Annotated in this window: 109 protein-coding genes and 2 pseudogenes (2 of these 111 only partly in view); 47 read left to right on the forward strand and 64 right to left on the reverse strand. The window is 61.6% G+C overall.

Features of this window, described 5'->3' with window-relative positions:
* The 4 genes in view from GR198_RS23250 to GR198_RS23265 are tightly spaced (at most 55 nt apart) and all read left to right on the forward strand, a layout consistent with a single transcriptional unit that may run on beyond the window.
* Window positions 1-51, forward strand: the final stretch of a protein-coding gene (locus GR198_RS23250; RefSeq protein ID WP_164069638.1) for an ATP-binding cassette domain-containing protein. It extends 771 nt beyond the left edge of the window; 51 of the gene's 822 nt are visible here — the last part of the coding sequence; its start codon lies off the left edge, out of view; the stop codon is at window positions 49-51.
* A complete protein-coding gene (locus GR198_RS23255; protein ID WP_164069639.1) occupies window positions 48-1307 on the forward strand; it encodes a sugar ABC transporter permease in 1260 nt (419 codons plus the stop codon). The genes GR198_RS23250 and GR198_RS23255 overlap by 4 nt, the downstream gene beginning before the upstream one ends.
* Window positions 1308-1333: 26 nt before the next feature.
* Window positions 1334-2062: an SDR family oxidoreductase gene (locus GR198_RS23260; RefSeq protein WP_130725797.1), complete on the forward strand. Its 729-nt coding sequence runs from the start codon at window positions 1334-1336 to the stop codon at window positions 2060-2062.
* Window positions 2063-2117: 55 nt separating this feature from the next.
* Window positions 2118-2882 (forward strand): SDR family NAD(P)-dependent oxidoreductase, encoded by a 765-nt coding sequence (locus GR198_RS23265; protein WP_164069640.1) that lies wholly within the window; start codon window positions 2118-2120, stop codon window positions 2880-2882.
* Between the two features lie 142 nt (window positions 2883-3024).
* Here the strand turns inward: GR198_RS23265 and GR198_RS23270 are convergent, their stop codons facing one another.
* From GR198_RS23270 to rapA2, 6 genes are all read right to left on the reverse strand, one after another.
* On the reverse strand, window positions 3025-4047 hold the full coding sequence (locus tag GR198_RS23270) for a sensor histidine kinase (RefSeq protein WP_164069641.1): 1023 nt from the start codon (window positions 4045-4047) through the stop codon (window positions 3025-3027).
* Window positions 4047-4751 carry a response regulator gene (locus GR198_RS23275; RefSeq protein WP_164069642.1) on the reverse strand — a complete coding sequence of 235 codons (705 nt, stop codon included), beginning with the start codon at window positions 4749-4751 and terminating at the stop codon, window positions 4047-4049. Before GR198_RS23275 ends, GR198_RS23270 begins: the two co-directional genes overlap by 1 nt.
* Window positions 4752-4798: 47 nt before the next feature.
* The gene (locus GR198_RS23280; RefSeq protein ID WP_164069643.1) at window positions 4799-6289 is read right to left on the reverse strand and encodes a DUF4153 domain-containing protein; all 1491 of its coding nucleotides are present in this window, start codon (window positions 6287-6289) and stop codon (window positions 4799-4801) included.
* 303 nt (window positions 6290-6592) lie between these two features.
* Window positions 6593-7882, reverse strand: coding sequence for a helix-turn-helix transcriptional regulator (locus tag GR198_RS23285; RefSeq protein ID WP_164069644.1), 1290 nt, complete (start codon window positions 7880-7882; stop codon window positions 6593-6595).
* Between the two features lie 86 nt (window positions 7883-7968).
* Complete coding sequence (locus GR198_RS23290) at window positions 7969-8157, reverse strand: hypothetical protein (protein WP_029873530.1); 189 nt, start codon at window positions 8155-8157, stop codon at window positions 7969-7971.
* Window positions 8158-8349: 192 nt separating this feature from the next.
* Window positions 8350-9060 carry a calcium-binding lectin RapA2 gene (gene rapA2 / locus GR198_RS23295; RefSeq protein WP_029873531.1) on the reverse strand — a complete coding sequence of 237 codons (711 nt, stop codon included), beginning with the start codon at window positions 9058-9060 and terminating at the stop codon, window positions 8350-8352.
* Window positions 9061-9513: 453 nt separating this feature from the next.
* Between rapA2 and GR198_RS35510 the strand changes: the two genes are divergently transcribed.
* The 4 genes from GR198_RS35510 to GR198_RS23310 all read left to right on the forward strand — a co-directional run bounded on the left by GR198_RS35510 (window position 9514) and on the right by GR198_RS23310 (window position 10786).
* Window positions 9514-9666 carry a hypothetical protein gene (locus GR198_RS35510; protein WP_204337201.1) on the forward strand — a complete coding sequence of 51 codons (153 nt, stop codon included), beginning with the start codon at window positions 9514-9516 and terminating at the stop codon, window positions 9664-9666.
* Window positions 9667-9706: 40 nt separating this feature from the next.
* Complete coding sequence (gene rpsU, locus GR198_RS23300) at window positions 9707-9943, forward strand: 30S ribosomal protein S21 (RefSeq protein ID WP_025398240.1); 237 nt, start codon at window positions 9707-9709, stop codon at window positions 9941-9943.
* Window positions 9944-10005: 62 nt separating this feature from the next.
* A complete protein-coding gene (locus GR198_RS23305; protein WP_062940459.1) occupies window positions 10006-10200 on the forward strand; it encodes a hypothetical protein in 195 nt (64 codons plus the stop codon).
* A 106-nt stretch (window positions 10201-10306) separates the two neighbouring features.
* Complete coding sequence (locus GR198_RS23310) at window positions 10307-10786, forward strand: pyridoxamine 5'-phosphate oxidase family protein (RefSeq protein ID WP_017958269.1); 480 nt, start codon at window positions 10307-10309, stop codon at window positions 10784-10786.
* Window positions 10787-10905: 119 nt separating this feature from the next.
* Here GR198_RS23310 and GR198_RS23315 read toward each other — a convergent pair whose 3' ends face one another.
* Window positions 10906-11814, reverse strand: a complete 909-nt coding sequence (locus tag GR198_RS23315; RefSeq protein ID WP_164069645.1) for a LysR family transcriptional regulator — start codon at window positions 11812-11814, stop codon at window positions 10906-10908.
* A 107-nt stretch (window positions 11815-11921) separates the two neighbouring features.
* Between GR198_RS23315 and GR198_RS23320 the strand changes: the two genes are divergently transcribed.
* Window positions 11922-12797, forward strand: coding sequence for an aldo/keto reductase family oxidoreductase (locus tag GR198_RS23320; protein WP_164069646.1), 876 nt, complete (start codon window positions 11922-11924; stop codon window positions 12795-12797).
* 115 nt (window positions 12798-12912) lie between these two features.
* Here GR198_RS23320 and ppk2 read toward each other — a convergent pair whose 3' ends face one another.
* The 7 genes from ppk2 to GR198_RS23355 form a co-directional block, all read right to left on the reverse strand.
* Window positions 12913-13827: a polyphosphate kinase 2 gene (gene ppk2, locus GR198_RS23325; protein ID WP_164069647.1), complete on the reverse strand. Its 915-nt coding sequence runs from the start codon at window positions 13825-13827 to the stop codon at window positions 12913-12915.
* Window positions 13828-13973: 146 nt separating this feature from the next.
* Window positions 13974-15626 (reverse strand): GMC oxidoreductase, encoded by a 1653-nt coding sequence (locus tag GR198_RS23330; RefSeq protein WP_164069648.1) that lies wholly within the window; start codon window positions 15624-15626, stop codon window positions 13974-13976.
* 83 nt (window positions 15627-15709) lie between these two features.
* The gene (locus GR198_RS23335; protein ID WP_164069649.1) at window positions 15710-16792 is read right to left on the reverse strand and encodes an ABC transporter ATP-binding protein; all 1083 of its coding nucleotides are present in this window, start codon (window positions 16790-16792) and stop codon (window positions 15710-15712) included.
* Window positions 16793-16799: 7 nt separating this feature from the next.
* On the reverse strand, window positions 16800-17684 hold the full coding sequence (locus GR198_RS23340; protein WP_164053585.1) for a carbohydrate ABC transporter permease: 885 nt from the start codon (window positions 17682-17684) through the stop codon (window positions 16800-16802).
* Entirely contained in the window at window positions 17684-18571 is an 888-nt protein-coding gene (locus GR198_RS23345) for a carbohydrate ABC transporter permease (protein WP_164069650.1), read from the reverse strand. Before GR198_RS23345 ends, GR198_RS23340 begins: the two co-directional genes overlap by 1 nt.
* 102 nt (window positions 18572-18673) lie before the next feature.
* Window positions 18674-19906, reverse strand: a complete 1233-nt coding sequence (locus GR198_RS23350; RefSeq protein ID WP_164069651.1) for an ABC transporter substrate-binding protein — start codon at window positions 19904-19906, stop codon at window positions 18674-18676.
* Between the two features lie 60 nt (window positions 19907-19966).
* Window positions 19967-20920 (reverse strand): sugar phosphate isomerase/epimerase family protein, encoded by a 954-nt coding sequence (locus GR198_RS23355; RefSeq protein ID WP_164069652.1) that lies wholly within the window; start codon window positions 20918-20920, stop codon window positions 19967-19969.
* Between the two features lie 222 nt (window positions 20921-21142).
* Here GR198_RS23355 and GR198_RS23360 point away from each other — a divergent pair, with 222 nt between their 5' ends.
* From GR198_RS23360 to GR198_RS23395, 8 genes are all read left to right on the forward strand, one after another.
* Window positions 21143-22213: a LacI family DNA-binding transcriptional regulator gene (locus GR198_RS23360; protein ID WP_029873542.1), complete on the forward strand. Its 1071-nt coding sequence runs from the start codon at window positions 21143-21145 to the stop codon at window positions 22211-22213.
* A gap of 190 nt (window positions 22214-22403) precedes the next feature.
* Window positions 22404-22844 carry an acetyl-CoA carboxylase biotin carboxyl carrier protein gene (locus GR198_RS23365; protein WP_029873543.1) on the forward strand — a complete coding sequence of 147 codons (441 nt, stop codon included), beginning with the start codon at window positions 22404-22406 and terminating at the stop codon, window positions 22842-22844.
* Window positions 22844-24235 carry an acetyl-CoA carboxylase biotin carboxylase subunit gene (accC, locus tag GR198_RS23370; RefSeq protein WP_164069653.1) on the forward strand — a complete coding sequence of 464 codons (1392 nt, stop codon included), beginning with the start codon at window positions 22844-22846 and terminating at the stop codon, window positions 24233-24235. The genes GR198_RS23365 and accC overlap by 1 nt, the downstream gene beginning before the upstream one ends.
* Complete coding sequence (locus GR198_RS23375; RefSeq protein ID WP_029873545.1) at window positions 24232-24666, forward strand: acetyl-CoA carboxylase biotin carboxyl carrier protein; 435 nt, start codon at window positions 24232-24234, stop codon at window positions 24664-24666. The genes accC and GR198_RS23375 overlap by 4 nt, the downstream gene beginning before the upstream one ends.
* A complete protein-coding gene (gene pxpB / locus GR198_RS23380) occupies window positions 24663-25370 on the forward strand; it encodes a 5-oxoprolinase subunit PxpB (RefSeq protein WP_011654457.1) in 708 nt (235 codons plus the stop codon). The genes GR198_RS23375 and pxpB overlap by 4 nt, the downstream gene beginning before the upstream one ends.
* On the forward strand, window positions 25367-26362 hold the full coding sequence (locus tag GR198_RS23385; RefSeq protein WP_029873546.1) for a biotin-dependent carboxyltransferase family protein: 996 nt from the start codon (window positions 25367-25369) through the stop codon (window positions 26360-26362). The genes pxpB and GR198_RS23385 overlap by 4 nt, the downstream gene beginning before the upstream one ends.
* A gap of 52 nt (window positions 26363-26414) precedes the next feature.
* Window positions 26415-27182: a 5-oxoprolinase subunit PxpA gene (locus GR198_RS23390; RefSeq protein ID WP_164069654.1), complete on the forward strand. Its 768-nt coding sequence runs from the start codon at window positions 26415-26417 to the stop codon at window positions 27180-27182.
* A 59-nt stretch (window positions 27183-27241) separates the two neighbouring features.
* On the forward strand, window positions 27242-28444 hold the full coding sequence (locus tag GR198_RS23395; protein ID WP_029873548.1) for a pyridoxal phosphate-dependent aminotransferase: 1203 nt from the start codon (window positions 27242-27244) through the stop codon (window positions 28442-28444).
* 247 nt (window positions 28445-28691) lie between these two features.
* Here GR198_RS23395 and GR198_RS35945 read toward each other — a convergent pair.
* From GR198_RS35945 to GR198_RS36150, 8 genes and pseudogenes are all read right to left on the reverse strand, one after another.
* Window positions 28692-29027, reverse strand: a pseudogene (locus GR198_RS35945) (hypothetical protein); the annotation flags it as partial.
* A gap of 48 nt (window positions 29028-29075) precedes the next feature.
* Window positions 29076-29639, reverse strand: coding sequence for a hypothetical protein (locus tag GR198_RS23405; RefSeq protein WP_029873550.1), 564 nt, complete (start codon window positions 29637-29639; stop codon window positions 29076-29078).
* 42 nt (window positions 29640-29681) lie between these two features.
* Window positions 29682-30107, reverse strand: a complete 426-nt coding sequence (locus GR198_RS36275) for a GNAT family N-acetyltransferase (RefSeq protein ID WP_164069706.1) — start codon at window positions 30105-30107, stop codon at window positions 29682-29684.
* Window positions 30096-30931, reverse strand: a pseudogene (locus tag GR198_RS23415) (DUF5996 family protein); the annotation flags it as partial. The gene GR198_RS36275 and the pseudogene GR198_RS23415, both read right to left, overlap by 12 nt.
* Window positions 30932-31024: 93 nt before the next feature.
* Window positions 31025-31960, reverse strand: a complete 936-nt coding sequence (locus GR198_RS23420; RefSeq protein ID WP_029873551.1) for a pirin family protein — start codon at window positions 31958-31960, stop codon at window positions 31025-31027.
* A gap of 315 nt (window positions 31961-32275) precedes the next feature.
* The gene (locus tag GR198_RS23425; protein ID WP_245279674.1) at window positions 32276-32758 is read right to left on the reverse strand and encodes a hypothetical protein; all 483 of its coding nucleotides are present in this window, start codon (window positions 32756-32758) and stop codon (window positions 32276-32278) included.
* 34 nt (window positions 32759-32792) lie between these two features.
* Window positions 32793-33830 (reverse strand): LLM class flavin-dependent oxidoreductase, encoded by a 1038-nt coding sequence (locus GR198_RS23430; RefSeq protein WP_029873553.1) that lies wholly within the window; start codon window positions 33828-33830, stop codon window positions 32793-32795.
* Window positions 33831-33989: 159 nt separating this feature from the next.
* A complete protein-coding gene (locus GR198_RS36150) occupies window positions 33990-34112 on the reverse strand; it encodes a hypothetical protein (protein ID WP_280806373.1) in 123 nt (40 codons plus the stop codon).
* 130 nt (window positions 34113-34242) lie between these two features.
* On the opposite strand from GR198_RS36150, the gene GR198_RS23435 reads away from it, so the two are divergent.
* On the forward strand, window positions 34243-35127 hold the full coding sequence (locus GR198_RS23435; protein ID WP_029873554.1) for a LysR family transcriptional regulator: 885 nt from the start codon (window positions 34243-34245) through the stop codon (window positions 35125-35127).
* A gap of 175 nt (window positions 35128-35302) precedes the next feature.
* Here GR198_RS23435 and GR198_RS23440 read toward each other — a convergent pair whose 3' ends face one another.
* From GR198_RS23440 to nac, 3 genes are all read right to left on the reverse strand, one after another.
* Entirely contained in the window at window positions 35303-35965 is a 663-nt protein-coding gene (locus GR198_RS23440; protein WP_029873555.1) for a hydrolase, read from the reverse strand.
* 103 nt (window positions 35966-36068) lie between these two features.
* Window positions 36069-36329 carry an SDR family oxidoreductase gene (locus GR198_RS23445; RefSeq protein WP_080658224.1) on the reverse strand — a complete coding sequence of 87 codons (261 nt, stop codon included), beginning with the start codon at window positions 36327-36329 and terminating at the stop codon, window positions 36069-36071.
* On the reverse strand, window positions 36242-37147 hold the full coding sequence (nac, locus tag GR198_RS23450; RefSeq protein WP_029873556.1) for a nitrogen assimilation transcriptional regulator NAC: 906 nt from the start codon (window positions 37145-37147) through the stop codon (window positions 36242-36244). The genes GR198_RS23445 and nac overlap by 88 nt, the downstream gene beginning before the upstream one ends.
* Window positions 37148-37393: 246 nt before the next feature.
* On the opposite strand from nac, the gene GR198_RS23455 reads away from it, so the two are divergent.
* From GR198_RS23455 to GR198_RS23480, 6 genes are all read left to right on the forward strand, one after another.
* Window positions 37394-38173, forward strand: a complete 780-nt coding sequence (locus GR198_RS23455) for an SDR family oxidoreductase (RefSeq protein ID WP_029873557.1) — start codon at window positions 37394-37396, stop codon at window positions 38171-38173.
* Window positions 38170-38877: an amino acid ABC transporter permease gene (locus tag GR198_RS23460; RefSeq protein ID WP_003555457.1), complete on the forward strand. Its 708-nt coding sequence runs from the start codon at window positions 38170-38172 to the stop codon at window positions 38875-38877. The genes GR198_RS23455 and GR198_RS23460 overlap by 4 nt, the downstream gene beginning before the upstream one ends.
* Window positions 38874-39632 (forward strand): amino acid ABC transporter permease, encoded by a 759-nt coding sequence (locus tag GR198_RS23465; RefSeq protein WP_003538412.1) that lies wholly within the window; start codon window positions 38874-38876, stop codon window positions 39630-39632. The genes GR198_RS23460 and GR198_RS23465 overlap by 4 nt, the downstream gene beginning before the upstream one ends.
* The gene (locus tag GR198_RS23470; protein WP_027688639.1) at window positions 39629-40393 is read left to right on the forward strand and encodes an amino acid ABC transporter ATP-binding protein; all 765 of its coding nucleotides are present in this window, start codon (window positions 39629-39631) and stop codon (window positions 40391-40393) included. The genes GR198_RS23465 and GR198_RS23470 overlap by 4 nt, the downstream gene beginning before the upstream one ends.
* A gap of 31 nt (window positions 40394-40424) precedes the next feature.
* The gene (locus tag GR198_RS23475) at window positions 40425-41261 is read left to right on the forward strand and encodes an ABC transporter substrate-binding protein (RefSeq protein WP_011654449.1); all 837 of its coding nucleotides are present in this window, start codon (window positions 40425-40427) and stop codon (window positions 41259-41261) included.
* Between the two features lie 84 nt (window positions 41262-41345).
* The gene (locus GR198_RS23480; RefSeq protein ID WP_029873558.1) at window positions 41346-42020 is read left to right on the forward strand and encodes a 4-carboxy-4-hydroxy-2-oxoadipate aldolase/oxaloacetate decarboxylase; all 675 of its coding nucleotides are present in this window, start codon (window positions 41346-41348) and stop codon (window positions 42018-42020) included.
* 84 nt (window positions 42021-42104) lie between these two features.
* Here GR198_RS23480 and GR198_RS23485 read toward each other — a convergent pair whose 3' ends face one another.
* The gene (locus GR198_RS23485; protein ID WP_029873559.1) at window positions 42105-43139 is read right to left on the reverse strand and encodes a LacI family DNA-binding transcriptional regulator; all 1035 of its coding nucleotides are present in this window, start codon (window positions 43137-43139) and stop codon (window positions 42105-42107) included.
* 166 nt (window positions 43140-43305) lie between these two features.
* Between GR198_RS23485 and GR198_RS23490 the strand changes: the two genes are divergently transcribed.
* From GR198_RS23490 to GR198_RS23530, 9 genes are all read left to right on the forward strand, one after another.
* Window positions 43306-44280, forward strand: coding sequence for a substrate-binding domain-containing protein (locus tag GR198_RS23490; RefSeq protein ID WP_029873560.1), 975 nt, complete (start codon window positions 43306-43308; stop codon window positions 44278-44280).
* A 111-nt stretch (window positions 44281-44391) separates the two neighbouring features.
* A complete protein-coding gene (locus GR198_RS23495) occupies window positions 44392-45390 on the forward strand; it encodes an ABC transporter permease (RefSeq protein ID WP_029873561.1) in 999 nt (332 codons plus the stop codon).
* A 10-nt stretch (window positions 45391-45400) separates the two neighbouring features.
* Complete coding sequence (locus GR198_RS23500; protein WP_028755778.1) at window positions 45401-46213, forward strand: ATP-binding cassette domain-containing protein; 813 nt, start codon at window positions 45401-45403, stop codon at window positions 46211-46213.
* A gap of 92 nt (window positions 46214-46305) precedes the next feature.
* On the forward strand, window positions 46306-47211 hold the full coding sequence (locus GR198_RS23505; protein ID WP_029873562.1) for a sugar phosphate isomerase/epimerase family protein: 906 nt from the start codon (window positions 46306-46308) through the stop codon (window positions 47209-47211).
* A gap of 118 nt (window positions 47212-47329) precedes the next feature.
* Window positions 47330-48502, forward strand: a complete 1173-nt coding sequence (locus tag GR198_RS23510; RefSeq protein ID WP_029873563.1) for a Gfo/Idh/MocA family protein — start codon at window positions 47330-47332, stop codon at window positions 48500-48502.
* 79 nt (window positions 48503-48581) lie between these two features.
* Entirely contained in the window at window positions 48582-49523 is a 942-nt protein-coding gene (locus GR198_RS23515; RefSeq protein WP_029873564.1) for a sugar phosphate isomerase/epimerase family protein, read from the forward strand.
* Between the two features lie 121 nt (window positions 49524-49644).
* Window positions 49645-51558, forward strand: a complete 1914-nt coding sequence (locus GR198_RS23520; RefSeq protein WP_029873565.1) for a bifunctional 5-dehydro-2-deoxygluconokinase/5-dehydro-2-deoxyphosphogluconate aldolase — start codon at window positions 49645-49647, stop codon at window positions 51556-51558.
* Complete coding sequence (gene iolD / locus GR198_RS23525) at window positions 51555-53390, forward strand: 3D-(3,5/4)-trihydroxycyclohexane-1,2-dione acylhydrolase (decyclizing) (RefSeq protein WP_029873566.1); 1836 nt, start codon at window positions 51555-51557, stop codon at window positions 53388-53390. The genes GR198_RS23520 and iolD overlap by 4 nt, the downstream gene beginning before the upstream one ends.
* A gap of 119 nt (window positions 53391-53509) precedes the next feature.
* Window positions 53510-54694: a hypothetical protein gene (locus tag GR198_RS23530; RefSeq protein ID WP_029873567.1), complete on the forward strand. Its 1185-nt coding sequence runs from the start codon at window positions 53510-53512 to the stop codon at window positions 54692-54694.
* Between the two features lie 15 nt (window positions 54695-54709).
* Here the strand turns inward: GR198_RS23530 and GR198_RS23535 are convergent, their stop codons facing one another.
* The 8 genes from GR198_RS23535 to GR198_RS23570 are packed head-to-tail and all read right to left on the reverse strand — an operon-like array spanning window position 54710 to window position 62911.
* Complete coding sequence (locus GR198_RS23535; protein WP_029873568.1) at window positions 54710-55723, reverse strand: succinylglutamate desuccinylase/aspartoacylase family protein; 1014 nt, start codon at window positions 55721-55723, stop codon at window positions 54710-54712.
* Between the two features lie 31 nt (window positions 55724-55754).
* A complete protein-coding gene (locus tag GR198_RS23540) occupies window positions 55755-56099 on the reverse strand; it encodes a RidA family protein (protein ID WP_029873569.1) in 345 nt (114 codons plus the stop codon).
* 36 nt (window positions 56100-56135) lie between these two features.
* Window positions 56136-57446 (reverse strand): alanine racemase, encoded by a 1311-nt coding sequence (locus GR198_RS23545; protein WP_029873570.1) that lies wholly within the window; start codon window positions 57444-57446, stop codon window positions 56136-56138.
* Window positions 57439-58395, reverse strand: a complete 957-nt coding sequence (locus GR198_RS23550; RefSeq protein WP_029873571.1) for an amidohydrolase family protein — start codon at window positions 58393-58395, stop codon at window positions 57439-57441. The genes GR198_RS23545 and GR198_RS23550 overlap by 8 nt, the downstream gene beginning before the upstream one ends.
* The gene (locus tag GR198_RS23555) at window positions 58392-59333 is read right to left on the reverse strand and encodes an ABC transporter permease (protein ID WP_164049349.1); all 942 of its coding nucleotides are present in this window, start codon (window positions 59331-59333) and stop codon (window positions 58392-58394) included. Before GR198_RS23555 ends, GR198_RS23550 begins: the two co-directional genes overlap by 4 nt.
* On the reverse strand, window positions 59330-60292 hold the full coding sequence (locus GR198_RS23560) for an ABC transporter permease (protein ID WP_164069655.1): 963 nt from the start codon (window positions 60290-60292) through the stop codon (window positions 59330-59332). The genes GR198_RS23555 and GR198_RS23560 overlap by 4 nt, the downstream gene beginning before the upstream one ends.
* Window positions 60289-61803 (reverse strand): sugar ABC transporter ATP-binding protein, encoded by a 1515-nt coding sequence (locus GR198_RS23565; RefSeq protein ID WP_164069656.1) that lies wholly within the window; start codon window positions 61801-61803, stop codon window positions 60289-60291. The genes GR198_RS23560 and GR198_RS23565 overlap by 4 nt, the downstream gene beginning before the upstream one ends.
* Window positions 61804-61837: 34 nt before the next feature.
* Complete coding sequence (locus GR198_RS23570; protein ID WP_164069657.1) at window positions 61838-62911, reverse strand: ABC transporter substrate-binding protein; 1074 nt, start codon at window positions 62909-62911, stop codon at window positions 61838-61840.
* Between the two features lie 218 nt (window positions 62912-63129).
* Here GR198_RS23570 and GR198_RS23575 point away from each other — a divergent pair, with 218 nt between their 5' ends.
* The 5 genes from GR198_RS23575 to GR198_RS23595 all read left to right on the forward strand — a co-directional run bounded on the left by GR198_RS23575 (window position 63130) and on the right by GR198_RS23595 (window position 68341).
* The gene (locus GR198_RS23575) at window positions 63130-63915 is read left to right on the forward strand and encodes an IclR family transcriptional regulator (RefSeq protein WP_164069658.1); all 786 of its coding nucleotides are present in this window, start codon (window positions 63130-63132) and stop codon (window positions 63913-63915) included.
* Between the two features lie 406 nt (window positions 63916-64321).
* Complete coding sequence (locus GR198_RS23580; protein ID WP_128449412.1) at window positions 64322-65674, forward strand: LLM class flavin-dependent oxidoreductase; 1353 nt, start codon at window positions 64322-64324, stop codon at window positions 65672-65674.
* A 10-nt stretch (window positions 65675-65684) separates the two neighbouring features.
* Complete coding sequence (locus GR198_RS23585) at window positions 65685-66536, forward strand: ABC transporter permease (RefSeq protein ID WP_164069659.1); 852 nt, start codon at window positions 65685-65687, stop codon at window positions 66534-66536.
* A gap of 41 nt (window positions 66537-66577) precedes the next feature.
* Entirely contained in the window at window positions 66578-67561 is a 984-nt protein-coding gene (locus GR198_RS23590) for an ABC transporter substrate-binding protein (RefSeq protein ID WP_164069660.1), read from the forward strand.
* A gap of 9 nt (window positions 67562-67570) precedes the next feature.
* Complete coding sequence (locus GR198_RS23595) at window positions 67571-68341, forward strand: ABC transporter ATP-binding protein (protein WP_026238797.1); 771 nt, start codon at window positions 67571-67573, stop codon at window positions 68339-68341.
* A gap of 117 nt (window positions 68342-68458) precedes the next feature.
* On the opposite strand, the gene GR198_RS23600 is transcribed toward GR198_RS23595, so the two are convergent.
* From GR198_RS23600 to GR198_RS23620, 5 genes are all read right to left on the reverse strand, one after another.
* Window positions 68459-69367, reverse strand: coding sequence for a homocysteine S-methyltransferase family protein (locus GR198_RS23600; RefSeq protein WP_164069661.1), 909 nt, complete (start codon window positions 69365-69367; stop codon window positions 68459-68461).
* A 121-nt stretch (window positions 69368-69488) separates the two neighbouring features.
* The gene (locus GR198_RS23605) at window positions 69489-70178 is read right to left on the reverse strand and encodes an ABC transporter permease (protein WP_164027268.1); all 690 of its coding nucleotides are present in this window, start codon (window positions 70176-70178) and stop codon (window positions 69489-69491) included.
* Window positions 70179-70190: 12 nt separating this feature from the next.
* Complete coding sequence (locus GR198_RS23610; RefSeq protein WP_164069662.1) at window positions 70191-70916, reverse strand: ABC transporter permease; 726 nt, start codon at window positions 70914-70916, stop codon at window positions 70191-70193.
* Between the two features lie 12 nt (window positions 70917-70928).
* Entirely contained in the window at window positions 70929-71702 is a 774-nt protein-coding gene (locus tag GR198_RS23615) for a transporter substrate-binding domain-containing protein (protein ID WP_028743094.1), read from the reverse strand.
* 47 nt (window positions 71703-71749) lie between these two features.
* Entirely contained in the window at window positions 71750-72529 is a 780-nt protein-coding gene (locus tag GR198_RS23620) for an ABC transporter ATP-binding protein (protein ID WP_164053516.1), read from the reverse strand.
* A 164-nt stretch (window positions 72530-72693) separates the two neighbouring features.
* Here GR198_RS23620 and GR198_RS23625 point away from each other — a divergent pair, with 164 nt between their 5' ends.
* The 5 genes from GR198_RS23625 (at window position 72694) to mctP (ending at window position 77242) form a co-directional block, all read left to right on the forward strand.
* Complete coding sequence (locus GR198_RS23625) at window positions 72694-73158, forward strand: Lrp/AsnC family transcriptional regulator (RefSeq protein ID WP_011654432.1); 465 nt, start codon at window positions 72694-72696, stop codon at window positions 73156-73158.
* A 122-nt stretch (window positions 73159-73280) separates the two neighbouring features.
* Entirely contained in the window at window positions 73281-74666 is a 1386-nt protein-coding gene (gene mctS / locus GR198_RS23630; RefSeq protein WP_164069663.1) for a sensor histidine kinase MctS, read from the forward strand.
* Window positions 74663-75307, forward strand: coding sequence for a two-component system response regulator MctR (gene mctR / locus GR198_RS23635; protein ID WP_164069664.1), 645 nt, complete (start codon window positions 74663-74665; stop codon window positions 75305-75307). The genes mctS and mctR overlap by 4 nt, the downstream gene beginning before the upstream one ends.
* A gap of 272 nt (window positions 75308-75579) precedes the next feature.
* Window positions 75580-75777, forward strand: a complete 198-nt coding sequence (locus GR198_RS23640; protein ID WP_003555492.1) for a DUF3311 domain-containing protein — start codon at window positions 75580-75582, stop codon at window positions 75775-75777.
* Entirely contained in the window at window positions 75767-77242 is a 1476-nt protein-coding gene (gene mctP / locus GR198_RS23645) for a sodium:solute symporter family monocarboxylate transporter (protein WP_164069665.1), read from the forward strand. The genes GR198_RS23640 and mctP overlap by 11 nt, the downstream gene beginning before the upstream one ends.
* Before the next feature lie 90 nt (window positions 77243-77332).
* Here the strand turns inward: mctP and GR198_RS23650 are convergent, their stop codons facing one another.
* The 13 genes from GR198_RS23650 to GR198_RS23710 form a co-directional block, all read right to left on the reverse strand.
* Complete coding sequence (locus GR198_RS23650; RefSeq protein WP_164069666.1) at window positions 77333-79294, reverse strand: HAMP domain-containing methyl-accepting chemotaxis protein; 1962 nt, start codon at window positions 79292-79294, stop codon at window positions 77333-77335.
* A 503-nt stretch (window positions 79295-79797) separates the two neighbouring features.
* On the reverse strand, window positions 79798-80868 hold the full coding sequence (locus GR198_RS23655) for an LLM class flavin-dependent oxidoreductase (protein ID WP_164069667.1): 1071 nt from the start codon (window positions 80866-80868) through the stop codon (window positions 79798-79800).
* Between the two features lie 62 nt (window positions 80869-80930).
* A complete protein-coding gene (locus GR198_RS23660; protein WP_164053507.1) occupies window positions 80931-82304 on the reverse strand; it encodes an LLM class flavin-dependent oxidoreductase in 1374 nt (457 codons plus the stop codon).
* A gap of 37 nt (window positions 82305-82341) precedes the next feature.
* Entirely contained in the window at window positions 82342-83091 is a 750-nt protein-coding gene (locus GR198_RS23665) for an ABC transporter ATP-binding protein (protein ID WP_164069668.1), read from the reverse strand.
* Window positions 83067-83966, reverse strand: coding sequence for an ABC transporter permease (locus GR198_RS23670; RefSeq protein ID WP_164069669.1), 900 nt, complete (start codon window positions 83964-83966; stop codon window positions 83067-83069). Before GR198_RS23670 ends, GR198_RS23665 begins: the two co-directional genes overlap by 25 nt.
* A gap of 34 nt (window positions 83967-84000) precedes the next feature.
* Window positions 84001-85026: an ABC transporter substrate-binding protein gene (locus GR198_RS23675; RefSeq protein ID WP_029873592.1), complete on the reverse strand. Its 1026-nt coding sequence runs from the start codon at window positions 85024-85026 to the stop codon at window positions 84001-84003.
* A 326-nt stretch (window positions 85027-85352) separates the two neighbouring features.
* The gene (locus GR198_RS23680) at window positions 85353-85691 is read right to left on the reverse strand and encodes a hypothetical protein (RefSeq protein ID WP_029873593.1); all 339 of its coding nucleotides are present in this window, start codon (window positions 85689-85691) and stop codon (window positions 85353-85355) included.
* Window positions 85692-85786: 95 nt separating this feature from the next.
* The gene (locus GR198_RS23685; protein ID WP_164069670.1) at window positions 85787-86884 is read right to left on the reverse strand and encodes an ABC transporter substrate-binding protein; all 1098 of its coding nucleotides are present in this window, start codon (window positions 86882-86884) and stop codon (window positions 85787-85789) included.
* Window positions 86885-86935: 51 nt separating this feature from the next.
* Window positions 86936-87976, reverse strand: a complete 1041-nt coding sequence (locus GR198_RS23690) for an ABC transporter permease (protein ID WP_003555504.1) — start codon at window positions 87974-87976, stop codon at window positions 86936-86938.
* Window positions 87977-87994: 18 nt separating this feature from the next.
* Window positions 87995-89491 carry a sugar ABC transporter ATP-binding protein gene (locus GR198_RS23695; protein ID WP_113544865.1) on the reverse strand — a complete coding sequence of 499 codons (1497 nt, stop codon included), beginning with the start codon at window positions 89489-89491 and terminating at the stop codon, window positions 87995-87997.
* Between the two features lie 107 nt (window positions 89492-89598).
* A complete protein-coding gene (locus tag GR198_RS23700; RefSeq protein WP_164069671.1) occupies window positions 89599-90492 on the reverse strand; it encodes an NAD(P)-dependent oxidoreductase in 894 nt (297 codons plus the stop codon).
* Between the two features lies 1 nt (window position 90493).
* Window positions 90494-91039 (reverse strand): gluconokinase, encoded by a 546-nt coding sequence (locus tag GR198_RS23705; protein ID WP_164069672.1) that lies wholly within the window; start codon window positions 91037-91039, stop codon window positions 90494-90496.
* Between the two features lie 13 nt (window positions 91040-91052).
* Complete coding sequence (locus GR198_RS23710) at window positions 91053-91817, reverse strand: SDR family oxidoreductase (RefSeq protein WP_164069673.1); 765 nt, start codon at window positions 91815-91817, stop codon at window positions 91053-91055.
* A gap of 135 nt (window positions 91818-91952) precedes the next feature.
* Between GR198_RS23710 and GR198_RS23715 the strand changes: the two genes are divergently transcribed.
* A complete protein-coding gene (locus GR198_RS23715) occupies window positions 91953-92894 on the forward strand; it encodes a 2-hydroxyacid dehydrogenase (RefSeq protein ID WP_164069674.1) in 942 nt (313 codons plus the stop codon).
* A gap of 10 nt (window positions 92895-92904) precedes the next feature.
* Window positions 92905-93936, forward strand: a complete 1032-nt coding sequence (locus GR198_RS23720) for an L-idonate 5-dehydrogenase (protein WP_164069675.1) — start codon at window positions 92905-92907, stop codon at window positions 93934-93936.
* Between the two features lie 106 nt (window positions 93937-94042).
* Here GR198_RS23720 and GR198_RS23725 read toward each other — a convergent pair whose 3' ends face one another.
* Window positions 94043-95119, reverse strand: coding sequence for a LacI family DNA-binding transcriptional regulator (locus GR198_RS23725; protein WP_164069676.1), 1077 nt, complete (start codon window positions 95117-95119; stop codon window positions 94043-94045).
* Between the two features lie 216 nt (window positions 95120-95335).
* On the opposite strand from GR198_RS23725, the gene GR198_RS23730 reads away from it, so the two are divergent.
* Window positions 95336-96262 (forward strand): SMP-30/gluconolactonase/LRE family protein, encoded by a 927-nt coding sequence (locus GR198_RS23730; RefSeq protein WP_029873603.1) that lies wholly within the window; start codon window positions 95336-95338, stop codon window positions 96260-96262.
* A 64-nt stretch (window positions 96263-96326) separates the two neighbouring features.
* Here GR198_RS23730 and GR198_RS23735 read toward each other — a convergent pair whose 3' ends face one another.
* Entirely contained in the window at window positions 96327-98453 is a 2127-nt protein-coding gene (locus tag GR198_RS23735) for a vWA domain-containing protein (RefSeq protein WP_164069677.1), read from the reverse strand.
* The gene (locus GR198_RS23740) at window positions 98450-98974 is read right to left on the reverse strand and encodes an RNA polymerase sigma factor (RefSeq protein ID WP_164027221.1); all 525 of its coding nucleotides are present in this window, start codon (window positions 98972-98974) and stop codon (window positions 98450-98452) included. Before GR198_RS23740 ends, GR198_RS23735 begins: the two co-directional genes overlap by 4 nt.
* 225 nt (window positions 98975-99199) lie before the next feature.
* Here GR198_RS23740 and GR198_RS23745 point away from each other — a divergent pair, with 225 nt between their 5' ends.
* Window positions 99200-100111, forward strand: coding sequence for an alpha/beta hydrolase (locus GR198_RS23745; RefSeq protein WP_029873606.1), 912 nt, complete (start codon window positions 99200-99202; stop codon window positions 100109-100111).
* Window positions 100112-100119: 8 nt separating this feature from the next.
* Here GR198_RS23745 and GR198_RS23750 read toward each other — a convergent pair whose 3' ends face one another.
* The 9 genes from GR198_RS23750 to GR198_RS23790 all read right to left on the reverse strand — a co-directional run.
* On the reverse strand, window positions 100120-102123 hold the full coding sequence (locus GR198_RS23750) for a CocE/NonD family hydrolase (RefSeq protein WP_164069678.1): 2004 nt from the start codon (window positions 102121-102123) through the stop codon (window positions 100120-100122).
* A 50-nt stretch (window positions 102124-102173) separates the two neighbouring features.
* Complete coding sequence (locus tag GR198_RS23755) at window positions 102174-103805, reverse strand: ABC transporter ATP-binding protein (protein ID WP_164069679.1); 1632 nt, start codon at window positions 103803-103805, stop codon at window positions 102174-102176.
* A complete protein-coding gene (locus GR198_RS23760; RefSeq protein ID WP_003538488.1) occupies window positions 103798-104625 on the reverse strand; it encodes an ABC transporter permease in 828 nt (275 codons plus the stop codon). The genes GR198_RS23755 and GR198_RS23760 overlap by 8 nt, the downstream gene beginning before the upstream one ends.
* Window positions 104622-105626 (reverse strand): ABC transporter permease, encoded by a 1005-nt coding sequence (locus GR198_RS23765; RefSeq protein ID WP_164069680.1) that lies wholly within the window; start codon window positions 105624-105626, stop codon window positions 104622-104624. The genes GR198_RS23760 and GR198_RS23765 overlap by 4 nt, the downstream gene beginning before the upstream one ends.
* 97 nt (window positions 105627-105723) lie before the next feature.
* Window positions 105724-107313: an ABC transporter substrate-binding protein gene (locus GR198_RS23770; protein ID WP_029873610.1), complete on the reverse strand. Its 1590-nt coding sequence runs from the start codon at window positions 107311-107313 to the stop codon at window positions 105724-105726.
* Window positions 107314-107431: 118 nt separating this feature from the next.
* A complete protein-coding gene (locus GR198_RS23775) occupies window positions 107432-108214 on the reverse strand; it encodes a carnitinyl-CoA dehydratase (protein WP_131620618.1) in 783 nt (260 codons plus the stop codon).
* A 6-nt stretch (window positions 108215-108220) separates the two neighbouring features.
* Window positions 108221-110275 (reverse strand): acetate--CoA ligase family protein, encoded by a 2055-nt coding sequence (locus GR198_RS23780; RefSeq protein ID WP_164069681.1) that lies wholly within the window; start codon window positions 110273-110275, stop codon window positions 108221-108223.
* A 4-nt stretch (window positions 110276-110279) separates the two neighbouring features.
* Window positions 110280-111440 carry an acyl-CoA dehydrogenase family protein gene (locus tag GR198_RS23785; RefSeq protein WP_164069682.1) on the reverse strand — a complete coding sequence of 387 codons (1161 nt, stop codon included), beginning with the start codon at window positions 111438-111440 and terminating at the stop codon, window positions 110280-110282.
* 10 nt (window positions 111441-111450) lie between these two features.
* On the reverse strand, window positions 111451-112627 hold the 3' portion of the coding sequence (locus GR198_RS23790) for a carnitine 3-dehydrogenase (protein ID WP_164069683.1). 314 nt of this gene lie beyond the right edge of the window; 1177 of the gene's 1491 nt are visible here — the last part of the coding sequence; its start codon lies off the right edge, out of view — the gene reads right to left on this strand; it ends in the stop codon at window positions 111451-111453.

The raw sequence follows: 112627 nt of genomic DNA on the forward strand, positions 1-112627 counted from the left end.
GCGATGCGCCGCAAGGCGCAAAGCCAGCAAAACGAGGAGGGCAGGCCATGATGAAGACCATCGAAAATGATCCGGCAGCACCTGCACTCCTCGACCGACGTGACGAAAGAGTGCACCATGACGATAGCCTTGCCGGCTCGATCCGCGCCTTTGGGGATCGCATCCGTTCCGGCGATCTCGGTTCGCTGCCGGTCATTGTCGGCCTGGCGATCATCTGGACCGTGTTCCAGGCGCTCAATCCGGTGTTTCTCTCGAGCAGCAACCTCGTCAACATGCTGTTCGACTGCTCGACGGTCGGCGTCATCTCACTGGGTATCGTCTGCATCCTGATGGTGGGTGAGATCGACCTTTCCGTCGGCTCCGTCAGCGGCTTCGCCTCTGCGCTGGTCGGCGTCTTCTGGGTCAACCAGGGCTGGCCGGTGGTTCTGGCGATCCTCGCCGCCATGATTGTCGGCGCCCTGATCGGCTCGCTCTACGCGTTTGTCTTCAACCGCTTCGGCATGCCGAGTTTCGTATCCACCCTGTCCGGGCTGCTCGCGGTTCTCGGCCTGCAGCTCTATATCCTCGGAGCGACCGGTTCGATCAATCTTCCCTATGGTTCATGGCTCGTGAGTTTCGGCCAGATCATGGTCATGCCGGATCCGGTCGCCTATCTGCTGGTGGCGCTTGCCGGCATTGCCTTCTTCTTCTCCAGCTACCGCACCTCGGCGCGCCGGCGGGCGGCCGGCCTGTCGGCGAAGTCGGCCCGCGGGCTGCTTCTGCGCGCCGTCATCATCACACTCGCCCTGGAAGCAGTCGCGTTCTATCTCAACCAATCGCGCGGCATTCCGTGGATGTTCGGCCTTTTCGTCGGGCTCACCGCCGCCATGAATTATGCGCTGACGCGCACCAAATGGGGACGCTCGATGCATGCCGTCGGCGGCAACAGGGAGGCTGCACGTCGTTCAGGCATCAACGTCTCGCGCATCTATACGAGCGCCTTCGTCATGTGCGCCCTGCTTGCGGCAACCGGCGGCGTTCTCTCCGCCGCACGGCTGGCGACGGCAAGTCAGCAGGCCGGCACCGGCGACGTCAATCTCAACGCCATCGCCGCAGCAGTCATCGGCGGCACGAGCCTGTTCGGCGGGCGAGGCAGTGCCTATTCAGCCCTTCTCGGCATCATCGTCATCCAGTCGATTGCCAGCGGGCTGACGCTTCTCGATCTGTCATCGTCACTTCGATACATGATCACCGGCGCTGTCCTTGCCGTCGCCGTCATCGTCGACTCGCTGGCACGCCGATCGCGGATCTCCCACGGCCGAGCCTAAACCAACCAGGAAAACAGAGGAAGAAAATGGGACAGGATCTGTCTGGAAAAGTCGCGGCCGTCACCGGAGCGGCGTCGGGTATCGGCCTTGAATGCGCCAAGGCTTTGCTTGTCGCGGGCGCTCGGGTCGTGCTGGTCGACCGTAACGAGGAAGCCTTGAAGGAAATCTGCTCGAAACTTGACGCCAACGCCATTCCCTTGGTCATCGATCTCACCGATCCGAAAAGCGTCGAACGGATGATGCCGCAAATTCTCGAAAAAGCGGGTCAGCTGGATATCTTCCACGCCAATGCCGGCTCCTATATCGGCGGCGAAGTGCTGGGCGGAGATCCTGATGCCTGGGACCGGATGCTCAATCTGAACATCAATGCCGCCTTCCGCTCGGTGCATGCCGTTTTGCCGCATATGGTCGAGCGCAAGACCGGCGATATCATCCTGACGAGTTCCGTTGCCGGCATGATCCCGGTCGTCTGGGAGCCGATCTACACCGCCTCGAAACATGCGGTCCAGGCATTCGTCCATACGCTGAGGCGGCAGGTGGCCAAGCATGGATTGCGCGTCGGCGCCGTCGCTCCTGGCCCCGTGGTCACCGCCCTTCTCAGCGACTGGCCGCAGGAGAAGCTGGATGAGGCGCTCGCCGCGGGCGGCCTGATGGAGGCGAACGAAGTGGCCGAAGCGGTGCTCTTCATGCTGACGCGCCCACGCAACATCACGATCCGCGATCTTGTCATTCTGCCGCAAAGCGCCGACATCTGACGAAAGTGCGATCGCCTTCAACAATCGCGGAACGCCTACTCAAGAGGAAACGGCCATGATCTTCGACAGATTTCGCCTGAACGGACAGGTGGCACTGGTGACCGGCGGCACGCGCGGCATCGGGCTTGCCATCGCCGAGGCGCTCGGCGAGGCGGGCGCCAAAGTCATCATCACGGGCCGAACCCGCAATGCAGCAGCGGAAGACCGGATCTCCACGGCCGGCGTCGATTGCGATTTCATCGCCGCCGACCTGATGAAGGAAAGCGCTGCCGACGAACTCGTCACTGAGACCCTTTCACGGGCGGGGCGGCTCGACATCCTCGTCAACAATGCCGGCATCGCCATTCATGGCGACAGCGGCGATTTCTCCGATGTCATCTGGCGCGAGATCATGACCGTCAACGTCGACGCCGTCTTTCGCGCCTGCCGCGCCGCGCTCGCACCGATGCGGCGCCAGGGTGGCGGCGTCATCCTCAATATCGGCTCGATATCGGGCATCGTGTCCAACATTCCCCAGAACCAGGTCGCCTATAATACCTCCAAGGCGGCGGTCCACATGATGACGAAAAGCCTCGCCAGCGAAGTTGCCGCCGAGAATATCCGCGTCAACGCCATCGCCCCCGGCTATATCGAGACCGATCTGTCGCGCGGCGGCATCGACAATCCAGACTGGTTCCCGACCTGGCGCAGCATGACCCCGATGGGACGCGTCGGGCAGCCGGAGGAGGTCGCGGGTGCCGCATTGTTCCTCTGCTCGGCGGCGGCAAGTTATGTCACTGGCGAAGTGCTGGTTATCGACGGCGGTTATACGACGCGGTGAGACGCGAACACGAGATTGGGGGGAGGGTGGCTCACGGCCGCTTGGTCGGTGGCGAGTTTCTCCCCCGCCATCCTGCGGGCCTGATAATCGGGGAGTGGGCCTCGAAGACAAATTGCGGGTAGCACATCGCATCGATACGATCTCAGCCGGATAAGATTTGCAGGGGAATGGTGATTTCGAACTCGGTGCCGGCGCCGGTCGTCTGCAGCAGGCGGATCGTACCGCCATGGGAGCTCAGCATGGCGCCGACGATACCGAGGCCCATGCCGGTACCGCCCTGTTCGCGGCGGGTTGAGAAGAACGGCTGAAAGATGCGTTGGCGATTGGCCTCGGAGATACCGCTGCCGTCGTCACGGATAAGAATGACGGCTGTTCGGCCGTCTGCCGATACTCTGAGTTCCAACAGCGTGGCGCCGTGCTGAAGAGCGTTTTCGGCAAGGTTGGCAAAGGCAATGCCGGCTGCTTCCTGGGGAAGAGCAACCGATATTTCCGTATCGCCTGCGCCGGAAATATGGAGGGCGGGAAACCGTTCGCGCAGTGAGGATAAGATGTCGGTGACGCTGCTTCTGCCTTCGGCCACGGGCGTTTCCGCCTGCGCAAGCTCCCTCAACCGCTGCAACAATGCATCGAGCCGGACCGCATCGGCGACGATGTTGTCGAGAAAGTGCAAACGCTGCGCCTTCGTCATCGGCCTCTCGACGTCATCGTCACGCAAAAGCTCTGCCGCACCGCGGATGGCCGTCAGCGGCGATTTCAGTTCGTGGGAGACATGAGCGGCAAAGGAGCGGACATATTCGGTGCGATCGACAAGTTTTCCGGCAAGATCGAGGAAGCTTTGCGACAGCACGGCGATCTCGCGCGTTCCATAGCTTTCCAGCGGCCGGATTGCTCCCTTGCCGCCGCGAGCGATCTCCTCCGTCCGGGCGATCAAAGCGTCGATAGGCCCGGTGATGGTGCGCGTCAGCACATAGGCAACGCCGAGCGTCAGCATGAAGGCGACAACGAGGGCGCCGATCTCCGCCGGTGCCATCCGGTTCGAACTCGCCTCCACGGCACGAAACCAGATGACGATCAGGATCGGCAGCGCCATGACCGCGAGAAGCACGACATAGACGATCAGCGCCAGCGTCGGTCGCCATTTCGTCCTGACTTTCGGTGCCGGCATCAGGCCTTCCTCCCGCTTTCAATGCCGAGTTTGAAGCCGATGCCGTGAACGGTTGCAATGATCGCGGAACCGCCGGCCGCCAGGAACTTGGCTCTGATGTTGCGGATATGGCTGTCGATCGTCCGGTCAGCGACATAGGTTCCGGCGCCATAGGCCGCCTCCATCAGCTGTTCGCGGCTGAAGACCATATCGGGGCGTGACAAGAACGCGTCCAGGATTGCGAATTCGAGCGCTGTCATTGCGATGGTGCTCCCGCCAAACATGACCGCCCTGCCACGCCGATCCAGGCTGAGTACACCGGCGACAAGGGTGGCGTGGCGTCTGTCGGGCCCCACTTCATTGCTGCTGCGCTTCAAAATCGCCTTGACCCTCGCCACGAGTTCGCGCGGGCTGAACGGTTTGGTGACATAATCGTCTCCGCCGATTTCGAGACCCAGCACCCTGTCGATCTCCTCGTCACGCGCCGAAAGAAACAGGATCGGCAATGCCGACGTCTTGCGGATCTGGCGACAGACTTCCAGGCCGTCCATGTCGGGCATGCCGATGTCGAGAATGATGAGATCGATGTTGCCACGGCGGAAGGCCGCCATCGCCTCGGTACCGTTGCGGGCGGCCATCGATGCCAGGCCGGCGCGCTCAAGGGCGAAGCAGATCACGTCGCGGATATGAGGTTCGTCATCGACGACGAGAATGCGGGGCGCCATCACCAGTCCTGCATTGGTTTATCGTGCCTGTTGTTATCGTTCTCGTTCTATCTTGCAATGGGAGCCAGAAGATAACTCTCCAGCCGCGCCGCCCGGAAGGTCCAGTTCCGCCAGTCCCGCCGGCGCATCTCAAAATTCCTGGCGATGTAGTACCGAACTGTCACCGCTTGGCTCCTCTTGTCGATCAGGTGATCCGGCAACTTGAAGAGGTAGAGGTCGAGCGCCGGAATGACGGAGGGACCGAGCGAGGAGAGATAATCGAGGTCGAGCGGCGGACCTTCCTGGCTGATTTCCTGGCTATGGGCGACGTTGAAGCGGGCGATGACATCAGGGAAATCGATGAAGGCGCTGATATAGAGCACCGCAATCAGGGAGGCGAGGTTCGCAGCGATCAGCCACTCGTTGGATCGGTTGAGCAGAATGCGCAGCAGGATCAAGACAAGGCCGATGGCAACGAGGCCCATCCAGAGACCGGCGGCGACACGCAGTTCCGTCAGCGAATAGGCCTCGACGTAAAGCCCGAGCCGCAGCATCGAGGACAGGCAGAGAAGGACGTTCTGGCCGATCCAGGCGTGGACGAGGCCGCGGATCAGCGAATTTTGATCGCCGGGGCCGCCGCGCCGCATGGCGAGGAGGACGAAACCGGCGGCCAGAAGCGCCGTCGCAATCAGCGGATAGGCGCCGCGATGAGCATATTCGGCGTGGCTCATGTGATCGGGTAGGTCTGCGCCGCCCCAGAGATAGACGAGATCGAGAAGTGTCTGCACGGCAAAGAGCGCGTTGAAGAGGAGCAGCGACCGCAGCAGGGAGGCCTGGCCAAACGGTGCATTTCTGGTCGGCACGATGACGAACGCCCTGCTGGCTTGCGACCTCGCAGTGCGCCGCTTCAGGCGCGGCCGCAACATCGCCCAGACCACAGTAGCGATCATGATCCAGAAGCCGATCCGCCAAAGGTCGAGAAACTGCAGCAGAACGGCAAAACGGATACTGCGCAGCGCGATCTCGATAAGCGGGTTCGCAGCCGCAAAGAGGAACACGAAGACTGCGGCGAGAGCGAGCGGCATGATCCAGAGGCCGACGCCCTGCCAAACGACGGTGAAGGAGAAACGTTTGGCCGGCGTCTTAAGATATTTCCTAAAATCTTCGGCAAGCCGCAAGGGAATGACAAGAGTGAAACGGAGAAACACCAGCGGCAGAGCGGTCAGACTGCGAGGCATAAGCCTGGCGCCGACGAGAGCAACCGCTATCAGCGCGCTGATGCAAAGGGCGATGCCGGTTAATGAGGGCGCTTCCAGCAGAGGTGCCGACGCCAGAACCGAGAAACCAAGCAGGAGAGCAGCCATTGACGGCGCTCGGATCTTCCCCATCGAAAGTAGAATGCCGGTGCAGACGGCGAGCGCAAACAGGAAAAGGTTTATCCCGGGCATCTCACCAAAGATCAAAAAATCGGCCAGCGCCACCAGCACAAACAGCGTGGCAATCCGGCCACTGCCACGCCTGATGGGCATTGCTTCTGTCAGCGTGTCGATTGTGTCCATTGGTGCTCCTCTCGTAGATGCCGCTTTTCGATCACGATGAGCATAGTTGCTGGGGTCTCCTCGGAGGCGGTCCCTCGAGGCCAGCTCGCCTCCGTCAGCCACCATCCGTCATTGCGGAGGCGATCCGGCAAAACGGGCGGTGTGACGCGAGGCGGGATGTCGTTCTTGCTCATGGCGGAAGAATGCCGCGCCGGATTGCAGATTTTGTGCAGAGAGTGAGCAGCAATTCAGGAAAATCGCCCGGACCTATGAGGTCATGCAGCAGGCATCTCCAGATCATATCGCGTGAAGATAGCCTAGAATTTACGATTGCCGCGGACGGCTCTTTCCATTCGTGTGGGACGGCGTCGCCGGCCTGTTTCCGGCGATCGGGATCGAGGCAATCAGCCTGGCGAGAGCCGCCTGGGATCGCACCCCCGTTTTGCCAAAGCATCGGCCGGTGTGGGTTTTTACCGTGTTGGATGAAATTCCAAGAACCCGGGCAATCTCGGGCAGATTCATTCCGCTGCCGATCAGTGCGGCGACCCGGGTTTCGGCTTCGGTCAGGCCAAAGATGTGTTGCAGTTGTTGCGCTTGCCGACGCGTCTTCGCTTCCGGATCGACGATATGAATAAGGACGCGCGCTCCGCTATCCACCGCATCCCATATCGAAACTGTCGGTGCAAGCGGCGTGATCATCACCAGATAGGGCGGCAAACCCGATGGCCGGGAGATCGACAATGCCCCGTCGAAAGGCGTGTCTTCGCCATCGGCTATCAGCAAAGCCTGACGAATGGCATTCACTAGGCGGGTAGATGTCTTCGAAATATGGGCGGCAAGCGAGGGTCTCTCGGATCGGCTGAGAAAAATGCCGTCGGCCTGCTTGAGTAGTGCTTCGGCTGCCGCATTCAAGAGAAGGACCGCACCCCGACTATCGATCAGCACGGCCGCATCCGCGATTGCATCGATCAGCCGTTGCGGCAATTCGGGTGCGCGGGCGATCCGGTTTACCTGAAAGGAAAGATCGATCGCCCGCGCCATATGCGGGCTCAGCCGCTCTAACCGCGCTGCCGCTTCGACGGCGTGCTCGTCTTGCTGACGAGACAGGAACAGAGCGACACCGCCGATACCTCCCCGCTCGTGCAGGCTGGCATGCGGCAGGAAGAGCTGATTGAAGATGTTTTGAGGCTCGCAGATATCGGCGTAAAACGCGGAATGCCGGACGGCCTCTGCATCGATCAACCTATTGCCGACTGCAATCTCGCCCGGCTTTACCTTCTCGAATGCGCGGGCATAGGGGTTGCTCGTGTAATGCTGAAGATAGAGCGCATTCAAATCTTCACGCATGCGGCCGGGGATCAGAAAGCTGCCGCGGCCATCGGGCGCCTGATAGACAATATTTCCGGCGACGGCGCCGACGTAATCAACGATCGCGCACAGCGTATCCGGCCATAGTTCTGAACGGACCGCTGCCTGATAGACAGCATCAACGATATCGACATGATCCATATCAACGCCGCTCGTTTTCACGATGATGGTTCCACCAAATGCAACGATCGCACCATTTCGATTACTGCCTAAATCTCTAAGGAGAGGCAAGATAGCGAGCGTCACCCGATCAGGCGATATCTTGCGCCGTCTCGTTCACCGAATGACTTGCCGGGATTTGTGAGAAGATCGTTGAAGAAATGGAGGCCGCCTCATCTGAACCTTGGCGCGCGCTTGGCATTGTGAAGCAATTCGGAGGCGGTCGCGAACGGACCGAAGAGTTTGAGCAGCAGCGCTTGTTCCTCGGCATCTATGCGGTGACGAGCGCAGAACTCCGTCACGGACCAGACTTTCGTCAGATCGTCTGTTTCGACTTGCCTGGGTTCGATATATTCGGTCACGGCGTGTCCTCCGAACATCAAGACTACGCCACGCCGGCATTTATAAGAACTAGCTAAAAAGAATTATGCCGCTTTGCAGATCATCGGAATATGATTGGCTCCCCCCGGCGGACTTGCGTCAATCAAGCGGGATACGAAGACGCCCGCCGATTGCGCGGCGGGCGTCGTGTCTCACTGATATATGACTGCTGATCAAACGAGAGCGTCGGTGCCTGTGATGTTGAGCGTCAGAACGCCAGCATCGGTGTGGCCTTCGCCGTCGGAGATCTTGTAGTACTGGACGGTTTCCGTGACGGTCTGGCCAGCAGCCAGGTCATCCGTCAGCTCATAGGTGAATTCGCCATTCGGCTTGACGTGGAAGACGCCATAGTCGCCGACGATGTCGGTAACAGCGTCGGGGCCGCTCTTGGCGCTGACATTCGTGCCGTCGAACTGGCGAAGGAAGAGGTGACCATTGTCGCCTGCAATGTCGTTGTCCAGAACGTTGCCGCCGATGGCGTCGCCTTCGTTGAAGCTGTAGTGGTCGTCAACAGCGATCGGCTTTACCTGGGTTACGCCCTGGATGTTCAGGGTGAACAGGCCGACGTCGGTGTGACCGCTGCCGTCGGAGATCTTGTAGGAAACCTTCTCCTGGAACGATTCACCGTTGGCGAAACCGATCTTGGCGGCGTCGCTCAGGACATAGGTGTAGCTGCCGTCCGGCTTGACGAAGAAGGTGCCGTAATCGCCCTGGATTTCGGTAACCTGGCTGTTGCCGCTCTTGGCGCCAACGCTTGCGCCATCGAATGCGCGCAGGAACAGGTGGCCGTTGTCGGAAGAATCGTTGGAAAGCAGATTTCCGGAAATAACGTCGGTTTCTTTAAATGTTGCACTATCATCAGTTGCATGTATCAGCGAAGCCATGGCTCTCTCCTAAAATGTTTATTGGCGGGTCAATTTCGACCTCAGCGAGCGGCTCCTTTAACAACCTATTAATACTACAAGTCAATGGTCTATTTAACAGAAGGTTAATTTCGATGGCGGTCTTCACGTTGCTTCCATTCTGGCGGAATAATGTCACTCTCGCGCAAAATTGAAGAAAATTCGGCAAAAACTATACCCGGCTAACTTGAATAAAATGGCACCGAGTATATCTGAAGGCGATTAGCGGTGCTCGCGCTATGCCATCCGGGCTATCCGTTGCAATTCTGCTCGCCGAGCCCTATGTTGCTGGATGTACCCGATCCAAGCGGAAATCCGAGCCGTTGCCGGCTGCTGCTTGAGACGCTTATGCCTCGGCGCGCGCCATAAGGCTGCGTGATGGGCAATCCCACAAACAATCGATAACGTCGGCCAAGGCCGGCAAAGGATTTCTTTTTGAACAACACATATACAGCCACCGCGGTTGCGGCGGCGAATCCACGTGAGGATGACGAGGCTGTCCGCAATGCTCCCAGGAGCTGGAAGCCGTTTCCCTGCCTTCTCACCCGCCGCGAATTGCAGGCTCTGATCGCCGAGCAGCTCGGCTGAGCGGCGATCGGGCCACCATCCCAGACAAGGAGAACTCGAAATGCAGGTACTCGTCAGAGACAATAATGTCGATCAAGCGCTCAGAGTCTTGAAAAAGAAAATGCAGCGCGAAGGGCTGTTCCGCGAAATGAAGGAACGGCGCGCCTATGAGAAGCCGTCCGAACGGCGCGTCAGGGAAAAGGCGCAGGCGATCAGCCGACATCGCAAGGCTGCACGCAAGCAGATGCAGCGTGAAGGCCTGCTGCCCGGTCCGAAGCGGACGGTGGCCGCCCGTTAGCGGCTTTATCCTCACCAGCCTTCCCGGGCTTTGGCGGTTACATTCCCCTGAAAGGACAGACAATGGACGAACTCAATAGCCTCACCGTTTCGGAAGAACGCCTCGAGGATTGCCGCGATGTCGTGGAGCCGGATCTGCAGGATCTGATTCAACGCGCTCTCACATCGGGTTTTTCCCGGGAGGAAGTTCTCATCGCCGTCAGCGAACTGGTCGCCGAAGACTTCGCAACGGTCATGAGAACCCCAAGCGTCCATTGATCGACCGCAGGCCTCGATCACCTTGCGAATGGGCTCACTAGGCCCGCCGACTGGGAACATCGGCCGCGGCAGATGGTTACTTCGTCTCCTGCACATGGAGATGACAATGGCCAATCAAGACGATGCGACACGGGTATGGGAATTGATCGACAAGATCGGCTTTTGCATGCTGACGACCCGCAGCGGCGACGATCTGCGAGCCCGCCCGATGTCCGCCTATACCGCGCAGCTCGAGAATGCGATCTATTTTCTGACGGATGTCAGCAGTCACAAGGACGATGAAATCACTCGCTGGCCAAACGTATGCCTCGCCTTTGCCGACACCAAGGGACAGAAATATGTTTCCGTATCAGGGACGGCCGAGGTGCAAAACGACCGGGAGAGAATCAGGGAATTATGGGCGACGCCGGCAAAGGCGTGGTGGGACAATCCCGACGATCCTTCCATCCGCATCCTCAAGATGACGCCGGCTTCAGCCGAATATTGGGACAGCCCGGGCACGATCATCAGCTATATCAAGATGGCGGCCGCAGCGGTCTCGAACACCAAACCTGATATGGGCGACAATGCCGAGGTCAAGCTTTAACGCATCGTCGGCCATTAAGCCTGCTTACAGCGCCGCGCATCCTTCAGACACGCAGAGGATGCCGTAACACTTTGAATTGCTGCATCATTTTATTCTTAGATCGATTCCGGCTTAAGGAATTATGCAGTAGCCGATGCCTTGACAAAGTCGATGAATGCGCGGAGCGGCGCCGGCACCAGCCGACGCCCGGGATAGTAGAGGAACGGCCCGGAGAAGCGTTGCCACCACGGCTCGAGGATGGGCTCGAGCGCGCCACTGTTTATATGCGGGCGCAGCCAGTCCTCGAAGAGGCAGACGATCCCTGTTCCTGCTATCGCTGCATCCACGGCCAGGTCGGTCGCTCCGCCGACCCGCACGATCAGCGGCCCCGTTGGATCGACCCGCACGATCTCGCCATCCCGCTCGAACTCCCACGGCGCCGTCATCGCACCGCTGGCAAAGCGACCCAACAGACAGGCATGGCCGAGCAGCTCGCTCGGATGTTGCGGCCGGCCACGGCGATCAAGGTAGTCGGGGGAGGCGGCGATGGCAAAGCGCTGGATGCGTGGCCCGATCGGTATCGCGATCATATCCTGCTCCAACCGCTCGTCGTAGCGGATGCCGGCGTCGCAGCCGGCCGCGATGACATCGACAAAGCTCTCGTCGGTCACCACCTCCAGCCGAATATCGGGATAGGCGGCGAGGAACGGCGGAACGATGGCGGGCAACACCAGCCGCGCCGCGCTGACCGGCACATTGAGACGCAAAGCACCGGCCGGCCTGTCGCGAAATCCGTTGACGACGTCGAGGGCAGACTCCACCTCGCTCAAAGCAGGGCCGAGCCGCTCCAGCAAGCCCTTGCCCGCTTCGGTCGGGACGACGCTGCGTGTCGTCCGGTTGAGCAGCCTGACGCCGAGCTGGCCCTCCAGGCGACGCACCGCTTCGCTGAGGAAGGAGGCGCTGTTGCCGCTGACGCGCGCGCCTTCGCGAAAACCGCCGGCACGTGCCACGGCAACAAAGGCATTGAGATCACCCAGATCCACTTTCACTGTTCGCCACTCCGCACAGCCTGTGCGGATTATAGCCAATTTTCACACACGCCGACAGTGCTTATCTTGGGCCTATCTTGGCGTCATCTCTCGAAAGGAATTAGATCATGTCCATTATCGATCAGTCCGGCACGTTCAACCTCGGCGGCTACAGCGTGAAGCGGCTTGGCTATGGCGCCATGCAGCTTGCCGGGCCTGGCGTGTTTGGCCTGCCCAAAGATCATGGCGCGGCCTTGGCTGTGCTGCGGGAGGCGGTCGCGAGCGGCGTAAACCACATCGATACCAGCGACTTCTATGGCCCGCACGTCACCAACCAGATCATCCGCGAAGCGCTGCATCCCTATCCCGACGATCTCGTCATCGTCACCAAGATCGGCGCCCGGCGCGGCGCGGATGGATCCTGGATTCCGGCCTTCTCGCGCGAAGAGCTGACGGAGGCGGTACACGACAACCTCCGCAATCTCGGCCTCGATGTGCTTGATGTCGTCAATCTCAGGATCATGTTCGACGTGCACGGTCCGGCCGAAGGGTCGATCGAAGTACCCCTGACGGTGCTCGCCGATCTTCAGCGGCAAGGCCTGGTCCGTAACGTCGGGCTGAGCAACGTCACATCCAAACAAATCGCCGAAGGGCGTGGGATCACTGAGATCGTCTGCGTGCAGAACCAGTACAATCTGGCGCATCGGGCCGACGATGCCCTGATCGACGATCTCGCGCGCGACGGCATTGCCTATGTGCCGTTCTTCCCGCTCGGCGGGTTCAGCCCGCTGCAGTCTTCCACCCTGTCCGATGTCGCAGCACGCCTCAACGCGACGCCTATGCAGGTGGCCCTCGCCTGGCTGCTGCGTCGCGCGGAAAACATCCTGCTGATCCCCGGCACCTCGTCCGTCGGCCATCTCAGGGAAAACCTCGCCGCCGCCGCGCTCGTACTACCGGATGACGCTGTCTCGGAATTGAACCGCATGGCTGATGTCGCCGCTTGACGGCATCCGATGACTGCAAATGACCCGATCGCTACGCCACGCTCTCGCATGGCGTAGCGAAGCAATACGGCTCCCGCTATTTCCTCAACTCCGCCGATCCGTTGCGGCTATGCTTTCAATAGCGCTCCGGCACATACATTTCAGGCGGCACCGGCGCCCTGTTGTAATCGGCGTTACGGATGCGGTCCGGCAACTGGATCTCCGGTTTCGGAACATCCTCGTAAGGGATCTGCTCGAGAAGATGGGCGATGCAGTTCAGCCGCGCCCGTTTCTTGTCCACGGCCTGAACCACCCACCAAGGCGCATCGGGGCTGTGCGTACGCGCCAGCATTTCTTCCTTGGCTTTGGTGTACTCCTCCCAATGGACACGGCTTTCCATATCCATCGGTGAAAGCTTCCATTGCTTCAGCGGATCGTGGATACGCATATTGAAGCGGAATTCCTGCTCCTCGTCGGTGATCGAAAACCAGTATTTGATCAGCACGATTCCGGAGCGGACCAGCATCCGTTCGAATTCGGGCACCGAGCGGAAGAACTCCTCGAGTTCATCAGGAGTGCAGAACCCCATCACGCGCTCGACACCGGCGCGATTGTACCAGCTTCGGTCGAAGAGCACGATCTCTCCACCGGTCGGAAGATGCGGGATATAACGCTGAAAATACCATTGATGGCGTTCGCGCTCGGTCGGGGCGGGCAGCGCCACCGTCCGGCAAACGCGCGGATTGAGACGCTGGGTCACGCGCTTGATCGCGCCTCCCTTGCCAGCCGAATCCCGGCCTTCGAAAAGCACCACCACCTTCAGCTTCTTATGCTGAACCCAATCCTGCAGCCGCACCAGTTCGTGCTGCAAGCGGAAAAGCTCCCGGAAGTAGATCTTTCGCTCCAGCGTCTGCTCCGCCGGTTCCGACATTCCTTCGGCGACCAGATCGTCGAGCCGGTCTTCCTCCATCTGCATTTCCAGCTCTTCATCGAAGCTGTCGGCGATTTCGGCCTTTATACGGCTGAGTTGGTCCTGAGGTGTTTGAGTCATGGGCTTTTCCTTCCTGCCTTTTTTTGACAGGAGCATGTCACTGCGAAGTTTGTGTGACGGTTCGGCTGGCCGAAGCTGGAACAGCGACCTCCCGATCTCTTAAGCCGATGATTGACGTCCAATGCGCTTCAGCCACCGAGGGGCGCCTACAGCCGTCCCGTCCGGTACTGGTCTACAAGATTCCGGCAGGCGCGGATCGTCAGGGCCATGACGGTGAGCGTCGTGCCGGCGATGCCGCTGCCGGGGAAGGCGCTGGCGTCGGTGACGATGAGGTTCGGCACATCCCAGACCTGGTTGTAGGGGTTGAGCACGGAAGCTTGCCGGTTTTCGCCCATGCGCGCGCCGCCCGTCTCATGGATTGCGGCGCCCATGCACATGGTCTTGCGGAACCATTTGCGGAACATGAAGCGGCTGAAGGCATCGGCTTCGGGAAAGGCGCCCTTGCCGATTTCCTTGAGGCCGGTGGGCGAGCCGATGAATTCGAGGTCGCCGCCAATCTCCCTGATCATGGCGATCAACGTCTCCTCCTGCCTTTTGAGCAGTGCCTGCTCCTCCTGTTGCATGACGCAGCGGATATGCGGCACGGGAATGTTCCAGGCATCCTTGCGCCTCAGATCGAGCGTGATGCGGTTGTCGGCATAGGGCAGCATGCGGCCGAAACCGAAGAAGGCGAGACGTGCATCTCTGTCCCCGGAGACCGGCGCGCGGCCGACGCTTCCCTGGTAGTCGAAATCGCCGCGGGCGGCGTCGCCCTCTCCGAAGCGGGGAATGAAGATCCCGCCCGACGGATTGTAGAAGGGGTCGGTCGGCGCGGACTCGTCGACCGCCCAACCCTTCGCCTTCGAAAAAGACCCAAAGGCCAGGCACGGAAGCTGGTCCATGAAATAGCGACCGAGAGCGCCCGAGCTGTTGCCGAGCCCATCCGGATGTTTCGCCGAAGCCGAATTCAACAGCAGCCGCACGCTCTCTATCGGCGAGGCCGAAAGCACCACCGTTGCCGCGCGAGCCGTCGATACCGCGCCCGTGTTGCGATCAATGTATTCCGCGCCGGTGGCGCGGCCGGTCTTCTCATCCGTGGTGATGCGGCGAACGACGGCGTCGTAGCGGATGGTCAGCTCACCGGTCGCCTTTGCTTCTCGCAGCGGTCGTGGCATCCGGTCGGCGTCAGGCGCGATGTAGCGCCAGGAGACGACGTGCCTGTCCGGCCAGCGGTTTTCAACCGCCTGCTTGAAGATCTGTTCGGCCGGCGTCAGGCTTGCCGGCTTCGCATAGATACCGTCCGGCAGCGTGGCCACGTTGTCCTTGTTGCCGTAGAGCCCGAGATAGGTCTCGACCTCGTCGTAGAAAGGCGCCAGTTCTTCATAGGAGACCGGCCAGTCCACGCCCTTTCCGGCGCGCGATCGGATCTTGAAATCGTCATCGGTCCAGCGCAGCAGCACCCGGCCGAAACTGTGGAGGCGCCCGCCGCCCTGGCGGCCGCGGATCCAGAGGAAGGGCTCGCCCTTCGGCGTCGTATAGGGGTTCTTGCGGTCGTTGACGAAGAAGTGGCTGAAGCGCTCGGTGAAAAAGGCTGCGCGCGCCTGGATCGGCTGGCCCTTGAGGGTGGCCCGCGCGCGCTCCCAGATATTGATGCTGCTTGCCGGCGCCTTCTTGCGGGCGGGATCGAAATCCTTCGGTCCGACGGCGGGGCCGGCCTCGAGCAGCAGCACCTGAAGTCCCTGTGCCGTCAGTTCCTTTACCGCAAAGGAACCCGCCGCGCCGGAGCCGATCACCAGCGCATCATAGACGATCTCAGACATGTCTTTTCAAATCCTGTCCTGGAGCAATCCTCAAAACGGCGCGAAACGCACCCGGAATTGCGGGAAAACAAAGGGATGGTACGTCACAGCCGCGATCCGTCAGCGCCGAAGAGGGACGCCTTGGCGATATCGAGCCCGGGAGCCAGAGCATCTCCGGGCTGCAGGGTGACATCGCCCATGAGCCGGAGCGAGAGGCTCTGGTCTGCCCAGTCGAACCAGACAACGGCGTCCGAACCCATCGGCTCGACGACGGAAACGCGACCCGGAATGGTGGGCAGACCGCTCGTGGCGCCATCGAGCACAAGGTGTTCCGGGCGAAAGCCGAGCGTTGCCGGTCCTTCCGCTGCGTCCGCCCGGAAGGAATAACCGGAGAGATCGACAGTGAGCTCCTTGCTCCGGAAGACCGGCGCGCCGTTGCCGCGCTCGATCCGGCCCTCGGCGAAATTCATCGCCGGCGCGCCGATGAAACCGGCGACGAAGAGATTGATCGGACGGCGGTAGATTTCTGCCGGCGAGGCGAGTTGCTGGATCACGCCGTCCCGCATGATGGCGATGCGGTCGGCCAGCGTCAGGGCCTCGACCTGGTCGTGGGTGACGTAGATCATGGTATTGCCGAGGCGCTGGTGCAGCTTCTTGATCTCGACGCGCAATTCGTTGCGCAGCTTGGCATCGAGGTTCGACAGTGGTTCGTCGAACAGGAAGACATCCACTTCACGCACCAGCGCCCGGCCGATGGCGACACGCTGGCGCTGACCGCCCGATAGCTCGGCAGGACGCCGGTCGAGCAGCTTGTCGAGCTGGAGGAGGGCGGCGGTGCGGGCGACACGGGCCTCGATCTCGGCCTTCGGCAGGCCGGCGACGCGAAGGCCGAAGGAGAGGTTCTTGCGGACCGACATGCGCGGATAGAGCGCGTAGGACTGGAAGACCATGCCGATGCCGCGGTCCTTCGGCTCCTCCCAGCTGACGTTCTTGCCCGAGATCCAGACCTCGCCTGATGTGATGTCCTGAAGGCCGGCAATGGCGTTCAGAAGCGTGGACTTGCCGCAGCCGGAAGGGCCGAGCAGCACCAGGAACTCTCGCGGCGCGATATCGATCGACATCTTCTCGATCACCGTATGGTCACCATAGGCGATCTTCAGGTCCTTGACGGAGACGGCAGATTGCATGGAAGCGTTACCCCTTGACTGCGCCGGCCGCGATGCCGCGCACGAACCAGCGGCCGGACAGGAAATAGATGGCAAGCGGAACGATGGCGGTGAGGATCGTCGCCGCCATGTTCACGTTGTAGGTCCGCTCGCCCATCGTGGTGTTGACGATATTGTTGAGCTGCACGGTCATCGGCAGGTTGTCGCGCCCGGCAAAGACGAGACCGAGCAGGAAGTCGTTCCAGATGCCGGTGAACTGCAGCATGGAGACCACCACGACCATCGGCACGGCAATCGGCAGCATGATCTCGAAAAAGATGCGCCAGAAGCCCGCGCCGTCGACGCGCGCCGCCTTGCAGAGCTCCTCCGGCACGCTGACGAAATAATTGCGGAAGAGCAGCGTCACCAGCGGCAGGCCGAAGATGACATGCACGAGAATGATACCGGCGAGCGAATTGTAGAGGTCGATATTCGCCATCGCCCGGACCATCGGATAGAGGAAGATCTGGTAGGGGATCAGGCCGCCGGCCATCAGCAGGCCGAAGAGCAGGTTTGCTCCGCGCGGCCGCCAGAGCGACAGCGCATAGCCGTTGACGGCGCCGATGAAGACCGAGAGCGCGACCGAGGGGAGGGTGATCGCCACCGAATTCCAGAAGCCGCTGCGAATGCCGACGCAGACGGTTCCCATGCAGGCGCCCGACCAGGCGGTAGCCCAGGCGGAGAAATCGAGCATGGCCGGCAGGGCAAAGATCTGCCCGAGCCGGATTTCGTCCATGGACTTCAGCGAGGTGACGACCATGGTGTAGAGCGGCAGAAGGAAGAAAAGTGCTGCGACGACAAGGAAGGCATAGAGACCGATGCGCCCGGCGGTGATCTGTGCCGGCTTCGGGCCGTTCGGATGAGGACGGGCCATCACGCAGCCCCCTTTGCTTTGTCACGCATGTGCATCGCATAGCGGAACGGGGCGACTGCGATGATCACGCCGAGGACAAGCACTGTCGCGCCGGCTGTGGCGAGGCCGAGGTTCTGGCGCCCGAACAGATTGTCCATGATGAATTTCGCCGGCACCTCCGTCGCATTGCCGGGGCCGCCATTGGTCATGGCGACGACGATGTCGTAGGTCTTGATCACGCCCATGGCGAGCAGCATGCCGGCTGCGGCCAGCGCCGGCCCGAGCTGCGGCAGGATGATCGAGACATAGATCCGCCAGACGGGAATGCCGTCGATCCGCGCCGCCTTCCATTGCTCGCCTTCGATGCCACGCATGCCGGCAAGCGCAATGACCATGACGAGCCCCGCGCCCTGCCACACGCCGGCAAGCACCAGCGCATAGATCGCCATGTCGCGATTGACCACCCAGTCGAGGACGAAGCTTTCCCAGCCGAGCGAACGCACGCTTGCCTGGATGCCGAGCGTCGGATTGAGCATCCATTGCCAGATCAGCCCGGTCACCACGAAGGACAAGGCGTAGGGATAGAGGAATATGGTCCTGAAGGCGCTTTCGAAGCGGATCTTGCGATCGAGCGCCGCGGCCAGCAGGAAGCCCAGCAGCAAACAGCCTGCGACGTAAAGGACACCGAAGATCAACACGTTTTGCAGCGATGCCAGCCACTTTGCGGAAGAGAAGAGCTTCGAATACTGCGCCAAGCCGACATAGGTCGAGGACGGAAAAAGCGTCGAATTGGTGAAGGACAGGCGGATCGACCAGGCCATGGTGCCGATGAAGACCACGACCGCGACGAACCATGTCGGCAAAAGGGCGATGGTGGCGGAAAGATTGGGCTTGCGTTTGATGGACATCGGCCAGCTCGTTGACGGGTGGAAAGCAGGGCTCGCGCCGCCGCGGGAGGCAGCGGACGGCAGCCATGGCGTCGACATCAGGCCGACGCCACAGGCGCTATCCTACTCGAAGATGGCGAAGAAATTCTCGGCCGCGGAGGCCGCATCATTCGAGCCGCCGCTCCAGTATTCGTCGACGAAGTCGTCGAGCGCGCCGACCTGCTGCGGCGTCAGCACGATCGCCTGATCCGGCACGATCGCACCCGCGGCCATCAGCTCGACACCCTTCTGGGCGCAGACGTCCAGTTTCGACTTGTCGACGTCGGAACGCATCGGAACCGAACCCTTCTTGAGCGCGAATTCGACCTGAACGGCCGGATCCATGACGACTTCGGCGAGAAGCTTCTGCGCCTTGTCGGTCTCTGCATTGCCGGTCTTGGGGAACCAGAGGGAGTCGGCGATGTAAACCATGCCCTTCGACTCCGGCACGATCATGCAGCCATAATCCTTGCCCGGCTGCTTGCCGGCAACGGTGAATTCGCCCTTGGCCCAATCGCCCATGAACTGCACGCCGGCCTTGGCAGTGATCAGCATGGCGGTCGCGTCGTTCCAGTTGCGCCCTGCTGCACCGGCATCGACATAACCGCGCAGCTTGCCGAGGATTTCAAGGGTCTTCGTCACACCCTCGACGGAGGCCTGGCTCTTGTCCTTGTCGACATAGATCTTCAGGAAGCCGTCGATCCCGACCTGCGAGAGCAGGATCATGTTGAAGACCTTAGTTTGCTGCCAAGGCTGGCCGCCCCAGGCGACCGGAACGATGCCGGCAGCTTTCATCTTGTCGAGATCGGCAAAGAGTTCGTCCCAGGTCTTGGGCTCTTGCGAAATGCCGGCCTTCTCGAAGGCTTCCTTGGAATAGAAGATCCAGCTTTCACCATGGGCCCCGGTCGGCGAGAGATAGACCTTGCCGTCATAGGTGATGAGATCATGGATCGATTTCGGCAAGGCGTCGGCCCATTTGCCGGCGGCCGCCACGTCGTCGATCGGATTGAACAGTCCCTGGTTGATGAAATCGGCGGCAGCGAGACCGATGACGCCCTGCTTGGCGCCGGGCGCGTCACCGGCGACGATACGGTTCTGGAAGGCGGCATCGGCCGCGCCGAAGCCGGCGATCGAGGAATCCTTCCAGACGCCGCCGCGCTTTTCGAACTCGGTCTTGATAACGTTGAGGGCAGCCGCTTCGCCGCCCGACGTCCAGGACGACATGATCTCGATCGTCGGCTTGTCCTCGGCATGAGCCGAGGCAGATAGGCCGGCGAATGCCACGCCGGCTAGAAAAAGCTTCATCATGTTCTTCATTGTTCCACCTCTTGAAAATGCCCTCTTTGCGGGGCGTTTTTGTTGTCTCGGGAATGACTGTCAGCGATAGATCGGCAGGAGCGCCTGCCGGACGAGCGTGAGCCCGTTGGCGATGTCGCGGACGGGATCGGGCGCGGCATCGAGTTCGAGGATCGCCCAGCCTTCATAGGCGCGGTCGCGCAGCAGCCGGATCCAGGCCGGCCAATCGACCCGTCCGAGGCCGAAGCTGCAGAAATAGGGCTGGTGGCGTTCATGGATGTGCTTGTCGATCGGGGTATCGGCGGGCATGGGGCCGATCGCATCCTTCCAGTGGGCGATGATCATGCGCTCGTGATGACGATCGACGAGCTGGATTGGATCGGAGCCGGCAACGATGATATGGGCCGTGTCCGGGCACATGTGCACATAGGCCGGGTCAGTGAGAAGCATCATCAGGTCGACGTCGCGCGCGGCGGCAAAGATCGAGTGCGCCTCGGTGTGCAGCGCGAGCCGCACGCCCCTGGCATGGAGTGCTGCACCGAGCCGGTTCAGAAAATCGGCAATCACCTTGGCGCGGTCGAAATCGTAGAACTGCACCGGCTGGGCGCCGAGCGTCTGGCGTAAGGGGGCGCCGATCACCATGATGTCGCTGCCGCAGGCTTTCAGGAAGTCGGCATATCGTTCCGCCTTGTCGATCAGCGCGCGCTGGGCCTCGGGCTCAGCGAAATCGCCGGCCGCCTCCAGTTCCGCGAAGAAGCCGCTGCACAGCGTTAGGCCGCGCCTTGCCAGCTCGGCTGCGAAGGCGTCGACGGAACCGTAGGTCTTGATCGCGTCCTGCCAGTTGAAGGGAGAGAAGGTCAGCTCGACGGCGGTGACCCCGGAGGCCTGGACGCTGTCGAGTATCTTGTCCCAGAAGGCGCGTGGCTCGGCGCGGGCATAGTCGACGATCGCATCATGGCTGTCGACGCCCCAGAAGCCGGGATGAAAGAATGTCACGAGATCGACGCCGAAGCGCAGCCTGTCGCCAGTAGCCATAACCTGTCCATTTCTCGAGGCATGACCTACCCGCGTGCGGAACAGCCATTCCGCATCCAATAAGCCATGGATTTTCAACGCATTAAGAAATGGCAATCGTTTGCCATGACTAGATAATAGCCAAGCCGATTTTTTAAGCAAGCGGTTTTTGGCAAACGTTTGCTATAAATCGTCGCCTGCCTTAGAGTTGCAAATCGAAGCATCCGGGAGACCGAAATAAACATGAATAAAAACAAGGATGTGGGGGGAGAGGAGCCATCGGGTGCATTGATGGCCGATGTCGCGCGGCTCGCCGGCGTTGCGATATCGACAGTCAGCCGGGCGCTCGCCAATCCCGGGCGGGTCAACGAGAAGACGCGCGCCAAGATCAATGCCGCGGCCCGGCAACTGGGCTATACGCCGAACGCCATGGCGCGCGGTCTCAGGGTCGGCAAATCCAACATCATCATGATCATTCTGCCGGGATCGCTCTACTACGGCGCCTCCCAGGTCATCCCGCAGGTGCTGCAGAGTATCAATAAATCGCTGATCCAGGGCGGCTACAACCTGATGATCGCCAACCTCGATCGCGACGAAGTTTCCGAACGGCATATTCTCGACCTCGCCTTTGGCGGCAGCGTGCGCGGGGCGATCATCCTGTCGTCGAAGCTGCCGGAGGTCGACGGGCGCTCGCTGGCCAATTCCGGCCTGCCGATCGTCTCGATGCTGCTCGACATGAGCGATGCCGGCCTGCAGAGCGTCGTGACCAACGACCGCGAGGCCGTGCGCGACGTCACGGCCGAACTGATCCGATTGGGCCATCGACGGTTCTTCTATCTTGCAGGGCCTGAAGGCAATTATCACGATGTCGAACGTTACGGCGGCGTGCTCGAGGCGCTCGAGGCAGCAGGACTGTCCGAGGACTCGGTGCATCGCTCGGGTGGTCATCTCGATTATCAGCACGGCTTCGACATTGGTGTCCAGGCGGCGGATGATTTCGCCGAGTTGACCGAGAAACCGACAGCCGTCATCGCGACCAGCGACGACATGGCCATTTCTTTTGTCAGCCGTATCCAGCGGACGGGCTTAAGCATTCCCGGTGATCTGTCCGTCGTCTCCTTCGACGGCTCACCTGTCTGCGAATTCTGCTCTCCGCCGCTCTCGACGATCAAGCAGCCGGTGGAAGAGATGGGGCGCGCGGCGGTGGATCTGTTGCTCGACGCTATCGACCAGAGGCAGAATACGGCTGCGGTTCGCACCGTCATCCGCAGCAGCCTTATCCCGAGGGAGAGCATCGGCCCCACGAAGAGCTGACGATGACGCCGGCTGCCGTCGAGGGAAATTCGCAAGCGCTCGGCGAGATACCTCAGCGGGCGCGAATAGCCCTCCATCAAAACTTCGTCTGACCCCATCAGTCGACGCGTCGTGCTACGAAAATTCACAACACCGAGCGACTTGAAATGTCAGGTCCGCGCGGTGGAATTTTGAAATTCCGAGCACGCTTATGGACCTCTCGAAGATCAAGACGCTGATCGACTTTGTCGGACGATCGAACATTACCGAGCTGAGCGTGACGGAGAAGGACGTTACGGTTCGGATCTTCCGCACGTCGCCGGGTCAGGAGGCTGCTGCTGAGCCCGAGCAAGAGGCGGGATCGACGACAAACCTTGCCCGGGATGCCGGCGCCGGTACGCCTTCGAGGCCTGAGAAAATCTATGCGGTGAAGGCGCCGGTCTTCGGCGTTCTGCACCGGACCCCGGCGCCCGGGGAACCACCATTCGTCGCGATCGGTGACGAGGTGGAAGAGGGGCAGACGCTTTTCATCATCGAGGCGATGAAGGTCTTCAACACGATAGCCGCGCCGCGGTCGGGGCGCATTACGCACCTCACCGAAATCGACGACGGCGAGGTCGAGACCGGCGACCTGCTGGCGGAGATTGGCTGATGCCGGAAACGTCTGAACATTCCGCTGCTGCCGGGCACCGCTTCGATACCGTTCTGATCGCCAATCGCGGCGAGATCGCAGTCCGGATCCAGCGCGCCTGCCGCGAGCTCGGTCTGAAGACGGTCGCCATCTGCTCCGAGGCAGACAGGGAAGCGCCTTACGGCAGCACCGCCGACAGCTTTTTGTGCATCGGCCCGTCGAGTGCTGCCAAGAGCTATCTCAATCAGGATGCCATCCTTCTGGCGGCGCGTCTCGCCGGTGCGGGCGCCATCCATCCAGGTTACGGTTTTCTGTCGGAAAATGCCGCCTTCGCCGACGCCGTCGAAAAGGCCGGCCTGATCTTCATTGGTCCGACCGCTTCATCGATTGCCATCATGGGCGACAAGATCTCGGCAAAGCGGGCGATGATGGCAGCCGGCGTCCCCTGCGTTCCCGGTCCGGACACCGCGCTGCCCGATGACCCCGCCGCGGTCGAGCGCATAGCGCTGGAAATCGGATATCCCGTCATCATCAAGGCAGCCGGCGGCGGCGGCGGACGCGGCATGCGCGTCGTGCCAAAGGCCGATTTGTTGCATGAAGCAATTGCGCTGACACGGGAGGAGGCCCGCAAGGCCTTCGGTTCACCCTCGCTCTACATGGAGAAATTCTTAGAGCATCCGCGTCACATCGAGATCCAGGTTATTTGCGACGATCACGGCAATGCCGCGTGGCTCGGACATCGGGATTGCTCGATGCAGCGCCGCCATCAGAAAGTGGTGGAGGAGGCACCGGCGGCGGGAATTGCGCCCGACATCATCCAGCCGGTCGGCATGGCTTGCGTGCAGGCCTGCCTTCAGATCGGCTACCGGGGCGTCGGAACCTTCGAATTCCTCTATGAGGACGGCGCTTTCTATTTCATCGAGATGAACACGCGACTTCAGGTCGAACATCCCGTCACCGAGTTGACGAGTGGTGTCGATATCGTCCAGGCGCAGATAAGGGTGGCGCAGGGTCGCGTTTTAGATCTGACCCAAGGCGATGTGACCTGCGAGGGCCATTCCTTCGAATGCCGCATCAATGCCGAGGATCCGGAAAGTTTCCTGCCCTCGGCGGGTGTCGTCACCCATCTGGCGTTGCCTGCGGGACCGGGCATCCGCGTCGATACGCATATTCATGCCGGCTACAAGGTCTCGCCCTACTACGATTCTCTGATCGCCAAGCTGATCGTCCATGCGCCGACGCGCGCCGAAGCGATGGCAAGAATGCGCGAAGCGCTTGCCGGAATTGAGGTCGAGGGGATTTCCACCAATATCCCCTTCCTGCGCGCCCTGTTCGAGGACGGCGCATTCGCGCGCGGCGAGACGGATATCCATTATCTTGAACAATGGCTGAAGCTGCGGAGGGCGGCATGAGCGCGATCGATTTCAGCGATCCGGCGACCATCGCATTCCTCACCGAGACGCTGACGGCCGCCGGCGTGGACGGTCTTGAAATCTCCCGGCCGGGCGGACAGCTTCGCATCGTCGTCGCTGGAAAAGACGGCGCCCGGATCAGCTCGACCGAAGCGACGCCCCGTGCTCCCGGTTTAGCTCCCGGGTCTGCAGCGGCCGTCGTGAAGGCGCCGATGGCCGGCCGCTTCTGTGTCGAGCATCCGACCTTCGCCGCGCGGCGAAATCTGCCGCGCTCCGTATCCGATGCGGATATCGTCGGCTTTGTCGGGGTAGGGCACATCCTGCTCCCCCTTCGTGCCGGCCGTTCCGGTGTTTTGACCAGGCTGCTCGTCGAGCCCGGCGCACTGGTCGGCTTCGGCGATCCTCTGTTCGAAATCGGGCTCCCATCATGATCGTCACGACGAACAGACATGCATCGCAACGCGAAATCGTTCCAGCCACCCAAAGCCGGGCGCAGGTTTCCTCGATCGGCGCCAGATCCTTCCTGCTCGAGGCGCCAGGCGACTTCGATCTCGTCGCGCAGCGGCGGATCTGGGCTCTGTCCCAGAGCGTGAAAGGCTGGCCGGAGCTTGCCGAAAACATTCCGGGCATGACCAACCTGCTGGTGATCTTCAAGGAGACGCCCGAAGATCCGGATGCGGTGGTCGCCCGGCTGCTGGAGGCATGGGAGAATGCGCGCAGCATCGACCTCAAGGGCAAGATCATCGAGATACCCGTCGATTATGGCGGCGAATATGCGACGGATCTGCCGGCCCTTTGCGATATGTCGGGCTTGAGCGATCGCGAAGTCGTCCGCATCCATCATGAAGCGACCTACCGTGTCTTCGCCTTGGGCAGCGCGCCCGGTTTCGGTTATCTGCACGGCCTCGATCCGCGCATCTACATGCCGCGAAAGACCGTGCCCTCGCTGAAGATGCCGAAGGGCTGCGTCACCATCGGCGGCATGCAGACCGGCGTCGCCATGCTCACAGGCCCGAACGGCTGGAATTCCATCGGCTATGCGACGCTTGAGATGTTCGACCCCGCCTCATCGAGCCCCGCCATGATGGCGCCGGGAGATACGGTGCGGTTCCTGCCGGCGAGGATCGAGCTATGATCGAGATCTTGGAAAGCGGTTCGTTCAACACGGTGCAGGATCTTGGCCGCCCCGGCTATCGCGATATCGGCGTATCGGCCAGCGGCGGGATGGATCCGCTTGCGGTCCGCATCGGCAACATTCTCGTCGGCAATGATGAAAATGCCGCCGTGATAGAGGTGCAGACCTTCCCGTTCAGCCTGCGTTTCGAGCGGCGCGTGGTCTTTGCCGTGACCGGCGCCGACGGCAATCCTCATCTCAACGGACTGGAACTGCTTTCCTGGTGCGCTTACATCGCGGAGCCCGGACAGGTTCTCGAACTGAAACAGCCTCCACGGCTGGCGCGCTCCTATATCTCGGTCGGAGGCGGGCTGGATATCCCCGTTGTCATGGGCTCGCGAAGCACATCCCTGCGCGGCAGCTTTGGCGGCAACGCCGGCCGGCCTCTGGCGAAGGGCGACCGGATCGCGGTCGGCGAGGATACGGAGATCGCCATGCTGCCGGCCTCTGGTCTCGCCGTCGTCGAACCGGCCGTGGCATTGCGCGATGTCTTCCCCGCACCTGTTGACGGCGCATTGCCGATCCGCGCCCTGCCGGCCGGCGAGCATGATCTTTTCGCAGGCGATGGCGAAGCTTTCTGGAGCCAGACCTGGAGGATTTCCTCCCGAAGCGACCGGACGGGCTACCGGCTGTCAGGCGAGCCGATCAAGCCGACCGCGTCCATCGAGATGCGCTCCCACGGCGTCGTGCCCGGCGTGATCCAGGTTCCGCCCGGCGGCGAACCGATCGTGCAGATGAGCGATGCCAACACCGCCGGCGGCTATCCGAAGATCGCCGGCGTGATCGAATGCGATCTCTGGCGGCTCGGCCAAGCCCGCATCGGCGCCCGCCTGAGCTTCGTTCGCTCGACGCATGCCGAGGCGCGTGCGGTGGAGCAGGCTGTCGCCCGCTATGTCGACGACGTCAGGCAAACTTCCCGGATGGTCAAGCGCGCCCTGAAGACGATGGCCTGATACGACGGGATGCGTGAAAACAAGAAATACCGGCCCTCAAAAGGAGGAACTGATGAAGATCGATCTGAATTCCGACATGGGCGAAGGGTTTGGCCTCTACCGGCTGTGCGACGACGAAGCGATGATGAAACTCGTCTCGTCGGCCAACATCGCCTGCGGTTTCCACGCCGGCGACCCCGAGACCATGGGGCGTATGGTCCGGCTCGCGAAACTCAACGGCGTCGGCATCGGCGCGCATCCGGGCTTGCCCGACCGGCTGGGGTTCGGCCGCCGCGAAATACCGTTTTCGGCAGATGAGCTTCGCCAGCAGATGCTCTACCAGCTCGGCGCCTTGATGGCGATCGCCAAAGCCGAGGGTGTCACTGTCTCCCATATCAGCTTCCACGCGGCCATGGGCAATATGGTCAATCGTGATCCTGTGCTGGCCGACCTGATGATGGATGCGATCGCCACGATCGATGCTGGTCTCGTCGTCTTCGTCACTTCAGGCAGCGAGATCCAGCAGGCGGCCAGACGCGCACGCTTGAAGACGCTGGCGCTTTTCCTTGCCGATCGTGCCTATGACGCCGGCGGCAAACTCGTCGCGCGCGGGCTCGCTGGCGCCGTCATCAAGGACGAGGCCTCGGTGCGTGCACGCGTACGACAATTCCTCCTCGAAGGCACCGTCGAGACGATCGACGGAGCGGTGATCGCAATGCCGGCACGCTCCATTCTCGTCCATAGCGACACACCCGGCGCCCTGGAGCTTGCCGGCATCGTGCGCGGCGAGATCGAAGCCACGGGTGCTACGCTCGCGCCTGCCGCCGAACTCGCCGACTGACGCAATCCTGATCGCCCAAGGCCGGTTTCCCATTTCAACCTCATCGAAGGACCATGTCGATGTCCGTCATCGCTGACCGCCTGAAAAACGTCTCCATATCCGCATCCGCCGCCATGACCCAGCGCGCCAGGGAACTGGCCGCTAAAGGCATCAAAGTCGTCAGCCTCTCGTCCGGCGAGCCGGATTTCCCCACTCCGGCGCACGCGATCGAGGCGGCCCATGCGGCAGCACTTGCCGGCGATACGAAATATCCTCCGATGGACGGGACCCCAGCGCTGAAGGCCGCCATCATCAGGAAGTTCAAACGGGACAACAATCTCGACTATGATGCCAGCCAGATCGTCGTCTCGGGCGGCGGCAAGCAGGTGATCTTCAATGCCATGCTGGCGACCTGCAATCCCGGCGACGAGGTCGTCATTCCGACACCCTCCTGGGTCAGCTATGCGGATATCGTCAAGTTTGCCGGCGGTGTCCCGGTCGCCGTCCCCTGCCACGAGCAGGCCGGCTTCAAGCTGCGTCCCGAGGATCTGGAGGCGGCGATCACGCCGCGCACCAAGTGGCTCTTTCTGAATTTCCCGAACAATCCGACTGGCGCCGCCTGCTCCCGGGCGGAGATGGCTGCCATCGCCGAGGTCATGCTGCGTCATCCCGATGTCTGGATCATGACCGACGATATCTACGAACACCTGGTCTATGACGACTTCCAGTTCTGCACGATCGCCGAAGTCGAGCCCAAACTCTATGAGCGCGTCCTGACGATGAACGGCGTCTCCAAGGCTTACGCAATGACAGGCTGGCGGCTCGGCTTTTGTGCGGGTCCGAAAGAGCTGATCTCCGCCGTCAGCAACGTCAACGGCCAGAATGGCGGCGGCATCGCGACGCTGACCCAGGCTGCGGCGACCGCTGCCCTGGACGGGCCTCAGGATCTGTTGAAGGAGCGTGCCGCGATCTACAAGGAAAGACGCGACTTCGTCCTCGACAGATTGTCGGAAGTGGACGGGCTGCGCTGCCATAGGCCCGAAGGCGCCTTCTACATCTATCCCAACATTTCCGGGCTGATCGGCAAGACCAGCAAGGGCGGGCGAAAGATCGAGACCGATGTCGATTTCGTCATGGCGCTGGTGGAGGAGCATCATGTCGCGACCGTGCAAGGAGCGGCTTACGGAATGAGCCCGTTCTTTCGCATTTCCTACGCCACGAGCATGGAGAAACTCGGCGAAGGCTGCGCGCGCATAGCCCAGTTCTGTAAGGATATGCGCTGATCGGCAGCGAGCTTTTAGAAGGGATCTGAACCGGCGACGCCTTACTCAGGTGAGTCAAGTGCTTGATAAATCGGACTTCGAGGCATAACGCCTATTTATGAAACTTGAGCTCAAAGCGTCAGCGCAATTCCGTCGGCAGTTCGGTGCTCAACTTGTCCCCTCGCTCATCATTGCCGCCTTGCTCATCCAGAACTAGCGCCCCTTGAACAGCCTGCGCCGGGCTGCCACGAGACAGCCCACCGCTACCTGGGGGGTAGGGCTCGATATCCGCAGACCAGTAGTGCTTGGCGATGTTCTGACTGTTGCGGATGACATGGTAGGCGATATCCGGATTGCCTCCTTCAAAAGTGTCCGGGTCTGCACCGCACATCAGGCAGTACATTCGCTGATGAACGACGCTTGCAAAATATTGCAGGGCCGGCGTGGCGTCGTCCTGACCGATTGCTCGCATGTCCTCGGCAACCTGTTTGGCCGCCTCTTCCAAAGCCAGAGAGACCGCAGAAGCCAACGTCCTGTCTGCACGCTTAATGACGTCGGCGGTCTGTCTTTCAGCCGGTGTAAGAACAGGGCAATTTTCTGTCACTACTAACTCCGTAATCTTTAAAGGTGTCCGGTTGTGCAGCCACTGCGTCTACTCTGGCGGGGTGGTGAGAAGCGACAGATAGCTTTTTGCTTTCTGCGTGAACTCGCGGTCGGTGTCGGATACGTTCCCAAGCCCCGCATGGAGAGCGTCGATCGCCGCGTGTAGGCGGTCGTTGATCTGCGGATCCGAGGCGCGCGCGTGGTCGACCAATGCGCGAATAACAGTTCTCAACGCGAAGTTCTGCGCGGAGAGTGCCAGTTGCTGGCGTTCACTCGCATCTTTCTCGGTATCCTCCCGGCGTTCCTTTTTCTTCCGAAGTGCTGGTTGACCGCCGCGCTCCCTCTCCCAATGACGTGCGGCATTGCGCCCTGCATAGAGAATTTTCCATGCTGTTTCGGGATCTCCTCCCGTATTGGTTTCCGGATTGGCGCCACACAGACGCAGGAACAGGTGACGAAGTGCGGCGTCCGCAAAGTAATCATATGGCGATCTGCCCACGCCGAGCGACTGAAGTTCATGCCCTGCAGTCTCAACCGCGCGCTCGATTGCTTCATCGACAGCGGCCAACAGGGCCTTATCTGCCTCCTGAAATCGGTAGGTTTCTTTCTGCATGCTATCCTCAAATGCTGGTGCAGCTGCTGCTCGGAAGGTTGATCACTTGCGAAGAACATCCTGCCACTCTGGATGACGCCCGATCTGGGCTTTGGCAAATGGGCAGAGGGGAATGATCGCGACCCCTTCGCGCCGGGCATCGTCGACCGCTTGCCGTACAAGGCGTTCACCGACCTTCCGGCCACGCAAAGCGGCAGGAACGTCGGTATGGTCGATAATGATCAGTTCTTTACCAGCGCGACTGTAGGTCATCTCCGCTTCGACGCCATCGACGACGATGCGGTATCGCCCCTTCGATGACCCATCCTCCCGTTCAACCGTATCGCTGGCCGATGGGGCAGCCTTCTTCAGACGCTCAGCGTCCGGCAATCGAACCTTGCCGCGCTGTCCATGCGTGCACTCAAGCAATTCGCGGTCCCACCCTCCCAGATTGGCGGCAGCTTCGTAGGTCGAAACGAGAAAGGACATCAAGGCTGCATCAGATCGGCGGCAGATTGAACTGCATCATAGGGCAGGATGAACTCCGACATGCCTTCATGCCAGAAAGCAGCATCGGGCTGGACGGACACGGCCCGAAAGCCGTTTGGTGCCGGGTAGGCATAGGCGTAGAACGTTGGATAATCGATGCCACCGCCGCCGGGCCAGAAGCCCGCCGAGGAAACCTCCCGATCATAGGCTTCCTGCGTCACGCTGTCTGGCAATGCCGGAATGCCGCCGGGATGAATGGGAGCGCGCCGTCCGGAAAAACGTGTGACGGCCAGATCGAAACTTCCCCAGAAAAGGTGCACGGGGCTGGATTTCCCGAGGAAAGAAGTCCGAAACGTCTTGAAAACCGCATCCACTGCCATCAACGCCTGATGAAAACGTCGAACGGCATCACGGTCATAAGGCCGCTCGCGATGGTCCTCATCAAACGGAACAGGATCTGGCACCTCGTTGGGTTGGCCGTGGAAGTCCGGGCTACCGCCGAGGTTGGAGATCAGTTGAGCAAGATTGGCATGAAACTCTGCGACTGTGGATGTCCCCAGCGCAAAAGAGGCCCGGCGGCCGTCGCCGCTCGTACCCACGACCGCATGATCATGAAAGTCGAACAGGATCTCGATGCCAGGGCCATCGGGAATCGGGGACGATATCAGGCCGGAAGGCGTCACGTAGAAGGTCGCGTTCCAGGAATGGTTGAGCCACGGCGTATGAGCCAGCCGATACTTGCCGACAACTTGCAGGTAAAGATGCAGGGCGGAACAGGTTTCGCGCCAGCTAAGATAATCGAGGCGTGGCCATTCGTTGTTCATTCGCTTTCTCCATCTCGTTGAATTTAAAATGCGAGCTTGTGCTTGCCGCACTGGATCAATCAAGTTCGCTTGAGCGAATGCGGTACCGCGCTGTCACTCCGGAAGAGGAATGTGCTCATCCCGGTCGTTGGTCGGGAGGTCAAAGCGTCCCTTGCCCCAGTTCTGCGCACGCCATTCCTCTTTGGCTTCTTCGATACGCTCCTTCGAAGAGGCTACGAAGTTCCACCAGATGTATCGTGGCCCTGCAAGCGTTGCACCGCCGAGGATCATGAGACGCGCGCCTCGGCTACCCGCTGCGACTGTGATCTTGTCGCCGGGGCGGAAAACCATCATCTGCGGTGCCTTGTAGTCCCGGCCGGCGATCGAGATCGAACCTTCGACGATGTAGATGCCTCTGTCCTCGTGATTGTCCGGCAACGGCAGGCGGCTTCCTGGTTCCAAGGTCACGTCGGCGTAAAATGTCTCGGAGAACATGGTGGCGGGCGCGATCTCGCCGTAGGCGTTTCCGAGGATAAGGCGGACAGAAGCGCCCTGGTCCTCGATGACCGGCAATACCTCTTTGCCGTGGTGCTCAAAGGTGGGATCCATGTCTTCGTGGCTTTCGGGCAGAGCGAGCCAGGTCTGGATCCCGAACAAGCTGTTGGGCCCGGTTCGGGCCGCTGCCGTCGTGCGCTCCGAATGAGAAACACCGCGCCCTGCGACCATCCAGTTCAATTCACCGGGACGGATGATCTGGTCGGCCCCGGTGCTGTCGCGGTGGTGAAAGTCACCGCGATAAAGGTAGGTGACCGTGCCGAGGCCGATATGCGGGTGAGGCCGAACGTCGATGCCCTGCCCGGTCAACAGCTCGGCCGGCCCGGCTTGGTCGAAGAAGATGAACGGCCCGACCATCTGCCGCTTTGGTGCGGGCAAAGCGCGCCGAACCTCGAAACCGCCAATGTCGCGCGACCTCGGCACTATAAGGGTTTCGATCGCGTCGATGCCGACTTCATCGGGACAACCTGGTTCAATTGCGGGGTTCCAGCTCATGCGTGTTTACCTCTCCTGTGTGCTTGAGATCCGGGACCCGCGTAGTGCGCAGGAGCCACTGCATTGTCCCGGCGGATCTCGAGCGAGACCACTAAAGGGTGGCCGCTGTCACGACTAGCTGCGCGGCGCGGTGAGCTGTGTCGCAATAAACGGAACACACCGCCGCCCAGATGCCACCGCGCGACGGCGCATCGTCCGACTAAGCCTAAACCTCATTGATGGAGCTGCGGTCCGCCGACGGCCCCGACAGGCAAAGCCGGCGGCATAATAGCTGACGCGATGCTGGCATATAGTTGCATCAGCGGACGGTTGCCCTTATCGACGGCACTCGCGCCGATCAGGATCCCGATGGCAACGCTCCCTGCGCGCGCGATCGGCCATAATCTCAGCGTCTCTCGCAATCTCGGTCGTCAGCCGGGTCTGCTCGAGCGACTCCAGTTCCTCATTGTCGCGCCGACGCTGCTGTTCGAGCATGCAATTGGTATAGGCGGGTGAGCCATAGGGCGCCCCAAAGCTCTGGCAGGTATTTGCGTCCGCGTACCGCCGCTCTTCAGCCGACACGCATCCCGATAAAGCGATGCCAAGGAGGGCTATGGAGAAGACGGTGACCGCGGTGCGATGGTGTTCGACGGAAGGGCGTTGCAGCATTCTGTTGATCTCCTTGAGGAATGGCGTTGCCAGTTTCTTTGGCGACACGAGCAAGGCAGAGCGGTGCCCGCAAGCCCAGTCGACGTGCTGCTGGAGAAACGCCCGCGGCATCGGCAACTTCGATAAAGTCCGCAGATCTTCGACGTTCACTCGGAGTTCCCCGTTTTGCGGCACAGCTTGGGATCTATGCCCGTCGTGTTGCTTTGACGATTGGCGCAACCTCCGTGCCCAGAAGTTCGATAGATGTCTTCATCGCTGCGGTGTCGAGAGAGGCCGTGCTCATTTGGAAGGTGATGCGTGAAACGCCGCCAAGTGTCTCGCTGGCCTGCAACATCTTGGCTGCAACGGTCTTCGGGTCACCGATCAAGAATGCGCCCTTCGGACCTGCCATGGCTTCGAACTGCTGCCGCGTCGGCGGCGACCAGCCACGCTCACGACCTATATTCGTTGTCAGATGCGCCCAGCCAGGGAAGAAGGCATCCCTCGCTGCAGCTTCGGTCTCCCCCACGAACCCCATCGCGTGAACGCCAACCTTGAGCGTCTCGGCGCTGTGTCCCGCGCGCTTGCCAGCTTCACGGTAAAGATCGACAAGCGGACGGAAGCGCTCGAAGCTCCCGCCGATGATCGCGACCATCAAGGGAAGGCCAAGCGTACCGGCGCGGGCGAAGGATTGCGGCGTGCCGCCAACGCCGATCCATATTGGCAGCTGTGGCTGATGCGGACGCGGAAAGACACCTTGCCCATGAAGCGGCGGGCGAAAGCGCCCTTCCCAAGTGACGTTGGTCGTCTCGCCAAGCCTGAGCAACAGATCGAGCTTCTCTGCAAAGAGGTCGTCATAGTCCCGCGTGTCGAGGCCGAATAGCGGATAAGCCTCGACGAAAGAACCTCGCCCGACAACGACTTCGGCACGACCTTTGGAAATCAGATCGAGAGTTGCAAACTCCTGAAAAACCCGCACCGGGTCGGCGGCGCTTAGAACGGTCACCGCGCTCGTCAACCTGATCCGGCTGGTCCGAGCCGCTGCCGCCGCCAGAATAACAGTCGGCGCGGAGTCGAGAAACTCCCCGCGATGATGCTCGCCTATGCCGAACACGTCCAGCCCGACACGGTCTGCGACTTCCACTTCCTCGATGAGCTCGGCCATACGAACTGTGGGCGACGGAAGCTTGCCTGTCGCAGGATCAGGGAGGATGGCCGCAAAACTGTCGATACCGATTTCCATTATAAGATCCCTAGAAATTTGTGGGGCGATTACCTGCGGCCGACGCTGCAAGCTCGCTATGGCGCGAGCAATACGGCTGAACTGTTGGGAGCAAGGACACCGCGAAGAAACCAGCCATTTCACCAACGCCCGAAAGCGCAGTGAGAATCGGGCAGAGTGCTATGGGGTGAATTTCCAGCCGAACCAGAACCAGGCCGCCGCCGATTGCCAAAACAGATAAAAGACGAGTTCTATACCGATCTCCCGCCTGTCGGGGTTGGGGGGCATAGCTTTTGCGTTCAAGATTCCTACTCCTGGGATCTACAGGCGCGCGCGACAGCACCGCTACAGACCCCGCCGAGACTGTCATTTCAGTTGATGATGCGGTAGTCCTCGTTCCTGCTTAGCTGTGTCGCGAAAGGGGGAACGCCAATTGGACATCGAGGACCTGCGGACTTTTGTCGAAGTTGCTGATGCCAGGGGCGTTTCAGCCGCGGCGCTGCGGCTTGGTGTGTCGAAGTCCATGGTGAGCCGACGGCTTGTTCGGCTGGAGGAGGAGCTTGGTGTCCAGCTGCTGGTAAGGACAACCCGGGGAGCCTCTCTTACGGAGGCTGGGACCACGTTCCGAGATTATGCAGCCAGAGTCTCTGCCGAGATTGACGTGGCCAGGGAAACGCTCCTACCCGATGGCGAGCTGCGCGGGCGCTTGCGGATTGCCGCGCCTCTGTCATTCGGCCCAACCCACCTGGCCCCTGTGATAGCGGAAATGGCGAGGCGCCACCCGCTTCTGCACATCCAGACCTGTTATAGCGATCAGGTCGTCGACCTCATATCGGAAGGCTATGATTGCGCCATCCGATTGGGTTACCTTCAAGACTCCAATCTGATCGCCAAACGCGTCGGGCCGCTCTATGGCAAGCTGGTTGCGAGCCCCGAATATGTAGAGCGTTATGGCTCTCCTGAGAGGCCAGAGGATCTCGTTGCCCATCAAGCGCTCATGCAGGGCACGGAGGCGTGGCAGTTTTTGGATGGTGAGAAAATCGTCAATGTTAATCCGCGAGGGCGCTTCAAGGCTGACAATGCCGTGGCTCTCGTGGCGGCGGCAGTAGCGGGTCTCGGAATAGCATGGCTCCCTGATGGAATCACCGATGAGTATATTGCCTCAGGCGCGCTTTTGCCTCTTATGCCACGCCACCCGCCACCCCCGGCAGGCATTTACGTTGTGCGCCCGCCCGCTCAGTATCCCGCCAGAAAGGTACGCGTGCTGACTGAAATGCTGATCGAGTGTTTCGACCATGGCGCGACCTCGGAAGGCTAGGTCGGATCGACATTCAGAGTGCGCTCGGCTGGACCTGACGAACACGCTTCTCACGATCGAGAATCGCTACGTCGGAATCGATCAATCGATACGGTTATAGTACGTGGTCGGTAGGGTGACGAAGATCCGTCGCTACATCGCTGCTCGGCGGCGGACTCTCGTCACCCTGTCCGGACTAGAAACCAGAGCTTTCGAGAGACGCCACTGGCGTGTTGAGCAGCTGCTGCTCCCACAGGAACGCGATCCCACTGCCAGGTTCATGCTCCTTGAGCACCTCCACGAACTCGGCGACATGCTCGGTCCGCGCATGGTCGCGCTGCCATTCGGACGCAAGTGCCAACCAGGTCATCACGTTGGCACCGGCGGCGATCATGCGCTGAATGGCTACCTTATGAGCCTCGACGGAAACTCCGCCGCATGCATCGGTGATCACCGTCACGTCCCAGCCGTCGCCAAGGGCGTGGATCACCGGCATTGCGACGCAGATCTCGGTGTAGAGGCCCGCGATAATGAGTTGCTTGCGGCCTGTCGCCTTCACCGCATCGACGACCTTCTTGTCCTCCCAGGTGTTGAGGGTGGTACGATCGATCACTTCCTGATCGGGGAATACATTGGTGATCTGTGGGAAGATCAGACCGCCGCGATTGGCCACAACGCTGGTAAGAATGGTCGGGACACGAAAGGCCTTGGCGGCTTTCGTCAGTCCAGCCGCATTGTTGACCACAACCTGACCGGTGTGGCTGTGGAGGTTCGCAAGCTGGAAAGGCTGATGGTCGATCAGGACGAGTACCGAATCTTCGGGACGAAGAAGCGAGTTTAGGCCGTTGCGAAAGCTCATTTTAAACCTTTAACGCTGTTGAATGGGGCTGACTTCTGGTGGCGGGCACAGTGGCGCGGCCTGCAGCAACACTCTCATCCCGATCTCAGACACGCTAGTGTCGTTAAGAGCCACACTGTGTTACAGTTTGGGGAACGCGGACTGACGTTGATTGCATCTCGTCCGCGGCAGCGCCGCCGTCTGCCGTAATGGTGGTGCCGGTGATCATATTGGCGTCGGGGCTTGCCAGAAATGCAACAACGTCCGCAATTTCGCGGGGGTCCGCAAAGCGCCCGATTAGTTTTTCAAGCGCGCGGTCAACTCGAGAAGGATGTCGCGGACGGCAAGGGCCGGCTCCGATAGGGGATTCTGGTCGGAAACGCACAGCGACAGGGTTTCTTCTATTCGCGGCGAGACGAGCCGGCAGATCAGCGGCTCACCCGATTCCGATACGATGCGGTCGGCGATGGCTTTTGGCATGATCGTCGCGCCGAGACCGCTGCCCACCGCGCGGGCGAGGGTGCGGACGATTTCGACTTCCGCCACGACTTTCAAATTGGTGCGGGTGCGGGTGAAGGCGGTATCGACCGCGCGGCGGACGAAATTATAGGTCGGCGGCAACAGCAGCGGTATTCCGTCGAGAGTGTTGACCGGAACGGGTTTCACATCCGCTTCGATCGCAAAGTCCCGATGGGCGACAAGGAAAAACTCTTCGCTCAGGATCGGCTCAAAGCGGACACCCTTGATCGGTCCGGTTCCGTGGAGAAGCGCCATCTCCAGCCTGCCGTTCATGATCATCTGGCTATAGGTCTGGCCGACGCTTTCGGTCAGGTGAAGCAGGATACCGGGATGCCGCTTCCGGGTCTCCGCCAGGAGGTCGACCGACAGCGTGGCCGCACTGCTGAAGGGTACGAGGCCGACGGACACACGGCCGGCAAGCGAATTGCCGGCTGCAGACGCATCCGCTTGCGCCTGCTCCATCTGCCGAAGGATAATCTGCGCATGACGATACACTGCGTGTCCCGCATCGGTCATGCTGACGCCCTGCTGGCTGCGGATCAGCAGCTTGTGGCCGAAATGCTCCTCCAGTGCGGCAAGCTGCTGGCTGAGGGCCGGCTGGGCGATGTGCAGAAGGTCCGCCGCTCGCGTGATGCTGCCGCTGTCGACGATCACGATGAAAGATTTGAGGCGTCTGATGTCCATGAGGATCGGGGTACCGTTCTGATCTGCGCGCCTTACATTTGCAGACACGCATTGCTTTTGCAACGCGACGCCGTCGCTGCTTTCCTCAGGCCCGGACGCCGCAAGCTGATGCCCGGCATCAGCTCTTTCTCTTCTTCAGCAGCCTGCGCCGGCTCCATAACCGTTGCTTATTGCTCCAGAGATAATCGGTCTTAGGCAAGGGGTTTAAGCTTCGCTACTGTCTCAATCAACAACAAGGGAACGACAATGCCATTCTCCGACTACAAGACCGCACTGGTGACCGGCGCATCTTCCGGTATCGGCGCAGCCGTGGTTGAGCGGCTCCGCCGGGAGAACATCGAGGTCCATGCGGTTGCCCGCAGTGCCGAAGCGCTGCAGCAGCTGGCTGCGCGGACGGGCTGCGTCGCCCACGTCATCGATGTGACCGACCGTCAGGCCATGGCAGAACTCACACGTCGGGTGGAGTTCGATATTCTCGTCAACAATGCCGGTGTCGACCGGCCGAAGAAGTTCCTGGAAGCCGACGAGGGCGATATCGATCTCATCGTCGACGTCAATCTCCGGGCGGTCCTGCACATCTGCTGGCTGGTCGTGCCCGGTATGGTAGCGCGCGACCGCGGGCACGTCATCAACATCTCGTCGATCGCCGGCGCCTACAATTTCGGCGGCAACTCGTCCTATCACGCCACCAAGGCCGGGGTGAGCATGCTTTCCAACCAGCTGCGCATCGACGCTTTCGGCAAGCGGGTACGGGTCACGGAAATCTGCCCCGGCCGGGTCGCCACTGACATTTTCAATCACGTCCACGGCGATGACCCCAGCATCCGCGAACGGTTCATCGACGGCTTCGAACTGCCGCAGGCGGCCGATATCGCCGACGCAATCGCCTTCGCCATAGCAGCCCCCGTCGCCGTCAATATCGGGCACATGGAGATCACGCCGACGCTGCAGGTCATGGGCGGCCTACAGACAGCAAAGCCCCAGCCTTCGGCGAAGCCGGATCAATCCGGGGAGCCAAACCCGTGAGCGGTTTCGACCTTTCGGCAATCCTCGGCAATCCGGAATATACCGCCATGCTGCTGCATGGCATCGAGATGACCTTCATCATCTATGCCGGCTCCTGGTCGATGGCGATGGCGCTGGCACTTCTGCTGCTGGCTTTGCGTTTGTCGCCCTTTCGCTTCGGCGATCCGTTAGTCGCCGCTTACGTCTCCTACCACCGGAACGTCCCCACCCTGGTTCAGCTGATGCTGTGGTATTTCGGGATTTTCACCCTGATGCCAAGCGGAGTAGCCGAATGGCTGGCCGTCCATAATGCCGAAGCGATCTTCGCCGTGATCGGGCTCGGGCTTTGCCAGGCGGCCTATTTCAGCGAAGATCTTCGTTCGGGCGTGCGCTCGGTCAGCCCCGGCCAAATGCAGGCAGCCCGTGCGCTTGGCCACGGCTATGTCTCGGCGATGCGTTTCGTCATCATGCCGCAAGGCGTGCGCAACGCGCTGCCGCCGCTGATCAATCACAGCGTTTCCCTGTTCAAGAACAGCAGTCTCGCCGTCGTCATCGGAGCCTCGGAACTGACGCATGCCGTCAAGGAAATCGAGAACCTCAGCTTCCGGACCTTCGAGATCTACCTGATCGGCACGGTTCTCTACCTTTTCTTCTCGCTCGTGATCATGAGCATCGGCGCCTATCTGTCCATGCGCACCGATCCTGCCAGGAGTGCGCGGGCATGATCCACGATATGATCGCCATCGTCCAAGACTACTGGCTGCTGCTGCTGATCGGCCAATATCCGAACGGGCCGCTGGGCGGGCTCGCCAACACGCTGATCCTTTCTGCACTCAGCATCGCTCTCGCCTTTCCGGTCAGCATCCTCTTCGCGTTGGCGCGGCTCTCCAGGTCGCCGCTGCTGCGCTGGCCGGTCACGGCACTCGTCTATTTCACCAGGGGCGTGCCGCTCTTGATGCTCATCCTGTGGAGCTATTTTCTCGTTCCGCTGCTGACCGGCGCCGATGTACCGAGCTTCGTGACGATGCTGACGACGCTCGTGGTCTATCAGAGCGCCTTCCTGAGCGAAGTCGTGCGTGCCGGCATCGTCGCGCTCGGACCGGGCCAGATGGATGCGGGGCGTGCGCTTGGCCACAGCTATATCGGTGCGATGCGCTTCATCATCCTGCCGCAGGCACTCTACAACATGATCCCGAGCATCATCTCCACCTTCGTCTCGACGATCAAGGACACGACGCTCGGCTACGTGATCAACGTGCCGGACCTGACCTTTGCCGCAAGCCAGGTCAACAACCAGCTCCTGACGCAGCCTTTCCAGGTCTTCCTCATTCTGGCGATCGTCTACTTCGCCATCTGCTGGACGCTCACCTACTTCGCAAATCGCCTCGAGCGGAGCATCACGCGGCGGCGTGCGGGACTTTCCAACCTTCCTGCCGCCGCCTTGGTCGCGCCATCGAAAATCATATCGGAGCAGCTATGACCATGTCAGTTTCAGCACAGGAATTGCAGACGATCCGGCTTTCGCAGGTCTGCAAGAGCTACGGCGACTATCCGGTTCTGAAAGATATCGATGCGCAGGTCTCGCGCGGCGAGGTCGTGGTCATCTGCGGCCCGTCCGGGTCGGGAAAATCGACGCTGATCCGCACGATCAATCGCCTCGAGGAGATCAACAGCGGATCGATCACGCTCGACGGGCAAAACATTCACGCCGCCATGCGGGCAAAGGAACTCAATGCGCTGCGCAGCAGGATCGGCTTCGTATTTCAGAACTTCAACCTGTTTCCGCATCTTTCGGTGGTCGAAAACGTGTCGATGTCGCCGATCCGGGTGAAAGGCGTGGCGCCTGATGTTGCCGAGGACAAGGCCCTCAAGCTTCTCGATCGGGTCGGTCTTGCCGACAAGGCGCGGGCTTATCCCGGTCAACTCTCGGGCGGCCAGCAGCAGCGGGTGGCAATCGCCCGCGCCCTTGCCATGGAACCGCCGGTGATGCTGTTCGACGAACCGACCAGCGCGCTCGATCCCGAAATGGTCGGTGAAGTGCTGGCCGTCATGAAGAGCCTGGCGTCGGAAGGCATGACCATGCTCTGCGTCACCCACGAAATGGGTTTCGCGCGCGACGTCGCCGATCGGGTCTGGTTCATCGATGCCGGCCAGATCCTCGAAATGGCGACCCCCGAGGAATTCTTCAACAATCCAAGCCATCCCCGGGCGCAGCGTTTCCTCGCTGATCTCAGGCATTGATACCAACCACCAAAAACAAAGGAGAACAGCAATGAACTGGAAATGCCTAACTCTCACCGCCGCATTTGCCGGCATGGCGGCCGCCTTGCCCGCACAAGCCGATCAGCTCGACAACATCATGTCGGCGAAAACCCTGCGCTGCGCGACTTTCGCCGACGTTCCTCCCTTCGCTTCACCCGATCTGAAGACTCGCGAAATGGCCGGTTTCGACGTCGATCTCTGCGGCGCCATCGCCAAGGAACTGGGCGTCAAGGCTGAGATCAAGCCGGTTTCGGTCGAGGCGCGCGTGCCCGAGGTCAAGCTCGGCCGCGTCGACATCACCGTTGCCAACCTCGCCTATACTCTGAGCCGCGCCGAGCAGATCCAGTTCAGCGATCCCTACTATCTCGCCAAGGAAATGCTGATCGTACCGGCGGACGATGCCGGCAAGAAGAAGGCCGACTACGCAGGCCAGCGCATCGCTTCGACCAAGGGTTCGACCTCCGAGATGTCGATCAAGCTCAACAAGTCCGACCCGCTGACCTTCCAGGATACTGCCTCGGCCTATCTCGCCGTCCAGCAGGGCAAGGCGCGCGGCATGGTGGCCAACACCATGACGACGACCAAGTTCGTCAATGAATCGAAGAGCAAGGGCAAGGCAATGCGGATGATCGAGGAGCCGATGCTGTACCAGCCGATCGGCATCGGCATGGCCAAGGATCAGCCGGCGCTGACCGCCAAGATCAACGAGATCCTTCGCAAGCTCGACACATCGGGCGAGATCAACAAGATCTGGGACAAGTGGCTCGGCCCGGATACCGAATACAAGATGACGCGTACCGACAAGGTCGTATCGCTCTCGGAGCTGAAGTTCGACCCGATCCCTTAAGACTTCGGCGTCTTCCAATGACGATATCCAAACGAAATCAGACGGCGGGACATGCCCGCCGTCAGCCAAAAATGGGAGGCATCCATGATCCATATTAAAGATATTGCCGAACGGCCAAGCAGAGCCGATATCGACGCCGTTTCCAAATTTTCGCCAGCGACGATCCACGAAGCCCAAGGGCGCCGCGGAGCGCTTTCCTCCCGTCTGAAGCCCGTCGACTACCGCATGAAACTCTGCGGTCCGGCCTTCACGGTGAAATGCGCGCCGCGTGACAACATCATGCTGCAGCTTGCCATCAACTACGCAAAGCCGGGCGATATCATCGTCGTATCGGCAGGCGAATACGAAGAGGCCGGATCCTTCGGCGATGTGCTTGCCAATGCCTGCCTGGCAAAGGGCATCGGCGGCCTCGTGACCGACACCGGCGTGCGCGACACGCTTCAGCTGAGAGAACTCGGTTTCCCCGTCTTCTCGCTCAGCGTCTGCATCAAGGGGACGGTGAAGGAAACCATCGCGGCGGTGAACGACACGATCATCGTCGGCGGCGAAATCATCCATCCCGGCGACATCATCGCCGGTGATGCCGACGGCCTGGTGGTCGTGCGTCGCCAGGAAGCGCAGGAAGTCGCCAGGCTGTCACAGACCCGCGAAGATGCCGAGGCCGGCTATATCGCGGCATATAAGCAGGGCAAATCGGTCATCGAGGTCAGCAATCTCGAACCGGTGCTGAAAGCCAAGGGCCTCGTCGTCGACATCTGACGCGACACCGCAATAGCTATCAGCCCTGCCACTTTATAAGGCGGCTGGCCTTTTCGGCCAGCCGCCTTATGCAAACCGGGCGGTTCAAACGCTTTCGGGCGTAATCGTCTCGAAGGGCACCACGCGCTGAAGGATGGTTGTGCTGTCGCGGTGTTCCAGCGCGGCGATCATCGTGGCGATCAATTCGTCCGATATCTGATCCAGAGGATGGCACAATGCCGCCATGATCAGGCCTTCCGTCAAGCCCTTGCGCGTTTCCGGGCCGATGTCGCGGCAGACGACCCTGACCTTGTCCCGCTTTTCGACGGGTGCCTCGCGAAGAGCGCGCAGCACACCGGAAATTCCCCCTCCGACAATGAAAATGCCTCTGAGGTCATCGAGTTCTGAAAGCAGCTGGCTCACGATCCGGTAGGCTTCCTGCGGCTCCTCATGTGTGGGCCTGCTGTCATCCACCTGAAGATGGGGCGCGTGCTCTCGCATATAGGATCGAAAGCTCGCATCGGAGACATCCTGGCACTGATAGCGATGATTGCCGATGAACACTGCGATCCGGCCGGGCATCGGCGTGGTCTGAGCCAGAAACCACGCAGCCGTCCGCCCGAGCTTCCAATTGTCGGTGCCGACGAATCCGGCGCGATCCCGGGCGGACTGATCGGTTATATATGCAACGACTGGCTTTCCCCTCTCCCTGAGCGATTGGATGGTCTGCCCGATCAACGGGTGGTCACCCGCAATGACTGCAACTGCATCACAGCGTTTGCCAAGCGCTTCGAGCCGATCTGCAATATTTTGTGGCTCGAGGACATCGACGAAATCGACCACTGCCAAGACTTTTTCGTGTTGGCGTCTCGCGGCCGCCTCCGTGATCTTGGAGCCGAACAGCCGGTAGAGCTCACGGCTCGACTGCTGGAGAAGAAAGCCGAAACGATAATTCGGCAGGAGCCGCTGCCGGCGGTCCTCGATCACGCCGCGGCCATAAAATCCAATCTCTTCCGCGGCATTCTGCACCCTCTCGATCGTTTCCGCACGCACTGCGCCGGTACCTCCGAGGATGCGGTTGACCGTGGCGATGCTGACACCGGACGCCTGGGCAAGATCGGCAATGGTCGGTCTCTTCATGATATATTTCATTTCATTTTTGGATGAACTGAAATGATACATTAATTTCATCAAAACGCAATAGGCATTCCATTTTTGGCGGTCCGTTGATACAAATATTCCAGCGAGTTGGGAGCCTTGCTTTGAGGAATTGTTACTCTCGACCGCCTTTTTGGGAGGAAATCACATGAGTTTTTCTATGCGCGCCGTACGCGGGCTGCTGGCTGGCGCTGTTTTCGTTCTTGGCGCTTCTTCTGTCATGGCCGCGAATATTGCTGTCGTCGGCGGCAAGACCGACGACGAATTCTGGAGCCGCATCAAGAAGGGCGTCGATGATGCCCGGCTCGTCGTCGAGAAGAATGGCGGCTCCGTCAGCTATCTGCAGCTGCAGACCTACGACAATCTCGGGCCTGACGCCGCCCAGCTCGTCCGCACGGCCATCAGCCAGGGCGTGACCGGCATCGTGGTGCCGGACTGGGTGCCCGAGGCGGAAGACGAGGCCATCAAGGCTGCCGTCGCCGCCGGCATCAAAGTCATTCTCATGAATGCCGGCAGCATCGACAAAGCGCGCGAGCTAGGCGCGATCAACTATGTCGGCTCGGATGAATACACCGCCGGCAAGGCAGGCGGCGAATATTTCGCATCCAAGGGTGCGAAAAATATCATCTGCGTCAATACGCTCCCGGGCGCGGCAAACCAGGAAGCCCGTTGCAAAGGCGCCATCGATGGCATCACCGGAAAGGGCGGCGTCGGCAAGCAGCTGCCATTGCCGGCGACCAGCTTCGGCGATCAGACGGCAATCGCCGAGGCGGTCAAGGCGACACTGCTGCAGGACGACACCATTGACGGCGTCCTCAATGTTGGGGCTTCCGACGCCGATGCGGCTGCAAGCGGGATCGTTCAGGCGAACAAGGGCGGCAAGGTCGCGCATGGCACCTTCGACCTGAACGCCTCGGGGCTTGCCCGCATCAAGGATGGTTCGCAGACCTTTGCAATCGACCAGCAGCCTTACCTGCAGTCGCTGCTGGGGGTTTCGCTTCTCGCCGCGCATATCGACTACGGCACCAACCTGCCGACCGCACCGGTGCTGACCGGCCCGGGCATCGTCGATGCGGCGAACATCGACGCCACCCTGGCCGGCGTCAAGGAAGGCGCTCGCTGATCGTTCGAAACGGGCTCCGGCCCGCGGGATATCCGCGGGTCGAAGTTTATCGAGCGCGCGGACCACCGCGTCCGCGCGCCTGGAGATTCACGCCCAAACTGGGGTAGGCATATGAACAATCTTTCATTCGGCAACCTGTTGCGCCGTCCCGAGGCGGGTGCATTCCTCGGACTTGTCGGCGTCCTCCTGTTCTTCGTCATATTCGGCAGCACCAAGTTCCTGGAGCCCGCCGGCGCCGCAAGCTGGCTCAACGTCGCCGCCAATCTCGGCATTATAGCTCTTCCCATCGGACTTTTGATGATCGCAGGCGATCTCGACATTTCGATTGGCGCGATGATCCCCGCTGGCTCGATGACGGTCGCGGTCCTCTCGGGCTACTACGATCTTCCCATATGGGTCGGAATGCTCGGTGCGCTTGCCTTCGGCCTCATCGTCGGGTTGGTCAACGGTTACCTCGTCGTGCACACGGCCGTGCCTTCGCTGATCGTAACGCTCGGCACCCTCTTTGCGGTACAGGGCCTGATGCTTGGCACCTCGGTTCTCGTCACCGGCACCACGAGCGTGGCGCTGACGGCCGACCCCTGGGCAAAGTTTCTTTTCGGGCAGTTCCTGGGCGGATCGTTTCAGGTGATCATTCTGTGGTGGGTGGCCATCACCGCGGTCTTCATCTTCTTCATTCACTTCTCGCCTTACGGGAACTGGATTTTCGCGATGGGCGGAGACAAGGTCAGTGCCCGCAACGCCGGCATTCCGACGACCCGTCTGACGATGGTCCTCTTCGTTCTCTCGGCGATGAGCGCGTCCTTCGTCGGCATGTGTCAGGCCATCCTGTTCAATTCCGCGCAGGTTTCGGGCGGAATGACATTCATCTTCAACTCGATCATCTCGGTCGTCGTCGGAGGTGTGCTGCTGACCGGAGGCTTCGGGTCGGTGATCGGGATCTTCTTCGGCACGATCACCTTCGCCGTCGTCAACCAGGGCATCTACTTCACGACCTTCGACCGCAATTGGTCGAGCCTGATCATCGGCGTGATGCTGCTCGTGGCCGTCCTCATGAACAATACGTTCCGCCAGATGGCGCTAACCTATTCACCCAAGAAGAAGAAGTGAGAGCTGAGACATGGCTGGCCCAATTCTTGAACTTGAAAACGTCAACAAGTCCTTCGGCCCGATCGATGTGCTCTACGACATCACATTGAGCGTCCATCCCGGCGAAGTGCTTTGCCTGCTGGGTGACAACGGTGCCGGAAAGTCCACCCTGATCAAGACCTTTGCCGGTGTCTACAAGCCGACGAGCGGCACGGTGAAGTTCGAAGGTCGGCCGATCGTCTTCCAGAATCCGCGCGAAGCCGCAGACCTCGGCATTGCAACGGTCCATCAGTTCGGCGGCACCTTTCCGCTGATGAGCATCGGTCGGTCGTTCTTTGTGGGACGGGAACTGACCAAGGGCTTCGGCCCGTTCAAAATCTACGACCGCAAGGCGGCCAATGAAATCGCGGTCAAGGCGGTGCGCGAGTTCGGCATTACCCGCATCGACGATGGCGATCGCCTGATCGGCGGTCTGTCGGGCGGGGAGCGGCAATCCCTGGCGATCGCCCGAGCCGTCCACTTCGGCGCCCGGGTGCTGATCCTCGACGAGCCGACCGCCGCTCTCGGCGTCAAGGAGGCGGCGCATGTGCTGCGTATCGTCCTGGAAGCGCGCCGTCGCGGCCTCGCCGTCATTTTCATCACTCACAACGTCATTCACGCCATGACGGTGGGAGACCACTTCGCGGTGCTCATCAAGGGTGCGAAGGCGGCCGACTTCCGCAAGGGTGAAAAGACGCGCGAAGAGATTACCGACCTGATGGCAGGAGGCGAGGCCATGGCCGAACTCGAAGCCGAAATCGAAGCGTACTCGACGGCGCACAGCGGACATCCCCCGCCGGTCTGACCGACCGCCGCCGCGGATGAACTCCAGAAACTCTAAAGAGCTCGCCTACCCCGGCGGGATGGCCCAGCACAATCATCGGACGGGTAACAGCCATGAAGATTGCAATCGACCCCTTTATGCATCGCCACCTCTCACTCGAAGAATTGCCATCGAAAGTGGCTGAACTCGGATACGAGTGGATAGAGCTCAGCCCGAGGGCCGATTTTCTCGAGTGGTTCAAGGCGCCGCGCGTGTTTCCGGCCCGCGCCAAGGTATTCAAGAAAGCGCTTGCCGATGCCAATGTCGGCATTGCCTCGATCCTGACGATGTACCGGTGGGCCTCGAACGATGAAAATGAGCGGCAAGCTGCCGTCAAGCATTGGAAGCGCGCCATCGAGATCAGTGTCGAACTCGGCGTCGACACGATGAACTCGGAATTCGGCCGCGGCCCCCACCCGGACAAGGGTTCGTGCTACTGCTGCCATACCGGTTCCATGATCGAGGCCTGCGAAGACGCCTGGTGGCGTTCGATGGAAGAGTTGGTGCCGATCTTTGAAAAGGAAGGCATAAATCTGCACGTCGAACCGCATCCCGAGGATTGGTGCGAAACCCTGCAGCCGGCGCTCGATATCATCAGGACGGTCAACTCGAAGAACGTCAAGTTCCTCTATTGCGCGCCGCATACCTTCTACTTCGGCGATGATACCAAGGCGATGCTCCGGGAAGCAAAAGACGTGCTCGCCCATGTCCATGTCGGCGACACCTTCAACCACAAGGCCTCCTCGGGGCTGCGCTACATCCTCAACCCTCCAGGCACGCAGGCCAGGGTGCATCAGCACCTGAACATCGGCCAGGGCGAGGTTCCCTGGGAAGACTTCTTCAGCACGCTGGCGGAGATCGGGTTCGACGGCATCATGACCGCATGCGTCTTCGCCTGGGAGGACAAGGCCGACCACTCCGGCAAGTTCATGCGCGCCGAAATGCAGCGCTTCGTCGACAAGTACTGGACCGCGAAATAACGCGCGATGCCCCTCTAGCGGTTCGCGATGCAGCCAGGCGATTGGCGCGAGCGACCGCGACAGGGGTTCTGCCCAGAACGCTCAAACATCACAGACATCATTCCTGGAAGGACAGAAGATGATCAACGGAGAAAGATCCATCGAGCGCGCCCTGCGTTGGGGCATGGTCGGCGGCGGCCGCACCGGGCAGGTGGGCTACAAGCATAGAACCGGCGCCCAGCGGGACGGCACCTATCGGCTCATCTGCGGAGCCTTCGATCTCGACGCCGAGCGCGGACGCGACTTCGGCACGAAGATCGGCGTCGCTGCGGACAGATGCTATGGCGACTATAAGGAGCTGATCGCCAAGGAGGCCGGGCGTGAGGACAGTGTCGAGGTCGTCTCGATCGCCACGCCGAACTTCACCCATTACGAGATCACCAAGGCGTGCCTGGAAGCCGGTCTTCACGTGATCTGCGAAAAGCCGCTGTTCTTCACCGTCGCCGAATGCGACGAGGTCGCCAAGCTGGCGGAAGAGAAGGGCCTGATCGTCGGCGTCACCTACGGTTTCACCGGCCATCCGCTGGTTCATCAGATGGCGGCGATGGTCAAGAAGGGCATGCTCGGCGATATCCGCATCGTCGACATGCAATATACCCACGGCTTCAACGCGGGCGACGATGTCGGCGCCGGCGAAGCCGTGAAATGGCGCACCAATCCCAAGACGGCTGGCCCGACCTTCGTTCTGGGCGATATCGGCACGCACCTCTACTATCTCTCCGAAGTGGTGCTGCCGCATATGAAGATCGAAAAGCTGCTCTGCGACCGCAAGGCTTTCATTCCGACCCGTACACCGCTCGAAGACCACGCGACCGTTCTCATGCATTACGACAACGGCGCCCGCGGCCGTCTTTGGGTCTCTTCGGTGAATGCCGGGAATATGGGTTCGCAGCGCTACCGTTTCGTCGGCTCCAAGGCCTCCGTCGAATGGTCCGATTCCCATCCCGACCAGTTGATTTACGAGGTGCAGGGTGAACCGAACCGAACCTTGCATCACGGCATGCCCTACCTCGAAGAGGAAAGCCTCGCCTACGATCGCATGGGCGCGCTGCACACCGAAGGCCTGGGCGACAGCTGGGCGAATATCTACCTCTGGATCGCCCAGGCGATCGACGCAAAACGCCGCGGCGACGAGGCCTTCCTCAAGGGTCATCATTATCCCGGCATCGAAGCCGGCACCGAAGGCGTGCGCTGGCTGGAAAACTGCGTCCGCTCGGCAGACGCAGGTTCGGCCTGGGTCGAGTTCAAGTGATCGATCAAGGGGCGCGTCGGATCTCCTCCATCCTCCTCCCAGGCGCGTCCCCGACACCCTTTTTTAGAAAGACAATTACATGAAACTATCGATCTGCACCGATGTGATGGGCGACCTTTCCTTCACGGACATGCTCGACAAATGCGTCAAACTTGGTGTCGAGGGTATCGAGATGACTGGCGGCGGTTGGTCGCGCGGGCCGCACTTCCGTGCGGACGAGCTGCTGGCCGACAGGGGCCTGCTCAAGACCAAGCTGAAGGAAATCGAAGCCCGCGGCCTGGAAATCGCCGCGCTGAATTGCTCGGCAAACCCGCTCGATCCGGGTGACATGGGCAAGCGCCACCGCAAGGAAATGGAGGACACCATCCGGCTCGCCGGCGAAATCGGCGTGAAGAAGATCGTCACCATGTCCGGCCTGCCGGAAGCCGCCCCCGGCGACACGGTGCCGAACTGGCTCGTCTACACCAAGAGCTGGCCGAACGAGATGCCTGAGCGCGACCGATATCAGTGGGAAGATCGAACCTTCCCGCTCTGGCACGGCCTGGTCAAGCTTGCCGATGAAGTCGGCGTCGAAAAATATGCGCTGGAAAACTTCTCGGCCATGCTCGTCTGGAATCCCGAGACGCTCTTCCGTCTGCGCAACGAAGTCGGTCCGAAAGTCGGCATGAACCTCGACCCGTCGCATCTGATGTGGATGGGCGCGGACCCGATCGCCTCCGCCCGTGCTCTGGGCAATGCCATCCATCATTGCCATGGCAAGGATACCCGCATCGAGCGCGGCCTCGCCGATATCAACGGCTTGCTCGAGCTCAAGGACGTAACCGACGTCGCCAATCGCAGCTGGAACTATGTCGCCGTCGGCGCCGGCCATGACCTGCAATGGTGGAAGGAGTTCTTCTCCGTAGTGCGGATGGTCGGCTACAACGATTGGGTCAGCCTCGAGATGGAAGACTTCACCATGTCGACCGAGGCGGGCATCCAATCCTCCATCGATGCGCTGCAGGCAACAATCAGCCGCTGATGGACAGGCGCGGGCGGTCGTTCGCCCGCGCTCCCTTGCATTGGTCGTTTCTTGTGAAGAGGCCGACGATGCCCAACCCGATCACCATGACCGAATTCAATACTATTGCGAGGAAACCGACATGACCAAGACATTGGACGTGATCACGATCGGGCGAGCCGGCGTCGACCTCTATGGGGCACAGGTCGGAGGACGGCTGGAGGATATGGGGTCCTTCGAAAAATATATCGGCGGCAGTCCGACCAACATTGCCTGCGGCACGGCGCGACTGGGCCTCAAGTCGGCACTGATCTCCCGGGTGGGCGATGAGCATATGGGCCGGTTCATCCGCGAGGAGCTTGCCCGGCATGGCGTCGATGGCAGGGGCGTCGTGACGGATCCCGAACGGCTGACGGCACTCGTCATTCTTGGGATCCGGGACGAAGAACGTTTCCCGTTGATATTTTACCGGGAAAATTGCGCCGACATGGCGCTTTGCGAGAATGATATAGACGAGGCTTTCGTTTCCAGCGCCCGTTCGGTGCTGGTGACCGGAACGCACCTCTCCCATCCGTGCACGGAAGCGGCCGTGCTCAAGGCGCTCGGCTTTGCCCGCAAGCATGGGGCCAAGACGGCTCTCGACATCGACTATCGTCCAAACCTTTGGGGGGTGGCCGGCCATGGCGAGGGGGAAAGCCGCTATGTGGCAAGCGGGCAGGTGACCGAAAAGCTCCAGGCGACGCTTCATCTGTTCGATTTGATCGTCGGGACGGAGGAAGAATTCCACATCGCCGGCGGGACGACCGATACCGTGGCGGCACTGCGGGCCGTGCGCGCCGTGACTGCGGCAACACTCGTCTGCAAACGCGGCGCCAAAGGGGCGGTCGCATTCGAAGATGCAACACCGGACAATCTGGACGAGGGCATATCGGGCGAGGGTTTCCCGGTCGAAGTCTTCAACGTTCTCGGCGCCGGAGACGGCTTTTTCGCCGGGCTGCTGAAAGGCTGGCTTGATGGCGAGGATTGGCCGACCGCGCTCCGATACGCCAATGCCTGCGGCGCTTTTGCAGTCTCTCGTCACGGCTGCACGCCGGCATATCCGTCACTTCAGGAGCTGAATTTCTTCCTCGAGCGCGGCATGACGCGCGCCGACCTGCGTAATGATCCAGCGCTGGAGCAGATACACTGGTCGACCAACCGGCATGGCGATTGGTCCGAGATGCGAGTCTTCGCCTTCGATCACCGGATGCAGCTCGAAAGCATGGTGGGCTACACGCCGTCGAAGGGCGGCGCCTTCAAGGAGCTTTGTCTTGAAGCAGCACTCAAGGTGCAGAACGGGCGTTCCGGCTACGGAATCCTCTGCGACGACCGGATCGGCCGACGCGCACTCCACGCTGCCTCCGGGACCGGCCTTTGGATCGGCAGACCCTGCGAATGGCCGGGGTCTCGGCCGCTTAGCCTGGAGCCGTCACTCGGTCCCGATTGCGGGGGGCTTTCGGAATGGGCGCGCGAGAACGTCGTCAAGGTGCTCTGCTTCTGCCACCCCGATGACGACGATGCGACCTGGGCCCGGCAACTGGCGGACGTGCGGCGACTTTACGTGGCCTCGCGGCGCAACAGGCTGGAATTCCTGCTCGAGGTCATCCCTTCCAAGGTCGCAAGCATCACCACGGACACGACCGCGACGCTGATCCGCCGCTTCTACGCCGAAGGCATCTATCCTGACTGGTGGAAGCTGGAACCGATGGACGAGCCCGAAGCTTGGACGCAGGTCTGTGCCGCCATCGAGGACAACGATCGTCATACAAGAGGGATCGTGGTCCTCGGCCTGGATGCGCCGGAGGAGGTGTTGAAGGCGAGCTTCGAAGTTGCCGCAAGCTTCCCGCTCGTCAAGGGATTTGCCGTCGGCCGGACAATCTTCGGCTCGGTCGCCCGCGGCTGGTTCGAGGGCTCGATCAGTGACGAAGAGGCCATCGACGAGATGGCGAAACGATATTCCCGGCTTTGCACGGTCTGGGACGGCGCGCGGGCGCGCGTTCAGGAGGCAGCAGAATGAGCACGATACGACTGACCGCCGCGCAGGCCATGATGAAATGGCTCTCGGTCCAGATAACGGAGGATGGCGAGCGCTTCATCGAAGGCGTCTGGGCGATCTTCGGTCACGGCAACGTCGCCGGCATCGGAGAGGCGCTGCATGGGATTGGCGACGCCCTTCCCACATGGCGGGGTCAGAACGAACAGACCATGGCGCATGCGGCGATCGCTTATGCGAAGACATTGAAGCGCCGGCGCGCCCATGCCGTGACATCGTCGATCGGCCCGGGCGCCACCAATATGATCACGGCCTGCGCACTTGCCCATGTCAACAGATTGCCCGTGCTTTTCATACCCGGCGACGTATTCGCCAATCGCCGCCCCGAGCCGGTGTTGCAGCAGATCGAGGATATGAACGACGGGACCGTCAGCGCCAATGACTGCTTCCGGCCGGTCTCAGCCTATTTCGATCGCATCGCCCGTCCCGAGCATCTCCTGACTTGCTTGCCGCGAGCCCTATCCGTCATGACCGATCCCGGCAGCTGCGGCCCCGTTACGCTCGCCTTCTGCCAGGATGTGCAAGCAGAGCTCTACGACTACCCGGAAGCCTTTTTCGAACCGAAGGTGTGGCGCATCCGCCGTCCCGAACCGGATCCGCAGGAGGTCGCAGATCTCGCCGATGCCATCCGGGCTGCGCGCAGGCCAGTGATCATTTCCGGCGGCGGCGTCATCTATTCTGAGGCCGAGGCCGAGCTCGCCGCATTCGCGGAAAAGCATCATATCCCATTTGTTGAAACACAAGCCGGGAAGGGCGCCAACAGCTGGGAGCACCCGCTGAATTTCGGATCACCGGGTGTGACCGGCTCGGCGTCGGCCAATGCCCTTTGCGCCGAGGCTGACCTCGTGATCGGCATCGGCACCCGCTTCCAGGATTTCACCACAGGCAGCTGGGCGCTTTTCCGCAATCCCTCGCGCCGGCTCGCTTCGATCAATCTTGCCGGATATGACGCAACCAAGCATTCGGCATTGCCCTGCGTCGGTGACGCCAGGGTCACGCTGACGCGCCTGTCCGCCGCGCTCGAAGCGTATCGCGGGCCTGGCGTCGATGCCGGGAGCAGGACCGATTGGCACCAAACGGTCGAGCGCGTGACGGCGGCGCCGGAAGCGGACGGGCCTGGAAACCTGCCCACCGATGCGCAGGTCATCGGCGCCGTGCAGCGGGTGGCGACGGAAAACTCCGTGGTCATGTGCGCGGCCGGTACCATGCCGGGCGCACTGCAGGTGCTGTGGCAATCTGCCAAGGGCGGATACCACATGGAATATGGTTTTTCCTGCATGGGGTACGAAGTGGCGGGCGCCATGGGCATCAAGCTCGCTCGCCCTGACAAGGAGGTCATCTGCTTTGTCGGCGACGGCTCCTACATGATGGCCAATTCGGAAATCGCAACCGCCGTCATGCGGCGGGTGCCGTTCACCGTCGTGTTGACCGACAACCGCGGTTACGGCTGCATCAACCGCCTCCAGATCGAATGCGGCGGCGCCGAATTCAACAACATGTACAAGGACTGCAATGTCGACGTGCAGCCCGAGATCGATTTTGTCGCGCATGCCGCCTCGATGGGCGCCTATGCCGAAAAGATAGGGTCCATCGCCGAGCTCGAGGCACGCATCGCCGCCGCGCGGGAACGGAACATTCCGAGCGTTCTGGTGATCGACACCGATGCGGTTCCCGGAACCGATGCAGGTGGCCATTGGTGGGATGTCGCCGTTCCGCAGGTCGGCGGCCCGGAGCGGCTCGAACAGGCCCGCGCGCGTTACAACGAGAATGCCGCCAATCAACGCGCGTTTGATTGAAAGACAGGAACTTGGCTGAATGCTCCCGCCACACGGCGGACGCCCGCGCTAAAATATCAGTCTGGACACTATTATGGACGCGTGTTCTATAAAATGGACAGATTTGACGGGAGCACGCCATGCATCTTTCCATGTGGACTTATCCCTGGGACGTCCAGGACCAGGGGCTCGCCGCACTTGCCGCCGACCTTCACGACCGTGCTGGACTGACGACGGTCAGCCTGGCGACCTCCTATCATGCCGGCCGGTTCCTGCAGCCGCGCAGCCCGCGGCAGAAGGCCTATTTCCCCGAAGACGGGACAGTCTATTTCCGGCCGGATGAAAGCCTGTGGCAGGACAAGGTGATCCGGCCGCTGATGGCTGGGAATGTCACTGAGCGCGGCGACATGCTGGAAGCGCTCGTCAAGGGACGCGAGGCGACGGGTCTCAAGGTCTCTTGCTGGACCGTCTGCCTCCACAATACCCGCCTCGGCATGCTGCATCCCGATCACGTGACGCGGAACGCCTTCGGCAATCCCAACTATTACAATCTTTGCCCCTCCAGCCCGGCGGCGCGGGACTATGCCGTTACCCTTGTTCGCGACATCACGACCAACTACCGGCCCGATATGGTGGAACTCGAGAGCCCGAACTTCATGGGATTCGCGCACGAATACCATCACGAGAAAGATGGCGTCGGCCTGAACGCCGAAGATGATTTCCTGCTGTCGCTCTGCTTCTGCGACCATTGCACGGCGCGTGCCGAAAAGGCCGGTGTGCCGGTCAAAGGCGTGCGCCGGTCGGTCGCGCGCTTCATCGCCGAACTTTGCGAACGAGCTGTCCCGGAACGGCAATTCCCCGACTTCCCGGCAGCCGGCATCGACGCCTTTCGCGACCAGCCTGAGCTGCATGCCTATCTCACTTGGCGCAGCGAACCGGTGACCAGCCTGATCGGCGAGATCAAGGCGTCCGCCGATCCGGCAACCCGCATCGTGCTCATCGACCTGAAGGACGGCTGGCTCGGCGGCGTCGATCTCGCCGCCGCCGGCAAGCTCTGCGACGGGGCGATCCTCTGCTGCTACGACATGGAGCCGGATGCCGTCGGCGACGTCATCCAGACCGGCAGGGCGGCAATCGGACCGGGCAAGTTCCTCGGGGTGGGGCTACGCGTCTTCTATCCGGAGGTTGGTGGGCCTGCGATCCTGGCCGCACGCGCCAAGGCCGCCGTCGATGCCGGCGCTGACGGCGTGAACTTCTACAACTACGGCCTGATACCGGCAAAGCGTCTCGACTGGATCAAGGCAGCGGTCGACACAATCGCTTGAGCAGATCAGCGCTCCTCAGGATGCGATGGGTTCGGCGACCTGGATCAGGCAGTCGCCGGCCTGGCTGTCGCAATGCAGCCTCTGGGAAATGACAATGCCGCTCTCGGCAAAGCGCAGCTCTTCCTCCGGCTGCTCCAGGCGTTCGAGATCATGATACCATCCGGCAAGCTCGCCGGCGGAAACGGTGGCGCCGAGGGCTGCGGCCGGCTCGAACCAGCCTCTGCGGTTCGCATAGATGCCCTGGCTATGTCTAGATAGTGAAAGCAGCTGCAACGGTCCCGGCTCGGCGAGCGGCACGCGCGACAGGACCGGATGCTTCACGATGCCGAGGGTGACGAGCAGCCGGTCGATCGCCGCCGCCGTGAAAGCCATTGTCTCAGGCGTCACGGTACCGCCGCCGCCGAACTCGCCGGAAAGACCGATGGTTCCGGCCCTTGCCGCAGCACCCATCGATGTCGGTGCGGTCGGCCCGTTATCGGCGATGAAGGCATGCGCCGCACCCATGGCGCGCATCAGCGAAACGGACCGCTCGAAGCGAGCGGTATCGGCCTGCCGCTCGATCAGCGTGCAGGGCAGGTGGGCCATGGAGGTGCCGCCCGAATGCAGGTCGAGCACGACGTCATGGCGCGGAAAAAGTTCGTGTTCGAGGAAATGCGCGACGCGCGCCGTCGGCGACCCGCTGGGATCACCGGGAAACGCCCGATTAAGATTGCCGCCGTCGAAGGGCGAGCAGCGCTTGGCCGCCATCACCGCCGGCAGGTTCGCCATCGGCAGGATGGTGACGGCGCCGCGGATTTCGGCGACATCAAGCAGCCGCATCAGCCGGCCGAGCTGGAGTTCGCCCTCATATTCGTCGCCATGGTTGCCGGCCATCAGCAGCAAAGAAGGCCCCTCGCCATTTTTCAGGCGAAGGATCGGAATGCGGATCTGATAATAGGGCGACCGGTCGATCGAATAAGGAATGGCGAGGTGGCCGGCCTGCCGGCCCTCGCGCGAAAAGTCGATCGGATTGACGAGACCGCTATGCATGATGTCTCCAGTGCGAACGGTTGCGATGCCGTCAAAGGGCGGCGACGGCAGTCATTTCGACGCGCAGATCGGGATCGGCGAGACGAGCTTCGGTGCAGGCGCGGGCCGGCGGGTTTTCGATGTCGATCCAGTCATCATAGACGCTGTTCATCGCCTCGAAATCGACGATCGCCGGCAGGAAGACATTGACGGCGATAAGGCGCGAGCGATCGATACCCGCCTCTTTCAAAAGGGCGTCGATCTTGCCGAGCACGTCGCGGGTCTGATCCTTGATATCAGCCTTGCGATTTTCCGCGACCTGGCCGGCAATATAGACGAGGCCGCCGTAGCTGACGGCTTGGCTCATGCGCGAGCCTTTCTGATAACGCTGGATCATGGCGGGTTTTCCTTTTCTTGCTTTTGGAGGGAGAGTTCAGCCGAAGCTGGTCAGATAGGCCGCCGTCACCGAATGGTCCGGATCGAGGCCGTAGAGGATGGCATGCCGGTCAAGGCAGGTGCAGGGATGCGAGATGCCGCACTCGATGACGTCGCCGACCGCGACGTCGCTGCCGTCGGCAAGGGCCACGAAGGCGTGCTGATCGTTGAGGCGAAACACCTCGGCGTCTCCGAGATCGGCGAGATACGCCCCATTGCGATAGAGCGCCAACGGCCGCGGCAGGCCCTGGTCCATCGCCACGTCGCGTATGCCCATGCCGCAGATCGCCAGTCGCGCCTCCGGCCGCGACAGGACCTCGGCCCAGACCCGCAGCGCCGGACGGAAACCTGCAGCCGCCGAAACCGTCTCGCCGCCGATGCGGAAACCGCCGCGTGCATCGAGGCCGGCAAGGCCGCGTTCGTAAATGCCGTGATCGTGGAAGAAGATCGCGCCGCTGCGCAGCACCAGCCGGCAGGCGGGATCGGCCGCAACGGCGGCTGCAAGCCTGGCAATCACGACGTCGAAAAACACTGAGCCACCGGCCGTGACCAGGAGCGGCCGCTCGTCGCCGATGCGGGCGCGCAGCTTCGGCAGGAAATCTGATGTCACCGCCATCAGCGCGTCGATGCGACGCATCGTCTCTTCCGCATCGGCGGTCGCGGCCGCACCCTCATAGGCGGCGATGCCGGTCAGCCGGAAGGCCGGCGTCTCCGCGGCAACGATCGCGTCAAGAATTGCTTCGGCGGCGTCGACGCTGCGGGCACCGGCGCGGCCGGCGCCGAATTCCACCAGCAGGCCGAGAGGCGGTAGATCTGAGCGCTCCTGCCAGGCGGAGCGAAGAGCCTCGACCAGCGCTGTCGAATCCACGAAGACATGGAGTTCCGCATCGGGATAGCGGCCAAGCAGGGCCGCGAGCCGGCGGGCGGCGGCGGCCCCGCCGATCTCGTTGGCGAGGATCAGCCGGCGTTGTCCCGCCTTGAGCAGGACAGCGGCCTGGCGGATATCGGCGACCGTCGTGCCCCAGGCGCCTGCCGCCAGAAGTGCCAGCGCCAGCGCCGTCGACATCGGTGTCTTGGCATGTGGCGCGATGTCGGCGCCGTGGCTTTTCACATAGGCCATCATCAGTTCGACATTGCCGGTGAAAGCCTGCCGGTCGAGCGAGATCAGCGGCAGGGCCATCCTGCCGTCATAGGGCTTCCATCCCTGCTTGCCGATTGCAGCAAGCGCAAGTGGCGGATTGCCTGGCGGAAAGCCGCGCACCCGCTCGTCGATCAGCACGTTTTCCGTCGCGGTATGAAGGTCAGACATGGCAGCCCCTGCTGATGTCGGCCGGGTCGGCGATGCCGAGCCGGTAGGTGTCATTGGCGGTGGCAAAGAACAGGGCGCGCTGCTCGTCGTAAGAGAGCTGCGAGGTGACCGTGCGGAAAACCTGGTAGACCTCGTCGAAAGAAGCGTGCAAGCCCGCGACCGGAAAGTCGCTCGCGAACATGGCGCGCGCCGAACCGAAACACTCGAGGCAATGGTCGATCACCGGCCGCAGGCTTTCGAGCGTCCACTTATTGTCATAGGCGACGAGGTTGGAAATCTTCAGGCGCAGATTCGGCTCGCTGCCGAGCGCCCGCAGGCCGCGGCGCCAGAGCGCCATTCCGTCCTCCGTCCGGTCAGCCGGGCTGCCGCCGTGGTTGAGCACGAAAAGCGTTTCTGGAAAAGCGCGCACCAGTTCGAGCGCCTCATTCATCTGCCAGGGATAGAGCATCAGGTCGAAGACCAGCCCGAGCCGCGTGGCATGGGCAAGCCCCGCCCGCCAGGCGGGATCGCCCATGCGATCTGGACGGGGCGCAAAACTCTTCGCCGCGTCCGGATGCCAGCTCAAAATATCACGGATGCCGACGACATTCGGGTTTGCCGCTTCCGCCTCGAGCAGGCGCATGGCGTCCGGCCCGTCGAGAGGCACGCGCGCGATATAACGGCGCGCCACGCCGGAGCTGCGGTCGAGGCCATCCAGCCAGCGGCTCTCTTCCAGCGGGTAAGCAACGGACCAGCCGGCCTCCACATGCACGGTCGCAATCACGTTCTGGCGGGCAGCATCGGTGCGATAATCGTCGATGCCGTAGTCGCGTAGGATCGGTGCGAGGCTTCCGAAAACCATCTCTTCGCCGGAAGCTCGAGCCTTCTGCAGCCAGGGATGGCGTTGCAGGCTGAGGTCCCAGAGGTGATGGTGCGGGTCGATCACCGGTCCGTCGTAGAGCTCCGTCATCGGCGCGCCTCGCGGCCGGAAACGAGCAGAAGGGCAAGGATCAGCGTCCCGAACATGATCGACCGCCAGCCAGGGGAGGCATTGACGACGGTGATCAGCGCCGTCGTCGTGACAAGCAGGATTGCCCCCGGAATGGTCCCGGCATAGGTGCCGCGGCCGCCGAGGATGGAGGTGCCGCCGAGCACGACGGCGGCGATCGAGGTCAGCAGGTAGGGGTCGCCGATGCCGACATAACCTTGCCGGTTCATGCCGAGCACGAGAATGCCGGCGAGCCCGGCGAAAAAGCCCGACAGAGTGTGGACGATCAGCGTGTTGCGCGTGACGCTGACGCCGGAAAGCCGGGCCGCCAACGGGTTCGCCCCAAGCGCCAGGAAACGGGCGCCGATCGGCATGCGGTGGACGAGCAGCAGGACGACGATCGAGACGACGAGCCACAGAATGATGCCCGAGGGAATGCCGAGCGGCCGCGCCTGCCCGAGCAGAATGACCGCCGGGTTGCTGACGGTGACCGCGCTGCCGCCGGCGATGATGACGAGCAGGCCCTGCAGGAAAGTCGCCATGGCCAGCGTCATGATGATTGGCGGCACGCGAAGATAGGCAGCCCCGGCGCCGTTCATCAGGCCGATGCCGGTGGCGATGGCAAGGGCCGCCGCGATGCCGGCGAGGCCGGTCGGGTCCCAGGCGGGCGAAATCAGCGGCAGCAGGATCGCCGTGACTGTTATGACCGCGCCGACGGAAAGATCGATGCCGCCCATCAGGATGACAAGCGTCTGGCCGGCAGCGGCAATGCCGATCACAGCAGCGAGTTCGAGCAGGTAGCGCAGGTGACCGTAGGCGCCGAAACCACGCAGCGAGACACTTGCGACGATCCAGACGAGCGCGACCAGAAGGAAGGTCAGCAGCGGTGGATTGCGGAACGCGGACCTGATGATGTTCATCGCCTTGCCCTCCAAGCCCCAAGAAGTTCCGGCACGGCGACTGCGCCAACGATGATCAGGCCTTGCGCGACATATTGGGCGACCGGCGGGAAACCCAGGAAGAACATGACGTTGATCATCACCGAGAGCAGCAGGCTGCCGCAGATCGCGCCGCGCATCGTGCCCTTGCCGCCAAGGAAACCCACGCCGCCGAGCACAGCGGCGGCGATCGAGTTCAGCGTGAAGGGCGTGCCGATGACGGGATCACCCGAGCCTGTCTGCGCAGCGACGAAGAGACCGGTCAGGGCTGCGAGAAGACCGGACAGCGCGAAGGCGACAACCTTCACCCGTTCGACCGGGACACCGGAGCGGAACGCACCGACCGGATTGTCGCCGGCCGCGTAGATGCCGAGGCCGAGCGGCGTTGCCAGAAAGGCCTTCCAGAGCGCCAGGATCACGATGAGCAGCAGGAAGGCGACGGGCGTGTGGCCGGCCAGCACCGTCGACAGCCAATCCGGAATGAACCCGCCCGGCCGCGGCAGCAGAATGAGTGCGACCCCGCCGATGATGAAGGAGCCGGCAAGCGTAACGATGATTGCAGGCAGCCTCAGATAGGTGACGATGGCGCCGATGACGGCACCGATCGAAAGACCGGCAAGCGAGACCGCAAGAATACCGCCCGGCACGCCGAGCGCTCCTTCCATCGTCGTCGCGGCAATCACCGCTCCAAGGCTGACGAGCGGGCCGATCGCCAGCGTGATGCCGCCGTTCAGCATGAGCAGCGCCTGCGCCATGGTGACGAGCGCCAGCGGGAACCAGTTCTGCGTGAACTTCGAAAAGCCGCCGATCGAAAGGATGCCGGGAAAGAGCAGCGCATAGAGAATGAGAAACGCGGCGACAACCAGATAGAGGCCGGCAAGGCCGCGGTTGCGGCGAAGCTGGATCGAGCCGTAGAGCCGGGAGGACGAACTTGTGCTCATGCCGCCTCTCCCTGCGTCGTGGTGGTGATGCCCATGGCCGCTCCGACGATCGCTCGTTCGCTGATTTCATCCTGCGACAGCACCGCGGCGACGTGCCCCTCGCGCAGAACCACGACACGGTCGCAGAGATGCACGAGCTCCGGCGTATCGGAACTGGCCAGAATGACCAGCCGCCCCTCGGCGGCGAAGGCGCGGAGCATGAGGTAGATTTCCCGCTTGGTCTCGATGTCGACGCCGCGCGTCGGATCGTTGAGGAGCAGAACGGAGGGATCGAGCGGCAGCCACTTGGCGAGCGCCACCTTCTGCTGGTTACCGCCGGAAAGCGCCTGCACCGGGCGGGCCGTATCGCCCTTGATCGTCAGCCGGCGCGCCAGATCGGCGACCAGGCTGCTTTCCGCCGACCGGTCGCGCAGCCCCTTGCAGGCGAGCCGTCCAAGCGAGGGCAGGATGAGATTGGAGGCGATGGAGTGGGGCAGCACCAGTCCCTCATGCTTGCGGTCGGCCGGGACATAGACGATGCCGGCGGCATTCGCCTCGCCGACATCGGCGGGCAGGGCGGGCTTGCCGGATACCTCCGCTCTAGACGCCGAGGCTGGAATCGCGCCGTAGAGGCCGAGCAACAGGTCTTCCTGCCCTTGTCCTACGAGCCCGCCAATGCCGGCGATCTCGCCGGCGCGGGCGGAGAAGCCGACGTCACGCATCATGCCGGCGGAAAAACCTTCGACGCTGATGCGCATCGCACCAGGTGCTGCGGCCAGGCGCGGCGGGAACAGGTCGCCGGTCTCGCGACCGACCATCAGGCGCACCAGGCCTTCGCCGTCGATGCCGGACAGCGACTGGTCGGCGGTGACCAAGCCGTCCTTCAGCACTGTGACATGCGAACACAGCGCCTGCACCTCGTTGAGGCGGTGGGAAATATAGAGAAGTGCGGTGCCGCGGTCCCTCAGCGTCTCGATCAGGCGGGCAAGGATGCCGGCTTCGTGCGCGGAGAGCGATGAGGTCGGCTCGTCCAGAATGAGCACACGCGGCTTGCGGAACAACGCCTTGGCGATCTCCACCATCTGACGGCGGCCAAGCGCGAGGTCGGCGACCGGCATGTCGAGCGGCTCGGTGAGCCCCACCATATCGCAGACGTCTGACACGCCGCGATGAAGCGCTCTGTAATCGATGAGACCGAACCGGCGCGGAAATGCGCCGAGCCCGATGTTTTCGGCAATCGAGAGACTGGCCGTGAGGCTCAGCTCCTGCTGAACGACGGCAATACCCGCGCCGCGCGCAGCCGCCGGGCTGAAGCGTTCGACCGGCTTGCCGTCGACGAGGATGGAACCGCCGTCCGGCTGGAGAGCGCCGGACAGGAGGTTGATCAGCGTGGACTTGCCGGCGCCGTTTTCGCCGAGCAAGGCGTGAACCCTGCCCGGCAGAAGGGTGATGTCGACGCCCTTCAAAACGGGATTGCCGAAAAATCCCCTGAACACCTGCCGGGCTTCCAGCAGGGGTCTTTTTTCCGTCATGACGGCTTTCCTCAACCCGAGTTACTTGGGCGGATTACTTGGCGGCAAGCAGCTTGTCGAAGAGCGCCTTGTCGTAGTCCGAGTAGATATAGCCGTCCGCCGGGAACTTGTCGGCCCGCGCGAGGTAGCTGCCGATCGTGCTGTCGTCGATGACAGGCAGCGGCACCTTGACGAAGGCCGGAACGTCCTTGCCTTCCAGCGCCTGCACGGCAGTGTAGACGGAAAGCGCGCCGAGCCAGTTGGGCTGCATGGTGGCCCAGCCCTTCAGTCCCTTCTCCTTCCAGAGCTCCAGGAACTGCCTGGCGTTTTCGCCTGTTGTCGGCACCTGGTCGCGGCCCTGACGCTCGAAGGCGAGGACGGAGCCGGCCGATAGCGCGCCGCCGAGCGACAGCACGCCGTCGATTTCGGGATTGGCGAAAAGCAGGCTGGTCATCGCTTCCTGGGCCGGGGCGACATTATATTCCGTGTTCGTCTCGGTGATCACCTGGAGACCGGGATTGGCATCGAGGACCGGCTGGGCGCCCTTGCGGCGGTCGTCGCTCACCGAAATGCCGGCCGGGCCGTTCATGATGATGATCTTGCCCTTGCCGCCGAGCTGGCTGACCATCCACTTTGCAGCGGTCGCGCCCCATTCGTTGGAATCGGTGTTGATCTTCGCCGTCACCTTGTCGGTGTTGACAAGGCTGTCGAAATTCACGACGGCAATGCCCTTGTCGCAGGCATCGGATATGACGCGGTCGAGCGCGTTGGAGGAACCGGCGATCACGACGATGGCGTCGACATTGGCGTCGATCATCGACTGGATATGCTGGATCTGCGTCTGGGCGTTGCCCTGCGCGTCCGTGATCATCAGGTCCTTCACCAGGCCCGCCTTCTTCAGCTCCTCCACTTCAGCCGTGATGGTGCCTTCGGTCTGCTTCATCCAGGTCGGCACCGAGTAGATGTTTGCCCAGCCGATCGTATAGGGCGCTTTCCTGTCACCCTTGATGCAATTGGCGGCGGCCGAGGCCGTGCCGGCCGAAAAGACGAGGAGTGCCGCAGCGGCGGCAACACCCGCGAGAAGGCGGCGGCGTAGCGAAGCGGAAATGCCGTTTTCAAGATTCTTCATGTCGATCCCCTTTTTTGTGTGCGGCAGCGTTGACGGCTTGCCATCTGTGTCCAATATAGCGTACATGTGATCTATATACCGGACGAAGCGATCTTATGCCGTTTTTTTTACCTCGCAAGAGGGGCGGGAAAATTTCATTCGCTGGGAATGACGGGATCGATTGACAGCTGCGGCAGACGGCTTGAAAAGCTTGGCCGGACAAAAAGGGATCGATAGCAATGGATGCAATTCAGGACGAAGCAGCCGGCAAGCGCGCCCGAGGGCTCGACCGCGCCTTCGAGATCCTCGATTTCCTGCGCCAGAAACGGCAGGCCCTGAAGCCGAATGAAATCGCCGCGCAGATCGGCGCACCGCGCTCATCGGTTTACGAGCTCGTAAACTTGCTGCTGCAGAATGGTATCCTGGAATTCACCGGCGGCGAGGGGCGTGTCTATCTCGGCCGCAAACTGTATTTCCTCGGCGCAGCCTATGAGAACCATTTCGACTTCACCCGAGAATGCGAGGCGGCGCTGGAACAGCTTGCCGACGAGACGCGGGAAACGGCGCAGTTCTGCATGCTGGATGGAAACAGATACACCGTCGTCCGCATGCGCGAAGGCGCACGCCCCTTCCGCATTTCGACGGATGTCGGGCAGTCGGTGCCGATCCCGTGGACGGCGTCGGGCCGCCTGCTCGTCGCGCATCTGTCGGATCAGGAAATCTTGAACTTCATTCCGCCGCAGGATTTCCGCCTGCCGAACGGCGAATGGCTCGAGCCGCAAACCTTCATCGCCGAAGTGCGCCAGGCCGAGCGTGAAGGTCTCTTCACCTTCAACAGCATCGTCGACAGCTTCACCCACTGTTTTGCCGTACCGGTGCGGGGCGAGGAAGGTCATGCAGCCGCGACGCTCTGCCTCGTCACGCCGCGCGACGATGGAATTGCCAACCGGGACCGCTACCTCGACTGCCTGAAGAAGGCCGCCGCCGGCCTGGACCACGCCCCGACCCGGCCAAAACGAGGCTGATGCCTGAGCACATTAAAGCATCGATACCCGTTACGGATGTTCGTTCGTAAACCGGTATTTGCTATCGCATGCATTCTCAAATCGGGTCGCGCTCGCTCCGGCAATGCTGCAGCGGGCATAGAATGCCGAGACGACGTCTCCCCATTGCCGTCTCAGCCGGGCTCTTTGCCCCCGCGGGCAGACCCGCCTGCCGCGCCCCGCGCTCGCACACCCCAAGGATAGCATCCCGATCGTTGATTTCTGATTTCAAGCCAATCCGGGAAATCTATTCACTCTTCCTCCGAAACTATGAAATTAAGTTTCTCTATAAAATTAATAGAGAACGTATTTTAGCAGTCCAACAGCCAATATTTACTTTGGCCTTGGGGAAGACCGAGCTGTTGACGGCAAACGGAGAGGACGCGAAATGACACGGAAAATCAGGCTTGGGGCATTTCTTCCCGGTGGCGGACAGCATGTTGCGTCATGGCGGCATCCCGACCAGCCGGCCGACGGCGCGACCAGTTTCGAGTTTCACAAGCGTCTTGCCTTGACAGCTGAGCGTGGCCTCTTCGATGCCTATTTCCTGGCCGACGGACTGGCTGTCGGTTTCGGTGGAGCACGCGAAGGCGGCAATGCCCGCGTGGCCGGCTTCGAACCCGTGACATTGTTCTCCGCCCTTGCGCCTTTCACCACCCATCTCGGCTTTATCGCCACGTCCTCGACCACCTACGAGGAGCCTTACACGACCGCCCGCAAGTTCGCCTCGCTGGATCTGATCTCGGAGGGCCGCGCCGGCTGGAATGTCGTGACCACCACGGGCGACCTGACGGCGCAGAACTTCAACCGCGATACCCAGCTGCCGCATGCAGACCGATATCGCCGCGCTGCCGAGCATGTCGACGTTGTCCGCAAACTCTGGGAAAGCTTCGAAGACGACGCGTTCATACGGGACAAGGAGTCCGGCGTGTTCTTCGATCCGGCGAAGCTGCACGACACCGATCACCGCGGCGAACACTTCAGCGTGCGCGGTCCGCTCAACATCTCGCGATCGCCGCAGGGGCATCCCGTCATCGTCCAGGCCGGGCAATCCGAAGATGGACGCGGGCTCGCCGCAGCAACGGCCGAAGTCATATTCACCGCCCATCAGCATATCGAAACCGCCCAGGAGTTCTATCGGGATATCAAGGCGCGCGCCCGCGCTCTCGGCCGAAACCCCGATCATATCCTCGTCATGCCCGGCGTATCCGCTTTCGTCGGTAGGACCGAGGCGGAGGCGCGCGAGAAATACGACCGCCTGACCTCGCTCATCGTCGAAGAGGACGGGATCGGCCTCCTCAATGGCCTGACCGGCGGCACGCTCGACCTGCACGGCTATGACCTCGACGGCCCTCTACCGCCGGCGCCGCCGACGGAAGGCATGAAGAGCCGCCAGGCCCTCATCCGCCAGATCGCCGATGAAAACAACTTCACCATTCGCCAGCTCTATCAGTGGATTGCCTCCGCCCGCGGTCACTACACCATCGTCGGAACGCCCGAACAGATCGCCGATACGCTGCAGAAATGGTTCGAGAACGAAGCTGCCGACGGCTTCAACATTCTGCCGCCCTGGCTGCCGACAGCACTCGACGACTTCGTCGATCTGGTCATCCCGGAACTGCAGCGCCGCGGCCTGTTCCGGACGGCTTATGAGGGCAAGACTCTTCGAGAAAACCTCGGCCTGCCTTTCCCGACCAATCGGTGGGCTGCAGAACAAGCAGATCTCCAGGCAGCAGAGTGAGGAGCGGTCCATGTCCTATGAAATCAACCAGGTTCTTCCGAGAAGCTTCGGCCGCCTGAAAAGCAGAGAAAGCAATATTTCCATTTTCGCGTCGCAGGTGCGCGGGGTGCTCGCATCGCTTTTGCCGCGCTACGGCCTTCTCATCGGCTTCCTCGTGTTCTGGCAGGTTTCGAGCACCAGGGGCTGGGTCAATCCCGCTATCTTCCCGCCCCTGGACGTGATCCTGTCCGCTCTTTGGACCAATCTGGCCAACGGCGCGCTGCTCGATGACATCGCCATCAGCCTGCAGCGATCCGGAACCGCCTTCGCCTTTGCCGTCGCGATCGGCATTCCGCTCGGCCTGTTCATGGGCCAGATTCGTGCGGTCGAACAGGCGCTCGACCCGATCCTGCAGCTCTTTCGCCAGACCTCGGCGCTCGCGCTCTATCCGGTCTTCATCCTGCTGCTCGGCCTCGGCGAAACATCGAAGATCTTCGTGATCTTCTGGGCCACACTGTTTCCGGTGCTGCTCGCCACGATCGGCGGCGTCAAGGAAGTGGACAAGAAGCTCATCGAGATGGCGCGGACCTATGGCGCCGGACCGCTGACCATCTTCCGCCGCGTCATCCTGCCAGCGTCGGTGCCAGCGATCTTCGTCGGCCTGCGTCTCTCGGCAACGACGGCACTTCTTCTGCTGATTGCTGCCGAGATGATCGGCGCCAACAAGGGCATCGGCTTCCAGGTCATGAACGCCCAGTACAATTTCCAGATCCCGCTGATGTTTGCAGCGATCCTTCTGCTCGCCTTCCTCGGGCTTGCTGCCAATGCCTTGCTCGTTTTGCTGCAGCGCCGTCTCTGCCGCTGGTCTCAGCCGAGCCGCTGACCTGCTTTCACCGATTTTCCTCTTCCGAAAGGCACCACCAGATGACATTCCATCCCCGCCACCTTCTCCTGCCGGCAGTGATTGCTCTCGGCCTAACCTCACCCGCCGCGGCCGCCGATACGGTGAAGCTGCGCTATCTCGCCAGCCAGGGTGGTCTTGCCGCTCATGAACTCGCCGCCGAACTCGGCTACTTCGAAGGAACGGGCATCACGCTCGAAAATGTCGGCTACGCCCAGGGCGGCCCGGCCTCCCTGATCGCCCTGGCATCGGGTGATGTCGAGATCGGCAGCGCCGCAACTTCCGCCGTCCTGAATTCGATCATCGGCGGCAATGATTTCGTCGCCGCCTATCCCTCAAACGGCATCAATGACGAGGTCCAGTCGACCTTCTACGTGCTGGAAGACAGCCCGATCAAAAATATCAAGGACATTGCCGGCAAGAGCATCGCCGTCAATACACTTGGCGCACATCTCGACTATACCATCCGCGAAGCCTTGCATTCCGTCGGCCTACCGGCGGACGCAGCCAATCAGCTTGTCGTTCCCGGGCCGCAGCTCGAGCAGGTGCTGCGCTCCAAGCAGGTCGATATTGCCGCCTTCGGCTACTGGCAGACGACCTTCGAGGGAGCTGCGCTGAAGAATGGCGGCCTGCGTCCGATTTTCGACGATACCGACGTGCTTGGAGACATCGCCGGGGGCTTTGTGGTCCTGCGCCGTGATTTCGCTCGCGAGCATCCGGAAGCTTCGAAGATTTTCGTCGAGCAGTCGGCTCGCGCGCTCGATTACGCCCGCGAACATCCGGAGGAAACCAAGAGGATCCTCGCCAAGGCGCTCAGTGAACGGGGCGAAAACGCCGATATCGCACAGTATTTCCGCGGCTATGGCGTGCGTGCCGGAGGCCTGCCGGTCGAGCGCGACATCCAGTTCTGGATCGACGTCCTCGTTCGCGAAGGCAAGCTGAAGGAAGGCCAGCTGGCGGCCAAGGACATCCTCTTGACCGCCGACGCCAAGCCGGCAAGCAACTGAGGAATGATGATGAGCATCGCCGAGGACACGCGTCGCGGAGAGGTGACGATTCGTCACCTTTCCAAATCCTACAGGTTGAACGGGACACCTCTACAGGTTCTCAGGGATGTCAACCTCCACGTCCGCTCCGGCGAAAGCCTCGCCATCGTCGGCGCCAGCGGCTCGGGCAAAACGACCCTGCTCAGGGTTCTGGCCGGCCTTGAGGATTCCGACACGGGCGAGGTTCTCGTCGATGGCAAGGCGGTGCGAGGCGTCGGCGCAGAGCGCGCCGTCATCTTTCAGGAACCGCGCCTTCTGCCCTGGCTGACCGTGCTCGACAATGTGGCCTTCGGGCTGGAAACAAGCGGCCTGTCGCGTGAGCAGGCGAGGGGGCGAGCGCGCCATTATGTCAAGCTCGTCGGCCTGCAGCAATTCGAGGCGGCCTATCCCCGGCAGCTGTCGGGCGGCATGGCCCAGCGCGTCGGCATCGCCCGGGCTCTGGCCGTCCAGCCCGAAATCCTGCTGCTCGACGAACCGCTCGGCGCGCTCGACGCGATGACCAAGATCGGTATGCAGCAGGAACTCGCACGGATCTGGCGCGATGAGGATGTGACGACCATTCTCGTCACCCATGATCTCGAGGAGGCGATCTACCTGGCCGACCGGATCCTGATCCTGCCCCGGGAGAAGGGCGGCGAGCCGCGTCTGATCGAAATCGATCTGCCCCGTCCCCGCGACCGCAGCGCACCGGAATTCGTTCGACACCGCGAAGAGTTGCTGAACCTGTTCGGGCTGCATTGAAGTCTGCGCGAAGCCCAGGCGCGCCGCATCGAATTTGATTCATGCGACGCGCGCTGCGATACGAAGACAGCATCGAAAGCTGAATAACAATTGCGGCGGCGTAGCCGACTTGCCACTTCAACTCAAAAGCGTCTTCTTGAGTCGATGGATGTGGGCGGCGCCGATACCGCAGCAGCCGCCGATGATCGTCGCGCCGGCCTCGGCCCAAGAGCAGGCATAGCGCGAATAGGCATCGTCATTCAGATCGTTGCGGGTCTCATGCAGGCCTTCGTTGGCGGCCGCCTCGCCTTGCTCCCCTTCGAAGGCATTGGCATAGACGCCGATGTCGATATCAGCGTCCATCTTCCGGAAGATCCGCGCCGCCGTCTCCACTGCCGCCTGCATGACCTCGGGCTTGCTGCAATTGAACAAGAGGGCTTCGGCGCCCGATGAAGCTACCCAGGATGCCGCGTCCTCGACCCTTTCCTCGGAGCGAAGCCTCGGTTCGCCGCCCCTTATCGCCGCCTCGTCATCCGCCAACGTGAACGAAATCCAGAACGGCTTGCCTGACGTCGCCACCGCCTTGCGGACAGCCTCTGCCTCGGCGATCAGGCTCAACGTCTCGCCAAGCCATACATCGACGAAGGGAGAAAGATTTTCGACAAGCACATCGAGATAATCCTGCACCCGTGAAGGCTGAAAGTTCTGCGGCTCGTATGAGCCGAAGATCGGCGGCAGCGACCCGGCAACCAGCACCTTCCGATCCGTGACGGCATCGGCCGCCTCGCGCGCCAAACGGCCGGCGAGACGGATCAGCGCCGCCCCCTCCTTCCAGAACCGGTCTTCACCGATATGAAAGGGTACAAGCGCGTAGCTGTTTGTCGTAACGACCTCAGAGCCGGCGGCGATGAATTCCTGGTGTACCTTACGGACGATATCCGGCGCATTGATCAGCGCCAATGCCGACCATTCCGGTTGTTTCAGCTCGGCGCCCAGCCGCAACAGTTCGCGGCTCATGCCGCCATCGAGAATTCGCATCGTGCTCATGAAGAGGTCTCCATTCAGGCTGTCGCGCCGTCAGCGGCGCGGGGCTTTTCATCGTAAAGTGGGCGAGATGTACGTGGTTCGTGCGCCAGCAAGTTCATGACCAGTCTCTTTTCCCGTCGGCCTAGCGGCGAACCGGCACCTGCGCTTCGAGACCTCGAAAGACGCGGGCGATCACTGCGGTCAAGGCGAGATAGAAGAGGGTGACGACCAGCAGCGGTTCATAGACGAGCAGTGTGTCCTGCCGAACCTTGTTTGCCACGGCGTAGAGATCCATCACCGTCACCGTAAAGGCGAGCGGCGTCGCCTTGAGCTGCATGACGATTTCTCCTGCAATCGTCGGCAGGGCGATGCGAATGGCGCGCGGCAGCCAGATGCGGCGGGTCAGCATCCAGGGCGACAGGCCGAAGGCCCGGCCGGCTTCGAGCTCGCCCTTGGGAACAGCAAGCAGCGCGCCGCGCAATACCTCCGCCTCATAGGCTGCGTAATTCAGGGTAAAACTGACGGCGGCGAAGAAGAAGCCCTCGCGCAGGATCGGCCAGAACAGGCTCTGGCGGATGCCGGGGACCATCGGCAGCAGCGAACCCACCCCGTAGTAGAGAAGCCACAGCTGTATCAGCAGGGGCGTGCCGCGGAAGAAGGTGCAGTAGCCACGGGCGAGCAGCCGCGTCAGCCTGCCGCCGCTGACCTGCGCAAACGCGAGGCCTATGGCCATGGCGAAGCCGAACACCACGGAGATCACCAGCAGGCAAACGGTCTGCCAGGCGCCGGTCAGAAGCAGCGGCCAATAGGAAGAGATCCAGGTGAAATTCATGGGGCGCTTTCTTCAGGCAAGGCGCGGCTGCCCCCGCCGTACCCGTCCTTCGATCAGTTTGAAGACGACGTTGGAAACGAGCGTGATGGCGAGATAGAGAAGGGCTGAAGCAAGGAAAAAGACGAAGTAATGCTTGGTGCTTGCCCCGGCAAGACGGGTGGCGAGCGCCAGTTCCTGGTAGCCGACGACCGCGACCAGCGCGCTGTCCTTGGTGACCGACATCCAAAGATTGGCAAGCCCCGGCAGCGCGTTCGGCAAAAGCGCCGGCAGCAGGACGCGGCGGAACCTCAACACCGGCCCCATGCCGAAGGCTTTGGCGGCCTCGATCTGGCCGACGGGAATGGCAAGGATCGCGCCGCGCAGCACCTCCGTCATGTAAGCACCCTGGACGAAACCGAGCACCGCAACGGCCGCGACGAAGCCGTTCACATTGACCGGCGGCAGCTCCAAAGCGGCGAGCAGCCGGTTGAGGCCATCGGTGCCGGCATAGTAGAGCCCGACGATCAGGATCAGCTCGGGAACGGCGCGGATCAGCGTGGTATAGAGATCGAGCAGCAGGCGCAGTATGCGATTGCTCGAAAGCTTTCCAAGCGCGCCGCCCGTGCCGAGCACTAAGCCGATCGCGAAAGCGCAAGCCGAGATGGCGACCGTGGAGACCGCACCCGCCAAAAGAACGCCGCCCCATCCCGGAGGATAGGGAGACAGCAGGTCCAGAATACCTTGTTGCGTGGTCGCCATTATCAGGACTGCTTACTTGGCGCCGTAGATGTCGAAATCGAAGTATTTCTTGTTGATGGCGTCATACTGGCCACTGGCACGGACGGCAGCGATCGCCGTGTTCAGCTTGGCCTTCAGTTCCGTGTCTTCCTTGCGCAGGCCGCCCGAAACGCCGGCGCCGAGAATCTCCTTGTCGTCGGCAACGTCGCCCATCTTGGCGCAGCAATCCTTGCCGCCATCGCTTTTGAGGAAAGCGTCAAGCGCCAGTGAATCGCCGAAGACATAGTCGATACGGCCGGAGGCGAGATCCTGAAACGCCTCGTCGAGCGTCTGATAGGTCTTTTCCTCGGCAGCGGCGGCGAAATACTTCTTGTAATATTCCGACTGGATCGTCGACACCTGGATGCCGATGGTCTTGCCCTTCACGTCTTCGGCGGTGGCGCCCGGCTTCTGGTCCTTGGGACCGATCAAGGTGCTCGGCGTGTTGTAATATTTGTCGGTGAAGTCGATCACCTTCGAGCGTTCCGCGGTGTTCGACATCGACGACCAGATCACGTCGAACTTCTTGCTCTGGAGAGCCGGAATGAGACCATCCCAGGAAATCTCGACGATCGAGCATTTCTCCTTCATCTCCTCGCATACGGCATTCATCAGGTCGATTTCCCATCCCTGCCATTGGCCGGAGGCGTCCTTGGCGAAGAAGGGCGGATAGGATTCGTTCATGACGCCGAAGCGGACTTCGGCCTGTGCGGTGACGGCGGAAAGCACGAGTGCCGCGCCGGCGAGAAGCGTGGGGAGCAGTTTCATTCGCAGGATTCTCCTGGTTTGTGTTGTCGATGAGAGCTCGGAGTGCATCAGTGGGCGCTGAGGCCGGTGAATTCCCGGCAGCGGGCGCTGACGGGCGCGCCGAATATCTGCTCCGGCGGACCTTCCTCCTCGATCCGTCCCTGATGCAGGAAGAGAACACGGCTCGAGACATCGCGGGCGAAGCGCATTTCATGCGTGACGATCAGCATGGTCCGGCCTTCTTCGGCGAGATCGCGGATGACCTTCAGGACCTCGCCGACCAGCTCCGGATCGAGCGCCGATGTCGGTTCGTCGAACAGCATGACATCAGGATCGACACAGAGGGCTCGCGCAATCGCCGCGCGCTGCTGCTGGCCGCCGGAGAGGAAAGCCGGATAGGCATCGCGCTTGTCGAACAGCCCAACCTTGTGGAGCAGGGCCTCGGCCTTTTCGATCGCCTCGCGCCGCGAAATGCCCATGACATGCACCGGCGCCTCGATGACATTTTCCAGCACCGTCCGATGGGCCCAGAGATTGAAACTCTGGAAGACCATCCCCAGTCCGGTCCGCAGCCGTTCGATCTGCCGCCAGCTACGCGGCTGCAACCGGCCGTCCCGCCCCATCTTCAGCGCGATCTCCTCGCCGTTCACGGCAATGCGGCCGCGATCCGGCGTTTCCAGGAAATTGATGCATCTGAGAAAAGTGCTCTTGCCGGAGCCCGACGAGCCGATGATCGAAATCACGTCAGACTTGTGGGCTTGCGCCGAAATACCCTTGAGAACCTCTTGCGAGCCGAAGCTTTTATGAAGATCTTCGACGCGAAGAGCAGGAAAGGGTTGATCCGACATGCATGGTTCCGGCTGAATTGAATTTTGTGAAGGATAATGACAAAATAACGCGGCTTTTTCGCGCAGTTTTCATCTATTCTGCATATTTTATGCAAAATAATCTTCTTCGTGCGGCAAATACGGCAGAATGGGCGGATTGCTGCGGCGAGAACTAGGATTGGACAATGGAACAGCTGGATCGTTTTGACCGTGACATTCTCGATATCGTTCAGCGCGACTGCCAGCTGAAAGCCGAAACGATCGCCGAACGGATCGGACTGTCGGTCTCGGCCGTGCAGAGGCGGTTGAAGCGGCTGCGCGAGGAAGGGATCATCAGGGCGGAGGTAGCTGTCGTCGACCGCAAGGCGACGGGGACAGCAATGGTGTTCATCGTCGGCATGGAGATCGAGCGGGACAATTACGACGCGCTGGCGAAATTCCGCCTCTGGGCGGAAAAGCAGGATCACATCCAGCAGGTCTATTATGTCACCGGTGCGGTCGATCTGATCGCGATCGTCACCGCCCGCGACGTCGAGCATTATGACGATATCGCGGCCCTGATCATGGCTGACAATCCGCAGATCCGCCGCATGCACACGAATGTGGTGCTACGGGACGTCAAGCTCGGCCTGTTCGTGCCGCTGGACTAGCGCGCACGCGATGCCCCGCCGGCAGTGGTTCCGGCTGCCACAGATCGGGCACCGACAAGCCGCTGGACTCGCATTTGACAAAGGGCATAATTCCCGGCGCAAATTCTCGGGAGGAATGATCGTTGACGTTACGACACCAGATCATCGCATTGGCGATCGTTCCGCTCGTCATTTCGATCCTTGCGATTACCACCTTCATCACCTGGCAATCGGCAAACCTCGCCAAGAACAGCATCGACACGTTCGAGCAGAACATGCTGAAGACCAAGGAAGCCGAAATCCTCAACCTGACCAACCTTGCCCTGTCCGCCATCCAGACGATCTATGACAAAGCCGGTTCCGACGACGAAGCGGCCAAACAGCAGGTGGCGGCGATCCTGACTTCGCTCGACTACGGCAAGGACGGATATTTCTTTGTCTACGACTATGACGGCAACAACATCGTTCATCCGCGCCAGAGTTTCCGCCACGGGCACAATTGGCTCGACCTTACCGATCCGGATGGCGACAAGGTCATTGCCGAACTGATCGCCACGGCAAAAGCGGGCGGGGGCCTGCATCAGTATAAATGGCAGAAGCCATCGACCGGACAGATCGCCGACAAGCTCTCCTTCGTCGTCAGTCTCGACAAATGGCATTGGGTCGTCGGCACCGGCGTATATCTGGATGACGTCTTTGCCCAAAGTGCCGCCGCCAACGCCGGGATGCGCGCCAACATAAAACGGACCTTCGTCATCGTCGCGCTGATCGCCGTGCCGTCAGTGCTCGTCGTTTTCACCACCTGCATGCTGCTGACGTTCCACGAGCGCCGCATGGCCGACAGCCGGCTCAAGGCGTTGACGCAGCGGGTCATCGATACCCAGGAAGAAGAGCGCGCGCGGCTTGCACGCGAGTTGCACGACGGCATTTCCCAAAATCTCGTCGGCGTGCGCTATGCGATGGATCTTGCCGGCCGCAAGGTCAGGACCAATGTCGACGATGCGGCTGTCACCATCGACCGCGGTGTCGAGGCGCTGAACGGCGCCATCAAGGAAATCAGACGGCTGTCGCACGATCTCCGCCCGCGCGTTCTCGATGACCTCGGCCTGACGGCCGCGCTGGAGGCACTCTGCTATCATTTTGCCGAGCGGACGGGGATCGAGACGAAGATCGACGCTTCGGGCTTCACCGACACGCTGAAGGCCGAAGCGAATACCGCGCTTTATCGCGTCGCGCAGGAAGCGTTCAACAATGTCGAGCGCCACTCGGGCGCCTCCCGGCTTGCGGTCAAGCTCTGGAGCGATAACGGCCGCGCCCGCATGACCGTCACCGACAACGGCAGTGGCTTCGACGGCATCAAGGACGGCGTCTCCGGCAGATCGGGTCTCGGCCTGCGCAATATGCAGGAGCGGATGGCCCACTTCCGCGGCCTGCTGCTGATCAACAGCAGCGAGGCCGGCACGACGCTCACGGCGATGATGCCGAAATCGGCCAATCGTCCCGCCGGCAAGCAGGCAGAAGCTGCATGACGGAACGCCCGAAAATCAGGGTGCTCTTGATCGACAACCACCCGCTCGTGCTGGACGGATTGAAGGCCGTGCTCGAGACGTTCGACCATATCGAAGTTGCCGGTACGGCCGGGCTCGCCCAAACGGGGCTCGAGATCGGCCGGCAGGTCCTGCCGCAGGTCGTGCTGATGGACATCAACATGCCGAAGCTGAGCGGCATCGATGCAATCGAATTGTTCAAGAGCGAACTTCCCCAGGCGCGGGTCGTGATGCTCTCCATGCATGACAGCCGCGAGTATATTTCCTCCTCGGTCATGCATGGCGCTGCCGGTTACATCCTGAAGGACGTTTCGACGGACGAGATCGTCTCGGCGATCGAGACCGTGGCGGGCGGGGGGACATATTTCTCGTCCGGCGTCTTCGACGCACTGATGGGCGAACGCGCCGAGGAGGGCAGCGACCCCCTGACGCCGCGCGAACGCGACATTCTCGGGCTGATCGTTGCGGGCAGAAGCAACAAGGAGATCGCCGAAACGCTCGGGATCACCTCCGCCACGGCGGAAACCCATCGCAAGAACCTCAAGAAGAAGCTCGGTATCGCCACCACAGCGGGCCTCATCCGCTATGCGCTCGACCACGGCATCGTCTCGAAAGTCGGGTAAATCGCGTCTACCCACTTCTGGGTAGACCCCGGCATTTCAGCGCCGCGCCCATCTTGTGAGGACAAAACCAACGCCATAGGACTTCATCCACGGCTGGCCAAGTGCGAGCCGTTGGGAGGAATTCACATGCGTTACATCAGCTTCCGATCGGCCGGAAAACCTCGAGCGACCCGAGCCGGGCCTGCCGCGGCCGCCGGCTGACAGACCTGCCTTCCACGCCGACAACTGGAACATGGCGACCGCCGCCCGCGGCGCCTGAAAGGTATTCCGACATGGAAAAACCACGTAGCAAGGCAGCGCTCTGGCTGCTTGTCATTCCCTATCTAGGTCTGCTCTGGCCACCATTTTACAATGTCCGCGAGCCATCTCTTTTCGGCTTTCCCTTCTTCTATTGGTATCAGCTTCTCTGGGTGCCGATCACCGCAGCGCTGACCTGGATCGCCTATCGGAGCACTCGCCATGACGACTGACATCAACGGCACGGCGCTTGCCGTCTTCATCTTCTTTTTCGTGCTCGTCACCGTCATGGGCTTCGTCGCCTCTCGTTGGCGTAAGCCGGAAACGCTGGCGAGTATAGACGAATGGGGCCTCGGCGGACGCAACTTCGGCACCTGGATCACCTGGTTCCTGGTCGGCGGCGATTTCTATACCGCCTATACCGTGATCGCCGTCCCGGCGCTGGTCTACACGGTCGGCGCCTACGGCTTCTTCGCGCTGCCCTACACCATCGTCGTCTATCCCTTCGTCTTCATGGTCATGCCTGTGCTGTGGAAACGCGCCAAGGATTTCGGCTATGTGACGGCTGGCGACGTCGTCCACGGTCAATATGGATCGCGCGGCCTTGAACTTGCCGTGGCGGCAACAGGCGTCATCGCCACGATGCCCTATATTGCCCTCCAGCTCGTCGGCATGACGGCGGTGCTGAAGGCGCTCGGGCTGCATGGCGAATTGCCGCTAGCGATCGCCTTCATCGTGCTGGCGCTCTACACTTATTCCGCGGGGCTGCGCGCGCCGGCGCTGATCGCCTTCGTCAAGGACATCATGATCTATATCGTCGTGATCGCGGCCGTCGCACTGATCCCGTCGAAGCTCGGAGGCTACGCCAATGTCTTCGCCTCGGCCGATGCGGCTTTCCAGGCCAAGGGTTCCGGCAACCTGCTGCTCGGTGGCAATCAGTATGTCGCCTATGCCACGCTCGCTTTGGGTTCGGCGCTCGCGGCCTTCATGTATCCGCATACGCTGACCGGCATCTTTGCCTCCAACAGCGGCAAGACGATCCGCAAGAATGCGATCATGCTGCCCGCCTATACGCTGCTGCTCGGCCTTCTGGCGCTGCTCGGCTATATGGGGCATGCCGCCAACCTGAAGCTCGACAGCGCCAATGACGTCGTTCCGACGCTGTTCAAGACGCTGTTTTCGGGCTGGTTCTCCGGCTTCGCCTTTGCGGCGATCGCCATCGGCGCGCTGGTGCCGGCAGCGGTGATGAGCATCGGCGCCGCCAACCTCTTCACCCGCAATTTCTGGAAAGCCTATGTCGATCCTGACGTCAGCGATGCGGGCGAAGCGAAGGTCGCAAAGATCACCTCGCTCGTCGTGAAGATCGGTGCGCTTCTCGTCATCATCTTCCTGCCGACGCAATTCGCCCTCGACCTGCAGCTGCTCGGCGGCATCTGGATCTTGCAGACGCTTCCGGCCCTGGTCTTCGGTCTGTACACCAACTGGTTCCGTGCACCCGGCCTGCTTGCCGGCTGGTTCGTCGGCTTCGGCGGCGGTACTTTCCTCGTCTGGGATGCCGGTTGGAAGCCTCTGCATCTGATCAGCCTCGGCGGCGAACCCTTCACCGTCTATACCGGATTGCTAGCGCTTGCGGCCAACATCGCCGTTGCGGTCGTGGTCAACGCCCTGCTTCCGGCCAAGGCTCCGGTCCGGGCATAAGATTCAAATGCGAAGGGCAGCAAACGCTGCCCTTCGCAAGAATCATACGGCTTTGCTTTCCAGTATCAGCCGGAAAGAGATCAGAGCGACTTAAAACTCTTCCCAATCGCCGGCCAATGCCGCATTCCCATTCGTCTGGAACGACTTGCCTACCTTGGCAATCATCTGGCGCGCGGGCGAGGGCGCAGGTTGAGCGCGAGGCGCTGCAGCAGCGGGCGGCGATACGCGCTTCGGTGCCACCGCTCCGCCAATGTTGAACTGGCCCAGCAGCTGGAACAGCGCGTCGGCTTCCTTGGCAAGGTTATGAGCGGCCGCTGTGGCTTCTTCCACCATGGCGGCGTTCTGCTGCGTCCCCTGATCCATCCTGTTGACAGCGGTATTGATCTCTTTCAGCCCCGTCGCCTGCTCTTGCGAAGCGCCGACGATGGCGCCCACATTGCCGTCGACCTGCTGTACCTGCTCGGCGATCTCCTTCAGCGCCTTTCCGGTCTCGCCAACCAGGGCAACGCCGCTTTTGACGTGGCCATTCGAAGCGTTGATGAGTTCCTTGATTTCTTTTGCCGCCTTGGCGGAGCGTTGCGCCAATTCACGCACTTCTTGAGCCACGACGGCAAAGCCCTTGCCTGCGTCACCGGCACGGGCGGCTTCGACGCCGGCATTGAGCGCCAGCAGATTGGTCTGGAACGCGATTTCATCGATGACGCCGATGATGCTGCCGATTTCGGTGGCGGAGGATTCGATCTTGCCCATGGCGTCGACCGCATCCCGAACGACGCTGCCCGAGCGCTCGGCACTGTCCTTCGTCTTGCGAACGAGCTGGCCGGCTTCCTGAGCCTTGTTGCTCGAGTCGGCAACGGTGGTCGTAATCTCTTCCAGAGCAGCGGCAGTTTCCTCGACCGAGGCTGCCTGCTGTTCGGTCCGCTTGGCGAGATCGTCCGAGGCGGAGCGGATCTCCTGTGCACCGCCCGCGATGGCGCTGGCGTTCTGAGCAACCTTCTGCATGGCGGCACGGAGCTTTTCGACTGCAGAATTGAAGTCGGCTCTGAGCTTTTCCAAGGACGGAATGAACGGAGTGCCGATCTGCTGTGTGAGGTCGCCGTTAGCCAGCGCCTGCAGCGCATCGCCAAGCTGGCCGACAGCCTTGTCCGTCTGCTCGGCAAGGGTGCGGCGTTCATCGGCATCCTGCTCCAGCCGATGCCGTTCCGACACGGCTCTCTTCGCCTCGGCGTCGGCTTCCCGCTCCGCCTTTGCCGAAATTGCGTCGCGCAGCCCGGCCACCGCCCGTGCGAGCTTGCCGATCTCATCGCCACGCGCTTCGAGGCGACGATCGCCGTTGAGATTGCCGTCGGCCATCGCTTTCAGCGAAAGCTGAAGTTTTGCCAGCGGGCCGACGATCGTGCGTGCGGTCACGGCGGCGGCAACCAGTGAAAGAACAGCCGCAATGCCAAGCGCGGTCAGGGCCAATGGCTTGAAGCCGCTTGCCGTGCTGCGAACCTCGCCGCCAATCGATTTGTTCAGCGCTTCCTGGTAGTCGATGAATTTGTTGATGGCGCCGAGCCAGGCAACGAAGGCCGGCCGAGCCTGTTCGAGCAGGATCTTGCGGGCGGCCTCGCCATCGCCTTTCTCCTGCAGCGCAATGATCTGGGCGACCAGAGGATTGGTCTTCGCCTGGATGTCTGCAATCTCACCGAGAATGGTCTTTTCCTGTTCCGTCGCGCCGGCCGGAGAAGCAACCATATCCGCCATGCGCTTTTCATTCTCGGCGTAAGACGCTGCCAGCTTTTCGATCAATGCCTCGGCCGTCTTCCGTTCATCGGCAGACGTCACCAGAGTGACGTCGCGGATGGCAATCGCCCGATCATGCACGCTGCCGCGATAGTTGATGGCAAACCGCTGCTTCACGCTGTTGACGTCGTTGATGGTTCCAAGCTTATCGTTGATCTGCGCAACTTTTTCCGTCGAATAGATGGTCAAGCCGACCATCAGCAAAAGGAGAACGCTGAAGCCAAGCGCCAGGCGCGCCACAACCCCGAAACTCATGATATTCTTCATATGCACTCTCCCCTCGCGGTGAGGTTTGTTGGAAGGATGTCTCGGCAGCCAGGATTGCTTGTCATATCTCGTTCGAACGCAGAGCCTCGGTGTCTCCGAGTGCATCCGACAGGCACCCCTGTGCCCGGAATCGCGCTTGAGATACGGGACATCCGTCAAAGCAATAAAAGCCGATTTCATGCGAAATTCGGGTGCCTGACCCGCCCTCATGGCGGAGGTGACGCCCCTCAAAGAACGTCGCCCCGATATCTAAAAAAATTAGAGTAATATATTTTAGAGAGTGTAAACGGAGCCGACGGAGCATGGCTATCCGCTCTATTTGGATAGCATTTGCGCTTTTCGGATGGACAATTTGACGAGCGCTCTCCCGATGGTTGCGAAATCACCAACCTCCCCCGTACAGCAAGGTTCTGCGGCTTGCCCGCGAACTGCGCGACGCTCTGAACGGTCTCGGCAATCGGCATGAATTGCAGCCGCGGTACCGGAGCGCCGCGGCTCTGGCTTCAGCCGCGCAGCAGCGGAAGAAGCTGATCGCCCTGTCGCTTGATTTCGGAGAGATAGGGCGTGTCGGACAGCACGAAGTGGGTGATGCCGAGACCCTGGTATTTGCGCAGCGAGCGGGCGACGTCTTCCGCCGACCCGACCAGCCAGGTGGTGCCGGCGCCGCCGCCGCCGAACTTGCCCGGCGCGGTATAGAGGTTGTCGTCGAGGACGTCGCCGCGCTCATGCAGATCGAGCAGCCGCTGCTGGCCGACGGCGAGTGCGCGCTGGTGATCATGCCAGCCGCTGCCCTTGCTTCTGGCCATCTCGGCGACCTTCGCCTCGGCATCGGCCCAGGCCTGTTCCGTGGTGTCACGGACCAGCGTCGTTATCCGCAGTCCGAATTCCAGCGGCGGGAGGTCGCGGTCCAGCTCCCTGCTCAACGCCTTGAGCCGCGCGATCCGTTCGCGGACACCGTCGAGCGGCTCGCCCCAGAAGAGCTGGACATCGGCCTCGGTGGCGGCCACCCGCTCTGCCGCCTCCGAAGCGCCGCCAAAATAGAATTTGGGGTGCCGACGGTCGCCGCGGACCTGGATGCGCGGCACCACGGTGGATTCAGCGACCCGGAAGTTCTCGCCGGCGGATGTGACGTTTTCTTCAGTCCACAATCTGCGGACCAGCCGCATGAACTCCTTGGTGCGGCCGTAGCGATGCGCTTGATCGCCCTCGCTGTCGCCGTAGGCAGAGAGGTTGTCCTTGCCCGACACGATGTTGATCCGCACGCGGCCGCCGGTCAGATGGTCGAGCGTCGCCGCCGCGGAAGCGAAATTCGCCGGTCGCCAATAGCCTGGACGGATCGCAATGAGCGGTTCGAAGGTGGTCGTCCGGGCGGCGAGCGAGGCCGCGACGGTAAACGTGTCGGGGCGGCCCCAACCGGTGCCGATGAGCGCGCCCTTCCAGCCATGCTCCTCCAGCGCCCTTGCGTGGCTGGTCAGCGTATCCAGGCTGTTGTGGTTCTCGACGGCGGAATCGCCGCGATGGCCGGCTTTGACGTCGTTCGGAATATACCAGAGAAATTCGGAATTATTGCTCATGCGATGCTGCGGTTCTGTGTGTAATTGGAACAAAACGAGGGGAGGGAAGCCCCCTCAAGAGATCATACGGCCGCCTGCACCTGCTGCTGCCCCGCCTGAACCACAAAGCCATTCGGCGGGCGTTGGAGGCCAAGGTTCTCCCGCAGCGTCGTGCCTTCATATTCGTGCCGGAACAGGCCGCGCTTGCGCAGGATCGGGACGACCTGATCGACGAAATCGGTCAAGGCGGTGGGCAGGATCGGCGGCATGATGTTGAAGGCGTCGGCAGCACCGTTCTCGAACCAGCTCTGCATCGCATCGGCGATCTGCTCGGGTGTCCCGACCACCGTCCGATGGCCGCGAGCGGTGGCGACCGCCAGATAGAACTGGCGCAGCGTCAGATTGTTGCGCGATACCAGATCGGAAACCAGCTTGAGGCGGCTTTTGTTGAGTTCGGTATTTTCAGGCAAGGGAGGGGCGGGATCATCCAGCGAGTAGCCGGAAAGGTCGACGCCCTTGTAGTGGCGGGCAAGGATATTCCAAGCGATGGAGGGATGAACCAGCGATTGGATATGGTCGTAGTTTGCCTGGGCTTCCGCTTCCGTCCCGCCGAGAACAGGGAATATGCCGGGACTGATCAGCAGTTGATCCGGCCGGCGTCCGTAGCGGTCGAGCCGTCCTTTGACGTCGGAATAGAATTCCTGCGCATCCTCGAAGGTCTGGTTGGCGGTAAAGATCATCTCGGCCGTGCGGGCGGCAAGTTCGCGCCCCGGTTCCGATGCGCCCGCCTGCACGATGACAGGATAGCCCTGAACCGGACGGCCAACGTTGAGCGGACCGGCCACCGAGAAGAACTTGCCCTTGTGATCGACAAGATGCACCTTGTCGGGATCGAGATAGACGCCGCTTTCCTTGTCGCGGATGAAGGCGTCGTCCTCATAGGAATCCCACAGGCCCTTCACCAGGTCGACGAATTCCTCGGCCCGCTCATAACGATCGGCATGGGCAGGATGGCCTGCGATTGAAAAATTCTTCGAAACATCCGCACCTGTCGTGACGACGTTCCATGCGGCGCGGCCCTTGGAGATATAGTCCAGCGACGCGAACCTGCGGGCGAGAAGGTAGGGGTCCTCGTAGGTCGTCGATGCCGTGGCGACGAAGCCGATATGTTTGGTCACCTGGGAGAGGGCCGCCCAGAGGGTCAGCGGCTCGAAATGCGCGCCCTGGGCGGTGCGGCGAAGCGCTTCCGGGTCCTTGGCGCGGTCCCATCCCGCCGGACTGTCGGCGACGAAGACGAGATCGAATTTGCCGCGTTCGGCGGTCTGCGCGAGCTCGCGGTAGTGATCGATATTGAGGCCGGCATCGGCCTGCGCCTCCGGATGGCGCCAGGCGGCGATATGGTGGCCGGTCGCCATGATGAACGCGCCAAGCCGCATTTGCCGTTTCGATGTGCTCATTGGCTTATCTCCAGATCAAATTGAACTGTTGCTGATGTCAGGCGGCCTTGCGGCCCGGAAGCTCGACCCCGAGCCGGCTGAGAAGATGGATGCGGAATTGCGCAAAGCGCGGATCGCCATGGTCGCGCGGCGTCTGCAGATCGATCTTGAGATCCTCGATAAGGCGCCCTTCGTCGAGAACCAGTATGCGGTCGGCCAGCGAAATCGCCTCATCGACGTCGTGGGTGACGAGCAGCACGGCAGGACGGTGTCTTGCACACAACTCCCGCAGCAGATCGTGCATTTTCAGCCGGGTCAGCGCATCGAGCGCGCCGAATGGCTCATCGGCGAGAAGCAGGGCCGGTTCGTGCACCAGCGAACGGGCAAGAGCGACCCTCTGCTGCTCGCCACCCGAAAGCTGGTTCGGCCACGCCATTTCCCGGCCTGCAAGTCCTACCTCCGCCAAAGCCTTCCGTCCGGCTTCCTGGCCGGAGGCGCCGGTCAAGCCGAGCGTGACGTTCTGGATGACGGTGCGCCAAGGCAGCAGGCGGGCGTCTTGGAAAACCACCGAAAGGCTCTCCGGCGTCTCAAGGGTGCCGGTTCCCTCGACACCATGATCGAGACCGGCAAGCGCCCTGAGGAACGTGCTTTTGCCGGAGCCGCTGCGGCCGAGCAGGGCAACGAACTCGCCTTCCTCGATATCGAGATCGACGCCGTCGAGGATCGTCTTCGTCGCAAACCGCCGTGCGAGGTCTCGCACGTGGACGGCTTTGTTTGCGGGCTTCAGTTTGCCAGGGTGCGGCGCCATGAGAGGGTCCTCCGTTCAAGCAGGCGGACGAGACCGTCCGAAACGAGACCGAGCAGCACATAGACCACCAGGCCGACGAGAATGACGTCGGTCTGCCCGTAATTGCGGGCAAGATCGATCATGTAACCGAGCCCGCTGGTGGCGTTGATCTGCTCGACCACGACGAGAGAAACCCAGCAGAGGGTGACGGCAAACCGCAGACCCAGAAGAAAGCCCGGCAAAGCACCAGGCAGCACCACCTGAAGGATGAAGTCCTTCTGGCTCATCCGCAGGGTTTCGGCCAGTTCGACATAACGGCTGTCGATGCTGCGGAGCGCATTGTGGGTGTGGATGTAAATCGGCACGATCACGGCAAGCGCGATGGTCGTAACCTTCATGCTCTCGCCGATGCCGAACCACAGGATCAGCAAGGGGATCAGGGCCAGCGTCGGTATCGCGCGCTTGATCTGGACCGGCCCGTCGATCAGGGCTTCGCCGATCCGGGAAAGGCCGGCGATCACCGCCAGGATCGTGCCGATCAGCAATCCGATGCTAAGGCCGAGCAGGGCGCGTGTCGCCGACGTCACGAAATTGTCCTGCAGGCGCCCCTGCTCTATGAGCCTTACGAAAGCCTCGACCACCGTCCACGGCGCCGACAGGATCCGCGGATCGATCCATCCGAGCGCCGAGCCGACGACCCAGGTCAAGACGAGCAATACCGGCCCGATCTGCAACCCGAAAGGGATCGCGGGTCCGGGACCCAGCCTGCGCCGGGCGCGGGGGCCGGCCAAGCCAGCAGAGCCAACCGGCCTTGTCGCGCGTGAACCTGCATGCGCAATTCTACCGCCGGACGACCGCGACAGTTTCGCCTCATCTGCATCCCAAGTGGTTGCCATGCTTCAAATCTCCTCTCCGAAGGGGTGTCGAGCGTTACTGGCTCTTGGCCAAAGCCGCGGCGCCGAGCTTCTCGAAGCGATTGTCGAAAATCTGCTCCACATTGAGGGGCTTGTAGCCGAGCTCGTCTGCCAGCAGGTCGATGGTTTCCTGGTGGCGCTTCTTCACTTCGCTCCAATCGCTGGGAACGACCTGTTCGCCGGTCAACTTGACGAGATATTCCCCGTCCTCCTGGCTCAACCCCTGCTGACCGACGTAATATTCCTTGATCCAGAGGTCCGGGTTGCGGTTCACCCATTCGGTGGCGCGTGCCCACAGGCCGACATATTCGGCGAGAGCTGCCGCCTTGGCGGGATCGTCCAGAACCCATTGCGGCGCATAAAGATGGCTCGGATCGTCGCGCAGGCCATGTTCCACGAGGGTCGCGCCATCAGGCCCGTATTGGGTGATATAGCGCCTGATGTAGACGCCGCCGAGCGGCGCGATGTCGACCTGCTTGCTCGCCAATGCCTTCGGGTAGACGTCGCTGGTGCTCGGCAGCTCCACCAGAGTGACGTCGCCGCTCTTCAAGCCTGCGGCATGGAGGGCACGCAGAACGAGCGTACCCTGTGCCTGACCCGGGCTGAAGGCGATGCGTTTGCCGCGGAAGTCCGCGAGTGTCTTGACGGCCGCGCCTGGCGCGATGCCGAAGCGGTAGATGGGATTGGCGATCGGGTCACGGCGTTCGCGATAGGCGATGTTGCGGACGGGCAGATTGTTCCAGTTGGCGAAGATCGAAGGGATCTCGGCCACCGACCCGACATCGAGTGCGTGGGCGCGGAAAGCTTCCGACGTCTGCGGCCCGCCGCTGATATTGGCCCATTTGACCTCGAAACTGAGCTCCTTGCCCAGGCCGGACACTTCGAGCGCTTTCTGGGTGACCGGATCGCCGATTGTCAGCACCGTGCCCGGCGGCACCTTGGGAAGCAGGGGAGCCTCTGCCTGGGCTGCCGCCGGACCGTGAATGGCACTGAGACCAAGCAGACTGAACAACGCAATTTTGAATGTCTTTGCCAATGTCATCGTCGATCTTCCCGTTTCGGATTGCTGATTGCAGGAGCGATGCACGGTAAGATGGAATATAATCTACTAAATCGATAGACTATTTAGTTTAATGAAAGTGGCGCTGAGGGAAAATTGTCCTCAAAAGTCGGGCAACCGGAACGATCGCATCCGGCGCGTCCGAAGGATGCTCGGCGCGTCCCGACATGAAAAAAGCGCCTGGGACTTTCGTCCGCGAGCGCTCCGGGTCTTTGTTCAAACCCTTACTTTTGTCTAAGGCCGGGCAGCGGACCGCAGCGACCGCCCTTCAGACGCCAAGCCGTCGCGGACGTCGGGATCGCCTTATGTCAGGCAATATGCGGTGCATATTCGTTGGCCGCGAATACGTGATGGTGCACCTTGCCGGTAAAGAGCTGCAGGAGTTCGCCGGTGACCTCGCGGCTCTGCGACCGCACATCGGAGAGAAGTGCCGCGTTCACCGCATCCATATCGGGATAACGAATGGCGAGCGCCATGGCATAGATCGGGGCGCCTTCGTCGCGCTCCATTCCATCCAGCACCCGGATTTCCTCGGCGCCCGGAAATTTCGTCCAGAGAGGGACGAGCCGCTGCCGCACGAATTCGCGGAATTCCCCTTCTTTACCGGGATGGATTTCGCCTTCAAACAAAGCATAACGAATGATCATAGGTTCTCTTTTCCAAAACTCGCCGGAGCTGGATCGATGTTGGTATGCTGTCAGGAGGTCAGGGCATATCGGTCGATACGCCCTGACTGAGAGGGTTATTTGCCCCAGATTTTCTTGTATTGATCACGATAGCCGTTGTCGGGATCGAAGCTGTTCTTCGGCCCACCGTCAAACTCGACGTTCTGGCTGGTCACCACATGCAGCGGCGACACGTAGCCCGACCATGGAGCACCCGCAAAGGCGCGGTTCAATTCGTCGACGAGCTGCCAGCCCTGGAGGTTGAGCGGCTCGGCGACCGTGACGGCCTGGAACTGTTTGGCGCGGATACGCTGATAGGCGCTCTCCGAACCGTCGCCGGCTGCGACGTTCACCGGCTTTCCATCACCGGCAATGCCGGCCGAAGCGAGCGAAGGTCCCATGAAGTCGTAATAGAGGTCGTTGATCGCCAGCGAATGCGTCCACTTCGCGCCATACTTCTGCAGAAGCGATGTGGTCAGCTGCGGCATGCGCTGGGAGGTTTCGGCGATCGGCGTGTCGACATATTCGAGCACCGTACCGCCGAGATCCTCGATCTCCTTCTTCATGCGATCGGCCTTGGCGATCGCGATCGCATAGGTGGAGTCGGTAAAGATGATGACGCCCGGCTTGCCGGCGGCATCGGCAAAGGCCCAATCCGCCGCGGACTTCGATACTTCCATCGCATCGGTGGTCACGTTTGCAAAGACGCCGACTTCGGGAACCGGACCGACAGCCGAGGCGGCGTGCCAGGAAACCATCGGAATACCAGCAGCCTTGGCTGCTTCCATCGCCGGCTTCTGCTCGACCGCGTCAAAGCCGTTGATGATGATGCCATCCGGCTTCAGCGCCATGGCCTGGCCGAAGGCCGCGGTCCGCCCGCCGATCGAGCCGGCGCCGTCAAGCGCCTTCACCGTCCAGCCGAGCGCGCCTGCCGCTTCCTGAACGCCATTGACCACGCCGAGGATGCCGCCGTTTTTCATATCACCGGCCAGAATGACGATGTTCTTTCCGGCAGCGCCCTTGGGGCCGCTCGTCGGGCCATCCCAGGCGCTCACCTTGGAAGCATATTTTTCGACCACGGCTTTGGCGTCGGCCATCGAATCGGCCCATGCCGGCATGCTGAGCATAACGGCGACGGTTGCGACCGTTGCCTGCAATAACGTTCTGCGCTTCATGTTCACTCCTCCATTTTCTTTGTTGTGAAATGCCGGGATGAGCCGGCATCCTCATTTGGATGCGGGTGTGATCCTCCTCACAGCTCCGCGCTTGCGCTGGGCGTAGCCTGCTATGCCGATGGCAATCAGCAGCGTCACGCCGTTGAACAGCGGTTCGACGAAGAACGACCCGCCGAATTGCTGAATTCCTGATATTCCGACCGCCAGGATGATGACGCCGATCAAGGTGCCCCAGACGTTCACCCGTCCCGGCTTGATCGTCGTCGATCCGAGGAACGCGCCGACAAGCGCCGGCAGGAGATATTCGAGGCCGACGCTCGCCTGGCCGATGCGCAGCTTCGAGGCGAGCAGGACCCCGGTCAGAGCCGCAAGCAGCCCCGAGGTGACGAAGGCGCCAATCACGAATTTGCGGACCGGAATGCCATTGAGGGCCGCCGCCTTCGGATTGGCGCCGATGGCGTAGAGATAGCGGCCGATCGGCAGGTATTCGAGCACGATCCACATGCAGATGGCGATCAGCAGCACGTAGAAGCCGGTGATCGGTAGGCCGAACAGCATCGTGCCGTTCAGCGCATAGAAACCATCAGGCAGGACGCCGACCACCTGCCGGCCGCCGGTGTGCCAGAGGGCCAGCGCGTATAGGACCGTTCCGGTGCCTAGCGTCGCGATGAAGCTGTCGATCTTCGCAACCTCAACCAGCAGGCCGTTGATGCAGCCGGTCAGAACACCGAGCGCGAGCACGATGACGACCGCGACCGGCCAGGGCAGGCCGTAGGCCGTCTGCAGGCTGATGGCGAGAATGTGCCAGAGCACGATGCCATAGCCGACGGTCAGATCGATGCGACCCGATGCCATCGGGATCATCGCAGCCAACGATAGAAGCGCGATGATTGCCTTGTCTGATACAATCGAGCGGACATTCAACACGGTCGGGAACGTATCGGGCAGAAGGATCGAGAAGATCACGATCAGGCCGACGGTCAGGATCACCAGCCCGTAAACCGGGATCAGGCGTCCGATCTTCTGTCCGGTGGACAGACCGGCCATTTCGCTCTTGGTCGGCTCCAGGGCCGTGGATTCAATGGATTGCATGGCTGTTCTCCCGATGGCTCAAGCGGCTTCCGATGCGGATGCGGCCGTGATGACCGCCTCCGTCGTCAGAGCGCTTCCAGTCAGTTCACTGACGATTTTCCCGCGCGAAAAGACCAGCGCGCGGTGGCAGATATGGGCGATTTCCTCGAAGTCCGTCGACACCACGACAACCGCGAGACCGGCCTCGAGCGCCTGGGTGATCAGACGGTAGATCTCCGCACGCGCCCCGATGTCGACGCCGGCGGTCGGATCTTCGGCGACCAGCAGCTTGCGGCCGGTCGCCAGCCAGCGGCCGACGACCACTTTCTGCTGGTTGCCGCCCGACAGGGCCTCCACCGGCAGATCCGGGTCGTTGGGCCGCAGGCCGACGGAATGACCGATCTTATGAGCAAGATCGGCTTCGCCGCGCGGCGACAGGAAGGACAAAAGCCCACGCCCGACGGCTCCCGGATTGAGGTAGGTATTTTCCCGAATGGACAGCGAGAGCGCCACGGATTCCTCCGTCCGGTCACGGGCAATCAAGCCGATGCCCGACGCCATTGCCCCTCGTGGACTGGAAAGGTCGGGGGCCTCGTCATGCAGCAGAACCGAGCCGTTGAAGGGCTCGCAACCAAACAGGGCGCGGCCGATCCGTTCCTGACCGGCGCCACGCAATCCAGCCAGTCCCAGAAGCTCGCCCTCGCGGATATCGAAGGATATCGGGCCTGTGCCGGCGCAGACGAGATCGCGAACCTTGACGATCGCCTTGCCGGGCGTGATCGCCGTCTTGGAAAAGAGGCTGTCGCCGCTGCGGCCGATGATCATCGTCACCAGCTCCTCGGGGGTGGTCTCGCTGACGGGCTTCTGTCCCACCATGCAGCCGTCGCGCAGAACAGCGACCCGATCGGCAATCCGGAAAATCTCGTCGAGCCTGTGGGAAACGTAGATCATGCCGACGCCGCGATCCTTTAAGGGGCGGATCGCATTGAAAAGCCGATCGACTTCATCGGCGGGAAGGCTCGCCGTCGGCTCGTCGAGCACCAGCACGTCAGCTTCGACGGCAAGCGCACGGGCAATGGCGACAAGCGACTTTTCGGTGCGCGACAATGCCGAGACGCGCGTCGTGGGGTCAAAGTCGCAACCGACCAGTTTCAAGGCTTCCTTGGCACGCGCCTGCGTCCTGTTCCAATCGATCAGGCCGCGACGCATCGAGAAGCCCTGCGACAGGCCCATGTTCTCGCCGACCGTCATCCACTCGATCAAACCGAGATCCTGGTGGATGAAGGCAACCGGCTGCCGTTCGTTCGGCTTCGGGGGACGATGATGGTAGCTCTGGCCGCGAAACAGGATGTCGCCGGTATCGGGCTTGTAGATACCCGCAAGCGTCTTGATAAGCGTCGATTTGCCGGCGCCGTTTTCCCCCAGCAGCGCGAGAATTTCACCCTCGCGCAGATCGATCGAGACGTCACGCAGCGCTTGCGTGCCGCCGAAACTCTTGGTGATCGACTGGAACTCCAGCAGTCTCTTGGCTTCCACTGTGGCTCCTCCCAAAGCTGCGGTTTTCATGGATGTATGTTATCGATAACATTTATGGATGGTCAAGCGGAAAGATGACGATCTCGAATTTCTCGGAGAGTTTGACGTCAGTCGGCCTGAAATCCGTCGAGAAGACGCATCATCTCGGCCGAGTCTCTTGGTCCAAGCCCGGCAGCGCAGAGCAGGCGGTGAATCTCGACCACCGAGCCGGTCATCGGCAATGGCGTCTTGGTCTTCAGCGCAAAGGCCTGAAGCGAATCCAGATCCTTCAACATATTGTCGATTCTGCCTGTCGGCGAGAAATCTCGGGCAGCGAATTTTGCCATGAATTCCTGCATTATCCGGTTGTCTGCCCTGCCGCCGGCAAGGGCGGCCGGAATGGCGGCCGGATCGACGCCGCCGGCTTCTGCGAGCTTGACCGCCTCGGCGACGGCCTGAAACAGCACGGCGCAAAACAGCTGATTGATCAGCTTCGTCGTCTGCCCGGCGCCGGATGCACCCATCAGCGTGTAATTGGCGGCAAGATGCCGCATCACCATGCGCGCCCGTTCGAAATCCTCAGCGCTGCCGCCCGCCATGATCGTCAGGCGCCCGCTCAGCGCACCCGGCACACCGCCGGAGAGCGGGCAATCCACCCATGCCATGCCCGTTTCCCGACGGAGCCGCGTCGCCATGTCGGCCGTGTCGGCCGGGTCGATCGAGGACATATCGATCAGCACCTTGTCGGCATTCGCCGCCGCCGCAACGCCCTTTTCGCCGAAGACGACGGCGCGGACGATGTTTGCGTGATTGAGGCTGAGTACGCAAAAGGCCGACCGTGAGACCGCTTCCTCCACGGAGCCGGCCGCGCGCGCGCCCTTGGCCTGCAAAGCCGAAACTTTTTCGGTATCCAGGTCGAAGACCGATACCTCATGCCCAGTTTCGATCAATCGGGTGACGATCGCCGTTCCCATGATGCCGGCACCGATGACGGCGACATCTGCTCTGTAGTCATCCTGCATGTTAATCTCCTCCCTTGACGGCCATGCCGCTCAGTCCCTTGCAAGCCAGTGCCACGATATCATCCAACGCATTATCGATCGCCACTGTCACGACATTAGCTTCACCGGTCGGCGGCTCCAGCGTCTGCAACTGGCTGTCGAGCAAAGTCGCGGGCATGAAATGGCCCTGACGGGCCTGCATCCGCAACAGCAGCAGATCGCGGGATCCCTCCAGGAAAACAAAGGCGAGATGCCCGTCCGCCGCCTGCCGCAGCCTGTCCCGGTAGCTTCTCTTCAGCGCCGAACAGGAAATCACCAGCCCTTGCGATCCTTCTCGCGCGGTCCTTATTTCCTCGCCGATCCGGTCGAGCCAGGGCAGGCGGTCGTCGTCAGTCAGCGGCATGCCCTGCGCCATCTTCTCGACATTGCCAGCGGGGTGGAGTTGGTCGCCTTCCAGAAACAGCAGGCCGTTTCGAGCGGCGAGATGCTCTCCAACCGAAGATTTTCCGCAGCCGCTGACGCCCATGACGACGACGGCCAGAGGTGGCGCCTTTTTCTCCAAATCCATGATCTCGTCTCTATCAGAGGCAGGTCGTGATGCCGCCGTCGACATAAAGCGTGTGCCCGTTGATGAAGGACGAGCCCCGGCCCGACAGGAAAACGGCGGCGCCCACCAGTTCCTCGACATTGCCCCAGCGTCCGGCCGGCGTTCGCTTCTCGAGCCAGGACGAGAACTCGGGATTATCGACAAGCGCCTGATTGAGCGGCGTCTTGAAATAGCCCGGCGCAATCGCGTTGATCTGCAGGCCGTACTTGGCCCAGTCGGCGCACATGCCGCGGGTCAGATTGCGCACCGCGCCCTTGGTCGCGGTGTAGGGAGCAATGCCGGGGCGCGCCAGTTCGCTTTGCACGGAGGCGATGTTGATGATCTTGCCCTGTCCCCGGGCGATCATGGGTTTGGCCGCTGCCTGACCGACGTAGAACACGCTCGAAATATTGGTGGTCAGCAGCAGCTCCCACTTGTCCGCCGGGAAATCTTCCAGCGGCGTGCGAAACTGCATGCCGGCATTGTTGATCAGGATGTCGAGCGGCCCGATATCGGCTTCGATCGCGTCTATGCCTTCCTTGGCAGCATCCTTGCTGGTCACGTCGAAGATCGCTGCATGGGCAGACAGGCCTTGATCCTTGAGGCTCTCGACCGCGCGGTTGACGCTTTCGGGCGTGCGGCCGTTGATGATGACTTCAGCGCCATACTGCGCCAGGCCTTCGGCCAAGGCATAACCGATCCCCTGGCTCGAGCCGGTGATCAGGGCACGCCGTCCGGTAAGATCGAACAAGTTCTTCATGCAAATAACTCCTCCAGTTTCGCCGCAGGTGACGGCTTCAACTGCCGCTGACGGTGAAACTCACTTGACATCCCTCTTCCGAATTATATGTTATCGATAACATAATCAACTGTCAAAGTGCGGGATGGAAACGGAATGCCTAAGGTAGAAATCTTGATGGCCGGAGCTTATCCGGAATGGGACATGGTGGATCTGGAGGCGACCTACCGCATCCATCGCCTCTGGGAAGCGGCAGACCGGAACGAGCTGATATCAAGGGTCGGCAAGGATATCCGCGCCATAGCGACCCGCGGCGAACTCGGAGCCTCCGCAGAGTTGATGGCGCAATTGCCGCAACTGGAAATCGTCTCCTGTTACGGCGTCGGCACCGACGCAATCGACTTGTCCTATGCCCGCGCCAATGGTGTTCGCGTCACGAATACCCCTGACGTGCTCACCGAGGATGTCGCCGATATCGCCATCGGACTGTTGCTTGCGACGGCAAGGCAGATTCCGCAGGCCGATGTTCTCGTCCGCTCCGGCCAGTGGGGCAGTGTCGCCATGCCGCTGGTGACGCGCGTCTCGGGCAAGAAGGTGGGGATCGCCGGCATGGGGCGGATCGGCAAGGCAATCGCCAAGAGGGCTGCCGCTTTCGGCTGCGACATCTCCTATTTCGCTCGCAATGATCACCAGGATGTTGCCTACACCTACGAGCCCGACCTGATCGCGCTTGCCGCTTGGGCCGATTTTCTGATCGTCATCGTCCCCGGCGGGGAGGCGACCATGAAGATCATCAATGCTGAGGTGCTTAAAGCACTCGGTCCGAACGGCATCCTGGTCAATGTTTCGCGCGGGACGACCGTCGACGAAGAGGCACTGATCGCGGCCCTTCAAGACCGCACAATCCAGGCGGCGGGCCTTGATGTCTTCCTGAATGAACCCCGGATCGATGCACGTTTCTTGACGCTTCAAAACGCCGTGTTGCAGCCCCATCACGGCTCTGGCACTGTCGAGACCCGCAAGGCCATGGGCCAACTGGTCAGAGACAATCTTGCTGCGCATTTTGCAGGTAGCCCGCTTCCAACTCCCGTCGTGTGAGGGTCCCGATATGAAAGCCATCGTCATTCATGCCGCAAAGGATCTGAGGATCGAAGAGCGCGAGCCGGAGGTTGCCGGCGCCGGGCAGGTGGAGATTGCCATCGAAGCCGGCGGCATCTGCGGTTCCGACTTGCATTATTACAATCATGGCGGTTTCGGCACCGTTCGCCTGCGCGAACCGATGATCCTCGGCCATGAGATCGCCGGAACGGTCAAGGCGCTGGGTTCCGACGTCGCCGATCTTGCCGTCGGAGACCGTGTCGCGGTTTCTCCGAGCCGACCGTGCAACCATTGCCAATATTGCCTGAAGGGGCAGCAAAACCATTGCCTCAACATGCGGTTTTACGGCAGCGCCATGCCGATGCCGCATATTCAGGGCGGCTTTCGCCAGCGGCTGGTGGCGGAGCGTTGGCAGTGCCACAAGGTCGCGGACGGCATTTCCATTCACGAGGCCGCCTTTGCCGAACCCTTTGCGGTGACGCTGCATGCGGCAAACCGCGCCGGGTCGCTGCTGGGCAAACGGGTGCTGGTCACCGGTTGCGGTCCCATTGGGATGTTGGCGATCGTCGCGGCGCGCGTCCTCGGCGCCCGTGAGATCGTCGCGACCGACGTGACCGACAGCGTTCTGGCGATTGCCCGCACCAGCGGCGCCGACCGAACGATCAATGTTGCCACGCATGCTTCCGACCTTGCGGCCTACAGTGCCGACAAGGGATATTTCGATGTCATGTTCGAAGCGTCGGGCAATGAGCGGGCGGTGCGCGCCGGCTTGGAGACGCTTAAGCCCCGCGCTGTTCTCGTGCAGCTCGGCCTTGGCGGCGATGTTTCCATTCCGCAGAACATGATCGTTGCGAAGGAAATCGAGATGCGCGGCACATTCCGTTTTCACGAGGAATTTGCGCTGGCCGTCGAACTGATCAACGCGCGTCGCGTCGATCTGAAGCCGCTGCTGACAGGTGTCTTTGGGATCGAAGAGGCCGTCGCCGCCTTCGAGCTGGCGGGCGATCGCAGCAAGTCCATGAAAGTCCAGATCGCCTTTTGACCGACCGTATAATTCCTTAAATCGGAATCGATTTGAGGATAAAATTATCCAGCTATTCAAAACGTTACAGCGCCGCGCATCCGAAAAGACGCGCGGCGCTTTAGTCTCAAACGGTCGGCGCGCCGTTCCGGTCCGTGCTTTCGCGCAAGACAACTTTGTAGCCCGTCAATGTGATCTCATCGCCGGTCGCCTCGCCGGTATGGAGGGTATCCAGCAGGCGGGCGGCGGCCTGGCGACCGATGCCGTAACAGTCCACATTGATGGTGGTGATGCGCGGATGACAGATGGATGAGATCTCGTAATCGCCGAAACCGGCAATGGCGATATCTTTTGGAACCTTCATTCCCCGGCGCGTGCATTCCATGATGGCGCCGAAGGCGGAAAGATCGGAGACGCAGAGAACCACTTCCGTGTCCGGCCAGCGCTCGAGCAGGCTGACGATCGCCTGGCCGCCCTGTTCCATGGTGATGGGCGGCACGCCGAAGGAAATCATCCGTCCCGGTCCGAGGCCCAGTTCTTCGACTGTTCTCTGGAAACCGCTTCGCCGCTGGCTGCCGCGCGTATCGCGCGCCGTCGTTCCGCCGATATAGCCGAACTTCCGATATCCCTGACTGGCAAGCGTCCGCACCAGCAGGGCCATCGCCTCGCTGTTGGAAAAGCCGACGACCTGATTGATCGGATTTTCCGGAAGCTCCCAGGTCTCGACAACGGGAATGCCGGCTTTTACGAGCATGCGCCGCGCGCGCGCCGTGTGCGCGCCACCGGTCAGGATGATGCCTTCAGGGCGGCGGCGCAGCATCGCCTCGATCAACTCTTCTTCCTTCTCCGCCGAATAGTCGGTATAGCCGAGAAGGAGCTGAAGGCCGGTATTCTGCAGCGCATCGGTCATGCCGCGGGCGGTGTCAGAAAAATTCGAATTGTTGATCGAGGGCACCAGGGCGGCGATGAAGCCGCTCCGCCGCGACGAAAGACTGCCGGCAGACAGGTCGAGCACATAGCCGAGTGCGTCGACGGCCTCCATGATGCGCTTCCGGGTCTCCTCGGAAACGCTCGCATCCTGACGAAAGGCACGCGACACGGTCATGGCAGACACACCGACATATTTGGCGACCTCCGCCATCGTCAGCTTTTGAGCTTCTCCCGGCTTGAGACGCTTGTCTTTCGGCTCATCCTCGTTTTTCACTGATCTCCGCTTTCACAAAGCTTCCGAATTCAAGACACGATAAAGTTATCGCTATCATCGCACAATCGATATTATTGCAGGAATTCACCATTCCACCGTCCAAAAACCAAGATTCCAGAGGCATTTTCGCAAAGGTCGGCAGATCGCTATCTGTACGAAGCCATCAGAACACGGCAAGATGATATCGATAACAATTTAAGGAAATGGAGGAGCATCATGTTCGGGCAAATTGACGGTACGGGGTTTGAGGTTCTCGACCCGCGTTTCGAAAGCTGCTTCGTCGGTCACGCCCGCGTCGAGCGGCTTTGGACCGGCGGACGCTGGTTGGAGGGACCGGCCTGGTTTGCGGCCGGGCGGTATCTCGTTTTCTCGGATATCCCCAACAACCGGATGATGCGCTACGACGATACCAGCGGTCAGACGTCAGTATTCCGCTCGCCCAGCAACAACTCGAATGGCAACACCGTCGACAATCAGGGCCGGCTGATCACCTGCGAGCATCTGACGCGCCGTGTCACGCGCACGGATTTCGACGGCAGGATCACCGTTCTGGCCGATCGAATTGCAGGCAAACGGCTCAATTCGCCAAACGACGTCACCGTCAAGTCCGACGGGACCATCTGGTTCACCGACCCGAGCTACGGCATCCTCCACGACTACGAGGGCGACTATGGCGAGGCGGAAATCGGCGGATGCCACGTCTACCGGCATGATCCGGCAAAAGGCACGACCGATCAGGTGACCTCCGACTTCGTCAAGCCGAACGGACTGGCCTTTTCCCCGGATGAGACGTTGCTCTACATTGCCGACACCGGCGCAACGCACCTGCCCGGCGGTCCGCGTCATATCAGAAAGCTCGCAGTCTCGAATGAGGGAAGGCTGAGCGATCTCGGCGTTTTCGCAGAATGCACCTCAGGCCTGTTCGATGGTTTTCGCGTCGATCGGAAGGGCAGGATATGGACGAGCGCCGGCGATGGTGTGCACGCTTACGATCCGGATGGAACGTTGATCGGCAAGATCCATATTCCCGAGCTTGTCTCCAACGTCACTTTCGGCGGAGAGAAATTGAACCGTCTCTTCATCACCGCGAGCACGTCTCTCTACGCTGTTTATCTCACAGCCAACGGGTCGAGACTGGGATGATCACTCAGCAGGGGCCGCCCCTTTGGGACGGCCTCTCGTTTGGTACAGTTTTGTGCCTCTTGCCTCACCGTTGACTGAGGCCGGCCGCCAGCCGAACGAGACCGAGGAAATCCGACCTGTAACCGAAGCTATCCACCCCTCGCGATGCCGCGGCGAGATCGGCGATTGCCTGATAGGAATAGGTGTCGACGGCCGCGACATGGCTGAGTTTCTGGCCGAAGGCTGCGACGGCCACCGAGAAGCGGACATCCTGCGGCGCTGCATCGACGGTGGCGACCGCGTTGCCGTCGTTGACAGGCGTGGTGATGAGGGCGCTCTTCTCCTCGCCCGGCCGCTTGTAGCGCATCTTGACGAAGGCAAGCTCGCCTTGATGGGCGCTGTCGGAGGCCTCGGCCGGCACCTTATCGGCTGCGCCGTACCGCAGGTCGTCATTCATGACTGCGGGACTTCCCTTGGGCGTAATCTCGTAAATCGCCGTGACGCTGTGGCCGGAGCCGATATCGCCGGCGTCGACACGGTCATTGTTGAAATCCTCGCGGTTCAGCGTCCGTGTCTCGTAGCCGATCAGCCGGTATTCGGCGATCCGTTCCGGGTTGAACTCGACCTGGAACTTGACGTCGCTAGCGATCGGAAACAGCGTCGATCCGGCCTCTTCGACCAGCGTCTTCTGTGCCTCGGCCAAGGTATCGATATAGGCTGCGCTGCCATTGCCGTTCTGGGCCAGCGTCTGCATCAGGGAATCGTTGAGATTGCCCCGCCCGAACCCGAGAACGGTGAGGAAGATGCCGTCCTTGCGCCTCTCTTCGATGATGCGCTTCAAATCCTCGTCGCTCGACGGGCCGACATTGAAATCGCCATCCGTCGCCAGCATCACCCGGTTGACGCCGTCCTTGACGAAGCCCTGCTTGGCAAGATTGTAGGCCGCCTCGATGCCTTCGGCGCCACCGGTCGAGCCTCCGGGCTCCAGTCCGTCGATTGCCGACAGGATCTTCGATTTCTCCGCCACGCGTGTCGGCGTCAGCACCGTGCCGGCATTGCCGGCATAGGTGACGATCGAGACGGTATCGTCGGCTTTCAGATTGTTGACCAGCAACCGGAAGGCGCTCTTCAGCAGCGGCAGCTTGTCCGGCTCGTCCATCGAGCCCGACACGTCGATCAGGAAGACAAGATTGGCATGCGGCGTGGTCGCCGGCGCGATGTCATAGCCCTTGATCGCCACATGCATCAATTCCGTGTCGCGGTTCCACGGCGTTGGCATGACAGTCACGGTCGCCTTGAAAGGCTGGTCGGCATTGTCAGGACCCGGCCAGTCATAGGGGAAATAGTTGATCATCTCCTCGACGCGAACCGATTGCGGATCGGGCATCGCCCCGCCCGTCAACGAGCGGCGGACGAAGGCATAGGACGCGCTGTCGACATCGGCTGAGAAGGTCGAGACCGGATCCGTCGCCACACTCTTGATCGGATTTGCCGCCGCATTGGCAAACCGCTCGCGATTGGGATCGAGTTGAATCTGGACACGCGCTTCGGCAGGCGGCGCAGGCGAGGGGGCGATGGCGGCCATCGGTTCGGCCAACTGCCGCTGGGGGACGATGCCGGGAGCGGCCGGCGCCGCGCGTTTGGCCGCTCCGAGTGCCGCGGCAGAACCCTCCGGCTTGTTCGTGAGGGCGGCGACGTCGTTGGCATCGAATTCGGATGTCTGCGACGAATCGGGGTTCGCGAGTGCGGGGGACTCCTTGTCCTGCGGCGCTTGCGCGTCAGCGACAGATTGCTCAGCCAGGCTGCCGTTCCCGGCCGGTGCTTGCGGCGCGACCGTCACCGGCTGACCGGCGGTTGCAGCCGGTTGTTTCGACGCCTCACTTTTCGAAAGATTGCCGGCGATCTCGGTCTGGTCGACGATCGGCAATCCGTTGCGGGTCAGCTCGATCGCGAGATAACCGGCGGCGGGAATGACCAGCAGCGTCGCAAGCGCTGAACCGGCGAGGAATTTCTTGTTCATGGCAGGGCTCCATATCCAGTTGATGATGGAGCTTTGACGCCAGCCTTTCGCATTTCCTTGGGCTGCCGGCGCATTATTTTCTGCCGTGTCGAAGGCCTGCATCGCGGCAGTAAGCGCACGCGCACGCGCCTCCGGCGTCGCTGCCGGCGGTGTCAGGCGGGAGAGCTTTTCGAGTTCCTTGTCCACGGTCATACCTCTTCCTTGCCGAGCACGGTCTTCAGCCTCTTGCGCGCCTCATGAACCTGCCAGGACACGGTCGCTTCCGAGCAGCCCATGACATCGGCGGCAGCCGAATGGCTGAGACCTTCGCCGTAAACGAGCAGCACCGCGTCGCATTGCCTTTCCGGCAAGGCGCGCACGGCGGCCCACAATTCGCTCGATAGCTCGTCGTCATTTCCGGCCGGCGCATCCTGCTGCGGTTCGGCGGCGTAAGCACGGAATGTCTGCTCCTCCCGTGCAAGCTTGCGTCTATGGTCGCGGGCGGCGTTGAGCGTGAGAGTATAGAGCCATGTCCTGAACCGGCTGGCGCCGCGAAAGCTGCGGATCGCCGCGCCGAGCTTGACGCAGACCTCCTGGGCGATGTCGTCGGCATCACTGGAACTGCCCGACCAGCGCCACGCCGTCGCATGGACGAAATCATAATGGCGCGAGACCAGTTGCCCGAAGGCCTCCCGGTCGCCGCCTTGCGCTCGTTCTATGAGCTCTGCGTCCAATTCCGCACCTACCCCATGCTACCAAGCAAGATGCTATTTTGAGATTGAGACGTTTCTCGGATGATTTTCCTTGGGTCGGCGATGAAAAAAATTATCACGAATTTTGAAAGCCGCGACATCCATGGGTCGCGGCCAGACAGATCGTCCGTGTCACAGAGGCGCATGATGAGGACAGAGTCGGCCAGGGACATGATCTGTCATGTCCCAAATCGCGAAAGGACCTCTATGTCCGCTCAACCACCTGCCCCCACCGAAAGGGGCATCCTGCAGTTTCTGGCGATTTGCGATTCCTTCTATCCGCCAGACGCCGTTCAAGCATCGATCGAACAGCAGCGACATTGGTACGACGCTCTCTGCGCGCGTTTCGACCGCCCGCTGCCCCCGGAGATGATCTTTGCGGACGGCATGCTCCAGCGCATACCGATCCGCCGCTACCGTCCACGGAAAATCAGCACACGCACCATTCTGCTCTATCTTCATGGCGGCGGCTTTGTGGTCGGTTCGCTCGAGAGCCATCATGCCATCTGCGCCGAGATCGCCGATTTTGCCGGCGCGGAACTTCTTTCGGTCGATTACCGGCTGGCCCCTGAATATCGCTGGCCGGCGCAGACGGATGACGGCTTTACCGTGTTGAAGCATCTGCTTTCCGCCAACAGCAAGGTCGTGCTGATCGGCGACAGCGCCGGGGCCAATCTGGCGGCGGGCCTTGCATTGCGCGCGCGCGACGAGGGCCTGTCCGGAGTCGTCGGCCAAGTTCTGATCTATCCGGCGCTTGGCGGTGACCTTGCCGCAGGCTCTTACGTCGAAATGGCCGCGGCGCCGGGCCTGACGACGGCGGATGTCGCCTATTATCGCGAAATCCTGCAGGCGCCGGCAGGCAATGAGATCGCCGAGCCGCTGCAGGCAACTTCGCTTGCCGGGCTGCCGCCGGCCTTCATCACGGTCGCGCATTTCGATCCGCTCCGGGACGACGGCCGGCACTATGCCGCCCGGCTCGCCGCGGAGGGCATCGAAGTCTGGTTCCGGGAGGAGCCGCAGATGGTGCATGCCTGGCTGCGCGCTCGCCACATGAGTGAAGGCGCGCGCGACGGCTTCCGCGCCGTCTGCGAGGCCATAAGGCGTTTTGCTGTGGCTTAGTCTAACGATCACATCAGGTCGCGCGCGATCCGCTTTTCCGCAAAGACCTTTTCGAAGATCTGCACGTCGCCCTCGAAAGCGGTGACGACAGCGCTGATGACCCAGTCGGTCCGGGTGCATGCAATCCGCGCGGTCGCGACCGTTCGGATGAACCAGCCGGGGCGGCGCATGTCGCAGGTCCAGGTCGACGTCCCGGTCATCGACAGCGGATTATCGGGCACAATCGACCAGACTTCCTCGCGCAATTGCCGGGTCGAGAGACCTGTCTCAGGGTGTTCGGTGAGCCCGGTATCCTCGTGGATGTGATACTCCGTCCGGGCAGCCGAGAGATCGCGGACGACCTGCCGCTTGGTCGCGGCGGCCGCATGCTCGATGTATTTCGGCAGCGGATCGGGATTGGCCGGTTCTTTGATGTCGATCCGCTGGTGCTCGCCGAGCATCGGCAGCCCCAGGCCGAGTGCGGCGATATCGATGTCGATCCCTTCGTCATCAGGCGGCGGCAGGATCATCGGCCAGTATGCGGTAGAAAGCGAAAGGCGGATGCGATGCCCCTTGCGGAAGCGATAACCGCAGGCATCAAGCACGAGCCGGATCGGCACCGTCTCACCTGGTATCAGCGGCTTGGGATCGGCATTGCCGTCCCGGTGGGTCAGATTGACGACGCCGAAGGCGACACGCGTTGCCGTGCCATCCGGATGGACATCGATGAGCCGGGCGCAGAGATTTCCGCCCGCGGCCCGAGAGCGCAGCGCAAGCGTGAGCACCGGCCGGCCGAGATAGTCGTAATCGCCAGCAAGCGGCATCGTATCGAAGACCAGCGAGCCGGCGTCGTCCGAGCGTTGATCGATCGCCATTTCCGCGTCGGGTTTCAGCGTGAAATATTCACCCGATGCCGTCCCGGTGTCGAGCGGAGATCGGAGATAGACGGGATGTTGGGGCGCATGCGGGATCGGCATGCCTTCCGTCAGCTTGCCGAACTGCTCGACATAGAAGCACTGCATCTGCGGCGGCGACCAGATGTCCTTGGCGACCCAGAAACCCGGATCGCTGTCGCGTCGCGGGGCAGGGCGGATGGCATCGAGAATATAGGCGCGGGCCTGCGGCAGCCTGTCGATCCCATTGTCCTCGCCCCGCAGCCATCTGTTCCACCAGGCGATCGCTTCGCCATGAAAATCGGTGCGCGGCTTCGGCCAGGCGAAATGCGGATATTTGTGAACCCAGGGGCCGATCAGCGCCCTCGCCTTGTCGCCCAGGCCTTCGACCGCCATCAGCGGCGTATTGCGGTAGCCGTCAGCCCAGCCGGCGATCACCAGCGTCGGGATTTCCACGCTCGAAAAATCCTCTGAGATCGAGCCGTGACGCCAGAAATCGTCTCGCCGCTGGTGGGCCAGCCACTCTTCCATGAAGAAGGGTTCGCCTGCCAGGCGTTCCAGCCACATCTCCTTCCAGCGTTCGCCGACGAGTGCGGAATCGGGCGGGCGCGACTGGTAGCCGAGCATCGTCGCCGCCCATGAGAGCTGGGCGGAGAGATGGCAGCCGTTCTTGTAGTGGATGTCGTCATTGTAGCGGTCGACGGTCGAGGCGATCGAAATGACGGCCTTCAGCGCCGGCGGGCGCAATGCTGCGACCTGCAGGCTGTTGAAGCCGCCCCAAGAGATGCCCATCATGCCGACGGCGCCATTCGACCATGGCTGCGCGGCAATCCAGGCGATCAGCTCGCAGGCATTGGCGAGCTCGCATTCAGTATATTCGCCGTCGATGACGCCGTCGGATTCTCCGGATCCGCGGATATCGACGCGCACGCCGGCAATGCCTGCGGCCGCGAATACCGGATAGGTCGACTCGTCCCGCAGACTGGTTCCGTCCCGCTTGCGATAAGGCAGGAATTCGAAAACGGCGGGAACGGGATCTTCGCTAGCGCCATCCGGCATCCAGATGCGCGCGGCAAGACGCGTCCCATCCTTCAGTATAATCCATTCATTCTCGATGGTGGTGAAGCCGCGCGAGGTCATGCTCATTCCTTGATGCACATTCCGTGGGACGAAGGTTTGCCCTCGTCAAGTCAGTTACCGGCACTCTCCATGCGACGCGTGGCAAGCACCCGTTCCAGCCAGCCGATTTCCATTTCCGGTACGGATTTCAACAGCAGATCGGTGTAGTCGTCAAAGGGCGGCGACAGCGCCGTCGATTTCGGACCGAACCGTACCAGCTTGCCACGATGCATTACCGCCACGCTGTCGGCGATCGCCCGAACGATGGCGATGTCATGGGTGATGAAGACATAGGACAGCTGTTCTTCTTCCTGCAGGCGGAGAAGCAGCTTGAGGATGCCCTCCGCCACCAGTGGATCGAGCGCCGAGGTCGGCTCGTCGCAGAGGATGAGTTCGGGCTTGGCGGCAAGCGCTCTTGCGATCGCCACACGCTGCTTCTGGCCGCCGGATAGTTCGGCGGGGTAGCGATCGACGAAGCCCTTGCCCATTTCGATCTGATCGAGCAATTCCTTTACCCGGGCGGTCTTCTCGGCACCTCTGAGGCCATAATAGAAGGTCAGCGGACGGCCGATGATGTCGCGGACCGTCTGGCGCGGGTTCATCGCCGTGTCGGCCATCTGGTAGATCAGCTGGATGCGCCTCAAATCGTCATTCGGCCGGCTCTTCAGGCCCGGCATCAGCGGCTTGCCGTCAAAGACGATGCGCCCGCTGCTCGGCGGCAACAGGCCGGTGATCACGCGCGCCAGCGTCGATTTGCCGGAACCGGATTCGCCGACGACCGCGAGCGTCTGCCCCTTCGGCACATGCAGCGTGACATCGTGCAGCACTTTGAAGCCGTTGGAATATTCGGCACTGACATTTTCGACCTTGAGAAGTGCTGCAGATTGGTCGGCGGCCTCCTCGCGGTAGGCCTGCCTGACATTGACGAGGGCGCGGGTATAGTCCTCCCGCGGCGCCTCGATGATCTGCTGGACGCTGCCATATTCTACCTGCTTGCCATAACGCAGGACCATGATGTCGTCCGAAATCTGGGCGACGACGGCAAGGTCGTGGGTGATGTAGAGGGCGGCCGTGTGCGTTTCCTCGATGGCATGCTTGATCGCCGCCAGCACGTCGATCTGCGTGGTGACGTCAAGCGCTGTCGTCGGCTCGTCGAAGACGATCAGTTCGGGATTGGAGCAGAGCGCCATCGCCGTCATCGCCCGCTGCAGCTGGCCGCCGGAGACCTGATGGGGAAAGCGCTCGCCGAAGGTTTCGGGATCGGGCAGGCCGAGAACCCCGAACAGATAAAGCGCCCGTTTTCGCGCCTCGTCCTTGCTCATCAAACCATGTTTGATCGAGGCTTCGATCACCTGATCGCCGAGCCTGTGGGCCGGATTGAAGGCGGCGGCAGCCGACTGCGCGACATAGCAGACCCGCGCGCCGCGAATTTTACGGATGCCATTTTTGCCGAGCGCCAGGATATCGGCGCCGTCGAGCCGCACCTCGCCACCGGTGATTTCGGCGCCGCCCCGGCCGTAGGCGAGCGCGGAAAGGCCGATCGTCGACTTGCCGGCGCCCGATTCCCCGATCAGGCCGAGGACCTTGCCCTTCTGCAGGTCGAAGGAAACGCCGTCGACGATCGTCACTCGCTTCGGCGGTTCGCCCGGCGGATAGCTGGTTGCTTCGATCTTCAGATTGCGAACGGAAAGAAGCTCAGGCATCGCCGCGCCCTCCCTTGAGGCTGGATGTGCGTTTCAGGAGCCAGTCGACGACAAGATTGACGCAGACGGCAAGTGTCGCGATCGCCGTGCCCGGCACCAGCGCTGCCGAGATGCCGAAGATGATGCCGTCCTTGTTGTCCTTGACCATGCCGCCCCAATCGGCCGCAGGCGGCTGAATGCCGAGGCCGAGGAAGGAAAGCGTCGAGAGGAACAGGATCGAGAAGGCGAAGCGCAGGCCGAATTCGGCAAGCAGAGGCGACAGCGTGTTCGGCAGGATTTCGCGGAAGATAATCCAGAGCTTGCCTTCGCCGCGCAGCGTCGCCGCCTCGACGAATTCCATCACCGCGACATCAAGCGCCACGGCACGGCCGAGACGATAGACGCGGGTGGAATCGAGGATCGCCATGACAAGGATCAGCACGACCATGTTTTGCGGCAGTACCGCCAGGACCACGAGTGCGAAGATCAGCGTCGGGATCGACATCATCAAATCGTTGAAGCGTGAGAGGACGGTGTCGACCACGCCGCGCGAAACGGCGGCGGTGAAGCTGAGGATGATGCCGAGCGAGAAGGAGATGACGGTGGCGGCGGACGCGACCAGCAACGTCGTGCGTGCGCCGTAGATCAGCCGCGAGAAGATGTCGCGGCCGAGATTGTCGAGACCGAAGATATATTGATTATCCGGCAACTGCCAGACGTCGCCGACGACCTGCGTCTCGCCATAGGGGGCGAGCCAGGGGGCGAAGATAGCAAAGATGAAGGCGATGGCGATGCCGGCCATGCCGATCCAGGCGGTGATGGGGATGTCTCTCAATCTCATCGCGGATGCCTCAGCCTGGGATTGGCGATAATCGCGAGAATATCGGCCGTCATGTTGAGGAAGATGTAGACAGCCGCGAAGATCAGGCCGCAGGCCTGAACGACAGGCATGTCGCGCACGGTGACCGCATCGACCATATACTGCCCCATGCCGGGATAGACGAAGACCACTTCGACGACGACGACGCCGACCACGAGATAGGCAAGCGTCAATGCGATGACGTTGATGATCGGCGCGAGCGCATTGGGGGCGGCATGCTTGACGATCGAGCGGAAGGCGCCAAGACCTTTCAGCTCTGCGGTCTCCATATAGGCCGACGACATGACGGAGAGGATTGCCGCCCGCGTCATGCGCATCATATGCGCGAGTACGACGAGCACGAGGGTCGCCGTCGGCAGCGCGATTGCTTTCAATCGCTCGACGAAACCCATGCTGTCATAGACCGTCGCCGGAAAGGTCGCCACGCCGAATTTCACTGCGAAGAACAGGATCAGCAGGTAGCCGACGAAGAATTCCGGCAGCGAGATCGCCGCAAGCGAGATGACGTTGATGATCTTATCCGGCAGGCGATTGCGGAAATGCACCGACAGCATGCCGAGGCCAACGGCGAGCGGCACCGATATCACGGCCGCGAAACCCGCCAGGAAGAGCGAATTGCCAAGGCGCTTGCCGATCTGTTCGCTCACCGAATTCTTGCTGGCCCAGGAGGTGCCGAAGTCACCCTGGACGGCGTTGCCGAGCCACTCGACGTAGCGCGTCGTGATCGGCCGGTTCAGCCCGAGATCCTGGCGAATATTGGCAACGGCCTGCGGTGTCGCCGACTGGCCGAGATAGGTGGTGGCAAAATCGCCGGGCAGGGCTTCCAGACCGCCGAAGATCACGATGGAAACGGCAAAGAGCAGGACGATACTGAGCACGAAGCGCTCGAGGATAAGGGCAAGCAGCGGAAAACGCTGCCGGAACCCGAGGCCGGGCAAGATGCTTGGGGCAGGATTGGTCATGGCGAGGACCTCGCGCTAAAACGTCGGGAGGACCGCGGGTTTTCATCCCACGGTCCAGGCTTCGTTGGAGATCGGAGGGGCAAACGCCCCCATGTCCTCAGGCGTCCAGCCAGACGCGGGTCGCGACGTAACCGTTCGACATGTCGTTGCCGACGTCGTGGACATAACCCTTCACCTGCTTGGTGGAGGCGTTCACGAAATCGTTGAACATCGGCAGGATTACCCCACCTTCGTCGCGCACCGTCATCGCCATGGTGCGATACATGTCCTTGCGCTTGGCTTCATCAAGTTCGGAGCGGGCCTCCAGCAGCAGCTTGTCGAAGTCAGGACGCTTGAACTTGGTGTCGTTCCAGACCGCCGTTGAGAGATAGGCGGTAGAATACATCTGGTCCTGGGTCGGGCGGCCACCCCAGTAGGAAGTCGAGAAGGGTTGGACGTTCCAGACGTTGGTCCAGTAGCCGTCGCCCGGTTCGCGCTTGACCTCGATCTCGATGCCGGCCTTCTTGCAGCTTTCCTGATAGAGGACGGCCGCATCGACGCCACCGGGGAAGGCGACTTCGGAGGTACGCAGGAGCACCGAACCACTATGGCCCGACTTCTTGTAGTGGAAGGCGGCCTTGTCGGGATCGTAAACGCGCTGCTCGATGCCTTCGGGGAAGAGGGCATAGGTGCTGTTGATCGGGAAGTCGTTGCCGACCTTGCCGTAACCCCCGAGGATCTTCTCCACCATGGCCTCACGGTCCATGGCGTATTTAAGGGCGAGGCGCAGGTCGTTGTTGTCGAACGGCGCCTTGTCGCAGTGCATGATGAAGACGTAGTGGCCGCGGCCGGCAGTCGAGAGGATCTCGACGTTGGGGGCGCGCTTCAGCAGATTGACGGTCTTCGGGTCGACGCGGTTGATGTAGTGCACTTGGCCGGACGACAGGGCCGCGATGCGGGCGGTCGCATCGTTCATACCGATGATTTCAATCGAATCGACATAACCCCGGTCGGTGCGCCAGTCGTCCTTGTTTCTTTCGAAGGTGGCGCGGACGCCGGGCTCGAAGCTCGTCATCTTGTAGGGGCCGGTGCCGATCGAGGCCAGCGGATCGTCGACGCCGCCATTCGGCTGGATGACCAGATGGTAGTCCGTCAGCAGCAGCGGCATGTCGGCATTGCCTTCGCTAAGCGTCAGCACGAGATTGCCGCCGTCGGCCTTGATCTCCTTGATCGAGCCGAGAACACCGAGCGCACCAGATTCCGACTTCGCATCGGTGTGGCGCTTCAGCGTCGCAACAACGTCGTCGATCGTCAGTTCCTTGCCATCGTGGAACTTGACTCCCTTGCGGATCTTGAAGGTCCAGGTGACAGCGTCCTTCGACGGCTCCCAGGATTCGGCGAGCGACGGCACGGCCGCACCCGTCAGCGGATCGGATTCGACCAGCATGTCGCCCCAGCAGCGGCCAATGCAGAACATGACCTGCGACAGGAATTTCGCCGGGTCCTTGGAATCGGTGGCCGCACCGCCTTCAAGGCCGAGCTTCAGGTGGCCGCCGCGCTTCGGTTCGGCGGCTTCGGCGCTCTCGGTAAAGAGCTTGTCGGCGACGGCAAGTGTGATGCCCGCCGCCATGGCGCGTCCCATGAATTCGCGGCGGCTGAGCCCGCCGGCGGTGACACGGCTTGCGAGATATTTCGTGTAGTCGTTCATTCCCCAGTTCCTTCTTTATGGTGCGTTGACAGAACTTCCGGGCAGGTCCGCAGGCGGTTTCCTCTCCACCTCCGGTGCCCGCATCATGCGGGAAAACAGTGCGGTTGCTGCCGCCTGGTTATTTTCCTTTCCAAATGGGGCTTCGCTTCTCGGCGAAGGCCCGTGCGCCTTCCAATTGGTCCTCGCTCGAATAGAGTCTGTCGACCGTCGCAAACTGCCGCTTGGTGATCTTGTTCATCGCAGTCTGGAACGTCGACCCCTCCGCTTCGCGCACGATTTCCTTGATGGCCGCATAGACGAGCGGCGGCCCGCTCTCGAGCAGCCGGGCAAGCTCCCATGCTCTCTCCATCAGCCTGTCGGCCGGCAGGACCTCGTTGACGAAACCCCAGCGATGCGCCTCGTGAACGTCGAGCCAGCGCCCGGTCAAAAGCATGTCCATGGCGATGTGGTATGGGATGCGCTTCGGCAGCTTGATGGAAGCCGCATCGGCAACCGTGCCCGAGCGGATTTCCGGCAGGGCGAAGGTCGCATGCTCGGCGGCGAGGATCAGGTCGGCAGAAAGCGCGATTTCCAGACCGCCGCCGCAACAGATGCCGTTGACCGCACAAATGACGGGCTTGTTGAGGTCGCGCAGTTCCTGCAGCCCGCCGAAGCCGCCCACACCATAATCTCCGTCGACCGCATCGCCTGATGCCGCCGCCTTGAGATCCCAGCCGGCACAGAAAAACTTCTCGCCGGCGCCCGACACGATGGCGACACGCAATGCCGGATCGTCGCGGAAATCTCGGAAGATCAACCCCAGGGCACGGCTGGTCGCAAGGTCGATGGCATTCGCCTTCGGCCGGTCGATGACGACTTCGAGTACTCCACCGTCATGTCGTGTGCGAATGGGATCGCTCAACCTATGCTACCTCCTCCGCCGTATCAGAGCATCGACTACGGCAACGCCACGCCCTTCGGGAAGAACCATCAATGGATTAATGTCCAGTTCCTCCAGGGATGCCGCGTTCTTTACGACATAATCTGCCGTTGCTGAGACAGCACCGACAGCGGCTTCGAGATCGCCTTTCGGCCGCCCGCGATAGCCATAGATCAATTTTGCAAGTTTGAGACGCGAAATTGCTGCGTGAATGTCGGTTTTCGTCGCCGGAAGCGGCAGGATGATGGAATCTTCAAGCAATTCAACGAAGATACCTCCCGCTCCAAGCGTGAGCGACAATCCGAAGACAGGGTCGCGGATGGCGCCGACGATGAGTTCGGCGACCGGTGGATCGATCATTTTCTCGACGAGATAACCGGCATTCGGCGGCATTGTCGCCGCCGCATTCGACACGGCCCTAATATCCTCCAGGTTGAGTACGACGGCCCCGGCCTCGGTCTTGTGGGCAATGCCGAGCGCTTTCAGCACAACAGGAAAACCGAGCCGCTCGGCCTGCTCGGCCGCTTGACCGGGAGAAGAGGCCAACAGCCCTCGCGGAATTGGAAGGCCGAAGGCGGCAAGCTCAGCCTTCGCATCGGCCTCCGTCAGCGTCTCGATCTCGCCATCGATAGAGGACACATCGAGCAGCGGCAGGGGAGGCGGGCGATCCCACGCCTGGCCGATGCCGGCGGCGACTTCCGCTGCCGTGATGGCTTCGTCGATACCGCAGAAGGCAATGATGCCATTTGCCATCAGCCGATCGGCGATGGGCTCCGGCATGTTTTCCGGAAGGGTTGCCAGAAGGCCGGCCAGCGCACCGGTTGCGGCGGCAGCCGCAATGACCGCATCTGCCGTCATCGCCCATTCGGACGCATCGCAGCGGTCACCGCGGGGGAAGTCGAGGACGACGAGATTGAGCGCATAGCCGCCCTCGAACATGGCGCTGAAGGCTTCGGTCTGGCGTGCGAGATCGCCCCAGACAAAGGTGTGGTAATCGAGCGGATTGGACAGCGTCACCATCTCGCCGAGGACACGCCGCAGCCGGGGCAATTGCTGCGGCTGCAGCGCCGGGAATTCCACATTGCGACCGACGGCGGCATCCGCCATCAGCGACGCCTCGCCCCCGGAACAGCTCATCGACGAGATCGAATGGCTTGAGAGCGGGCCGGCGACATGCAGCAACTTCAGGGTTTCGAGCAGCGCCGGCAAGGTTTGCACACGGCCAAGGCCGAGGCGGGAGAGCACGGCGTCTGCGACGGCATCGCTGCCGGCGAGCGAAGCGGTGTGCGACACCGCCGCGCGTTTTGCCTGCTCGGACCTGCCGACCTTCATCACGACCACCGGCTTTCTCGACCGCCGGGCCATGGAGGCCAGGCGTTCGAGTGCAGAGAGATCCCCGAAACCTTCGACGTGAAGGCCGACCGCCGTGACGCGCGGGTCGTCGATCAATGCGCAGGCGACATCGGCAAGCGATGTCTGCGCCTGATTGCCGGCCGTGACTACGTAAGCTATCGGCACGCCGCGGGTCTGCATGGTCAGGTTGAGAGCGATATTGGAGGATTGCGTGAGGATCGCGACGCCACGTTCGATACGCTGCATACCGTGCTGATCAGGCCACAGCAGCGCACCGTCGAGACCGTTGATCAGCCCGTAGCAATTCGGCCCAAGGATCGGCATGTCGCCGGCTGCGTCCAACAGGGCCTGCTGCAGTTCGGCGCCATCGCCGAGTTCCGCCGTCGCCTCGCTGAAACCCGACGCATAACAGATCGCCCCGCCGGCGCCGGCCTCAGAAAGGCTGCGGACGATCTCGACGGTCAGCGTCCTGTTGACGCCGACGAAGGCGGCGTCCGGCGCCGAAGGCAGGTCGGAGACGGAGCGATAGCAGGGCCGCCCGAGAACCTCGTCGAGCTTCGGATGGACGGGCCAGATCTCGCCGGCAAAACCCATGCGGTCGCATTGCTCGATCACCCTGCGCGCCTCGCGACCGCCGAAGACGGCGATCGTTTGCGGTCTGAGCAGGCGGTCGAGCGGGCGAGGCGTCATCGGCTCACGCTCCCAAGGGTCTGAGCAGGTCGCGGCTGATGATATGCCGCTGGATTTCGGAGGTGCCGTCCCAGATGCGCTCGACGCGCGCATCGCGCCAGAAGCGGGCAAGCGGCAGGTCGTCCATCAGGCCCATGCCGCCAAAGATCTGGATCGCTTCATCGGTGACCCGGGCCAGCATTTCGGAAGAGTAAAGCTTGGCCGAGGCGATCTGCCGGTCTGCGGAGAGCCCGGCATCGAGCCGCCAGGCGGCGGCGAGCGTCAGCCAGTCGGCCGCGTCGATCTCTGTGATCATATCGGCGAGCTTGAACGACACGCCCTGATTGGCGCCGATCGGCTTACCGAACTGCTTGCGCTCGGCGGCATAGGGCAGCGTCATGTCGAAGACGCGCCGTGCCCGGCCGACGCAGGTGGCGGCCACCGTCAATCGCGTGCCATAGAGCCATTGATTGGCGATTTCGAAGCCTCGATGCACCTCGCCAAGTACCTGGCTTGCCGGAATCCGGCAATCGGTGAAGCTGAGCGTTGAGTTGTGGTAGCCGCGATGAGAAACGGAATCGTAGCCCTTGAGGATTTCGAAGCCCGGCGTGCCGCGATCCACCAGGAAGGCGGTGATCTTCTTCTTGATGCCCTTCGGCGTTTCCTCCTCGCCCGTTGCGGCAAAGACGATGACGAAATCGGCGACATCGGCATGCGAAATGAAGTGTTTCGTACCGTTGAGAACGAAATCGCTGCCGTCGCGGCGGGCGGCGCATTTCATGCCGCGCATATCGGAACCGGCGTCCGGCTCGGTGATCGCAAGCGCATCGATCTTCTCGCCGCGCACCGCGGGCAGGAGGTAGCGCTCACGCTGCTCGCCCTCGCAGGCCATCAGGATGCCGGAGGGCCGGCCGAAGAAAACCGTCAGCCCCAGGGAGCCGCGCCCGAGCTCCCGCTCGACCAGCGTGAAGGTGACATGGTCGAGGCCGGCGCCGCCGACTTCTTCCGGGAAATTGCAGGCGTAGAAGCCGAGATCGATGCATTTGCGCCGGATCTCTTCTCCGAGCTCCGGCGGGACGATGCCGCTGCGCTCGACCTCGTTTTCGTGCGGATAGATTTCGGTCTCGACGAAGGCGCGGACCGTCTCGACGATCATTTCCTGTTCTTCGCTCAGTCCGAAATTCATGCCGATCCTCCTACCGCCTCTGGCCGACGTGACGGCCGGCGCCTTCGGGCGCTGCCAACTCCGCCTGGGCTCTGGCGATCGCCTTGACCTTGTCGAGAATAACGGCCGGCGCCGGTGTGGCCTTGCCGGCCTTGCTGTCGACATGCAGCAACATGTGCTCGGCGGTTGCGAGAGCCTCGCCCGTCGCCGTATCGTGAAGCGTGTGGAAGACATGCAGCCGCTTCTCGTCGACATCAAGGATCCGACAGGTCGAATGGATCGCCTGCCCGAGCTTCGCCTCGCCAAGATGGCGGATGTGGGTTTCCACCGTGTAGTAGCTGTGTCCCGCCTCGACATAGGCGAGATCCACGCCGATGAGGCGCAGCAGCGCATCTGAGGTATCGCCGAAAACCTGCAGGTAGCGGTGTTCGGTCATATGGCCGTTATAGTCGACCCAGGCAGGGCCGACTTTCGTCTCGACGAGCCTCAGCGGCTTCGACGGGTCGAAAGACGTATTTGCCTTGCCGCCTTTTGCCCACAGCGATTGCTCGAAGTCCTTCAACAGCTTGCCGGCGCCCCAGCCCTTGCCGTCGTGGCCGCCCTTGAGAGCCTGCAGGGTGCCGACGAGGTTTTCGTCGCGGATGCGTTCGAGCTCGCGGATCGACAGGCCGGCCGCCTGTTCGTCGGATTGCCGGCCGATCTTTTCGATCAGCGCATCGTCGAGATCGACGACATCGGTAAGCTTGGTCCAGGGCCAGGCAAGGCAGGGGCCGAACTGGGCGAGGAAGTGGCGCATCCCGGCCTCGCCGCCGGCGATGCGGTAGGTCTGGAACAGGCCCATCTGCGCCCAGCGCAGGCCGAAAGAGTAGCGGATGACGTCATCAAGCGTCTCGACGGTGCAGATATCGTCATGGATCAGCCACAGGGCCTCACGCCAGAGCGCTTCGAGCAACCGATCGCCGACGAAGGCTTCGATCTCCTTGGCGATGTGGACGCCCTTCATGCCGATCGGCTGCAATCTTTCCATCGCCGCCCGGATGGTCTCAGCCGAGGTCTTTTCGCCGCCAACGATTTCGACGAGCGGCAGCAGATAGACGGGATTATAGGGATGAGCGACGAAGAGGCGCTCGGGATGCTTCATGTCGCGCTGTAGATCGGTCGGCAGCAGGCCTGACGTGGAAGAGCCGATGAGGGCGTCCGGCCGTGCT

This window comes from Rhizobium leguminosarum, assembly GCF_010668065.1.
Classification (GTDB): domain Bacteria; phylum Pseudomonadota; class Alphaproteobacteria; order Rhizobiales; family Rhizobiaceae; genus Rhizobium; species Rhizobium leguminosarum_S.

Excerpts from the sequence above, each read along its gene's own strand:
- GR198_RS23255 (WP_164069639.1), top strand. The coding sequence starts at position 48 with ATGATGAAGACCATCGAAAATGATCCGGCAGCACCTGCACTCCTCGAC.
- GR198_RS23260 (WP_130725797.1), top strand. The coding sequence starts at position 1,334 with ATGGGACAGGATCTGTCTGGAAAAGTCGCGGCCGTCACCGGAGCGGCG.
- GR198_RS23265 (WP_164069640.1), top strand. The coding sequence starts at position 2,118 with ATGATCTTCGACAGATTTCGCCTGAACGGACAGGTGGCACTGGTGACC.
- GR198_RS23270 (WP_164069641.1), bottom strand. The coding sequence starts at position 4,047 with ATGCCGGCACCGAAAGTCAGGACGAAATGGCGACCGACGCTGGCGCTG.
- GR198_RS23275 (WP_164069642.1), bottom strand. The coding sequence starts at position 4,751 with ATGGCGCCCCGCATTCTCGTCGTCGATGACGAACCTCATATCCGCGAC.
- GR198_RS23280 (WP_164069643.1), bottom strand. The coding sequence starts at position 6,289 with ATGGACACAATCGACACGCTGACAGAAGCAATGCCCATCAGGCGTGGC.
- rapA2 (WP_029873531.1), bottom strand. The coding sequence starts at position 9,060 with ATGGCTTCGCTGATACATGCAACTGATGATAGTGCAACATTTAAAGAA.
- rpsU (WP_025398240.1), top strand. The coding sequence starts at position 9,707 with ATGCAGGTACTCGTCAGAGACAATAATGTCGATCAAGCGCTCAGAGTC.
- GR198_RS23305 (WP_062940459.1), top strand. The coding sequence starts at position 10,006 with ATGGACGAACTCAATAGCCTCACCGTTTCGGAAGAACGCCTCGAGGAT.
- GR198_RS23310 (WP_017958269.1), top strand. The coding sequence starts at position 10,307 with ATGGCCAATCAAGACGATGCGACACGGGTATGGGAATTGATCGACAAG.
- GR198_RS23320 (WP_164069646.1), top strand. The coding sequence starts at position 11,922 with ATGTCCATTATCGATCAGTCCGGCACGTTCAACCTCGGCGGCTACAGC.
- ppk2 (WP_164069647.1), bottom strand. The coding sequence starts at position 13,827 with ATGACTCAAACACCTCAGGACCAACTCAGCCGTATAAAGGCCGAAATC.
- GR198_RS23330 (WP_164069648.1), bottom strand. The coding sequence starts at position 15,626 with ATGTCTGAGATCGTCTATGATGCGCTGGTGATCGGCTCCGGCGCGGCG.
- GR198_RS23335 (WP_164069649.1), bottom strand. The coding sequence starts at position 16,792 with ATGCAATCTGCCGTCTCCGTCAAGGACCTGAAGATCGCCTATGGTGAC.
- GR198_RS23340 (WP_164053585.1), bottom strand. The coding sequence starts at position 17,684 with ATGGCCCGTCCTCATCCGAACGGCCCGAAGCCGGCACAGATCACCGCC.
- GR198_RS23345 (WP_164069650.1), bottom strand. The coding sequence starts at position 18,571 with ATGTCCATCAAACGCAAGCCCAATCTTTCCGCCACCATCGCCCTTTTG.
- GR198_RS23350 (WP_164069651.1), bottom strand. The coding sequence starts at position 19,906 with ATGAAGAACATGATGAAGCTTTTTCTAGCCGGCGTGGCATTCGCCGGC.
- GR198_RS23355 (WP_164069652.1), bottom strand. The coding sequence starts at position 20,920 with ATGGCTACTGGCGACAGGCTGCGCTTCGGCGTCGATCTCGTGACATTC.
- GR198_RS23360 (WP_029873542.1), top strand. The coding sequence starts at position 21,143 with ATGAATAAAAACAAGGATGTGGGGGGAGAGGAGCCATCGGGTGCATTG.
- GR198_RS23365 (WP_029873543.1), top strand. The coding sequence starts at position 22,404 with ATGGACCTCTCGAAGATCAAGACGCTGATCGACTTTGTCGGACGATCG.
- accC (WP_164069653.1), top strand. The coding sequence starts at position 22,844 with ATGCCGGAAACGTCTGAACATTCCGCTGCTGCCGGGCACCGCTTCGAT.
- GR198_RS23375 (WP_029873545.1), top strand. The coding sequence starts at position 24,232 with ATGAGCGCGATCGATTTCAGCGATCCGGCGACCATCGCATTCCTCACC.
- pxpB (WP_011654457.1), top strand. The coding sequence starts at position 24,663 with ATGATCGTCACGACGAACAGACATGCATCGCAACGCGAAATCGTTCCA.
- GR198_RS23385 (WP_029873546.1), top strand. The coding sequence starts at position 25,367 with ATGATCGAGATCTTGGAAAGCGGTTCGTTCAACACGGTGCAGGATCTT.
- GR198_RS23390 (WP_164069654.1), top strand. The coding sequence starts at position 26,415 with ATGAAGATCGATCTGAATTCCGACATGGGCGAAGGGTTTGGCCTCTAC.
- GR198_RS23395 (WP_029873548.1), top strand. The coding sequence starts at position 27,242 with ATGTCCGTCATCGCTGACCGCCTGAAAAACGTCTCCATATCCGCATCC.
- GR198_RS23405 (WP_029873550.1), bottom strand. The coding sequence starts at position 29,639 with ATGCAGAAAGAAACCTACCGATTTCAGGAGGCAGATAAGGCCCTGTTG.
- GR198_RS36275 (WP_164069706.1), bottom strand. The coding sequence starts at position 30,107 with ATGTCCTTTCTCGTTTCGACCTACGAAGCTGCCGCCAATCTGGGAGGG.
- GR198_RS23420 (WP_029873551.1), bottom strand. The coding sequence starts at position 31,960 with ATGAGCTGGAACCCCGCAATTGAACCAGGTTGTCCCGATGAAGTCGGC.
- GR198_RS23430 (WP_029873553.1), bottom strand. The coding sequence starts at position 33,830 with ATGGAAATCGGTATCGACAGTTTTGCGGCCATCCTCCCTGATCCTGCG.
- GR198_RS23440 (WP_029873555.1), bottom strand. The coding sequence starts at position 35,965 with ATGAGCTTTCGCAACGGCCTAAACTCGCTTCTTCGTCCCGAAGATTCG.
- nac (WP_029873556.1), bottom strand. The coding sequence starts at position 37,147 with ATGGACATCAGACGCCTCAAATCTTTCATCGTGATCGTCGACAGCGGC.
- GR198_RS23455 (WP_029873557.1), top strand. The coding sequence starts at position 37,394 with ATGCCATTCTCCGACTACAAGACCGCACTGGTGACCGGCGCATCTTCC.
- GR198_RS23465 (WP_003538412.1), top strand. The coding sequence starts at position 38,874 with ATGATCCACGATATGATCGCCATCGTCCAAGACTACTGGCTGCTGCTG.
- GR198_RS23470 (WP_027688639.1), top strand. The coding sequence starts at position 39,629 with ATGACCATGTCAGTTTCAGCACAGGAATTGCAGACGATCCGGCTTTCG.
- GR198_RS23475 (WP_011654449.1), top strand. The coding sequence starts at position 40,425 with ATGAACTGGAAATGCCTAACTCTCACCGCCGCATTTGCCGGCATGGCG.
- GR198_RS23480 (WP_029873558.1), top strand. The coding sequence starts at position 41,346 with ATGATCCATATTAAAGATATTGCCGAACGGCCAAGCAGAGCCGATATC.
- GR198_RS23485 (WP_029873559.1), bottom strand. The coding sequence starts at position 43,139 with ATGAAGAGACCGACCATTGCCGATCTTGCCCAGGCGTCCGGTGTCAGC.
- GR198_RS23490 (WP_029873560.1), top strand. The coding sequence starts at position 43,306 with ATGAGTTTTTCTATGCGCGCCGTACGCGGGCTGCTGGCTGGCGCTGTT.
- GR198_RS23495 (WP_029873561.1), top strand. The coding sequence starts at position 44,392 with ATGAACAATCTTTCATTCGGCAACCTGTTGCGCCGTCCCGAGGCGGGT.
- GR198_RS23500 (WP_028755778.1), top strand. The coding sequence starts at position 45,401 with ATGGCTGGCCCAATTCTTGAACTTGAAAACGTCAACAAGTCCTTCGGC.
- GR198_RS23505 (WP_029873562.1), top strand. The coding sequence starts at position 46,306 with ATGAAGATTGCAATCGACCCCTTTATGCATCGCCACCTCTCACTCGAA.
- GR198_RS23510 (WP_029873563.1), top strand. The coding sequence starts at position 47,330 with ATGATCAACGGAGAAAGATCCATCGAGCGCGCCCTGCGTTGGGGCATG.
- GR198_RS23515 (WP_029873564.1), top strand. The coding sequence starts at position 48,582 with ATGAAACTATCGATCTGCACCGATGTGATGGGCGACCTTTCCTTCACG.
- GR198_RS23520 (WP_029873565.1), top strand. The coding sequence starts at position 49,645 with ATGACCAAGACATTGGACGTGATCACGATCGGGCGAGCCGGCGTCGAC.
- iolD (WP_029873566.1), top strand. The coding sequence starts at position 51,555 with ATGAGCACGATACGACTGACCGCCGCGCAGGCCATGATGAAATGGCTC.
- GR198_RS23530 (WP_029873567.1), top strand. The coding sequence starts at position 53,510 with ATGCATCTTTCCATGTGGACTTATCCCTGGGACGTCCAGGACCAGGGG.
- GR198_RS23535 (WP_029873568.1), bottom strand. The coding sequence starts at position 55,723 with ATGCATAGCGGTCTCGTCAATCCGATCGACTTTTCGCGCGAGGGCCGG.
- GR198_RS23540 (WP_029873569.1), bottom strand. The coding sequence starts at position 56,099 with ATGATCCAGCGTTATCAGAAAGGCTCGCGCATGAGCCAAGCCGTCAGC.
- GR198_RS23545 (WP_029873570.1), bottom strand. The coding sequence starts at position 57,446 with ATGTCTGACCTTCATACCGCGACGGAAAACGTGCTGATCGACGAGCGG.
- GR198_RS23550 (WP_029873571.1), bottom strand. The coding sequence starts at position 58,395 with ATGACGGAGCTCTACGACGGACCGGTGATCGACCCGCACCATCACCTC.
- GR198_RS23555 (WP_164049349.1), bottom strand. The coding sequence starts at position 59,333 with ATGAACATCATCAGGTCCGCGTTCCGCAATCCACCGCTGCTGACCTTC.
- GR198_RS23560 (WP_164069655.1), bottom strand. The coding sequence starts at position 60,292 with ATGAGCACAAGTTCGTCCTCCCGGCTCTACGGCTCGATCCAGCTTCGC.
- GR198_RS23565 (WP_164069656.1), bottom strand. The coding sequence starts at position 61,803 with ATGACGGAAAAAAGACCCCTGCTGGAAGCCCGGCAGGTGTTCAGGGGA.
- GR198_RS23570 (WP_164069657.1), bottom strand. The coding sequence starts at position 62,911 with ATGAAGAATCTTGAAAACGGCATTTCCGCTTCGCTACGCCGCCGCCTT.
- GR198_RS23575 (WP_164069658.1), top strand. The coding sequence starts at position 63,130 with ATGGATGCAATTCAGGACGAAGCAGCCGGCAAGCGCGCCCGAGGGCTC.
- GR198_RS23580 (WP_128449412.1), top strand. The coding sequence starts at position 64,322 with ATGACACGGAAAATCAGGCTTGGGGCATTTCTTCCCGGTGGCGGACAG.
- GR198_RS23585 (WP_164069659.1), top strand. The coding sequence starts at position 65,685 with ATGTCCTATGAAATCAACCAGGTTCTTCCGAGAAGCTTCGGCCGCCTG.
- GR198_RS23590 (WP_164069660.1), top strand. The coding sequence starts at position 66,578 with ATGACATTCCATCCCCGCCACCTTCTCCTGCCGGCAGTGATTGCTCTC.
- GR198_RS23595 (WP_026238797.1), top strand. The coding sequence starts at position 67,571 with ATGAGCATCGCCGAGGACACGCGTCGCGGAGAGGTGACGATTCGTCAC.
- GR198_RS23600 (WP_164069661.1), bottom strand. The coding sequence starts at position 69,367 with ATGAGCACGATGCGAATTCTCGATGGCGGCATGAGCCGCGAACTGTTG.
- GR198_RS23605 (WP_164027268.1), bottom strand. The coding sequence starts at position 70,178 with ATGAATTTCACCTGGATCTCTTCCTATTGGCCGCTGCTTCTGACCGGC.
- GR198_RS23610 (WP_164069662.1), bottom strand. The coding sequence starts at position 70,916 with ATGGCGACCACGCAACAAGGTATTCTGGACCTGCTGTCTCCCTATCCT.
- GR198_RS23615 (WP_028743094.1), bottom strand. The coding sequence starts at position 71,702 with ATGAAACTGCTCCCCACGCTTCTCGCCGGCGCGGCACTCGTGCTTTCC.
- GR198_RS23620 (WP_164053516.1), bottom strand. The coding sequence starts at position 72,529 with ATGTCGGATCAACCCTTTCCTGCTCTTCGCGTCGAAGATCTTCATAAA.
- GR198_RS23625 (WP_011654432.1), top strand. The coding sequence starts at position 72,694 with ATGGAACAGCTGGATCGTTTTGACCGTGACATTCTCGATATCGTTCAG.
- mctR (WP_164069664.1), top strand. The coding sequence starts at position 74,663 with ATGACGGAACGCCCGAAAATCAGGGTGCTCTTGATCGACAACCACCCG.
- GR198_RS23640 (WP_003555492.1), top strand. The coding sequence starts at position 75,580 with ATGGAAAAACCACGTAGCAAGGCAGCGCTCTGGCTGCTTGTCATTCCC.
- mctP (WP_164069665.1), top strand. The coding sequence starts at position 75,767 with ATGACGACTGACATCAACGGCACGGCGCTTGCCGTCTTCATCTTCTTT.
- GR198_RS23650 (WP_164069666.1), bottom strand. The coding sequence starts at position 79,294 with ATGAAGAATATCATGAGTTTCGGGGTTGTGGCGCGCCTGGCGCTTGGC.
- GR198_RS23655 (WP_164069667.1), bottom strand. The coding sequence starts at position 80,868 with ATGAGCAATAATTCCGAATTTCTCTGGTATATTCCGAACGACGTCAAA.
- GR198_RS23660 (WP_164053507.1), bottom strand. The coding sequence starts at position 82,304 with ATGAGCACATCGAAACGGCAAATGCGGCTTGGCGCGTTCATCATGGCG.
- GR198_RS23665 (WP_164069668.1), bottom strand. The coding sequence starts at position 83,091 with ATGGCGCCGCACCCTGGCAAACTGAAGCCCGCAAACAAAGCCGTCCAC.
- GR198_RS23670 (WP_164069669.1), bottom strand. The coding sequence starts at position 83,966 with ATGGCAACCACTTGGGATGCAGATGAGGCGAAACTGTCGCGGTCGTCC.
- GR198_RS23675 (WP_029873592.1), bottom strand. The coding sequence starts at position 85,026 with ATGACATTGGCAAAGACATTCAAAATTGCGTTGTTCAGTCTGCTTGGT.
- GR198_RS23680 (WP_029873593.1), bottom strand. The coding sequence starts at position 85,691 with ATGATCATTCGTTATGCTTTGTTTGAAGGCGAAATCCATCCCGGTAAA.
- GR198_RS23685 (WP_164069670.1), bottom strand. The coding sequence starts at position 86,884 with ATGAAGCGCAGAACGTTATTGCAGGCAACGGTCGCAACCGTCGCCGTT.
- GR198_RS23690 (WP_003555504.1), bottom strand. The coding sequence starts at position 87,976 with ATGCAATCCATTGAATCCACGGCCCTGGAGCCGACCAAGAGCGAAATG.
- GR198_RS23700 (WP_164069671.1), bottom strand. The coding sequence starts at position 90,492 with ATGCAGGATGACTACAGAGCAGATGTCGCCGTCATCGGTGCCGGCATC.
- GR198_RS23705 (WP_164069672.1), bottom strand. The coding sequence starts at position 91,039 with ATGGATTTGGAGAAAAAGGCGCCACCTCTGGCCGTCGTCGTCATGGGC.
- GR198_RS23710 (WP_164069673.1), bottom strand. The coding sequence starts at position 91,817 with ATGAAGAACTTGTTCGATCTTACCGGACGGCGTGCCCTGATCACCGGC.
- GR198_RS23715 (WP_164069674.1), top strand. The coding sequence starts at position 91,953 with ATGCCTAAGGTAGAAATCTTGATGGCCGGAGCTTATCCGGAATGGGAC.
- GR198_RS23720 (WP_164069675.1), top strand. The coding sequence starts at position 92,905 with ATGAAAGCCATCGTCATTCATGCCGCAAAGGATCTGAGGATCGAAGAG.
- GR198_RS23730 (WP_029873603.1), top strand. The coding sequence starts at position 95,336 with ATGTTCGGGCAAATTGACGGTACGGGGTTTGAGGTTCTCGACCCGCGT.
- GR198_RS23735 (WP_164069677.1), bottom strand. The coding sequence starts at position 98,453 with ATGACCGTGGACAAGGAACTCGAAAAGCTCTCCCGCCTGACACCGCCG.
- GR198_RS23745 (WP_029873606.1), top strand. The coding sequence starts at position 99,200 with ATGTCCGCTCAACCACCTGCCCCCACCGAAAGGGGCATCCTGCAGTTT.
- GR198_RS23750 (WP_164069678.1), bottom strand. The coding sequence starts at position 102,123 with ATGACCTCGCGCGGCTTCACCACCATCGAGAATGAATGGATTATACTG.
- GR198_RS23755 (WP_164069679.1), bottom strand. The coding sequence starts at position 103,805 with ATGCCTGAGCTTCTTTCCGTTCGCAATCTGAAGATCGAAGCAACCAGC.
- GR198_RS23760 (WP_003538488.1), bottom strand. The coding sequence starts at position 104,625 with ATGAGATTGAGAGACATCCCCATCACCGCCTGGATCGGCATGGCCGGC.
- GR198_RS23765 (WP_164069680.1), bottom strand. The coding sequence starts at position 105,626 with ATGACCAATCCTGCCCCAAGCATCTTGCCCGGCCTCGGGTTCCGGCAG.
- GR198_RS23770 (WP_029873610.1), bottom strand. The coding sequence starts at position 107,313 with ATGAACGACTACACGAAATATCTCGCAAGCCGTGTCACCGCCGGCGGG.
- GR198_RS23780 (WP_164069681.1), bottom strand. The coding sequence starts at position 110,275 with ATGACGCCTCGCCCGCTCGACCGCCTGCTCAGACCGCAAACGATCGCC.
- GR198_RS23785 (WP_164069682.1), bottom strand. The coding sequence starts at position 111,440 with ATGAATTTCGGACTGAGCGAAGAACAGGAAATGATCGTCGAGACGGTC.